Origin of the sequence: Eubacterium sp. OM08-24 (assembly GCF_003438075.1) — a bacterium.
Classification (GTDB): domain Bacteria; phylum Bacillota; class Clostridia; order Oscillospirales; family Acutalibacteraceae; genus Ruminococcoides.
Window position 1 is genome coordinate 57,672 of the sequence record NZ_QSTA01000001.1, and the last position, 115,343, is coordinate 173,014.

The 115,343-nt window shown below is 41.6% G+C and carries 114 protein-coding genes, 1 tRNA gene and 2 riboswitches (2 of these 117 cut by a window edge); of the genes, 96 read left to right on the forward strand and 19 right to left on the reverse strand.

Features of this window, described 5'->3' with window-relative positions; all coding sequences use genetic code 11:
• The 26 genes from whiA to DXC23_RS00420 all read left to right on the forward strand — a co-directional run.
• Nucleotides 1-884 carry the 3' portion of a DNA-binding protein WhiA gene (gene whiA, locus DXC23_RS00295; protein WP_158552381.1) on the forward strand. Its footprint begins 37 nt before the window's first position, so 884 of the gene's 921 nt are visible here — the last part of the coding sequence; its start codon lies beyond the left edge, outside the window; it ends in the stop codon at nucleotides 882-884.
• Nucleotides 884-1,111: an exodeoxyribonuclease VII small subunit gene (gene xseB / locus DXC23_RS00300; protein WP_117704226.1), complete on the forward strand. Its 228-nt coding sequence runs from the start codon at nucleotides 884-886 to the stop codon at nucleotides 1,109-1,111. The genes whiA and xseB overlap by 1 nt, the downstream gene beginning before the upstream one ends.
• Nucleotides 1,104-1,976, forward strand: a complete 873-nt coding sequence (locus DXC23_RS00305) for a polyprenyl synthetase family protein (RefSeq protein ID WP_242997359.1) — start codon at nucleotides 1,104-1,106, stop codon at nucleotides 1,974-1,976. Before xseB ends, DXC23_RS00305 begins: the two co-directional genes overlap by 8 nt.
• A 43-nt stretch (nucleotides 1,977-2,019) precedes the next feature.
• Nucleotides 2,020-3,900 (forward strand): 1-deoxy-D-xylulose-5-phosphate synthase, encoded by a 1,881-nt coding sequence (gene dxs, locus DXC23_RS00310; RefSeq protein ID WP_117704228.1) that lies wholly within the window; start codon nucleotides 2,020-2,022, stop codon nucleotides 3,898-3,900.
• Nucleotides 3,897-4,700 (forward strand): TlyA family RNA methyltransferase, encoded by an 804-nt coding sequence (locus tag DXC23_RS00315; protein ID WP_117704229.1) that lies wholly within the window; start codon nucleotides 3,897-3,899, stop codon nucleotides 4,698-4,700. The genes dxs and DXC23_RS00315 overlap by 4 nt, the downstream gene beginning before the upstream one ends.
• A 48-nt stretch (nucleotides 4,701-4,748) precedes the next feature.
• Nucleotides 4,749-5,606 carry an NAD(+)/NADH kinase gene (locus DXC23_RS00320; RefSeq protein ID WP_117704230.1) on the forward strand — a complete coding sequence of 286 codons (858 nt, stop codon included), beginning with the start codon at nucleotides 4,749-4,751 and terminating at the stop codon, nucleotides 5,604-5,606.
• A complete protein-coding gene (argR, locus tag DXC23_RS00325) occupies nucleotides 5,606-6,052 on the forward strand; it encodes an arginine repressor (RefSeq protein WP_117704231.1) in 447 nt (148 codons plus the stop codon). The genes DXC23_RS00320 and argR overlap by 1 nt, the downstream gene beginning before the upstream one ends.
• 16 nt (nucleotides 6,053-6,068) lie before the next feature.
• Entirely contained in the window at nucleotides 6,069-7,742 is a 1,674-nt protein-coding gene (gene recN, locus DXC23_RS00330; protein WP_117704232.1) for a DNA repair protein RecN, read from the forward strand.
• A gap of 42 nt (nucleotides 7,743-7,784) precedes the next feature.
• Entirely contained in the window at nucleotides 7,785-9,830 is a 2,046-nt protein-coding gene (recJ, locus tag DXC23_RS00335; RefSeq protein WP_117704233.1) for a single-stranded-DNA-specific exonuclease RecJ, read from the forward strand.
• Complete coding sequence (locus tag DXC23_RS00340) at nucleotides 9,827-12,025, forward strand: bifunctional (p)ppGpp synthetase/guanosine-3',5'-bis(diphosphate) 3'-pyrophosphohydrolase (protein WP_117704234.1); 2,199 nt, start codon at nucleotides 9,827-9,829, stop codon at nucleotides 12,023-12,025. The genes recJ and DXC23_RS00340 overlap by 4 nt, the downstream gene beginning before the upstream one ends.
• Before the next feature lies 1 nt (nucleotide 12,026).
• Nucleotides 12,027-12,482 carry a D-aminoacyl-tRNA deacylase gene (gene dtd, locus DXC23_RS00345; RefSeq protein ID WP_117704235.1) on the forward strand — a complete coding sequence of 152 codons (456 nt, stop codon included), beginning with the start codon at nucleotides 12,027-12,029 and terminating at the stop codon, nucleotides 12,480-12,482.
• Between the two features lie 9 nt (nucleotides 12,483-12,491).
• Complete coding sequence (locus DXC23_RS00350) at nucleotides 12,492-13,118, forward strand: MBL fold metallo-hydrolase (RefSeq protein ID WP_117704236.1); 627 nt, start codon at nucleotides 12,492-12,494, stop codon at nucleotides 13,116-13,118.
• A gap of 1 nt (nucleotide 13,119) precedes the next feature.
• A complete protein-coding gene (gene hemZ / locus DXC23_RS00355; RefSeq protein WP_117704237.1) occupies nucleotides 13,120-14,559 on the forward strand; it encodes a coproporphyrinogen dehydrogenase HemZ in 1,440 nt (479 codons plus the stop codon).
• Nucleotides 14,560-14,629: 70 nt separating this feature from the next.
• On the forward strand, nucleotides 14,630-15,001 hold the full coding sequence (locus DXC23_RS00360) for a zinc ribbon domain-containing protein (protein WP_158552382.1): 372 nt from the start codon (nucleotides 14,630-14,632) through the stop codon (nucleotides 14,999-15,001).
• 48 nt (nucleotides 15,002-15,049) lie between these two features.
• Nucleotides 15,050-16,846, forward strand: coding sequence for a polysaccharide biosynthesis protein (locus DXC23_RS00365; protein WP_117704239.1), 1,797 nt, complete (start codon nucleotides 15,050-15,052; stop codon nucleotides 16,844-16,846).
• 77 nt (nucleotides 16,847-16,923) lie between these two features.
• On the forward strand, nucleotides 16,924-17,718 hold the full coding sequence (gene mazG, locus DXC23_RS00370; protein WP_117704240.1) for a nucleoside triphosphate pyrophosphohydrolase: 795 nt from the start codon (nucleotides 16,924-16,926) through the stop codon (nucleotides 17,716-17,718).
• Between the two features lie 17 nt (nucleotides 17,719-17,735).
• Nucleotides 17,736-18,011 (forward strand): HU family DNA-binding protein, encoded by a 276-nt coding sequence (locus DXC23_RS00375; protein ID WP_022235449.1) that lies wholly within the window; start codon nucleotides 17,736-17,738, stop codon nucleotides 18,009-18,011.
• A 54-nt stretch (nucleotides 18,012-18,065) separates the two neighbouring features.
• Nucleotides 18,066-18,308: an RNA-binding S4 domain-containing protein gene (locus DXC23_RS00380; RefSeq protein ID WP_117704241.1), complete on the forward strand. Its 243-nt coding sequence runs from the start codon at nucleotides 18,066-18,068 to the stop codon at nucleotides 18,306-18,308.
• A gap of 67 nt (nucleotides 18,309-18,375) precedes the next feature.
• Entirely contained in the window at nucleotides 18,376-18,648 is a 273-nt protein-coding gene (yabP, locus tag DXC23_RS00385; RefSeq protein WP_117704242.1) for a sporulation protein YabP, read from the forward strand.
• A 7-nt stretch (nucleotides 18,649-18,655) separates the two neighbouring features.
• On the forward strand, nucleotides 18,656-19,156 hold the full coding sequence (gene yabQ / locus DXC23_RS00390; RefSeq protein WP_117704243.1) for a spore cortex biosynthesis protein YabQ: 501 nt from the start codon (nucleotides 18,656-18,658) through the stop codon (nucleotides 19,154-19,156).
• Nucleotides 19,125-19,493 carry a septum formation initiator family protein gene (locus tag DXC23_RS00395; RefSeq protein ID WP_117704244.1) on the forward strand — a complete coding sequence of 123 codons (369 nt, stop codon included), beginning with the start codon at nucleotides 19,125-19,127 and terminating at the stop codon, nucleotides 19,491-19,493. Before yabQ ends, DXC23_RS00395 begins: the two co-directional genes overlap by 32 nt.
• 49 nt (nucleotides 19,494-19,542) lie before the next feature.
• Nucleotides 19,543-20,055: a S1 RNA-binding domain-containing protein gene (locus DXC23_RS00400; protein ID WP_117704245.1), complete on the forward strand. Its 513-nt coding sequence runs from the start codon at nucleotides 19,543-19,545 to the stop codon at nucleotides 20,053-20,055.
• Between the two features lie 25 nt (nucleotides 20,056-20,080).
• Nucleotides 20,081-20,614, forward strand: a complete 534-nt coding sequence (gene raiA, locus DXC23_RS00405; protein WP_117705035.1) for a ribosome-associated translation inhibitor RaiA — start codon at nucleotides 20,081-20,083, stop codon at nucleotides 20,612-20,614.
• Nucleotides 20,615-20,725: 111 nt separating this feature from the next.
• Nucleotides 20,726-21,838 (forward strand): class I SAM-dependent RNA methyltransferase, encoded by a 1,113-nt coding sequence (locus DXC23_RS00410; protein ID WP_117704246.1) that lies wholly within the window; start codon nucleotides 20,726-20,728, stop codon nucleotides 21,836-21,838.
• A 77-nt stretch (nucleotides 21,839-21,915) separates the two neighbouring features.
• Nucleotides 21,916-22,794, forward strand: coding sequence for a DUF5640 domain-containing protein (locus tag DXC23_RS00415; RefSeq protein WP_117704247.1), 879 nt, complete (start codon nucleotides 21,916-21,918; stop codon nucleotides 22,792-22,794).
• 88 nt (nucleotides 22,795-22,882) lie between these two features.
• A complete protein-coding gene (locus tag DXC23_RS00420; protein WP_117704248.1) occupies nucleotides 22,883-24,241 on the forward strand; it encodes a dockerin type I repeat-containing protein in 1,359 nt (452 codons plus the stop codon).
• Nucleotide 24,242: 1 nt separating this feature from the next.
• Here the strand turns inward: DXC23_RS00420 and DXC23_RS00425 are convergent, their stop codons facing one another.
• Complete coding sequence (locus DXC23_RS00425; protein WP_117704249.1) at nucleotides 24,243-24,980, reverse strand: YebC/PmpR family DNA-binding transcriptional regulator; 738 nt, start codon at nucleotides 24,978-24,980, stop codon at nucleotides 24,243-24,245.
• A gap of 204 nt (nucleotides 24,981-25,184) precedes the next feature.
• Here DXC23_RS00425 and DXC23_RS00430 point away from each other — a divergent pair, with 204 nt between their 5' ends.
• The 16 genes from DXC23_RS00430 (at nucleotide 25,185) to DXC23_RS00505 (ending at nucleotide 40,397) form a co-directional block, all read left to right on the forward strand.
• Complete coding sequence (locus DXC23_RS00430; RefSeq protein WP_117704250.1) at nucleotides 25,185-26,069, forward strand: YicC/YloC family endoribonuclease; 885 nt, start codon at nucleotides 25,185-25,187, stop codon at nucleotides 26,067-26,069.
• Nucleotides 26,070-26,078: 9 nt separating this feature from the next.
• Complete coding sequence (locus DXC23_RS00435; RefSeq protein WP_117704251.1) at nucleotides 26,079-26,336, forward strand: DUF370 domain-containing protein; 258 nt, start codon at nucleotides 26,079-26,081, stop codon at nucleotides 26,334-26,336.
• Nucleotides 26,326-26,895: a guanylate kinase gene (gmk, locus tag DXC23_RS00440; protein ID WP_117704252.1), complete on the forward strand. Its 570-nt coding sequence runs from the start codon at nucleotides 26,326-26,328 to the stop codon at nucleotides 26,893-26,895. The genes DXC23_RS00435 and gmk overlap by 11 nt, the downstream gene beginning before the upstream one ends.
• A gap of 44 nt (nucleotides 26,896-26,939) precedes the next feature.
• Nucleotides 26,940-27,155, forward strand: a complete 216-nt coding sequence (gene rpoZ / locus DXC23_RS00445) for a DNA-directed RNA polymerase subunit omega (RefSeq protein ID WP_117704253.1) — start codon at nucleotides 26,940-26,942, stop codon at nucleotides 27,153-27,155.
• The gene (gene priA, locus DXC23_RS00450; RefSeq protein WP_242997361.1) at nucleotides 27,136-29,574 is read left to right on the forward strand and encodes a primosomal protein N'; all 2,439 of its coding nucleotides are present in this window, start codon (nucleotides 27,136-27,138) and stop codon (nucleotides 29,572-29,574) included. Before rpoZ ends, priA begins: the two co-directional genes overlap by 20 nt.
• Before the next feature lie 12 nt (nucleotides 29,575-29,586).
• Nucleotides 29,587-30,072, forward strand: a complete 486-nt coding sequence (gene def, locus DXC23_RS00455; protein WP_117704255.1) for a peptide deformylase — start codon at nucleotides 29,587-29,589, stop codon at nucleotides 30,070-30,072.
• 13 nt (nucleotides 30,073-30,085) lie between these two features.
• On the forward strand, nucleotides 30,086-31,003 hold the full coding sequence (fmt, locus tag DXC23_RS00460) for a methionyl-tRNA formyltransferase (RefSeq protein WP_117704256.1): 918 nt from the start codon (nucleotides 30,086-30,088) through the stop codon (nucleotides 31,001-31,003).
• Between the two features lie 25 nt (nucleotides 31,004-31,028).
• Complete coding sequence (locus DXC23_RS00465; RefSeq protein ID WP_117704257.1) at nucleotides 31,029-31,727, forward strand: zinc metallopeptidase; 699 nt, start codon at nucleotides 31,029-31,031, stop codon at nucleotides 31,725-31,727.
• 16 nt (nucleotides 31,728-31,743) lie between these two features.
• Nucleotides 31,744-33,075: a 16S rRNA (cytosine(967)-C(5))-methyltransferase RsmB gene (rsmB, locus tag DXC23_RS00470; protein WP_117704258.1), complete on the forward strand. Its 1,332-nt coding sequence runs from the start codon at nucleotides 31,744-31,746 to the stop codon at nucleotides 33,073-33,075.
• Nucleotides 33,035-34,120, forward strand: coding sequence for a 23S rRNA (adenine(2503)-C(2))-methyltransferase RlmN (rlmN, locus tag DXC23_RS00475; protein WP_117705036.1), 1,086 nt, complete (start codon nucleotides 33,035-33,037; stop codon nucleotides 34,118-34,120). The genes rsmB and rlmN overlap by 41 nt, the downstream gene beginning before the upstream one ends.
• A 1-nt stretch (nucleotide 34,121) precedes the next feature.
• Nucleotides 34,122-34,847, forward strand: coding sequence for a Stp1/IreP family PP2C-type Ser/Thr phosphatase (locus tag DXC23_RS00480; protein WP_158552383.1), 726 nt, complete (start codon nucleotides 34,122-34,124; stop codon nucleotides 34,845-34,847).
• A gap of 20 nt (nucleotides 34,848-34,867) precedes the next feature.
• The gene (pknB, locus tag DXC23_RS00485; RefSeq protein ID WP_117704260.1) at nucleotides 34,868-36,952 is read left to right on the forward strand and encodes a Stk1 family PASTA domain-containing Ser/Thr kinase; all 2,085 of its coding nucleotides are present in this window, start codon (nucleotides 34,868-34,870) and stop codon (nucleotides 36,950-36,952) included.
• 5 nt (nucleotides 36,953-36,957) lie between these two features.
• Nucleotides 36,958-37,845 carry a ribosome small subunit-dependent GTPase A gene (gene rsgA / locus DXC23_RS00490; protein ID WP_117704261.1) on the forward strand — a complete coding sequence of 296 codons (888 nt, stop codon included), beginning with the start codon at nucleotides 36,958-36,960 and terminating at the stop codon, nucleotides 37,843-37,845.
• 15 nt (nucleotides 37,846-37,860) lie between these two features.
• Complete coding sequence (locus DXC23_RS00495) at nucleotides 37,861-38,490, forward strand: thiamine diphosphokinase (protein ID WP_117704262.1); 630 nt, start codon at nucleotides 37,861-37,863, stop codon at nucleotides 38,488-38,490.
• A 53-nt stretch (nucleotides 38,491-38,543) separates the two neighbouring features.
• A tRNA-Ala gene (locus tag DXC23_RS00500) sits at nucleotides 38,544-38,619 on the forward strand.
• A gap of 149 nt (nucleotides 38,620-38,768) precedes the next feature.
• Nucleotides 38,769-40,397: a PASTA domain-containing protein gene (locus DXC23_RS00505; RefSeq protein WP_117704263.1), complete on the forward strand. Its 1,629-nt coding sequence runs from the start codon at nucleotides 38,769-38,771 to the stop codon at nucleotides 40,395-40,397.
• Between the two features lie 584 nt (nucleotides 40,398-40,981).
• On the opposite strand, the gene DXC23_RS00510 is transcribed toward DXC23_RS00505, so the two are convergent.
• Nucleotides 40,982-41,650, reverse strand: a complete 669-nt coding sequence (locus DXC23_RS00510; protein WP_117704264.1) for a helix-turn-helix transcriptional regulator — start codon at nucleotides 41,648-41,650, stop codon at nucleotides 40,982-40,984.
• 72 nt (nucleotides 41,651-41,722) lie between these two features.
• On the opposite strand from DXC23_RS00510, the gene DXC23_RS00515 reads away from it, so the two are divergent.
• The 5 genes from DXC23_RS00515 (at nucleotide 41,723) to DXC23_RS00535 (ending at nucleotide 46,050) form a co-directional block, all read left to right on the forward strand.
• A complete protein-coding gene (locus DXC23_RS00515; protein ID WP_117704265.1) occupies nucleotides 41,723-42,352 on the forward strand; it encodes a histidine phosphatase family protein in 630 nt (209 codons plus the stop codon).
• A 134-nt stretch (nucleotides 42,353-42,486) separates the two neighbouring features.
• A complete protein-coding gene (gene leuB, locus DXC23_RS00520; protein WP_117704266.1) occupies nucleotides 42,487-43,557 on the forward strand; it encodes a 3-isopropylmalate dehydrogenase in 1,071 nt (356 codons plus the stop codon).
• Nucleotides 43,558-43,581: 24 nt separating this feature from the next.
• A complete protein-coding gene (locus DXC23_RS00525) occupies nucleotides 43,582-44,301 on the forward strand; it encodes a CpsB/CapC family capsule biosynthesis tyrosine phosphatase (RefSeq protein WP_117704267.1) in 720 nt (239 codons plus the stop codon).
• Between the two features lie 268 nt (nucleotides 44,302-44,569).
• Nucleotides 44,570-45,508 carry an alpha/beta hydrolase gene (locus DXC23_RS00530; RefSeq protein ID WP_117704268.1) on the forward strand — a complete coding sequence of 313 codons (939 nt, stop codon included), beginning with the start codon at nucleotides 44,570-44,572 and terminating at the stop codon, nucleotides 45,506-45,508.
• A gap of 47 nt (nucleotides 45,509-45,555) precedes the next feature.
• Nucleotides 45,556-46,050, forward strand: a complete 495-nt coding sequence (locus DXC23_RS00535; protein ID WP_117704269.1) for a methylated-DNA--[protein]-cysteine S-methyltransferase — start codon at nucleotides 45,556-45,558, stop codon at nucleotides 46,048-46,050.
• 204 nt (nucleotides 46,051-46,254) lie between these two features.
• Here the strand turns inward: DXC23_RS00535 and groL are convergent, their stop codons facing one another.
• The 6 genes from groL to DXC23_RS00565 all read right to left on the reverse strand — a co-directional run bounded on the left by groL (nucleotide 46,255) and on the right by DXC23_RS00565 (nucleotide 53,237).
• On the reverse strand, nucleotides 46,255-47,883 hold the full coding sequence (gene groL, locus DXC23_RS00540; RefSeq protein ID WP_117704270.1) for a chaperonin GroEL: 1,629 nt from the start codon (nucleotides 47,881-47,883) through the stop codon (nucleotides 46,255-46,257).
• A gap of 36 nt (nucleotides 47,884-47,919) precedes the next feature.
• Nucleotides 47,920-48,204: a co-chaperone GroES gene (locus DXC23_RS00545; protein ID WP_022235482.1), complete on the reverse strand. Its 285-nt coding sequence runs from the start codon at nucleotides 48,202-48,204 to the stop codon at nucleotides 47,920-47,922.
• 190 nt (nucleotides 48,205-48,394) lie between these two features.
• Nucleotides 48,395-49,522 carry an Mbeg1-like protein gene (locus DXC23_RS00550; protein WP_117704271.1) on the reverse strand — a complete coding sequence of 376 codons (1,128 nt, stop codon included), beginning with the start codon at nucleotides 49,520-49,522 and terminating at the stop codon, nucleotides 48,395-48,397.
• A gap of 184 nt (nucleotides 49,523-49,706) precedes the next feature.
• The gene (gene metK / locus DXC23_RS00555; protein WP_117704272.1) at nucleotides 49,707-50,891 is read right to left on the reverse strand and encodes a methionine adenosyltransferase; all 1,185 of its coding nucleotides are present in this window, start codon (nucleotides 50,889-50,891) and stop codon (nucleotides 49,707-49,709) included.
• 54 nt (nucleotides 50,892-50,945) lie between these two features.
• A riboswitch (SAM riboswitch) is annotated at nucleotides 50,946-51,043 on the reverse strand.
• 98 nt (nucleotides 51,044-51,141) lie between these two features.
• Complete coding sequence (gene nrdD, locus DXC23_RS00560) at nucleotides 51,142-51,444, reverse strand: anaerobic ribonucleoside-triphosphate reductase (protein WP_117704273.1); 303 nt, start codon at nucleotides 51,442-51,444, stop codon at nucleotides 51,142-51,144.
• Nucleotides 51,445-52,181: 737 nt separating this feature from the next.
• Nucleotides 52,182-53,237, reverse strand: coding sequence for a glycoside hydrolase family 25 protein (locus DXC23_RS00565; RefSeq protein WP_117704274.1), 1,056 nt, complete (start codon nucleotides 53,235-53,237; stop codon nucleotides 52,182-52,184).
• Nucleotides 53,238-53,419: 182 nt separating this feature from the next.
• Between DXC23_RS00565 and DXC23_RS00570 the strand changes: the two genes are divergently transcribed.
• Nucleotides 53,420-53,953, forward strand: a complete 534-nt coding sequence (locus DXC23_RS00570) for a nitroreductase family protein (RefSeq protein WP_117704275.1) — start codon at nucleotides 53,420-53,422, stop codon at nucleotides 53,951-53,953.
• 84 nt (nucleotides 53,954-54,037) lie between these two features.
• Here the strand turns inward: DXC23_RS00570 and DXC23_RS00575 are convergent, their stop codons facing one another.
• The 3 genes from DXC23_RS00575 to ybaK all read right to left on the reverse strand — a co-directional run bounded on the left by DXC23_RS00575 (nucleotide 54,038) and on the right by ybaK (nucleotide 59,337).
• Nucleotides 54,038-58,084 (reverse strand): efflux RND transporter permease subunit, encoded by a 4,047-nt coding sequence (locus tag DXC23_RS00575; RefSeq protein WP_117704276.1) that lies wholly within the window; start codon nucleotides 58,082-58,084, stop codon nucleotides 54,038-54,040.
• A 51-nt stretch (nucleotides 58,085-58,135) separates the two neighbouring features.
• Entirely contained in the window at nucleotides 58,136-58,747 is a 612-nt protein-coding gene (locus DXC23_RS00580; protein ID WP_117704277.1) for a TetR family transcriptional regulator, read from the reverse strand.
• Between the two features lie 113 nt (nucleotides 58,748-58,860).
• Nucleotides 58,861-59,337 (reverse strand): Cys-tRNA(Pro) deacylase, encoded by a 477-nt coding sequence (ybaK, locus tag DXC23_RS00585; protein WP_117704278.1) that lies wholly within the window; start codon nucleotides 59,335-59,337, stop codon nucleotides 58,861-58,863.
• Nucleotides 59,338-59,652: 315 nt separating this feature from the next.
• Here ybaK and DXC23_RS00590 point away from each other — a divergent pair, with 315 nt between their 5' ends.
• Together DXC23_RS00590 and DXC23_RS00595 are read left to right on the forward strand one after the other, a co-directional pair.
• Entirely contained in the window at nucleotides 59,653-60,060 is a 408-nt protein-coding gene (locus DXC23_RS00590) for a BlaI/MecI/CopY family transcriptional regulator (protein ID WP_117704279.1), read from the forward strand.
• A gap of 124 nt (nucleotides 60,061-60,184) precedes the next feature.
• Nucleotides 60,185-60,376 carry a helix-turn-helix domain-containing protein gene (locus DXC23_RS00595; RefSeq protein ID WP_278286541.1) on the forward strand — a complete coding sequence of 64 codons (192 nt, stop codon included), beginning with the start codon at nucleotides 60,185-60,187 and terminating at the stop codon, nucleotides 60,374-60,376.
• Between the two features lie 180 nt (nucleotides 60,377-60,556).
• Here DXC23_RS00595 and hisF read toward each other — a convergent pair whose 3' ends face one another.
• Nucleotides 60,557-61,312, reverse strand: coding sequence for an imidazole glycerol phosphate synthase subunit HisF (hisF, locus tag DXC23_RS00600; protein ID WP_022235493.1), 756 nt, complete (start codon nucleotides 61,310-61,312; stop codon nucleotides 60,557-60,559).
• A 12-nt stretch (nucleotides 61,313-61,324) separates the two neighbouring features.
• Nucleotides 61,325-61,942: an imidazole glycerol phosphate synthase subunit HisH gene (gene hisH / locus DXC23_RS00605; RefSeq protein ID WP_117704281.1), complete on the reverse strand. Its 618-nt coding sequence runs from the start codon at nucleotides 61,940-61,942 to the stop codon at nucleotides 61,325-61,327.
• A 235-nt stretch (nucleotides 61,943-62,177) separates the two neighbouring features.
• Here hisH and DXC23_RS00610 point away from each other — a divergent pair, with 235 nt between their 5' ends.
• The 8 genes from DXC23_RS00610 (at nucleotide 62,178) to DXC23_RS00645 (ending at nucleotide 70,652) form a co-directional block, all read left to right on the forward strand.
• On the forward strand, nucleotides 62,178-63,083 hold the full coding sequence (locus DXC23_RS00610) for a MurR/RpiR family transcriptional regulator (RefSeq protein WP_117704282.1): 906 nt from the start codon (nucleotides 62,178-62,180) through the stop codon (nucleotides 63,081-63,083).
• Nucleotides 63,073-64,308, forward strand: coding sequence for an NAD(P)/FAD-dependent oxidoreductase (locus tag DXC23_RS00615; protein WP_117704283.1), 1,236 nt, complete (start codon nucleotides 63,073-63,075; stop codon nucleotides 64,306-64,308). Before DXC23_RS00610 ends, DXC23_RS00615 begins: the two co-directional genes overlap by 11 nt.
• A 15-nt stretch (nucleotides 64,309-64,323) precedes the next feature.
• Nucleotides 64,324-64,992 carry a (d)CMP kinase gene (gene cmk / locus DXC23_RS00620; protein WP_117704284.1) on the forward strand — a complete coding sequence of 223 codons (669 nt, stop codon included), beginning with the start codon at nucleotides 64,324-64,326 and terminating at the stop codon, nucleotides 64,990-64,992.
• On the forward strand, nucleotides 64,992-65,609 hold the full coding sequence (locus tag DXC23_RS00625; RefSeq protein WP_117704285.1) for a lysophospholipid acyltransferase family protein: 618 nt from the start codon (nucleotides 64,992-64,994) through the stop codon (nucleotides 65,607-65,609). Before cmk ends, DXC23_RS00625 begins: the two co-directional genes overlap by 1 nt.
• Complete coding sequence (locus tag DXC23_RS00630) at nucleotides 65,606-67,579, forward strand: bifunctional 4-hydroxy-3-methylbut-2-enyl diphosphate reductase/30S ribosomal protein S1 (protein WP_117704286.1); 1,974 nt, start codon at nucleotides 65,606-65,608, stop codon at nucleotides 67,577-67,579. Before DXC23_RS00625 ends, DXC23_RS00630 begins: the two co-directional genes overlap by 4 nt.
• A gap of 76 nt (nucleotides 67,580-67,655) precedes the next feature.
• Nucleotides 67,656-68,231 carry a hydrolase gene (locus DXC23_RS00635; protein WP_117704287.1) on the forward strand — a complete coding sequence of 192 codons (576 nt, stop codon included), beginning with the start codon at nucleotides 67,656-67,658 and terminating at the stop codon, nucleotides 68,229-68,231.
• A gap of 89 nt (nucleotides 68,232-68,320) precedes the next feature.
• The gene (ligA, locus tag DXC23_RS00640) at nucleotides 68,321-70,303 is read left to right on the forward strand and encodes an NAD-dependent DNA ligase LigA (protein ID WP_117704288.1); all 1,983 of its coding nucleotides are present in this window, start codon (nucleotides 68,321-68,323) and stop codon (nucleotides 70,301-70,303) included.
• Between the two features lie 58 nt (nucleotides 70,304-70,361).
• Nucleotides 70,362-70,652: a hypothetical protein gene (locus tag DXC23_RS00645; protein WP_117704289.1), complete on the forward strand. Its 291-nt coding sequence runs from the start codon at nucleotides 70,362-70,364 to the stop codon at nucleotides 70,650-70,652.
• Between the two features lie 236 nt (nucleotides 70,653-70,888).
• Here the strand turns inward: DXC23_RS00645 and DXC23_RS00650 are convergent, their stop codons facing one another.
• The 4 genes from DXC23_RS00650 to DXC23_RS00665 all read right to left on the reverse strand — a co-directional run bounded on the left by DXC23_RS00650 (nucleotide 70,889) and on the right by DXC23_RS00665 (nucleotide 75,641).
• A complete protein-coding gene (locus DXC23_RS00650) occupies nucleotides 70,889-71,824 on the reverse strand; it encodes a hypothetical protein (protein WP_117704290.1) in 936 nt (311 codons plus the stop codon).
• 72 nt (nucleotides 71,825-71,896) lie between these two features.
• Nucleotides 71,897-72,862, reverse strand: coding sequence for an ABC transporter substrate-binding protein (locus DXC23_RS00655; protein WP_117704291.1), 966 nt, complete (start codon nucleotides 72,860-72,862; stop codon nucleotides 71,897-71,899).
• Nucleotides 72,859-73,758, reverse strand: a complete 900-nt coding sequence (locus tag DXC23_RS00660) for a hypothetical protein (protein ID WP_117704292.1) — start codon at nucleotides 73,756-73,758, stop codon at nucleotides 72,859-72,861. The genes DXC23_RS00655 and DXC23_RS00660 overlap by 4 nt, the downstream gene beginning before the upstream one ends.
• Before the next feature lie 446 nt (nucleotides 73,759-74,204).
• Nucleotides 74,205-75,641 carry a dockerin type I domain-containing protein gene (locus DXC23_RS00665; RefSeq protein WP_117704293.1) on the reverse strand — a complete coding sequence of 479 codons (1,437 nt, stop codon included), beginning with the start codon at nucleotides 75,639-75,641 and terminating at the stop codon, nucleotides 74,205-74,207.
• A gap of 208 nt (nucleotides 75,642-75,849) precedes the next feature.
• Here DXC23_RS00665 and DXC23_RS00670 point away from each other — a divergent pair, with 208 nt between their 5' ends.
• The 20 genes from DXC23_RS00670 to DXC23_RS00765 all read left to right on the forward strand — a co-directional run bounded on the left by DXC23_RS00670 (nucleotide 75,850) and on the right by DXC23_RS00765 (nucleotide 99,264).
• Complete coding sequence (locus tag DXC23_RS00670; RefSeq protein ID WP_117704294.1) at nucleotides 75,850-76,800, forward strand: ATPase, T2SS/T4P/T4SS family; 951 nt, start codon at nucleotides 75,850-75,852, stop codon at nucleotides 76,798-76,800.
• Complete coding sequence (locus tag DXC23_RS00675) at nucleotides 76,790-77,287, forward strand: stage III sporulation protein AB (RefSeq protein WP_158552384.1); 498 nt, start codon at nucleotides 76,790-76,792, stop codon at nucleotides 77,285-77,287. The genes DXC23_RS00670 and DXC23_RS00675 overlap by 11 nt, the downstream gene beginning before the upstream one ends.
• Nucleotides 77,288-77,297: 10 nt before the next feature.
• On the forward strand, nucleotides 77,298-77,492 hold the full coding sequence (spoIIIAC, locus tag DXC23_RS00680; RefSeq protein ID WP_117704296.1) for a stage III sporulation protein AC: 195 nt from the start codon (nucleotides 77,298-77,300) through the stop codon (nucleotides 77,490-77,492).
• A gap of 5 nt (nucleotides 77,493-77,497) precedes the next feature.
• Nucleotides 77,498-77,890, forward strand: coding sequence for a SpoIIIAC/SpoIIIAD family protein (locus DXC23_RS00685; protein ID WP_117704297.1), 393 nt, complete (start codon nucleotides 77,498-77,500; stop codon nucleotides 77,888-77,890).
• Between the two features lie 10 nt (nucleotides 77,891-77,900).
• Nucleotides 77,901-79,055 (forward strand): hypothetical protein, encoded by a 1,155-nt coding sequence (locus DXC23_RS00690; protein WP_117704298.1) that lies wholly within the window; start codon nucleotides 77,901-77,903, stop codon nucleotides 79,053-79,055.
• Complete coding sequence (locus tag DXC23_RS00695) at nucleotides 79,052-79,525, forward strand: stage III sporulation protein AF (RefSeq protein ID WP_117704299.1); 474 nt, start codon at nucleotides 79,052-79,054, stop codon at nucleotides 79,523-79,525. Before DXC23_RS00690 ends, DXC23_RS00695 begins: the two co-directional genes overlap by 4 nt.
• Before the next feature lie 11 nt (nucleotides 79,526-79,536).
• Nucleotides 79,537-79,986 carry a hypothetical protein gene (locus tag DXC23_RS00700; protein WP_117704300.1) on the forward strand — a complete coding sequence of 150 codons (450 nt, stop codon included), beginning with the start codon at nucleotides 79,537-79,539 and terminating at the stop codon, nucleotides 79,984-79,986.
• A 7-nt stretch (nucleotides 79,987-79,993) separates the two neighbouring features.
• The gene (locus DXC23_RS00705) at nucleotides 79,994-80,542 is read left to right on the forward strand and encodes a SpoIIIAH-like family protein (protein ID WP_117704301.1); all 549 of its coding nucleotides are present in this window, start codon (nucleotides 79,994-79,996) and stop codon (nucleotides 80,540-80,542) included.
• 172 nt (nucleotides 80,543-80,714) lie between these two features.
• Nucleotides 80,715-81,200, forward strand: coding sequence for a transcription antitermination factor NusB (nusB, locus tag DXC23_RS00710; RefSeq protein ID WP_117704302.1), 486 nt, complete (start codon nucleotides 80,715-80,717; stop codon nucleotides 81,198-81,200).
• Nucleotides 81,200-82,141, forward strand: a complete 942-nt coding sequence (locus DXC23_RS00715; RefSeq protein WP_117704303.1) for a peptidase M22 — start codon at nucleotides 81,200-81,202, stop codon at nucleotides 82,139-82,141. Before nusB ends, DXC23_RS00715 begins: the two co-directional genes overlap by 1 nt.
• Nucleotides 82,142-82,246: 105 nt before the next feature.
• On the forward strand, nucleotides 82,247-83,461 hold the full coding sequence (gene xseA / locus DXC23_RS00720; protein ID WP_199523028.1) for an exodeoxyribonuclease VII large subunit: 1,215 nt from the start codon (nucleotides 82,247-82,249) through the stop codon (nucleotides 83,459-83,461).
• Nucleotides 83,462-83,463: 2 nt separating this feature from the next.
• Entirely contained in the window at nucleotides 83,464-86,985 is a 3,522-nt protein-coding gene (locus DXC23_RS00725) for a DNA polymerase III subunit alpha (protein WP_117704304.1), read from the forward strand.
• Nucleotides 86,986-87,157: 172 nt separating this feature from the next.
• Nucleotides 87,158-88,171 (forward strand): ABC transporter substrate-binding protein, encoded by a 1,014-nt coding sequence (locus tag DXC23_RS00730; protein WP_117704305.1) that lies wholly within the window; start codon nucleotides 87,158-87,160, stop codon nucleotides 88,169-88,171.
• Nucleotides 88,172-88,262: 91 nt separating this feature from the next.
• On the forward strand, nucleotides 88,263-89,243 hold the full coding sequence (locus DXC23_RS00735; RefSeq protein WP_117704306.1) for an ABC transporter permease: 981 nt from the start codon (nucleotides 88,263-88,265) through the stop codon (nucleotides 89,241-89,243).
• On the forward strand, nucleotides 89,236-90,042 hold the full coding sequence (locus DXC23_RS00740) for an ABC transporter ATP-binding protein (protein WP_117704307.1): 807 nt from the start codon (nucleotides 89,236-89,238) through the stop codon (nucleotides 90,040-90,042). The genes DXC23_RS00735 and DXC23_RS00740 overlap by 8 nt, the downstream gene beginning before the upstream one ends.
• Before the next feature lie 546 nt (nucleotides 90,043-90,588).
• Nucleotides 90,589-91,158 (forward strand): response regulator, encoded by a 570-nt coding sequence (locus DXC23_RS00745; protein ID WP_117704308.1) that lies wholly within the window; start codon nucleotides 90,589-90,591, stop codon nucleotides 91,156-91,158.
• A 32-nt stretch (nucleotides 91,159-91,190) separates the two neighbouring features.
• Nucleotides 91,191-92,270 (forward strand): carbamoyl phosphate synthase small subunit, encoded by a 1,080-nt coding sequence (locus tag DXC23_RS00750; protein ID WP_117704309.1) that lies wholly within the window; start codon nucleotides 91,191-91,193, stop codon nucleotides 92,268-92,270.
• Between the two features lie 58 nt (nucleotides 92,271-92,328).
• Nucleotides 92,329-96,381 carry a carbamoyl-phosphate synthase large subunit gene (gene carB, locus DXC23_RS00755; protein ID WP_117704310.1) on the forward strand — a complete coding sequence of 1,351 codons (4,053 nt, stop codon included), beginning with the start codon at nucleotides 92,329-92,331 and terminating at the stop codon, nucleotides 96,379-96,381.
• Nucleotides 96,382-96,384: 3 nt separating this feature from the next.
• On the forward strand, nucleotides 96,385-98,007 hold the full coding sequence (locus tag DXC23_RS00760; RefSeq protein ID WP_117704311.1) for a CTP synthase: 1,623 nt from the start codon (nucleotides 96,385-96,387) through the stop codon (nucleotides 98,005-98,007).
• A gap of 75 nt (nucleotides 98,008-98,082) precedes the next feature.
• Nucleotides 98,083-99,264, forward strand: a complete 1,182-nt coding sequence (locus tag DXC23_RS00765) for an LL-diaminopimelate aminotransferase (RefSeq protein ID WP_199523029.1) — start codon at nucleotides 98,083-98,085, stop codon at nucleotides 99,262-99,264.
• A 733-nt stretch (nucleotides 99,265-99,997) separates the two neighbouring features.
• Here DXC23_RS00765 and DXC23_RS00770 read toward each other — a convergent pair.
• On the reverse strand, nucleotides 99,998-100,600 hold the full coding sequence (locus tag DXC23_RS00770) for a DUF308 domain-containing protein (RefSeq protein ID WP_117704312.1): 603 nt from the start codon (nucleotides 100,598-100,600) through the stop codon (nucleotides 99,998-100,000).
• A 12-nt stretch (nucleotides 100,601-100,612) separates the two neighbouring features.
• Nucleotides 100,613-101,680, reverse strand: a complete 1,068-nt coding sequence (gene pyrB, locus DXC23_RS00775) for an aspartate carbamoyltransferase (protein ID WP_117704313.1) — start codon at nucleotides 101,678-101,680, stop codon at nucleotides 100,613-100,615.
• Between the two features lie 241 nt (nucleotides 101,681-101,921).
• On the opposite strand from pyrB, the gene DXC23_RS00780 reads away from it, so the two are divergent.
• The 18 genes from DXC23_RS00780 to DXC23_RS00865 all read left to right on the forward strand — a co-directional run.
• Nucleotides 101,922-102,566 carry a PH domain-containing protein gene (locus DXC23_RS00780; RefSeq protein ID WP_117704314.1) on the forward strand — a complete coding sequence of 215 codons (645 nt, stop codon included), beginning with the start codon at nucleotides 101,922-101,924 and terminating at the stop codon, nucleotides 102,564-102,566.
• Nucleotides 102,559-103,500 carry a PH domain-containing protein gene (locus DXC23_RS00785; protein WP_199523030.1) on the forward strand — a complete coding sequence of 314 codons (942 nt, stop codon included), beginning with the start codon at nucleotides 102,559-102,561 and terminating at the stop codon, nucleotides 103,498-103,500. Before DXC23_RS00780 ends, DXC23_RS00785 begins: the two co-directional genes overlap by 8 nt.
• A gap of 65 nt (nucleotides 103,501-103,565) precedes the next feature.
• Nucleotides 103,566-103,670, forward strand: a riboswitch (TPP riboswitch).
• A gap of 129 nt (nucleotides 103,671-103,799) precedes the next feature.
• The gene (gene thiS / locus DXC23_RS00790) at nucleotides 103,800-103,997 is read left to right on the forward strand and encodes a sulfur carrier protein ThiS (protein WP_117704315.1); all 198 of its coding nucleotides are present in this window, start codon (nucleotides 103,800-103,802) and stop codon (nucleotides 103,995-103,997) included.
• A gap of 36 nt (nucleotides 103,998-104,033) precedes the next feature.
• A complete protein-coding gene (locus DXC23_RS00795; RefSeq protein ID WP_117704316.1) occupies nucleotides 104,034-104,804 on the forward strand; it encodes a thiazole synthase in 771 nt (256 codons plus the stop codon).
• A gap of 10 nt (nucleotides 104,805-104,814) precedes the next feature.
• Entirely contained in the window at nucleotides 104,815-105,972 is a 1,158-nt protein-coding gene (gene thiH, locus DXC23_RS00800) for a 2-iminoacetate synthase ThiH (RefSeq protein ID WP_117704317.1), read from the forward strand.
• Nucleotides 105,965-106,564, forward strand: a complete 600-nt coding sequence (locus DXC23_RS00805) for a thiamine phosphate synthase (RefSeq protein ID WP_117704318.1) — start codon at nucleotides 105,965-105,967, stop codon at nucleotides 106,562-106,564. Before thiH ends, DXC23_RS00805 begins: the two co-directional genes overlap by 8 nt.
• Before the next feature lie 5 nt (nucleotides 106,565-106,569).
• Nucleotides 106,570-107,214, forward strand: a complete 645-nt coding sequence (thiE, locus tag DXC23_RS00810) for a thiamine phosphate synthase (RefSeq protein WP_117704319.1) — start codon at nucleotides 106,570-106,572, stop codon at nucleotides 107,212-107,214.
• A 1-nt stretch (nucleotide 107,215) separates the two neighbouring features.
• A complete protein-coding gene (thiD, locus tag DXC23_RS00815) occupies nucleotides 107,216-108,022 on the forward strand; it encodes a bifunctional hydroxymethylpyrimidine kinase/phosphomethylpyrimidine kinase (RefSeq protein WP_117704320.1) in 807 nt (268 codons plus the stop codon).
• The gene (gene thiC, locus DXC23_RS00820) at nucleotides 108,019-109,323 is read left to right on the forward strand and encodes a phosphomethylpyrimidine synthase ThiC (protein ID WP_117704321.1); all 1,305 of its coding nucleotides are present in this window, start codon (nucleotides 108,019-108,021) and stop codon (nucleotides 109,321-109,323) included. The genes thiD and thiC overlap by 4 nt, the downstream gene beginning before the upstream one ends.
• A 149-nt stretch (nucleotides 109,324-109,472) precedes the next feature.
• On the forward strand, nucleotides 109,473-109,772 hold the full coding sequence (locus DXC23_RS00825; RefSeq protein WP_117704322.1) for a hypothetical protein: 300 nt from the start codon (nucleotides 109,473-109,475) through the stop codon (nucleotides 109,770-109,772).
• Nucleotides 109,762-109,965 carry a holin gene (locus DXC23_RS00830; RefSeq protein WP_117704323.1) on the forward strand — a complete coding sequence of 68 codons (204 nt, stop codon included), beginning with the start codon at nucleotides 109,762-109,764 and terminating at the stop codon, nucleotides 109,963-109,965. Before DXC23_RS00825 ends, DXC23_RS00830 begins: the two co-directional genes overlap by 11 nt.
• 39 nt (nucleotides 109,966-110,004) lie before the next feature.
• Complete coding sequence (locus DXC23_RS00835; protein WP_117704324.1) at nucleotides 110,005-110,259, forward strand: hypothetical protein; 255 nt, start codon at nucleotides 110,005-110,007, stop codon at nucleotides 110,257-110,259.
• Between the two features lie 108 nt (nucleotides 110,260-110,367).
• Nucleotides 110,368-111,294 carry an AEC family transporter gene (locus tag DXC23_RS00840; protein ID WP_117704325.1) on the forward strand — a complete coding sequence of 309 codons (927 nt, stop codon included), beginning with the start codon at nucleotides 110,368-110,370 and terminating at the stop codon, nucleotides 111,292-111,294.
• Nucleotides 111,295-111,304: 10 nt separating this feature from the next.
• Nucleotides 111,305-111,733: a nucleoside 2-deoxyribosyltransferase gene (locus tag DXC23_RS00845; protein WP_117704326.1), complete on the forward strand. Its 429-nt coding sequence runs from the start codon at nucleotides 111,305-111,307 to the stop codon at nucleotides 111,731-111,733.
• A 7-nt stretch (nucleotides 111,734-111,740) separates the two neighbouring features.
• Nucleotides 111,741-112,046, forward strand: a complete 306-nt coding sequence (locus DXC23_RS00850; RefSeq protein ID WP_117704327.1) for a hypothetical protein — start codon at nucleotides 111,741-111,743, stop codon at nucleotides 112,044-112,046.
• A 397-nt stretch (nucleotides 112,047-112,443) separates the two neighbouring features.
• Nucleotides 112,444-112,653, forward strand: a complete 210-nt coding sequence (locus DXC23_RS00855; protein ID WP_117704328.1) for a FeoA domain-containing protein — start codon at nucleotides 112,444-112,446, stop codon at nucleotides 112,651-112,653.
• Nucleotides 112,654-112,665: 12 nt separating this feature from the next.
• On the forward strand, nucleotides 112,666-112,887 hold the full coding sequence (locus DXC23_RS00860) for a ferrous iron transport protein A (protein WP_117704329.1): 222 nt from the start codon (nucleotides 112,666-112,668) through the stop codon (nucleotides 112,885-112,887).
• Nucleotides 112,888-112,970: 83 nt separating this feature from the next.
• A protein-coding gene (locus DXC23_RS00865; protein ID WP_117704330.1) for a ferrous iron transporter B crosses the window boundary here: on the forward strand, nucleotides 112,971-115,343 show its 5' portion. It continues 123 nt past the right edge of the window; 2,373 of the gene's 2,496 nt are visible here — the first part of the coding sequence; the start codon lies at nucleotides 112,971-112,973; its stop codon lies off the right edge, out of view.

The window sequence follows — 115,343 nt, forward strand, 5'->3', positions numbered from 1 at the left end:
CTGTTAATGTGGCAGATACCGAGCAAAAAAAGGCTGAGCTGTACGGCTTGCTTATTTTTTCAAAGGTGTTTAAAAAAGATAAAATGGTTCTTTCTACCGAGCACAGCGATGTTTCCAAACGGGCAACGGCTCTGCTCGAAGAACTTTATATGCCTATTATAGAAAAAGAAACGGCTTTGCGTGTGCGAACTACCGAGCATCATCTTTCTAAAATTTCGCTTATAAATTCCGATGACTGCGCAAGAATTTTTGACGATTACGGTCATCACGATAACGATATTTCGCTAAGAGTAAACAGGGCAAATATAAGCAGTGACGAGCTCGTTGCGGCTTTTTTGCGAGGTGCGTTTGAGGGCTGCGGTTCTGTATCAGACCCAATGAAAAGCTATCATGCGGAATTTTGTGTTCCGCACAAAAATCTTTCCGTTGATTTGTGTAAAATTCTTTCTGAAATTCCCGAATGTGATTTTACTCCAAAAACCGTTGTGCGCAACGGCAGCTATGTTGTTTATTTTAAGGGCAGTGAGCAGATTTGTGATTTGCTTACATACATAGGGGCGACCAACTGCGCAATGGAAATTATGGGCACTAAGGCTGTAAAGCAGGTGCGCAATAATATTAACAGGCGAATTAACAGTGAGGTTGCAAATATAACCAAAATTGCGTCAGCGTCAGCAAAACAGCTTTCGGCAATTAAGAAAATCAAAGATAAAAGGGGACTTGAGTCTTTGCCCGATGACCTAAATGAAATTGCGGTATTAAGGCTTGAAAATCCCGAGATGTCACTTCGTGATTTGGGGCAGAATCTTTCAACTCCTATAAGCAGAAGCGGCGCAAACCACAGAATGAACAGACTACTTGAATATGCAGAGGATCTTGACTGATGGATAAAAATTTAACTTTTGAACAGGCAGACAGCAGGCTTGATGAGGCTGTTGCAAGGCTTGAGAATACTCAGCTTTCACTTAAAGAAAGCGTTGATTGCTACGCAGAGGCGTGTGAATTGCTCGGCTTTTGTATGCAGGAGCTTATGGAGAGCAAGGGCAAAATTGAGGATATTAATGCCAAATTAAACGGCATTTGTAATATAGATGGTGATGAAAATGACTGATTATATAAAAATGACCGAACAGGCTTTGTATGATTATCTGCCTGATTTGAATTGCAGAGAAAAACAGCTTATTGAGTCGATGAATTACAGCCTTGAGGCAGGCGGCAAAAGGGTAAGACCTAACCTTGTGTTTAGCTTTAACGAGCTTTGCGGCGGCAATGCCGAGGCGGCAGTACCTTTTGCGTGTGCGGTTGAAATGATACACACTTACTCGCTTATTCACGATGACCTGCCTTGTATGGACGATGACGATATGCGCAGAGGCAAACCGTCAAACCATAAGGTTTACGGCGAAGATATTGCTCTGCTCGCAGGCGATGCTTTGCAGTCGCTCGCCTTTGAAATTATGACGAGTGAAAAGGCAATAGCAGGCAGTTCGGCTGTTGCTTGCTGTAAGGCGGTAAATACTCTTTCAGTTTATTGCGGAGCAACAGGAATGGTTGGCGGACAGGTTATTGACCTTATTAACGAAAATAAATCCGCACCTATTGAAGTGCTCAGAGAAATGGATTATAAAAAAACAGCTTGCCTTATAAAGGCGGCGTGTGAGCTTGGATGTATTTCGGCCGATGCTGACGAAAATCTTATAAAGGCGGCATCAAAATACGGCGAGTGCATAGGAATTGCATTTCAGATTCAGGACGACATTCTTGATGTTGTTTCAACAGATGAGGAGCTTGGCAAGCCTGTTGGCAGTGACAGCGAAAACGCAAAGTCTACATATGTTTCTTTGCTTGGCATAGAAGAATGCAGAAAACTTGTAGCCGAGCTGACAGACAAGGCAAAAAATGCACTTATGGCTTTTAACGGTGATACAAAAGCATTGTGCGATTTTGCAGACTACCTTGCAAGCCGTACAAAATAATTGACTGATAATGATATGAATATAAAGGATAAGGAGGGAGAAAATGGGTGACTATGAGTTATTGCCAAAGATAAAATCACCTGCCGATGTAAAAAGGCTTGACGAAAAAGATTTGGCAAAATTGTGCAGTGAAATACGAGAAAAGCTGATTGAAACCGTATCACTCAACGGCGGTCACCTTTCTCCGAATTTGGGCGTTGTGGAGCTGACGGTGGCAATCCACAGAACATTTAACTTCCCGAAAGACAGCATTGTGTGGGATGTGGGACACCAAAGCTACACACATAAATTGCTTACGGGCAGATATGAGGACTTTTACACCCTGCGCCAAAAGGGCGGCATTTCGGGATTTCCGAAACACACTGAAAGCAAGTACGATGATTTTAATACGGGTCACAGCAGTACCTCTATTTCCGCCGCATACGGAATTGCAAGGGCAAAGGTGCTGAGCGGAGATCAGAGCCACACCATTGCGGTAATAGGTGACGGCTCGTTTACAGGCGGTCTTGCCTTTGAGGCGATGAATAATGCAGGCAGGTTCAAAAAGAATTTTATTGTTATTTTAAATGATAATAAAATGTCTATTTCAAAGAATGTCGGAGCATTTCCGAGGTATCTCACAACGGTGAGAATACAGCCTTGGTATATCAGAGTAAAGAAAAACACAGAAAAAATACTCTTCAAAACACCGATTATCGGCAGACCGATAAGTGCGTTTTTAAGAAAAAGTAAGTCAAAAATTAAAAACCTTGTGTATAAAAACACCCTGTTTGACTGCTTTGGATTTACATATATCGGGCCGATTGACGGTCACGATATAGCTGAGCTTGAAAATGCCCTTTCGGCGGCTAAAAAATTTAATTCGCCTGTTCTTTTGCATGTGGTTACCAAAAAGGGCAAGGGATATTTGCCGGCAGAGGAGAACCCCGGTGCTTTCCATGGAATAGGTAAGTTTGACATAGATTCCGGCGAGCCTATATCCTCGCACAAAGGCTTTTCTGCCGAATTTGGCAACGCTCTTTGCGATTTGGCGGAAAAGGATAAGAAAATCTGTGCTATTACAGCCGCAATGGCTAAGGGTACGGGACTTGAGAAATTCTCAATTTATCATAAAGAAAGATTTTTTGATGTGGGAATTGCCGAGGAGCACGCCGTAACCTTTGCTTGCGGACTTGCCACAAAGGGTATGCGCCCTGTATTTGCGGTGTATTCTACATTTTTGCAGAGAGCTTACGATCAGATAATTCACGATGCGGCAATGAGCGGACTTCACATTGTGCTTGCTATTGACAGAGCCGGAATTGTAGGCGATGACGGTGAAACTCATCAGGGTGTGTTTGATGTTTCTATGCTCAACTCAATTCCGAATGTTACAATTTTCTCTCCGACATATTTTGACGGACTGAAAAATTCGCTTAATTCCGCCATTTATGTGTGCAACAATGTTGCCGCCGTAAGATACCCTCGTGGCGGTGAACTTTATAAGCCAGATGATTTTGGCGAAGAAAGCATTACCTATGATATTTACGGCAATAAAGATTGCAGCAAGCTGATTATTACTTACGGAAGATTGTTTTCGTATGCCTGCAAGGCAAAGGAAATCCTTGCCGAAAAGGGCATAGAGGTTTGCATTTTAAAACTTTGTAAAATCAAACCGATAGACACAGCGGCTTTTGATTTTGCAACTAAATTTAATACGGTGTGGTTTTTTGAAGAGGGAATAAAAACAGGCAGTGTTGCAAGAAACTTTGGCGATGCGTTGCTTGCAAGACAGTTTTCGGGCTGTTACCATATAAAAACCATAGGCGATAAATTTGTAAAGCAAATGTCGGTATCCGAGGCTTTGCATATGCTCAGGCTTGACGCTGAGGGTATGGCAGATGTGGTCTTGGAGGATCTCGACAGGATTGGAAACAGAGAATGAAAAAAAGACTTGATATACTTGTATATGAAAACGGATTTACTGACAGCCGAGAAAAAGCAAAGGCTATTATAATGGCAGGTCAGGTTTATGTTGATAACCAAAAGGCTGACAAGTGCGGTCAGAGTTACGATGAAAACTGCAAAATCGAGGTGCGTGGCGCAACTCAAAAATATGTAAGTCGTGGCGGACTCAAACTTGAAAAAGCTATAAATAATTTTGACTTTGATTTAAACGGCAAAATCACAATGGATATTGGAGCATCTACGGGTGGATTTACTGACTGTATGCTCCAAAACGGCGCAAAAAAGGTATATTCCATTGATGTAGGCTACGGTCAGCTTGCTTGGAAACTCAGAACAGATGAAAGAGTGGTAAACCTTGAGCGCACCAATATGCGAAAGGTCACAAGGGAGCAAGTGCCCGATGAAATCGACTTTTTCTCGGTTGATGTATCTTTCATTTCGCTTAAATTGATTTTGCCCGTGGCAAGACAGCTTATGGCTGAGAACGCTCAGGCTGTTTGCCTTATAAAGCCGCAGTTTGAGGCAGGCAGAGAAAAGGTAGGAAAAAAAGGCGTGGTAAGAGATCCTGCCGTACACATTGAGGTTGTGCAGAATATTTTTAATTTCTGCCTTGAAAACGGCTTTGATGTGCTTAATCTTGACTATTCGCCTATAAAAGGCCCTGAGGGAAATATTGAGTATCTTATTCATCTGAAAAAAAGCGATGACCCTAAGTCATATACAGATATTACCCCCGAGGAACTTGTTAAAAATTCTCATAGTCAGCTTGATAAATAATCACTTAATTGCAGACTGAGTTTTGCGCTCAAGAAAGGAAGGACAGTTATGAAAATAGCTGTGGTAGTTAATCTCAGCAAGGAAAAAGCAATTTCCTGTGCAAAAGAGATAGCAATACTTTTTCTTGGAGAAAACGCTGAGGTAGTTATGCTCAGCGAATGTAAGCCTTTTTACAAAGGAATAAATATAAGCTATGTCGACACCATTGACGAGCTTTTCGGCTGTTGTGACGCAGCGGTAACGGCAGGCGGTGACGGAACTATAATTCATGCGGCAAAATATGCGGCGGTCAACAATGTTCCGCTTATCGGTGTAAATGTAGGCAGACTCGGTTTTGCCGCCGACCTTGAGCCTGACGATATTGGCAGGTTAAAGCAGGTTGTCAGCGGAGATTACACAACAGAAAAGCGAATTTTGCTTGATGTTGAGGTAAATAAAAACGGAGAAACCAACCATTACCTTGCCGTAAACGATGCGGTAATTGCAAGAGGACAGTTTTCTAAAATCATTGATATAAACCTTTATCTTGACGATGAATGGATTGCAAAATACAGGGCGGACGGTTTGCTTTTTGCTACTCCGACAGGCTCAACCGCTTATTCGCTTTCGGCAGGCGGCCCGATAGTTGCACCGCAGACAGACTGCATTATTGCCACTCCCGTATGTCCGCACTCTCTGCATTCCCGTTCTGTTTTGTTTGACGGCAGTGCAAGCCTTGCGGTTACCGTTCAGATTCCTGCCGACTGCTGTTGTTTGCTTACTGTTGACGGCGAAAAAAATGTTGACATTCTGTCTGAAGATACAGTAAAAATCAAAAAATCAGAGCTTTGTCTTGAGCTTATTTCGCTAAGAAAGCGCAACTTTTTCAAACTGCTTAACGAAAAGCTGAAAGAGAGGGAAATGTAATGAAATCAGGACGACACGCAAGAATACTTGAGTTGATTTCCGAACAGTCAATAGAAACTCAGGACGACCTCCTTAACTGCTTAAGACAAGACGGCTACAAGGCAACGCAGGCTACTATTTCAAGAGATATTAAGGATTTGCGCCTTGTAAAAACACTCGGGGCAGACGGAAAATATCGCTATATGTCGCCTGCAAAAAATCAGAATGAAAGAAAATCAAGCTTTAAAACAATGTTTTCTTCCGCAGTAAATTCCATAGATATTGCGCAGAATATCGTTGTTATAAGAACCATGGTGGGAATGGCGCAGGCTGTATGCACCTCGCTTGATTCCCTCGACCATTCGGAAATAGTGGGAACTATTGCAGGTGACGATACTATTTTTGTTGCCTGCCGTACGGTAAATGACGCAGAAAATCTTACCGAGGAGCTTAAAAAGCTGCTCTGAACAGGGATGATGTTATATGCTTACAACTTTATATATAGAAAATATAGCAGTTATCGAAAAAACCTCGATTGATTTTTCACAGGGACTAAATGTTCTTACAGGTGAAACAGGCGCAGGTAAAAGTATTATTATAGATTCAATAAACGCAATTATGGGACAGCGCACTTCAAAGGAGCTTGTGCGAACAGGCGCAAAAACCGCACTTGTAACCGCCCAGTTTGATGATGTAAACGATACAGTAAAGGCAAAGCTCAAAGAGCTTGGCTATGACAACGAAGACGACGATACGCTTATTTTGCAGCGCTCAATTTCCGCAGCAGGCAAAAGCACCTGCAAAATTAACGCAAGACCTGCAAGTGTGACTGTTTTAAAAGAGGTTGCCAAAAATTTGATAAATATTCATGGTCAGCACGAAAGCTATGAGCTTTTTTCGCCCGATACTCACATAGACTATATCGACAGCTTTGGTGAGCTTAACTCTGAGCTTGATGATTACAGAGAAAAGTATAAAAGGTACAAGGCTTTAAAAAAGCAGCTCAACGAGGCAAATTCCGATGAATCGGCAAGACTGCACGAAATAGATTTGCTAACTTATCAGACCACAGAGCTTTTTAATGCCGATGTTCAGCCCGATGAAATCGAACAGCTTGAGAACGAGCGCATTGTTTTGATGAATTCGGAAAAGATTTTCACCTTGCTTAATGACGCAAGAGAACTTCTTGACGGGGACGAAAGAACGGCAGGAGGTGTTGAGTCTGTTGAAAGCGCAATGAATTATATACAGCGTGCGGCGTCACTCAACGGCGAGTACGAGAGTATTTCTGAAAGCATTACAGATGTTTACTATAATTTAAGAGATTGCATTGAGGCTATTTCAGATGCGGCAGATTCTGTTGAAAGCGATCCGCAAAGACTTGAGGAGATTGATGAAAGGCTCGACCTTTTGAATCGTCTTACAAGAAAATACGGTTGCGAATGTAACGAATTGCCGTCACTTGCCGAAAAAATGCAGACAAGGCTTGAGGAGCTTTTAAGCTACGATAAAAACAGAGATCAGCTTGAGGCGGACTATCAAGAGGCTGAGAACAACGCACTTGTTGCGGCACAAAAGCTTAGTGAAATCCGTAAAAAGACGGCAAAGGTATTTTCTGAGCGAGTGCGTGAGGAAATGAGCTTTTTAAATATGCCGAATGTGCAGATTGTAACTCAGTTTGAAAATACAGATTTTTACGAAAAGGGAACGGATAAGATAGAATTTCTTATTTCGGCAAACCCCGGTGAGCCGCCAAGACCTGTTGCAAAGATTGCATCAGGCGGTGAACTTTCGAGAATGATGCTTGCAATCAAAACTGTTCTTGCAAGTACAGATGACATAGATACCTTGATTTTTGATGAGGTTGATACGGGTATTTCCGGTTCAGCCGCTCAAAAGGTAGGTATGAAACTCAAGGAAGTTTCAAAGAGCAGTCAGGTGCTTTGCGTTACTCATCAGGCGCAGCTTGCGGCACTTGCAGACGCTCATTATCTCATAAGCAAGCAGGTTGAAGACGGCAGAACCTTTACGCAGGTAAAGCTGCTTGACTTTGACGGCAGAAAGCACGAGCTTGCGAGAATTATCGGCGGTGTAAGCATTACAGACGCAGCGCTTGCACACGCAGAGTCTATGCTCAAAGAAAGCGAAGAGCTTTGAGCAATGGCTCATTTATAGGCAATTTTAAGGGGAAATGGCATTTTGAAGAATTGGATAGTATCCCAAATTGATAAGAACGAGGCTAAAAGAATACAAAACGAGTACGGCTTGCCTCCCATACTTGCTATGCTGCTTCAGATAAGAGGTATTACCAAGCGAGAGGAAGTAGAGGACTTTTTGCAGAATGACAGCGTGATTGCCTCACCTTTTGAAATAAAGGATATGAAAAAAGGCGCAGACAGAATTTTGTCGGCTATTGACAGCGGCGAGCTTATTTGCGTTTACGGTGATTACGATGCGGACGGTGTTACATCTACCGCACTTTTGTATTCGTATCTTGAAACAGCTTGTGCAAATGTAATCTATTACATTCCGTCACGAGAGACTGAGGGTTACGGAATGAACAAGGGCGCAATAGATAAGCTTGCCCAAAAGGGTGTAAAGCTGATTGTAACCGTAGACAACGGAATTTCCGCTGTCGATGAAATCGACTATGCCAATTCTCTCGGAATAGACACAGTTATTACCGACCACCATCAGCCGACAGGAAAACTTCCGAATGCCGTTGCTGTAATTGATATGCACCGCTCGGACTGCCAGAGCAAATACAAAATGCTTTCGGGTGTTGGCGTTGCCTTTAAAATGGTGATGGCACTTGAGGGCGAAAATTGTGATGTATCGTCCTTGCTTGACAATTACTCTGACCTGCTCTGTATCGGAACAGTAGGAGATATTGTGGAACTGAAAAGTGAAAACAGAGTATTTGTCAAGCGTGGACTTGTGAATATTCAGGAAAGCGACAGGGTGGGCATAAACGCCCTTGTGCAGACCGCAGGAATTGCAGGTAAAAAGATTACCTCAGGCAATGTTTCTTTTACGCTTGTGCCACGAATAAACGCAGTGGGCAGACTTGGCTTTTCGGGAAAATCGGTATCGCTTTTGCTTACGGAAGACGAAACCGAGGCTATGGAAATTGCAAAGCAACTCAATGATGATAATACAGAAAGAAAAGAAATAGAGCAGAAAATTTTGCTTATGATTGACGATATGGTCAAGAGCAGACCTGAGATTATGTATGACAGGGTGCTTGTTATTGACGGCGAGGGTTGGCATCAGGGTGTAATCGGAATTGTTGCCGCAAGGATGAAGGAATATCTTGGCAAGCCTACCATTATTATTACTCGTGACGGAGCAGAGGCAAAGGGCTCGGGCAGAAGTGTAGAGGGATTTTCCCTATGCGACGCAATTTTTGCCTGTTCGGATTTGCTCACGCACTTTGGCGGTCACCCAATGGCGGCGGGTCTTTCGCTTAAAAGTGAGAATATAGAATTATTCCGCAAAAGAATAAACGAATACGCCTTACAGCTTGAAAATATACCTTTCAATGCTTGTAATATCGACTGCAAATTAAATCCGTCGCTTATAAATGTTCAGCTTGTTGAGCCGCTTGCGTATCTTGCACCGTACGGCGCAGGAAATCCTACACCGCTTATCGGTTTGTATAAAATGACGCTCTCGCAAATTACACCGCTTTCGCAGAATAAGCATTTAAGATTGCAGTTTAAGCGCAATGACTCAACCGTAACCGTTATGAAATTCTTTACAACTCAGCAGGAGTTTCCGTATCAGGTAGGCGATATGCTCGACCTTGCGGTTACGCTTGATATAATCGAATACAACGGACAGCGCAGTGTTTCAATAATCGCAAAGGATATTAAACCGTCGGTACTTGACACAGAAAAGTTTTTGCAAAGTCAGAGAAATTACGAGGATTTTAAACTCGGCTTAAAGCTCAGGCAAAGCCAAATTGATGACCTTTTGCCAAGCAGAGATGATTTTGCCTTGCTCTATGTATTTTTAAGAAAAGCAGGAGGCTATGCCTACCCGATAGAAACACTTGTACATAAACTCGGATATAAACTTTCTGTCGGCAAAATCAGAATAATTCTTGACGCAATGAGCGAGCTTTCGCTTGTTACGGTAAGCGAAGGAGTAAACAGCGCACAAATCAGAGTTTCGCAGGTGTCGCAAAAGGTAGACCTTAATTCAGCCGACACCGTTATAAAATTGAGGGGGATGCAGCAATGAGTAAATTTTCAGGAATAGCACATTATCAGGACTTTAACGAGCTTGAAAAATTGCTTGACCAGTCAAACAGCACCTATGATATTGATAAAATTACCAAGGCTTACAAGTTTGCCGAAAAGGCTCATGGCGACCAAAGACGAGTATCGGGTATTCCGTATATTCTCCACCCAACTTCGGTTGCGTGTATTCTTGCCGAGCTTGGTATGGATACAGACGCAATCTGCGCCGCACTTTTGCACGATGTGGTTGAGGATACTCCAACAACGCTTGAAGAGGTTGAAAAGCTCTTTGGTGCAGATGTTGCAAAGCTGATTGACGGCGTAACAAAAATTTCTAAAATTGCCTTTTCGTCAAGAGAGCAAAGGCAAGCCGAAAATATAAGAAAAATGCTTATTGCCATGGCAAATGACATCAGAGTTATTATCATAAAACTTGCCGACCGTTTGCACAATATGCGCACAATAAGCTGTATGCCTGAGCAGAGCAGGAGAGATAAGGCGCACGAAAATATGCAGGTTTATGCTCCTATTGCTCACAGACTCGGTATCAAAACCATTAAAGACGAGCTTGAGGACCTGTCGTTGCAGTACCTCGACCCAATCGGATATAAAGAGATTGAGGACGCAATAAGTCTTTCTGAGGAAGATCGTGACAAGTTTATTGAGTCAATCAAAACTCAGATTCTTGAAAAAACAAATAACTTAATTAAAAATGTTTACATAAGCGGCAGAGTAAAGAGCGTTTACAGCATTTACCGCAAAACATTTATGCAGGGCAAAACTATTGACCAAATTTTTGATGTTTTTGCCGTTCGTGTAATCGTTGATACAGTGTCGGACTGCTACAATGTACTCGGCGTGGTTCACGATATTTTTAAACCTATTCCAAACAGATTTAAAGACTACATTTCTATGCCAAAGCCTAATATGTACCAGTCGCTGCACACAACAGTGCTTGACAAAAGGGCAATTCCCTTTGAGGTGCAGATACGCACATGGGAAATGCACTACACTGCCGAATACGGTATCGCAGCACACTGGAAATATAAACTCGGTATGGGCGCAGGCGGAAAGGGCGAAAGCACCCGACTTGCAGAGAATATCGAAAAAGTAAAGAATATGATTCTCGACCAGCTTGAGGCGGAAGATGTTACCGATATTGCAAAGAATATCAGAAATGACTTTGAAGAAAACGATGTTTATGTGTTTACTCCAAAGGGAGATGTAATGGTAATACCAAACGGCTCAACTCCTATTGACCTAGCGTATATTATCCATACGCAGGTAGGTCACAGAATGGTTGGCGCAAAGGTAAACGGAAAAATCGTTCCGTTTGATTACAAGCTGAAAACGGGTGAAATCTGCGAGATTATTACACAAAAAGAGGAACACCCTAACAAATCGTGGATAGATATTTGTAAGACTGCATCGGCAAAGTCAAAAATTCGCCAGTGGTATAAGCACGAAAAGCGTGACGAAAACATTGCCGAGGGCAAACAGATGCTTGAAAAGGAATTTAAGCGAAACGGTATCAATCTTTCGGACGAGGAATTGATTGAGTTTATCGAAAAGATGCTTATGAAAAAGCAGTATGTTACACTTGACGATGTTTATGCCGCAATCGGATACGGCGGTATTCAGCTTTGGAAAGTAATGCCGAGAATTAAAGAGGAATACCAAAAAGCCTATGCTAAGGATATAGAGAAAATTGAAGTTCCGCAAGCACCACGCAAAAAGCCAAAGGCTTCATCGGGCGTTGTAATTGAGGGTACGGACGATGTGCTTGTTAAATTTTCAAATTGCTGTAATCCGTTGCCGGGAGATGAAATTATCGGATACATTACAAGGGGATACGGTGTTTCAATTCATAAGCGTGAATGTACAAATGTTCCTAAAGACCTTAATGACTGCGAAGAACCGGAGCGCTGGGTAAGCTGTTATTGGGAAGACAAGGCAGGAGAGGCATTCCGCAGTACATTGCAGATTATTGCCACAGACAGAACAGGACTTCTTGCAGATGTAACAATCAAACTTTCAAATATGCACATCTTTATTCATTCTCTTAATTCAAGAGAAGTCGGCGACGGCAAAGCTATGGTAACCGCTACTATTGATGTTACAGGTAAAAATCACCTTAAAGGTGTAATTTCAAAACTTTCTGACATCAGCGGAATTGTTGAGATTACGAGGTTATAATATGAAAGCAATTTTACAGAGAGTTACTTTTGCGGAAGTAAAGGTTGACGGCAATACAGTTGGTAAGATTGGCAACGGATTTTTAATTTTGCTCGGTGTTGCCGAGGGCGATACCGAAAAAGAGGCAGACGCACTTTCGGCAAAGGTTGCCACTCTGAGGGTATTTACAGATGAAAATGACAAAATGAACCTTTCGCTTGCCGATATTGACGGCGAGGTGCTTGTTATTTCAAATTTCACCTTGTATGCCGATTGCTCGCATGGCAGAAGACCCAACTTTATGAAAGCCGCAAAGCCCGATATTGCAGAGCCACTATACGAATATTTTTGCGAGAAAATGGCAGATAACGGAGTTCGCAAGGTGGAAAAGGGAATTTTCGGCGCTGATATGAAAGTATCTTTGCTCAATGACGGCCCTGTCACCATTGATATTGATACCCGAGATTTAAAATATTGAGGAATAAAAATGATAGAATATAAAATTTATAATGTAACGGAGCTTGCAACAAATTGCATATACCTTGTTGATAAAGCGACAGGCTGTAATGCGGTTGTAGATCCGGGTGCTAAAAGCGATAAACTTATTGAGCAGATAAATGCAGACGGCGGTAAGCTCGACTATGTTTTGCTCACCCATGGTCACTATGACCACATTACTTTTGCAAAACAGCTCGCCGATATGTTTTCGGCAAAAATTATTACAGGCAAAGCAAATAAGGATTTTCTCTCAAATTCCACACTCAATCTCAGTGTTTTTCATAGCTTGAATATTGAGCCGTTTAATGCGGATGTTTATCTTGAGGACGGCGATACATTTTCTATCGGCGAAAGCAAGGTGAAATATATTTCCACACCGGGTCACACAATGGGCTGTGGCTGTTTTATAACGGATAACCTCCTTATCTGCGGCGACACACTATTTTGCGAGTCTTACGGCAGAACAGATTTGCCGACAGGTGATAACGGCAGTATGGTAAATTCGTTTAAAAAGCTCAAACAGCTTGAGGGCGACTATACCGTTATTCCGGGACATGGCCCGACTTCTACTCTCGAACACGAGAAAAAATATAATCCTTTAATGAGCAGGGTTTGATATGAATTTATATGTAATTAATCATGGCTTTCACTACGAGCTTGAAAATGTGGCAAGATTATTTTTTCCTAACGAAAAAATAACCGTTGTGCGTGAATGTGAGCATAGGGAAGAGCCGTATATATATACCGAGCTTTCAGATGTTCTGAGAGTTGAGGTAAAGGTAGGCGACTTTGAAAAGGCGCTTACCGCACAAAACGCAGGCAATGACAACGAAAAGGAGCTTGCGCTTGCACAAATGCTTTACAAGCTGTTGTGCGAATTTACAGGAATAGAACAGCCGTGGGGACTGCTTACGGGTGTTCGACCAATAAAGCTGCTGCGCAATGTTTCAAATGAGCGTGGCTTTGAAAACGCAAAGAAAACCTTTGCAGAGGACTACTATGTAAGCCCCGAAAAGCTCGACCTTGCTGTAATGACCGAGGAAAACGAAAGAAAAATCATTGAGCTTTCAAAGCCTGATTCATTCAGCCTGTATGTGGGAGTTCCGTTTTGCCCGTCAAGATGCAGCTACTGTTCGTTTGTAATGTCATCAATCGAAAGAGCAAAAAAACTTGTAGACCCATACGCTGAATTGCTTTGCGAAGAAATAAGGCTTACGGCGGAGATTGCAGGCAAGCTCGGACTGAGGCTTGAAACCGTTTATTTCGGCGGCGGCACACCGATTACTCTCTCGGCAGAGCAGCTTTCTAAGGTAATCGGTACGGTGAACAGCAATTTCGATATGTCGGCTTGCAGGGAATTTACTGTTGAGGCAGGCAGACCCGATACCATTACAGCCGACAAACTTATGGCACTTAAAGAAAACGGCGTAGACAGAATAAGCATAAATCCGCAAACACTAAATGACGATGTCTTGCGTGAAATCGGCAGAAAACACACTGTTCAGCAGTTTTTTGACGCCTTTGCACTTGCAAGGAAATGCGGTTTTACCAATATTAACACTGACCTAATCGCAGGACTTCCGACAGATACTTACGAAAGTTTTAAAAAGTCGGTTGACGGAATTTTATCGCTTGACGCCGAGTGCATTACGGTGCACACCCTGAGTATGAAACGCAGCTCCACACTTACCGAAAAGGGAGTTACCATTGACCGAGAGGGCGCAGAAACCACAAGAAAAATGCTTGAGTACAATCAGAATATTCTTCTTCAAAAGAATTATATTCCATATTATCTATATAGACAAAGCCGAATGGCAGGCAACTTTGAAAATGTAGGCTGGTCTAAAAAAGGCTATGAAAGCCTTTACAATGTATATGTAATGGACGAAACCCACACAATTCTCGGCTGCGGTTCGGGCGCTGTAACAAAACTCAAGAGAAATAATCCCGATTACCTTGAGCGTATATTCAACTTTAAGTATCCGTATGAATATATCGACAGATTTGAGGAAATGATAAGCAGAAAAAACGCAATTTCAGCGTTTTATACACAATAATTTTGTTGATAATCTCGTGCATTAATGCTATAATAGCACAGATATATTTTTATAGAAAGGTATGACTGATATGGGAAAATTTGACGGAATATTAGACGATGTCATTGTTAATGCTAAGGCAGCGGCATCTGTTGTATCAAAAAAAGCATCTGATGTTTACGACAGCTCAAAGCAAAAAATTGCGGCTGCCGAAATCAGAGCGGAAATTAACGCAAAGCTCAGAGAGCTTGGTGCGCTCGCTTATAAAAGTGAAGTTCACGAGCTTGATTTATCAGACAAAATCAAAGAAAAGACAGCTGAAATTACAGAGCTGAAGGAAAACCTCGACCTTATAAACGAGAGCATTTCTGCAAATAAAAATGTTACTTATTGCCCCGAGTGTGGCAGTGATGTACCTGAAAACTCTAAGTTCTGCAACAGCTGCGGTGCAAAGCTTGACTGATTGCCGAGCTTTGCTTTGATTTAAAATTTGATAATTGGGTGATTTAATTTGTCTAAAAAATACAATGCGATAAGTAATGCCGAGGAAAATATTTCTCAATCCTTTTTAAAGGGTGCGGCAATACTTACGCTGAGTATGGTTGTTGTAAAAGTTATCGGACTTCTTGATCAGGTACTTCTCACAAACATTTATTCAATGTTCGGCGAAGAATATGCCACAATGGGTTCGGGACTTTTCAGCAACGCATACGAAATCTTTGTTGTTATATTTACGGTTGCAACGGGCGGACTTCCTATTGCAATTTCAAGACTTGTATCCGAGAGCATTGCTCAGAAAAGATACAGAGATGTAAAGCTGATACATAAGGTATCAATCCCGTTTTTCTCGATTGTCGGCATTGTTTCATTTATGATTATGATTGCTGGCAGTTTCATTTATGTGAGAATAATTGATTCTCCGTATTCGATTTACGCAATGCTTTGCCTTGCGCCGACTATTCTTTTCGGCTGCCTTGTTTCAATATACAGGGGTTATTTTGAGGGACAGAGAAATATGTTCCCGACTGCAATTTCAGAGATTATAGAATCTGCCGTTAAGCTGATTTTAGGTCTTACCTTTGCTTACCTTGTAATGAAATTCGGTATGGACCAGTACAACGAGAGCGGAATGTTCCTTTGGTTTACATTTACCTCTCAGTATGACGCAATGAACACAATCCTTGCGTTCTCGGTAGCAGGCGCAATCTGCGGTATTTCTTCGGGTAGCTTTATGGCGTTTGTTTTCCTCTTACTCCGCTTTAAAATCGGCGGTGACGGAATCCCTGAGGAATACTATGAAAACTCACTTGATGCCCGTACTAAGAGAGAAACCTTTGTTCTTATGGTAAAAACCGCTGTTCCTACCGCAATGGGCGCTTTTATTATGAGTATGGGTTCGCTTATAGATCAGGTTATTATTCAGCGTGTGCTCAAGGAGCTTGCCGAAACCAATCCGCAGGCGCTTATTGACCAATACGGCAAGTATGGATTTACAGAGTCAATTACAAGCGACCCTATAACAATTCACACAAAACTTTGGGGCTGTTATGCCGCTGCGCTCAAGCTGATGCAGCTTGTTACTGCGGTTACTCAGGTGTTCGGCTCAAGTGCTATGCCTAATGTTACAAGCGCATGGACTAAGGGCGACAAAAAGGTTCTCAAGACCTCAATGGAAACCGTATTCGGAATGACTATGATATTTACCCTGCCTATGGGTATCGGACTTTGTGTGCTTGCACACCCGATTATGTCATTTATCTACACAAGTGAGTCTATCGCTGCTATCGGCGGCAATGTGCTTATGCTTATGGGACTTACAACTATTTTTGCCGCTATTGAAACACCTATTTGCAGTATGCTGCAAGGTATAGGCAGAACAGATCTTCCAATGAAACTGTATGCCTTTGGCATAGTTGTAAAAATCGGCATAACATGGATGTTTGTAAGTATTCCTGAAATCAACATTCAGGGTGCAACGGCAGGTTCGCTTATCGGTTATTTCCTGTCTTGCGTAATCGGCATATATCTCCTTATGAAACATTCAAAGGTTAGAATCAACTTCTACACCACTACTGTAAAGCCTCTTATCGGCGCAGTAGCAAGCGGACTTACCGCTTATTTGGTAAATGCAGGCGTGCTCATGATTGCTCCGCATAGGGTAGCAACAGTATGCGCAATTCTTGCAGCTATAATTGTTTATATCGCTGTTTTGTTGATATTGCGTACTTTTACAGCTACTGTAATCGAATTTTTGCCAAAAGGGGAAAAAATTGCAAAACTACTTGCAAAATTTCATTTGATTGGGTAAAATATAAGTTATGATAGCAAATTTTTACTACTTGCGACAAACTGCGTGGCAGAGTTTTGCCTGAGAGGAAGATTGAAATGGATTTTAAAGAAAAGTCACAATACAAGTTTGATGATCTTGTTGAAATAGTAAAAATTCTTCGTGCCCCCGGCGGTTGCCCATGGGACAGAGAGCAGACACACAAGTCTATCCGTTCAAACTTCATTGAAGAAACCTACGAGGCTGTGGAGGCCATTGACACCGAGGACCTTGACCTTTTAAAGGAGGAACTTGGCGATGTGCTTTTACAGGTAGCTCTTCATTCTGAGATCGAAAGCGAAAAGGGTACATTTAATATTGACGATGTGTGTGACGGCGTTTGCAAAAAGCTGATAATCCGCCACCCTCATGTATTCGGAAATGTTAATGCCGATACCACCGAGCAGGTGCTTAAAAATTGGGACACAATTAAAATGCAGACCAAAGAGCAGAAAACACAAACTCAGGCTATGGAAAGCGTTTCAAGAGCTTTGCCGTCACTTATGAGAAGTTCAAAGGTGCAGCAAAAGGCAGCAAAGGTCGGTTTTGACTGGGGCAATGCCGAGGATGCACTCACAAAGCTGTATGAAGAGTGCGACGAGCTTAAAGAGGCTATTTCAAAGGGTGATACCGATAATCAGTATGAGGAACTCGGCGATGTGCTTTTCTCTGCGGTTAATGTTGCAAGATTGTTAAAAATTGACAGTGAACACGCCCTCTATGATGCGTGCGATAAATTTATTGGTCGTTTTTCAAAGGTTGAGGCGCTTGCAAAGGAGCGTGGCATAGATATGAAAAGCGCAACATTGTCTGAGCTTGATTCCCTTTGGGATGAAGTTAAAATAAAAGAATAATTTGGAGGTCCATTGATATGAACAAAACAGAACTTATTTCAGCTGTTGCTGAGCAGAGCGGTCTTACTAAAAAGGATGCAGAAAAGGCAGTTACAGCAGTTATTGATACAATTATCGACTCTGTTGCAAAAGACGAGAAGGTACAGATTGCAGGCTTTGGTACATTTGAGCAGCGCCAGAGAAAGGCAAGAACAGGCAGCGACCCAAGAACAGGTAACCCAATTGAAATTGCTGCATCTAAGGTTCCGGCTTTTAAGGCAGGCAAGGTATTTAAGGATACTGTAAATCAGTAATTTATTTTTTCGGAGTCGGCTTTTGTCGGCTCCTTTTTTGTCGGAGGTGAAAGAATGCGACTTGACAAATACTTAAAGGTATCACGACTTATTAAAAGAAGAACTATTGCAAACGAGGCTTGTGACGCAGGCAAGGTGAGCGTAAACGGCAAAGAGGCGAGAGCGTCATACGATGTAAAAGTTGGCGATGTAATTGAAATTACCCTCGGCTCAAGAAGTGTAAAGGTAAAGGTTACTCAGGTAAAAGAGGTTGTCCGCAAGGAAGAGGCAGACACAATGTATGAGGCTGTAATCTGATTTTAAAGGGAATATTTTTATAATTTACTCCGTATAAATTAATTAGTATTTATACGGAGGTTTTTTTATGAGCGAAATTCCAAAGGGCAAAAATCATACACTTATGCTTGACGCAAGGGGAAAGCTTGTGCTTACGGGTGCTGAAGATGTGAGCGGCTTTAACGAGGAAACAGTATCTGTTCTCACCTCGTGCGGAAGATTGATTATAAAGGGAGAAAGACTGCATATTGACAAGCTAAACCTTGAGTCGGGCGATGTGTCTATTGACGGCAGAATAAATGCAATGCAGTACATAGGCAACGATAATTCAAAATCAAGACTTTCAAAGCTGTTTAAATAGGTGTTGTATGGAAATTGATTTTTATGTTCAGTCGCAGGCATTTTTGTATTCGCTTTTGCTCGGAGTAGCGCTCGGCATACTTTACGGAGCGTTTAAGTTTATAAGAACAGCGTTTTTAAGCACTAAACCGGCGGTTATAATCAGCGACATTGCGTTTATGATTGTTGCAAGTCTTGCTCTGTTCTTTTATTCTCTTGCTATGCTGTACGGCTATGTAAGAATTTATGTGGTGTTCGGTGCATTGTGTGGATTTGCGGCGTATAGGTTTTCACTTGGAAAACTTATTTCAAGGATATATTGCCCAATAATAAATGCGCTTAATGTCGCAAACAAAAAAATAAGAACAAAATTTAAAAAAATTACAGAAAAACTATTGAAAATCGGCAACAACATATTGTATAATATAGATAAGAAAATAGATACATTTAGAAATAAACAAAAAGGTTTATCGGTAAGAAAAAAGGTTAAGGCGAGTAATGAAAACGAAAAAGAGAAAACCGCAGATTAATCCTGAAAGCAATGCCGAAACAGCAACTATTAAGGAAATTGAGCCTAAAAAGAAGAAACGAGGCAGATATATTCTTTTATATCTCGCTATTATCGGATTTGCTTTTTATGCGGTCATCACAATAGTTAATCAGAATATTCAAATAGCCGATAAAAAGGCAGAGCTTGACGAGATTAACAAGCAGATCAATGTGGTAGAAATCCAAATAAAATATTTGGATAAGGTAAAAAGCTACTCAGGTGAACAGCTTAAGGAATATATTGAGAAGATTGCAAAAAATGAAATGGGTTATGTCAGCGAAGGTGAAAGAATTTTCTATAATGTTTCCGGCGAATAGCTTTGTGAAAGCAAAGGGTAGAATATATATTAAGGGGTAAAAAGATTTTATGGCAATTGAAGTCGGTATGATATTAGAAGGCAAGGTTTCGGGTATAACAAAGTTTGGTGCTTTTGTTGATTTACCTGATTCGCAAACAGGTATGGTACATATTTCTGAGGTAGCACATACCTATATTAACGAGATTGGCGATTATGTAAAGGTAGGACAGACTGTTAAGGTAAAGGTGCTTGCACTTAATAACGGCAAAATCAGTCTTTCAATGAAACAGGCTGTTCCGCAGGAGCGTAAGCCAAGGAATAATGACAGAGGTGACAGATCTGACAGGGGCGACAGAAACAACCGCCGTCAGGGTTCACCAAGACAGCCGTATAAGCCGGCTCCACCCGTTAAGTCACCCGGAAATTACGAGTGGCAGGGTTCAAAAAAGAACGCACCCACAAGCTTTGAGGATATGATGTCTAAGTTTAAGCAGACAAGCGAAGACAAAATTTCTGACCTCAAGCGTGGTGGTGAAAGCCGTAGTTACAGCCGCAGAGGCAATGGCAACGGCAGAAAATAAATTACCTGCAAAGGGAGGCACTATTATGAAATACACTTACACAGCAAGAAAGGTAACACTCAGAGATAACTTTAAAGAGAGAGCAGAAAAAAAGCTCGACAAATTCGGAAAGCTCTTTTCTGAGAATGCCACAGTAAACATAGTTGTCACCCTCGAAAAGAACCGTCAGACTGTTGAAGTTACAATCAGAGATAACGGTCTTGTTCTTCGTGCCGAGAGCACTATGCCTGAGATGAATGACGCACTTGACAAAGTAGTCGATATTCTCGGTCGCCAAATTCGCAAAAACAAGACTAAGCTCGAAAAGAAAATTAAGAGCAGCAGCATTGATGATTTCGTAAGTCTAAGTCCGGAAATTAGCGAGGCTGAAGACGATGACTACAAAATCGTGCGTAAAAAGCAGATTATTATTAAGCCTATTACCGTTGACGAGGCAATACTCGAAATGAATATGGTAAACCACAATTTCTTTATGTTTAAAAATGCAGACACAAACGAGATTAGCGTGGTTTATAAGCGTGAAAACGGTGATTACGGTCTTTTAGAGCCAACAGTCTAAAGCCTGTATGGAGCTTGCCTATTTATAATTCACAAGCTAATATAAATTAAAATACTGATAAGGGTATCGGTTAGTCCGATACCCTTTTTTAAGGAATAAGGAGTGAAATCGGTGCTAAAATTTTCCGCACCCTGTATTTTTGGTCTTGAGGGACTATGCGCAAACGAGTTTAAGTTTTTAGGTTTAAAAAATGTTGAGGCGCACAACGGTAAGGTAACATTTGAGGGCGATTTTTCCGATATGGCTAAGGCTAATATCAATTCAAGATACGCTGAAAGAATACAAATACTTCTTGCTGAGTTTGAGGCAACCAGCTTTGATGAGCTTTTTGAGGGAGTAAAGGCTGTTGAGTGGGAGAGCTTTATCGGCGTAAACGATGCTTTCCCTGTAAAAGGCAGATGCCTTAGCTCAAAGCTGATGAGCGTGCCCGACTGCCAAAAAATCATTAAAAAGGCAGTGGTAACAAGGCTTTCAGAAAAATATATGCTCCCATGGCTTGAGGAAAGCGGCGCACTCCATCAAATTCAGTTCTTGATTATGAACGATAAGGTTAGTGTAATGCTCGACACCTCCGGCGCAGGTCTTCATAAGCGAGGCTATCGTGCCGAGTCAAATGACGCACCTATTAAAGAAACTCTTGCCGCCGCTATGGTAGACTTGTCGAGAGTGAGGGGAAATCATTTTGTGGTTGACCCAATGTGCGGAAGCGGTACAATTCTTATTGAGGCTGCACTCAAAGCTATGAAAATCGCACCCGGTATTAATCGTTATTTTGCCGCCGAAAAATGGAGCTGCGTGCCGTCAGAGGTTTGGAGTGAGCAGAGAGAAATCGCTAAATCCAACGAAGTGCGTGACTGCGCTTTTCATGCCGAGGGATATGATATTGACGAGCTTGCGCTTGAGGTTGCCAAAAAGAATGCAAAACTTGCAGGTGTTGCCGATAAAATTACCTTTGCCAAGCGTGATATTAAGGATTTTGAGCTTAACGATGGCTTTGTGACTGTTATTACCAACCCTCCGTACGGCGAAAGATTGCTTGATGTAAAATCAGCCGAGGAGCTTTATAAGGTGATGGGTGAGAAATTTAAAAGAGCGCAGGGAAAGAGCTATACGATAATTACACCTGACGATGATTTTGAAAAAATCTTTGGCAGAAAAGCCGATAAGCGAAGAAAATTGTATAATGGTACTTTAAAATGCCAGCTTTATATGTATTTTAAGTGAAACCTTAGTGAAATTGTTGATTTATTTTAAAAAATATAGTATGATAATTTAGATATATTATTTTAGGAGGCATTCTTTTGGAAGAGAATAAAGATTTTTTTGCCGAAACAGAGAACACTCAGACTTCGGCAGAAACAAATAATGATGCTGCAGAAACCTCTGCCAACGCTCAGGGAAATGTAACGGTATATGCCGATGAGGACGGCCCGACAGCGGTATTTACAGAAGATACAACCCCAACTAAAAAGAAGTCGATTCAGACACCGATTATTATTGCGGCTGCAATAGTGGTTGCTTTTATTGCGGCTTTCTTTGTATTTACAGCATTCTTTAATTCAAGCATTGTAGGTACATGGGTGCTTGTAGAAGACAGTAACGGCGCCACTCATGATGAGGCAGGCGACGGTGTTACATACTACACACTTGATAAGGACGGAACTATTACCGTATCGGTCGGCACAATTACTCAGAAGTCAACATACACTGTTACCGATAAAAACGGTACAAAATATGTAAATTCAAGTAATGTATTCTCAGGTTCTTATAAGATATCGGGCAATGTATTTACAGGAAGAACATTTGAGCTTACAGTAGAGGGCGTTGAAAAACCTTATATTTTCAAGAGCGCAACTGTTAAAAAGCCGGTGCTTAAAGTTCCGGATACATTTAAGAAAAACGATAAGCTCACAGGCAAGTGGAATATTCCTTCGTATGACATAACATATGAGTTTAGCGCTGATGGCACATTCCTTGCAGATATGTACGGCACTATCACATATGAGGGCGTTTATACTTACGATAATGAGAAAATCACTGTAACCTACTACGCTGACTCAGAAACAACTATTGATATTCCATATGCTTTTGACGGCAACAACACACTTGTTATGAACGGTATGGGATATTACAAAATGAACAGTGACGGCTCGCTTGTAGCTACACCTGATCAGGCTTAATTTAATATTTGAAAAATAGGCAACACTGCATTTGCGGTGTTGCCTATCCGCCTTTTATGGGGAAGTTCTATAAATTCACAAGGAGGGAATGAGTATTAAAAGGGTAATTAATTTATCTGTTGCGGTAATGATTATATTTTTTGCGGCTAACTTTTCGGCATTTGCAGTTGAAAAAATCAGCGTTAATACTTTTAATTCTTGTGATGAAATATTCTGTGATTCAAGCGATTCGGGTGTCTTTGCCTATGGATACAGCGGAAAAACTATTTATACGCAGTCTTTCATTCCTTCTGCAAAATCGTATTCCTTTACCGCAGACGGCGGTTTTGTTGGTGAGCCAAAGCTCGACAAAGAAACCGTTTGTGCCGTTTATATGACAGATGATTTTAATTACCATATTTTGTGCATTAACTGTATTAACGGCAGTGTGACTTATGTAGAATTTGACGGCTTGAATGATTTTAATTATAACACAGTTTTAGTTTGCAACGGCAGGCTTTATGTTATGAAAACCGATGAGCCGTATTGCTATGTTGTATCATACGATTTTAACGGCAACCGTATTTTTGACTATAAATTCAGCGAAAAGAATGTTAATGAAATTAGGATAAATAACGGATTTGTCTATGCTTTTCTCTATGACGGCTCGGTGTTTAGACTTGATAATTCTTCAGTAGAATATTGTAATACGGTGCGTGAAACCAACGATATTTATAATTGCGGCGCAGGATTTATTAGTGACAACAAAGGATATATTTATTCTTTAAACGAAAATACAACATACACAAATATGTATATGCAGTCAAAACCGTTTGCTGTCGGTATGGAAAATATTTATTATATAAATGCAAATTCCATATATTGCTCATCGCTCGGCGAAAATTATATTGAACAATATAATGCCGCTTTTAGATACGATAATATTTTTTATTCGTGCGAAAAAGCAGTTGCAGTGACCGAAGATTATAATTCGGCAATAATACTTAGCAATACGGATTTTCAGAGTGAAAAACCAAATTCAAATATTGTCGAAACTCAGCCCAAAACAAATCCGACCGTTAAGCCTGCCGGAAGCAAAAGTGCGGGCAGCAGTAATTATGCGTTTACTGATGACGGCTACCTTAGCAATGTAGATATAGGCAAAACAGCGGCTCAGCTTAAAAAATCGTGCCCTCAAATTATTTCCGTAACAGATAAAAACGGCAATAAATTAAGCGGCAAATTAAAAACAGGTTCGGTCGTTACTACAAAAGACAGGAGATATACTGTTGTTATATTGGGTGATGTAACAGGTACGGGCGAGATTAATTCCAATGACAGCAAGGCGATAATGAAAAGTTTGATTAACGAAAACGAACTTTTCGGAGCATACAAAAAAGCCGCCGATTATAACCTCGACGGCTCTGTTGATAATAAAGATTTGGTACTGATTGCTCAGAAAAACTAAATCAGTCTTCCATTTCCCAGTTGTGCCATACATTCTGGATGTCATCGTTGTCCTCAAACATATCGAGCATTTTCTGCATCTTTGTTATAGACTCCTCATCCTCAAGCTTTGTGTATGTGCTCGGTACCATTTCGAGTTCTGCAGAAACGAATGTGTAACCTGCTTTTTCAAGGTCATCTCTTACTGCGCTGAAATCTTCAGGCTCGGTGTAAATTGTAAATACATCTTCGTCAGCCTCAAAATCAGATGCGCCATACTCAAGTGCGTCGCTCATAACAGTGTCTTCGTCCTTATCAAGGTCTTCACGCTCAATTACAAGTACGCCTTTCTTTGTAAACATAAAGCTTACGCAACCCTGAGTACCCATATTACCGCCGAACTTATCAAAGTAATGTCTTACTTCACCTGCTGTTCTGTTACGGTTGTCTGTAAGAGCCTCTACAATTACAGCTACACCGTTAGGGCCGTATCCCTCGTATGTAACAGCCTCGTAGTTAGCTGTATCGCCGCCGCTTGCAGCCTTTTTGATAATACGCTCAATGTTATCGTTAGGTACATTGTTAGCCTTTGCCTTAGCAATGCAATCTTTGAGCTTTGAGTTTACACTTGGATCAGCACTGCCGCCCTCACGAATTGCAACGATAAGCTCTCTGCCGATTTTGGTAAATACCTTTGCTCTTGCTGCATCGTTTTTACCTTTTTTCTGCTTAATGGTACTCCATTTGTTATGTCCTGACATAAAATCATTCCTTTATAATAAAATACTACATCCTTATTAGTATAGCATATACTTATATCTTATGTAAACTAAAAAAGTTATTACAGTTTTGTAATAACTCCATTGCTATATCACTATATTGTGGTATAATGTATGTAAAATAAAACGAACACAGACTTTTGGTGAAGTTTTGATAAAATATTTGATGTGAAAGGAAGTTTACCAATGATAAAATCAATGACAGGCTTTGGCAGATGCCGAACTGTTTTGCATGGAAGAGAAATCAGTGTTGAAATCAAAAGCGTAAACCACCGCTTTTTTGAATTTTCCTGCAGAACTCCAAAGGGTTACGGCTTTCTTGACGATAAGCTCAAGGCTTTAGTAAATTCCAGAGTATCTCGTGGTAAGATTGATATGTTTGTAACGGTAGGTACAGCAGAGGACACACCTGCCGAGGTTAAAATCAATCATTCGCTTGTTTCGGGCTATATTAATGCTATGAAAGAAATTGCCGAAACCTATGGAATTGAAAACGATGTTACAGTTACGGCGATTTCAAGATTTCCCGATGTTTACACAGTGTCAAAGGCGCAGGAGGACGAAGAAGAGATTACGGCAGATGTTCTTGAGGCGGCTAATACTGCGATAGACGGATTTATTGCAATGCGTGAGGCAGAGGGCGAGAAGATGAAAGCCGATATTCTCGGCAGAGCAGAGGTTATTCTTGCTACCGTTGAAGAGATTGAGGAGCGTTCGCCGCAGACTGTAAAAGAGTACGAGGAACGCTTGCTCGACAGAATCAATAAGACTTTGCTTGATTACAATATTAATATTGACGAGCAGAGAGTGCTCACAGAGGTTGCGGTATTTGCCGATAAGGTAGCGGTTGCAGAGGAAACCGTAAGACTGAGAAGTCACTTTGCGCAGCTTTCAAAGATTATGGAGTCGCAAACTCCAATCGGCAGAGAAATCGACTTTATTATTCAGGAGATGAACAGAGAGGCGAACACAATCGGCTCAAAGGTTCAGGATGCCGAGATTGCGCATAAGGTCGTAAAAATCAAGAGCGAAATTGAAAAAATGCGTGAGCAGATTCAGAATATTGAGTAAGGAGAAGTTATGAAACTTATCAATATAGGGTTTGGTAATCTTGTAAATTCTGATAAACTTATTGCGGTTGTCGCTCCCGATGCGGCACCTGTTAAACGAATTGTGCAGGACGCAAAATCCAAGGGAATGCTTGTAGACGCCACCTGCGGAAGAAAATGCAAGGCAGTGCTTGTTATGGAGGACGATCATCTTGTGCTGTCGGCAATATCTGCGGAGGCTATTCATAACAGAACCGCTGAAAGTGAGGAACAAAAGGATGAACAGTAAATCTAAGGGCAAGTTAGTGCTTTACACAGGTTCTTCGGGTGTGGGCAAGGGCACTATTATGGCTGAGCTTTTAAAGCGAAACCCTAATATCCGCCTTTCGGTATCAAATACCACAAGAGCGCCACGAGAGGGCGAAATTGACGGAGTGCACTACAACTTTATTACCAAGGAGCAATTTGAGGAGCTAATCAAAAATGACGGCTTTCTTGAATATGCCAAGTATTGTGATAATTACTACGGCACTCCCAAAAAACAGGTAGAGGATTTGCTCGGCGAGGGTTACGATGTATTTCTTGAGATTGAGGTTCAGGGCGGACTTCAAATTCTTGAAAAATATCCCGATGTGCTAAGTATTTTTATTCTGCCGCCATCTATGGAGTCGCTTTCACGCAGACTTCACCGCAGAGGCACAGAGGACGAAGAAACCATAAATAAGCGACTCGGTGAGGCTGAAAGAGAAATTTCATTTAAAAACAGATATAAGTACAATGTTGTAAACGATGACCTCGACACAGCAGTAAACGAAATTCTTGATATTCTTAAAAAAGAAAGTAAATAACCGATAAATTCGGAGAATATATTAAAAACGATAGGAGATTAATTATGCATAAGGTTAATGTTGATGAATTATTCGCAGGTAAGCAGAGCAAGTATGCCCTCGTTGTAGGTGTTGCAAAGAGAGCAAGAGAGATTACAGCAGAGCAGGAGGAGAGCGGCGAGGTTACAGACGATAAGCCTGTTCTCATTGCTATTGATGAAATCAAAAATCACGAGATTGGCATTTTAGAGCCTGACGATGATGAGCTCCCAAATAGCTGAGATTGCTGTTGAAAAAGCAGCATATTCCTTTGACAAGGCTTTTGACTACGCAATTCCCGATTCAATGCTTGACAAAGCGGTTGCGGGAGTGCGTGTTCTTGTGCCTTTTGGCAGAGGAAACCATAAAAGGCAGGGGATAATCACCGCTGTTCATCAGGGAGAAATCAAAGGCTTAAAGTCGATTATTTCTGTTCTTGATGATGAGCCTGTTTTAAACGATGAAATGCTTAAAACAGCCGCTTTTATGAAGTCACATTATTTTTGCACCTACTATGAGGCAGTAAAAACAATGCTGCCGGCAGGTATTAACTACAAGGTTACTACTATGTACGGTGCAAAAGATGAAAGCGAATTTTCCTTTGAGGAATTAACCGATGAGGAACAGAGAATTTATAATTACCTCTTTTCTAAGCGAAAGGCTGTAAAAAGCGAAGTGTTGCTTGACGCTTTCGGTTACAGCTCAGCTGAGCCTTTTGAACTTCTTGTGCAAAAAGGTGTGCTTTATAAGTCGGACGAAATTTTTCGCAGGGTAAATGATGCCGTGATGAAAATGGCAGCGGTTACTCCCAATGCAGATATATCGGGAGTAAAACTTACCGAAAAGCAGAAAAATGTGTTTGAACTTATTGAAATGTCGGGCGCAATTTCCGTAAAAGAGGTTTGCTATTTTACAGGTGTTACAAATGCTGTTGTAGACGCACTTTGCAAAAAAGGTTTGATTTACTTTTTTGACGAAGAGGTATTCAGAATTGACAGCAGACAGAAAGATAATTCTTTAAAAGAAATTGTACTTTCAGAGGAACAGCAGTCAGCCTGCGATTCGCTCTACAATGAATATGATTCGCCGTTTGCAAGCGTAAGCCTGTTGTACGGCGTAACAGGTTCGGGCAAAACAAGCGTGTTTATAAAGCTGATTGAGAGGGTAATTGATGACGGCAAGGGCATTATAGTAATGGTGCCCGAAATCTCACTTACTCCGCAGTTTGTGTCACAGTTCGCAAAGCGATTTGGCGACAAAATCGCTGTTTTTCACAGTGCACTTTCACTTGGAGAAAGACTTGACGAGTACAAACGAGTTAAGCAGGGCGCAGCACAGATTGTAATAGGTACAAGAAGTGCGGTGTTTGCCCCGTTTGACAAAGTAGGACTCATTATAATGGACGAGGAGCAGGAATACAGCTACAAATCCGAAAGCTCTCCACGCTACCACGCAAGAGAGATTGCAAAATTCCGCTGTTCGTACAATAATGCATTGCTTGTGCTTAGCTCGGCTACACCGAGTGTGGAAACCTACTACTATGCACAGACAGGCAGATATTCGCTCAATACCCTTACCGCACGATACGGAAAAGCCGTATTGCCGGAGGTTATTGTTGCGGATATGGGGGAAGAACTCAAAAACGGCAATACAAGCGGTTTTTCAGATGTTCTTTTACAAAACATTGCATATAATATTGAGCATAAAAAGCAGTCGATACTTTTACTCAACCGCCGAGGCTACAATACCTTTGTAACCTGTCGGGCGTGTGGCGAGGCAGTTACCTGCCCAAACTGCTCAATTTCACTTACTTACCACAGTGCAAATAACAGGCTTATGTGCCACTACTGCGGATATTCTGTACCATATTCGGACGAATGTCCCGTATGCCACAGCCACAGGCTGACCTTTGGCGGAACAGGCACGCAGAGAGCAGAAAAGGATATTTCTGATATTTTCCCGGAGGCAAGAATTTTAAGAATGGATACAGACGCAACCTCGTCTAAATCCTCTTACGAAAAAATGATAAGTGCTTTTGCCAACGGTAAATACGATATTCTTGTTGGCACGCAGATGGTTGCCAAGGGACTTGATTTTCCAAATGTAACCTTGGTTGGTGTGCTCAATGCCGACCATATGCTTTATGCCGACGATTACCGCAGCTATGAGCGCTCATTTTCACTGCTCACACAGGTGGTTGGCAGAAGTGGCAGAGGCAACGACAAGGGAATGGCTGTTATACAGACATTTACTCCCGACAACCTTATAATTTCAATGGCGGCAAGGCAGGACTACAATGCTTTCTTTTCAAATGAAATAAAGGTTCGCAAAGCAATGCTTTATCCGCCTTTTGCCGATATATGCCTTGTTGGTTTTGTGTCGCAGAACAGAGAGGTTACTTTGAACGGCGCAAGAAAATTTTTGCACCTTTTCACAGATGAGGCAAAGAAAAATTATCCGAATATGCCACTGCGTATATTAGGTCCCACTCCTGCACTGGTGGTAAAAATAAGTAATAAATACAGATATAAAATTATTATTAAATGTAAAAACAATTCCGAATTTCGTGCCCTGCTTTCAAAGATAATTTGCGAGTTTGGCAAGGATAAGGAGTTTTCGGGCGTGTCGGTTTATGCCGATATGAACGCCCTTGTATGTTAAGGAAGTGTGAATATGGCTATTAGGCAAATTGTTAAAGAGGGCGACAGCGTTCTCACAAAAAACTGCCGTCAGGTTGTTAAATTTGATGACAGACTTGCACAGCTTATAGATGATATGATAGAAACTTTACACGATTCGGGCGGTGTCGGTCTTGCCGCTCCGCAGGTTGGTGTTATCCGCCGAGTTGTTGTTATTGATGTAAGTAAAGAACAAAATCAGGTTATCGAGCTTGTAAACCCTGTTATTGTTGAAACAAGCGGAGAGCAGGAGGGTCTTGAGGGTTGTTTATCCTGCCCAGGCGAATGGGGAATTACAAAGCGCCCTAACCATGTTAAGGTAAAGGCTTTTGACAGACATGGCAACGAATTTACCGTAGAAGGCGACGAATTGCTCGCAAGAGCTTTTTGCCATGAGCTTGACCACCTTGACGGTATTCTTTTCAAGCAGAAAGCAAGCAAAATGCTTACTCCCGAAGAATACGAAGAAATGTTTGGTTGATTGAGGATTAATTATGAATATAATTTATATGGGCACTCCCGATTTTGCAGTGCCCGCACTCAAAAAATTGTATGAAAGCAAGCACACAGTACAGGCTGTTTTTACTCAGCCCGACAAGCCAAGGGGCAGAAAAATGGTGCTTACTCCTCCGGATGTAAAGGTTTGTGCGCAGGAGCTTAATATTCCTGTTTATCAGCCGACAACCTTTAAATCCGATGAGCCGCTTGAAATTATTAAAAAATATAATCCCGATGTAATCGTAGTTGCCGCTTACGGAAAAATTTTGCCGAAAGCAGTGCTTGAAAGCGCAAAATACGGCTGTATTAATATTCATGGCTCGCTTTTGCCTAAGTACAGAGGTGCAGCGCCGATTCAGCAGTCGGTTTTGAACGGCGACAAGGTTACAGGCGTGACCGCTATGCAGATGTCAGAGGGGCTTGACACAGGCGACATTCTCACTACTGTTGAAACCGAAATCGGAGAGAACGAAACTTCGGGAGAGCTTTTTGACAGACTTAGTATTCTCGGCGGAGAATTAATTATAAAAACTCTTGAAATGCTTGAAAACGGCGGGATTACACCTGTAAAGCAGGACGAGAGCAAGGCAACGCATACTTCAAAGATTGACAAGTCGCTTTGCCCGATTGATTTTACAAAATCGGCAAGTGAAGTGCATAACAAGGTGCGTGGTTTAAACCCATGGCCTATTGCAACGGCAGAGTGCGGTGGCAAAAGACTTAAAATTTATTCCACAAAGGTATGCGAAAAAAGCGGAAAAGCGGGCACAATAATCAGCACAAAGCCGCTTATTGTGGCTTGCGGCAGCGGTTCGGTAGAGATTATTGAGCTGCAGCCCGAGGGCAAAAAGCGTATGCCGTCGGCAGCTTTTCTTGCAGGTCATAAATTAAATATCGGTGACAGCTTTAACTGATATAGGGATATAAAGGAGAATTTTTATGTTTTATGGTTTTGACTGGACATATGTTGTGTTTATTCTTCCTTGCGTAATCATTTCGCTTATATGTCAGATTAATGTTTCTTCCACATTTTCCAAATATTCTCAGATGAGAAATTCAAGAAATATGACGGGCGCACAGGCAGCCGAGTTTGTGCTGAGGCAAAACGGTGTTTACGGTGTGCGCATTGAAAGGGTTGCAGGAAACCTTACTGACCACTTTGATCCGAGAACAAATGTTATAAGACTTTCGGACAGCGTTTATAATGCAACAACCGTTGCGGCGGTAGGTGTAGCTTGTCACGAGGCAGGTCACGCCGTACAGCACGCACAAAACTATTTGCCAAACAAAATTCGCTCGGCAATTCTTCCTATGGCAAATATCGGCTCAAAATTAAGCTGGTTTTTAATTATTATCGGACTTTGCTTTTCGGCAAAAATCGGATTTATTATGCTTTATATAGGTATTGCTTTGTTTGGATTTTCTGTACTTTTTACCATTGCAACTTTGCCTGTTGAGTTCAACGCATCTAAAAGAGCGCTTGAAACAATCAGAAACGGCAACCTGCTTTACGGCGAGGAGTACACAGGCGCAAAGCGCACTTTGCAGGCAGCGGCAATGACTTATGTTGCATCTGCGCTTACCGCTATTTTACAGCTTTTAAGATTGCTTATAATAGCGAATAACAGAAGAAGATAAGAAAAGAGATTTTTTAATGGCTAATTCACGCAAAACTGCATTTAAAGTATTACTGAAAATCGAACAGGACGGAGCATACTCTAATATTGCGCTTAACAATGCGGTAAAGGAGGGCGAGCTTACACCGCTCGATGCTGCCTTTACTTCGGCGCTCGTTTATGGTGTTCTTGAGCGAAAAATCACGCTTGATTACATTATTAAGCAGTATTCTAAAATTCCTTTAAGGAAAATAGAATTGAAAACCAAGATTATTCTCCGCCTTGGACTTTTGCAAATGGCATTTATGGACAAAGTTCCCGAAAGTGCCGCCGTAAACGAAAGCGTAAAGCTTGCAAAACAGCAAAAGCTCCAGAAATCTTCAGGATTTATCAATGCAATTTTGCGCAGCTTTGCAAGGGATAACTGCAAAGTAAAATATCCCGATATAAAAAATAAGGCGGAGTATTATTCGGTAAAATATTCCTGCCCGCAGCCGCTTGTAAAGCTATGGCTTGAGTCCTATGGCGAAGAAAATGCTAAGGAAATTTTGGAAAAGCTGAGCGGCAGACCGAATATTTACGCAAGGGTAAATACATTAAGAACAACCGCAGAAAAGCTCATAGATGCGCTTGCCGATGATAAGGTGAAAGCCGAAAAGGTTGATTTTCCCGAAAATTCGGTAAGGCTTGCTGATACAGGTTCAATAGAAAGGCTTAAAGCCTACAAGGGCGGTTTGTTTCATATACAGGACTTATCCTCACAGCTTTGTGCTTATTTTCTTTCTGCCGAAAAAGGACAGACGGTGCTTGACATTTGCTCTGCCCCCGGAGGAAAAACCTTTACCACAGCCGAATATATGCACAACAGCGGCAAAATTATTGCTTGCGATATGTACAAGCATAAGCTGAAACTTATAGAAAAAGGCGCAAAAAGACTTGGTATCAATATTATTGAAACCTCCCTGCGTGATGGTGCGTCTGCCGATAAGGAATTGCCGTTGGCAGACAGAATACTTTGCGATGTGCCGTGCAGCGGACTCGGAGTGCTTTCAAGAAAGCCGGAAATTCGCTATAAGGATGACCTTATAGATACAGACCTTGCTGATATTCAGTATAAAATACTTTGCGAAAGCGCAAAATATCTAAAAAAAGGCGGAAAACTTGTATATTCGACCTGTACACTGAATCCGCAGGAAAACAATAAAAATACAGCAAAATTTCTTGCCGAGCACAGCGATTTTGAGGGTGTTGCGCTTGAGCTTCCCCCTCAGCTTGGCAGAGCGTATGAAGAACAGCCATACGAAATAACGCTTATGCCGCACAGCTATGATGGCGACGGCTTTTACATATCAGTATTTACAAGGAGGTAATCTTTTGAGCTTAATTGATATAAAATCACTTGACTTAGACGAGCTTACCACCCTTGTAACCGAAAACGGCTTTGAAAAATTCAGAGCAAAGCAAATATATCAATGGCTTAACAAAAATGTCACTTCTTTTGATGAAATGTCTAATGTTTCTGCGAAAATCAAGGATTTTTTAAAAAGAAGTTGTTACATTTCTGTTGCAAATATTGAAAAAAAACTAATTTCAAGGTATGATAAGACAGTAAAATATCTTTTTTCGTTCAATGACGGTGAATGTGTTGAATCTGTTGTAATGAATTACAAACACGGTTATTCAATTTGTATTTCCACTCAGGTCGGCTGCAAAATGGGCTGTACCTTTTGCGCAACGGGCAAGAGCGGCTTTTCAAGGAGCTTAACTCCGTCTGAAATGCTGAATCAAATTGAGTCGGCACAAAAGGATTTGAATATCAGAATATCAAATATTGTTCTTATGGGAATGGGCGAGCCGCTCGACAACTTTGACAATGTGGTAAAATTTTTAAGGCTTGTTTCAGACGATAACGGACTTAATATAGGTATGCGCCACATTACAATTTCCACCTGCGGCATAGTTCCCAAAATTTACGAGCTTGCAAAGCTGCACTTTGGCATTACGCTTTCTGTGTCGCTTCACGCTCCAAATGACACAGTAAGGAAAAAAACTATGCCTATTGCAAAGCGGTATTCAATGGATGAGCTTTTAAAGGCTTGCAAGGATTACTTTGACATTACAGGCAGAAGGGTTACCTTTGAATATTCTATGATAAGCGGTGTTAATGACTTTGACAGAGATGCTTACGAGCTTGCGGACAGGCTTGCCGATATGAACTGTCATGTAAATCTTATCCCCGTAAATACGGTTGACGGAACAGGATATAAAAAAAGCAGTATTGAAAGGCAGCAGGCCTTTGTAAATATACTCGGCCGAAAACATATTGCGGCAACAGTCAGGCGAACCCTTGGAAGTGATATTAACGCTTCCTGCGGTCAGCTCAGACGAAATCATACTAACGAAGGAGGAAAATAACTTGGAAGTCTTTAGCAAAAGTGACATTGGCTTAGTGCGTTCTCAAAATCAGGACGACTGCCGCTTCGGAGTTATTTCTCCCAGCTGTGCTTGGGCAGTAGTCTGTGACGGAATGGGAGGTGCCAATGGTGGCAATATTGCGAGTGCAACAGCTGTTGAATACATAAGCTCCAAAATTACCGATTTATATAAAGATGATATGACCAAAGAACAAATCGGCGAGCTTATAGCAGAAATTGTTGTAAACGCAAATATGAAGATATATGAGCTTTCAATTAAAGACCCTGAGCTTACGGGAATGGGTACAACATGCGAATTTGTATTTGTAAAGGATACAACAGTTCATATTGTCCATGTTGGTGACAGCCGTACCTATGCAATAAGAGGCGGCAAAATCAAACAGCTTACAGAGGATCACTCTGTTGTGCAGGAAATGGTGCGCAGAGGCGAGCTTACCTATGAGCAGGCACAGAATCACCCAAATAAGAATTTTATAACAAGAGCACTCGGAATAAAACCGTCTGTAAGGCTTGACTATATAGAGGCAAACTTTATTTACGGCGATGTTCTTTTGATATGCACTGACGGACTTTCCAACTGCATAACAACGGGCGATATGGTAAAAATTTGCCATGAAAACAGAGGCGAGAGCCTTATTAACAAGCTCGTTGAAAAGGCAAAGGAAGGCGGCGGAACAGATAATATTACCGCTACGGTTATTTACTGAGAAACGGAGAGTGAAATAAATTGGATAAATATATCGGCAAACGACTTGACGGCCGTTATGAAATTCATGAGCTAATCGGCGTTGGCGGTATGGCTAATGTATATCGCTGTAACGATACTCTTGATGACCGTGAGGTAGCCATAAAAATCCTTAAAGACGAATATCTCAATAATGAGGAGTTTATTCGCCGTTTTAAAAACGAATCTAAAGCTATTGCCACACTTTCTCACCCTAACATTGTTAAGGTGTACGATGTCAGCTTTGGTGATATGATTCAGTATATTGTAATGGAGTACATTGACGGCATTACACTTAAAGAGTACTTTGACCAGCAGGGTATTATTGAGTGGAAAGAGGCTTTATATCTTACAAGTCAGGTACTCAAGGCTTTACAGCACGCTCATGAGCATGGCATCGTTCATCGTGACATAAAGCCGCAGAACATTATGCTTTTGCAGGACGGCACAATCAAGGTAACAGACTTTGGCATTGCCCGCTTTTCTGACAAGGCAACACGCACAATGACAGAACACGCTATCGGTTCGGTTCACTATATCTCACCGGAGCAGGCAAGAGGAGAGGCAACAGACGGCAAGTCTGATATTTACTCTGTCGGCGTTATGCTCTATGAAATGCTTACGGGCAAGCTCCCGTTTGATGCAGACAGCGCAGTTTCCGTAGCTCTTATGCAGTTACAGTCAACGCCAAAGCGCCCACGAGAGCTTAACCCCGCTATTCCAATCGGTCTTGAGCAGATTACAATGAAAGCAATGGAAAAGAACCCTGCCGACAGATATAACTCGGCAGCTGAAATGCTCAACGATATGGAGCGTTTCAGACTTAATCCGTCCATTGTTTTTGATTATTCCAAGTTTGTTGACAATCAGCCTACAAAGTTTGTCACTTCACTAAAGGATACAAAGACAAACAGCGGCAAGTTTGACAAGGCTGTTACAAAGCCGGAAGAAACTCCCGAGCCTGAAATTGATACGGCAGAGGAAGAAGAAAAGGTAGTACACAAGCCGTCTTACTATGCAATTAAGGGCATTATAATTTCTGCCGTTGTTGTGGTAGCGGTGTTTGTCGGTCTTGCGCTTTTCAAAGGCTGCACAACCTCACAGGCAAAAGATGTGGAAGTTCCTAACTTTGTCGGCAAAACAATCGCCGAGGCAAATGCCGATAACAAAGAGAACTTTAATTTTGTTATCGAAAGCAAGTACGATCCATCTAAAGAGCTTGGCGTAATTCTTGAGCAAGAGCCTGCCGCCGATTCTAAACTTGTTAAGTCGGGTTCGCAGATTACACTCAAGGTAAACGGAACAGACACAAATGTTTCTGTTCCTTATATTCTTAACTATTCAGAGAAAGATGCGTCCTCAATAATCGAGGGCAAGAGCCTTGTGCCAAAGATTATTTATATTGAAAACACAAAAACTCCTAAGGGATATGTTGCAGAGGTATTCCCTAAGGCAGGCGTTCAGACAAATATAGGTTCTACCGTTTATATCTATGTTGCAAACGGACAGAGGGACGAAAAGGTAACTATCCCATCAGTTTCGGGTCTTTTGCTTTCAGAGGCAAAGACAAAGCTCGTAGATGCAGGACTTACAGTAGAAACAGTTTATGATGACGAGAGCAAAGAGGCAAAGGATACGGTTCTTTCGCAGTCACCGTTGCAGTACGGCAAGGTAGACAAGGGCACTGTTGTAACACTTACAGTAAGCTCGGGTAAGGGCGACATTGCAACCGTAAATGTTTATGTTGACTTACCTACAAATGCTCCCGAATCTGTTGAAATGACAGTTATTGTAGACGGTGTCGTAGACCCTAAGTATTCAAAAACACTTGTACCGCAGTACAACAAGACCTGCACCCTTGAGTTTACGGGTTCGGGCATTTCAAACATTGTTGTTCAGCTTGACGGTCAGGTATATCGTGAGTACACCATAGACTACTCAACACTTGTGGTAACACCGACAGGTACTCATCAGTATGTAGTAGCTACCACAGCTCCTGCCGAAACCGAACCGCCATACACAGAGCCTCCGACAGAACCGTATGTTCCTGCAACCGAGGCTACCGAGCCGACAGCAGCGGCTTATTAATCGGTATGAGCAGTAACGAAGGATTATTGATGAAGGTGCTCGGCGGATTTTACTATGTTGAGTGCGATAATCAAATATACGAATGTAAGGCAAGAGGAAGTTTCCGCAAAAGCGGAAATTCTCCTCTTGTTGGCGACAGAGTGAAAATAACAATTCAAAAAGAGGGTTTTGTTTCTCTTGATGAGATTTTACCGAGGAAAAACAAGCTCAAGCGTCCACCGCTTGCAAATATTGATGTGCTTGTAATAGTTTGCTCGACTGTATCGCCGTACCCTAATTATGCGGTTATAGATAAAATGACCGCCGCCGCAATTAACAGCGATATGCAGCCGATAATTGTAATATCTAAGGACGATATCGAAAGCGGCGAAAAGGTTGCCTCTATATACAAAAATGCAGGCTTTGAGGTTTTTTGTACTTCTCCTCAAAGGGAAGATGAGGTTGCAAGACTAAAAGCTTTGCTCATGGGCAAAACTTCGGCTTTTACAGGCAACAGCGGTGTGGGCAAGTCAACCTTGCTCAATATGCTGTTTCCAAATTTACGCCTTGCAACAGGCGAGATAAGCGACAAGCTCGGCAGAGGCCGCCATACTACAAGAGCAGTTGAGCTGTTTAATCTTGACGGCTGCTACATTGCAGACACGCCCGGATTTTCAACAGTGGATTTGCAAAGGTATGAAATTATAGACAAAGACGAGCTGCAGTATTGTTTTCCAGAGTTTAAACAGTATCTCGGTGAATGTATGTTTACCTCGTGCTCACATACCTGCGAAAAGGGTTGCCGAGTGTTGCAGGCACTTTCTGACGGTGAAATAGAAAAAACTCGCCACGCAAGCTATGTTGCAATGTATAATGAGGTAAAAGATATTAAAAAATGGCAGTTGAAAAAGTAATTTAAGGGGATTTTTATGCGTTGTGTGATAATTGCAGGTTCGCCTGATGCTGAAATTAATTTTATAGCAGAACAGGTTAAAGACTGCAATTATCTTATATGCGCCGACAAAGGCTATGAATACGCAAAAAAAGCAGGCATAAAGCCTGACCTTATTGTGGGTGACTTTGATTCTTACAGCGGAGAGCTGCCCGATGACTGCGAAATCATTAAGCTGAATTCGCATAAAGACGATACAGACCTTTTGCATTGTATTGGAGTAGCGCTTAGCCGAGGATACGATGATTTTTTAATACTTGCCGCAACAGGGGGCAGGTTTGACCACACTTTTGCAAATATCTCCACACTTATGTATCTTGACAAAAAGGGAGCAAAGGGGGAGATAGTTTCAAGCAGAGAAATTATACGATTTCTCAAAAAGGGCGAGTATAAGATTAACGATTGCAAGGGCAAGACCTTTTCGGTTTTCCCGTTTGCGTGTGAAAGCGTGAATGTAACATACATAGGTGCAGAGTATTCCGCCGATAATCTTGTGCTTACGGCTGAGGATGCAATGGGCGTTTCAAATATATTTACGACAGACAAAGCCGCCGTAAAAATTAATTACGGAAATGCAATATTTATTTTAAACAGCGTTGTTAATTAATAAAAATTCGTATTTTCATTATATTGTGTATAATTATTAATTAATATCAATATGGGGGTATAGCTCAGCTGGGAGAGTGTCTGACTGGCAGTCAGAAGGTCATGGGTTCGAGCCCCATTATCTCCACCACATTAGTTTTTGTGCCTGTTTATTATAATCAGTATAACAAAACTGTAATTATAATGACACGCATTAGTCTTGAAAAGAATTATAACCTTATGATATAATATAATTGTATCATTTCGTTTTGTTTTATTCTATTTGGAGTTGAATTTTATATGTCATTATGTATGGGTTGTATGCAGGAGTTAAACGGCAGTACCGTCTGCCCTCACTGCCATTTTGATAATTCAGAGGTTCAACCGTCCCCTTTTCTGCCACTCGGCACTGAGCTTGCCGGCAGATATTTAACAGGTGTCGGTCTTGATACTAACGGTGAGTCAACACGCTATATCGCTTATGAAAAGCAGACAGGCAATGTTGTGATTGTTACCGAGTTTTTGCCAATCGGTCTTTTTTCAAGAGATGAGGGACAAACCGAATTAAAAGTTAATTACGATGACAGACTTACCTTTAATAAACTTAGAGATGAGTTTGTTTCATACTTCAGAATTGTTTCCGATTTAAAGGATCTTTCGGCGTTGACAAATATTGTTGACATTTTTCAAGAAAATAATACAGTTTATGTTGTAGAAGAAAAAGAGGACCTTATTCCTTTTGAGGAGTATATAGAGCGCAGCAACGGCAGACTTGATTGGGACATTGCAAGACCATTGTTTATGCCTGTTATCTCAGCACTTGAGGCATTGCATAAGCGTGGCATAGGTCACTATGCGGTAGCACCAAAGAATTTGTTTATTACAACTTCGGGCAAGATCAGAATGTCTGGTTATGCTACCGAAAATGAGCGCAAGCGTGGCACTGCACTTAAATCTCAGCTTTTCTCAGGCGCAGCAGCACCAGAGCAGTATGAAGAAAATTTCCCTCTTGATGATATTACAGATATTTACGGCCTTTGTTCAACTCTTTTCTATGCACTCACAGGTCATCTTCCAAAGAGCGCGTTAGAGAGATTGAAAGACAGCAGACTTCTTATGAGCACATCAACTGTAAAGAGTTTGCCGCCTCATGTTGTATCTGCCCTTGCAAACGGCTTGCAGGTACAAAGGGAGAACAGAATTACAGATTTTGACGAACTTCGTTCACAGCTTTCTGTTGCACATACAGCAAAGGCTATTCAGGACGAAATTTCAAGAACAGCAAGTATGAACATTACAAAGGAGCAGGCTCGACAGAAAAACGGTATGTCGCACGCATCTATTGTAATTATTTCTGTTGCCGTTACAGTGCTTGTACTTGGTATTGCAGGAGTATTCTGGCTTATGCAAAATCCGCTTGCAGGTGTATTTTCAGGCAATAATGACGCAACAGCAGCATCAACCTCAAGCACAGAGTGGACAGGCCCTGTCGTTCCGAATTATGTCGGAATGAAATACGAAGATGTAGTAAAGGCAGCAGCAGCCGATGACACTGTTGTGGTTTACAGAGATTATAATGACGCATACAGCGATAAATATGCCGAGGGTGTTGTAATGCAGCAGTACCCACCGGCAGGTTCAAAGGTAGATCAGGAGGACGGAATTACCGTTTCTGTAACAGTCAGCCTTGGCGCTCAGATGCGTGAATTACCGGCAATTCAGGGTAATAAAATTGACGAGGCAGCGCAGTCACTCGCAGATGCAGGACTTCTTGCTACCGCCGAGTACCAGTACAGCGATACAGTAGCCGAAAACAGAGTTATAGGCTACAAGAACCATGTTGCAGGCGACACACTTGAGAGTGGCTCAAACATCATTATCATTGTCAGCAAAGGCAGACAGCAGACCACAACTCAGGCGACTTCCTGATATTAAAGCTAAAAATAATGGCTGAATCAATTATCTATTGACTCAGCCATTTTAATTTATTGGTTGTGGATTAGGTGTTGCTTATTTTCGGTTGGGATTAAGAGTTGCATCACGAAGAAACTATCCGATTAAAAATTAAAAAGTTTGGTCAACCTTTTTAAAGGTTGTGGGCAACGCCCACAAATGCTTTAAGTTACCGCAAATTTTAATAGCCAAACGACGAAAGCCATTAAAATGCGACAGCAATAAAAGAAAAGCCTCGTTACTAAAACTACTGATTTGCCGCTTTTCAAGGGCAAATCAGCAACACCTACAAACTTTTGCGTCCTATAAAATGTTTCTCCCTACTGCGACTAAAGTGTGACTTACTAACTTTCTGCCACTATTTAGTCTTGACTTTTATTTTACTTTTAAGTTTTTAATTAATCTAAAATTTAGTTATTCTACGCTGTAATTACAGCTGTTTATTTTATTTAAAATTTGTACTGTTTTATTATTTTATGGGCTCTGCCCAAACCCACAAGCCTTTAAAAAGGGTTGACCTAAATTTTAAATTTTTTACACTATTGTTTTGCGGTAAACTGTTATTTAAACTTACTTTTAACGCCTTTTTCCGCATTTCTTACCAAAGTAAACAGCGATGCAGTGCCTTTTTCAAAGTATCTTGAAAGCAGGTCGGGCGAGAGCGCCATTGATGTGTTTTCTGTTCTGCTTGCTATAATCGCATCTATCATTGCAAGGTCAAGCGTCATTGCGGCACTGCACAGACTTCTGTACTTTGTTACATTCAGCGTAAACATATCCTGTGGATTGCTTTCCTCACACGAATACACTGAGCGAAAAGCCTGATACTGTGCATTCATCAGAAAGTTGCTTACGGCATTTGTCAGCTTTTTGTTGCCGAGTTTGTCGAGTATATCAAAAATTACGGCTGTGGTGTTCATTACCACCTTTTTGTTTACCTGAGCAACCATATTGCTGCCCTGCTCTACGGTCGGAATTTCCGCATCGGGTAAGTTTGCAGGCTGCATTTGCGCCCCGTTTCTGTTTGGAGTTCTGCCAAGCAGGTAATCGCACGATACATCATAGTATTCGGCGGTTTTTACAAGGAAATCAAGACCACATTCTCTTATTCCTTTTTCGTAATGAGAGAGCAAAGCCTGAGAAATGCCGAGGTCGGCAGCTACCTGTTTTTGGCTTAGTCTGCGTTCCTTTCTCAGCATTGAAATTATCATAGGAAAATCACTGTTCATTAAAAGCACCTCTTTTATACGAACAGTATAATATATTAATTACAATTTGTAAATACCATAGGAGTTACAATTATGAAATCTTATATTATTCACTTTATTCGCCATGGAAGTATTGACGAAACTTTGTCGGGCAAATACATAGGCACAACAGATGTTCCACTTTCTGACAAGGGCAAAATGGAGCTGAGAAAGCTCGATTACGAATACCGCTATCCCGGTTGTCAGGCGGTTTTTACAAGTCCTTTAAAGAGATGTACGCAGACCTGCAAAATTCTTTATCCCGAGCAAAATCCGCTTGTAATTGCTAATCTTTCAGAGTGCAATTTCGGCGAATGGGAGGGTAAAACCGCAAATGATCTCAACGGTGACGAGAATTTTCAAAAGTGGCTTGCAGGCGATCCGTCCGTAAAACCGCCGAGGGGAGAGAGCAACGCCGATTTTACTCGCCGAATTTGTAAAATGTTTGAAAGCATTGTTGAAGGACTTATAAAAACGGGTACAACCGAAAGCGTAATTATCACTCATGGCGGTGTAATTATGACCTTGCTTGCAGTGTATGGAATGCCGCAGGCTAAGCCTTTTGAGTGGGTAATGGACAACGGCTTTGGCTACTCGGTAAGAATTACTCCACAGCTTTGGCAGAGAGATAAAATTATGGAAGTTTTCTCTGTTATTCCCGAGAAAAAAGATGTTGAAGATTAATTTTTAAAATAGCTTAAATTGTAGCACAGTTTACAATCTTTTGTAAAAAATTGTGCAATAATGTAATATACAGGCAATATAATATGTCTGAACCTACGCAATTATTATATATTAACTCAAAGGAGATTTTTAATATGGCAGATTACAAAATCGTTTTGTTAAAAGGTGACGGTATCGGCCCTGAAATTGTAAATCAGGCAGTTAAGGTACTCGACAAGGTAAGCGAAAAGTTTAATTTTACAGTAGAATATGACGAGGCACTCCTTGGCGGCTGTGCTATTGACGCAACAGGCGTTCCGCTCCCTGATGAAACAGTTGCTAAGTGTAAGGCGGCAGACAGCGTGCTTTTGGGTGCGGTAGGCGGCCCTAAGTGGGACAATCAGCCGGGCAACAACCGTCCTGAGGCAGGTCTTCTCGGCATCAGAGGCGCACTCGGCCTTTTTGCAAATCTTCGTCCGGCTGTTATTTTTGAGCCGCTCAAAAAGGCATCTCCGATTAAAGATGAAATCATCGGCGGTTCACTCGATATTATGATCGTTCGTGAGCTTACAGGCGGTATTTACTTTGGCAAGAGAGGCAGAACAGAGGTTGACGGTCAGCCTGCCGCTTGGGATACAGAGCAGTATTCCGTACCTGAGGTAGAGAGAATTGCAAGAGTAGCTTTTGACCTCGCTATGAAGAGAAACAAAAAGCTCACAAGTGTAGACAAGGCTAATGTTCTTGAGTCATCAAGACTTTGGAGAGAAACTGTAACAAGAATTTCTAAGGAATATCCTGAGGTTGAGCTTAACTATATGTATGTTGACAACTGCGCTATGCAGCTTGTAAGAAATCCGGGTCAGTTCGATGTAATTGTTACTTCAAATATCTTTGGCGATATTCTTTCAGACGAGGCATCTATGATCAGCGGTTCAATCGGTATGCTCGCATCTGCAAGCCTTTCAGAGAGTAAGAGCGGTCTTTACGAGCCAATCCATGGTTCAGCTCCTGACATTGCAGGTCTTGGTATCGCAAACCCGCTTGCAACAATTCTTTCTGTTGCAATGATGCTCCGTTATTCACTTGATCAGCCAAAGGCAGCAGACGCTATTGAGGCAGCTGTAACAAAGGTGCTTGAGAGCAACCGTACACCTGATATTTACGAAGAGGGTACTAACAAGGTTACTTGTGAGCAGATGGGCGACCTCGTATGTGAGGCACTTTAATATCTAACAGAATGGAGGAGTAAAATGCAGTTGTACGATATGCACTCGCATATACTTCCTGGAATTGATGACGGAGCGCCAAGCGTAGAAAAAAGCCTTGTTATATTAAATGAACTAAAAAAACAAGGCATAACTAATGTTTGTCTTACTCCTCATTTTTATACAAATGAAATCAGCGCAGAGGATTTTGCCGCAAAAAGACAGTATGCGATTGATAAACTTATGCCGCAGATTCCTGACGGTATGAAAGTTGTTGTTGGTGCGGAAGTTTATGTCACTCGATATATGTTTAACGGAGATGACTTTTCCTGCGCTTGTTACGGCAACTCAAATTACATACTTACCGAGTTTGCTTACACATCGCAGTTTTCAAGTCACACTATGGAGTATTTTGTAAAACTTACAGAGAATTACAATATGATTCCTGTTCTTACTCATGTTGAAAGATACCCTGCTTTAATCAACGATCCGTCTATTATCGGTGAGCTTAAGGATATGGGTGTAATTATTCAGACCAACACCAATTCTTATACCAAAAAAGCGTCATTTTTCTCAAAACTTAAGCTTATAAAGCTTATAAAAGGCGGATATATTGATGTTATCGGCAGTGATGCACATTCATTGACCCATAATGACCCACGCACATTTACAGAGGCTTTGGACTTTATTTCTGCAAAATGCGGACAAAGCACAGTAAGAAAAATGATGGGCAACGCAGAGGAAATCTTCAACAGCGCACTTTGATAAATAACAAAAAGGATGTACTTTTGCAGTGCATCCTTTTAATTTTGGTTTTATAAAGGGAAAATTATGGTTTAACAGATTGTCGGTCGGGCAACAAAGTACGGTAAAAGAAAATGTTTCCGTCCCGAAGTTAAAAGGTTGACCTAAATTTTAAATTTATAAAACTAAACTTTCTGCTCTAAACGATTATTCTGAATTTATACTAAAATCCCGACCGTACGGATATACTATTAACAGTCATAATGTTCGGCGGAAATGGGGAATTGCCATGCGTGAAATTTTAGTCGGCATACTGCTTTTTGCGGTATTGCTTATTGTTTGCAGTGTGTTTGTATCTGAATATCTGTTTAAAATAATTATTTACAGGCAGAAAAAGAGCAGTTCTCAAAAGGATATAGACGCCGTTGCAAGCTGGTACAGACATTATCCGATAGCAAAAGAGGGCAGGCGCTGGCTTGAAGGTATGCCGTATATTAATGTTTATATAAAGTCCTTTGACGGACTCAGGTTATACGGTGCATTGCTCGAAAATTATTCCGATAAAATCGTGATTTGTGTTCATGGCTTTACAGGGAGCGGTAAAAAGGATTTTGCGAGCCTTGCACAAGCCTATTATAAAAACGGATACAATGTTCTGCTTGTAGATAACAGGGCGCATGGACAGAGTGAGGGCAAGTATGTTGGATTTGGTGTGCTTGACCGCTTTGATTTGCGTAATTGGGTAAAATATGTTATAAATCGCTTTGGCAGCAATGTACAGGTTTTTTTGCATGGCATTTCAATGGGTGCGGCAACTGTGCTTATGGCAAGCAGTATTATGCCTAAAAATGTGCGTGGAATTATTGCGGATTGCGGCTTTACAAGTGTATATGAAATCTTTGAATATGTGCTCAAAAGAGATTATCACCTGCCCAAATTCCCGATTATTTATCTTACAAATATAATGTCAAAAATTCGTGCAGGCTATGGATATAAAGATGTGAATACAACGGCTGAAATTGCGAGGTCTGATATTCCGATTTTGTTTATTCATGGAGAGAATGATGAGTTTGTTCCGCTATGGATGACAATGAAAAATTATTCCCACTGTAAGGCGTATAAGGAGCTTTTTATAGTAAGAGAGTCGGAACACGCCGAGTCGCATTATATTGATAAAAAAGGCTACGAAAGGCGAATACTTACATTTATAGAAAAAATAAGCAAATAGCCGACAAATAGGGAATAAAATCCTACTTGTCGGCTTAGGGAGAAATTATGCAGTACATAAATTATTACAGTTCACCGCTCGGCAAAATCACTTTGGCGAGTAACGGTAACGAGCTGATAGGCTTGTGGTTTGAAGGACAAAAATATTTTGGTTCTACACTTAACGGAGAATATAAACAAAAAAGCCTGCCTGTTTTTGAGCAGACGGCTAAATGGCTTGATGTTTATTTCAGCGGACAAAACCCGAACTTTACACCGCCGTTATATTTATCGTCAACTCAGTTTCGCAATGAAGTGTGGAAAATTCTGCTTGCAATTCCGTATGGCAGTGTAATAACATACGGAGGAATTGCAGATATTATGGCGAAAAAAAGGGGAGCGGAGAATATGTCGGCGCAAGCCATAGGCGGAGCGGTAGGGCATAATCCGATTTCAATTATAGTTCCCTGCCATAGGGTAATGGGTAAGAACGGAAGTCTTACAGGCTATGCAGGCGGAGTGGATATTAAAGAAAAACTTTTAAAAATTGAAAATGCTTTGTAAATGTCAGAAATGCGGTTTAGTGAATTATCGGTCGGGCAACAAAGCAACAGTCAAACTTTTCGTTCTGAAATTAAAAGTTTGACCTTTATTAAGCTAAACTTTGTGTGCTAATCCATAATTTAACAAATAATCGACTAAAAAAATCTGCCACACCTTTTTGGTGTGGCAGATATATTTTTATGGGATTTTATAAGGAGTATTAAATTAGTACATACCGCCCATATCAGGTGCAGCAGGTGCAGCAGGAGCTGCCGGCTCTTTAATGTCGGCAACGAGTGACTCTGTTGTGAGTACCATTGCAGCAACAGAAGATGCGTTCTGAAGTGCTGAACGAGTTACCTTTGTTGGGTCAACAATACCTGCCTCGATCATATCTGTATATTCCTCTGTAAGAGCGTTAAAGCCATAGCCAACCTTGTTAGCCTTCTTAATGTTCTCGCAGATTACGCTGCCCTCAAGACCTGCGTTTGCAGCAATCTGACGGAGTGGTTCTTCAAGAGCCTTGAGAACAATCTTAGCGCCTGTCTTAGCGTCACCCTCAAGTGTATCAACAAAAGCAGATACAGCCGGGATAGCGTTCATACAAGCAATACCGCCGCCTGCAACAATGCCTTCTTCAACAGCAGCCTTTGTAGCAGCAAGTGCGTCCTCAATTCTGAGTTTCTTTTCTTTCATTTCAACTTCGGTAGCGGCACCGACTTTGATTACTGCAACGCCGCCTGCGAGCTTTGCAAGACGCTCCTGGAGCTTTTCACGGTCAAAGTCAGATGTTGTAGTTTCAATCTGCTGACGAATCTGAGCAACTCTGCCCTTGATAGCGTCCTTGTCGCCTGCGCCGTCAACGATAATTGTGTTCTCTTTCTCAACCTTTACCTGACGAGCAGTACCAAGCTGATCCATTGTTGTATCTTTAAGCTCAAGACCTAAGTCAGATGTAATAACTGTACCGCCTGTAAGAGTAGCAATATCCTGTAACATTTCCTTTCTTCTGTCGCCAAAGCCCGGAGCCTTAACTGCAACACAAGTAAATGTACCTCTCAACTTGTTGAGTACGAGAGTTGTAAGAGCCTCGCCCTCTACATCTTCGGCAATGATAAGGAGCTTTCTGCCTGACTGAACAATCTGCTCAAGAATAGGGAGAATTTCCTGTGTATTTGAAATCTTCTTATCTGTAATAAGAATGAATGGATTGTCAAGTTCAGCTACCATTTTGTCGGTATCTGTTACCATATACGGAGCAATGTAGCCTCTGTCAAACATCATACCTTCAACAACTTCGCTGTATGTTTCAGCTGTCTTTGACTCCTCAACTGTGATAACGCCGTCTGTTGTAACCTTTTCCATAGCCTCGGCAATGAGCTTACCGATGAACTCGTCCTGTGAAGATACTGTTGCAACTCTTGCAATATCGTCTGAACCCGATACCTGCTTGCTGTTGTCAGATACAGCCTTTACAGCAACATTAATAGCGTCTGCAATACCCTTTTTAAGCACCATTGGGTTTGCGCCTGCTGTTACATTCTTCATACCCTCTCTGATAAGAGCCTGAGCAAGGAGAGTAGCAGTTGTTGTACCGTCACCTGCTACATCATTTGTCTTGATAGAAACTTCCTTAACAAGCTGAGCACCCATATTCTCAAATGGGTCGTCAAGCTCAATTTCCTTAGCGATTGTTACGCCATCGTTTGTGATGAGCGGAGCACCGTACTTTTTGTCAAGTACAACATTTCTGCCCTTAGGGCCAAGTGTGATTTTAACTGTATCAGCAAGCTGGTCAATACCTCTCATAAGAGATTTTCTTGCCTCTTCACCATAAGCAATTTGTTTAGCCATAATAAATTACCTCCAAAATATATCAAATCAAAATAATTATTCAACTGTTGCAAGAATATCTGACTGACGAACGATTGTGTATTCCTCACCGTCAATCTTAACTTCTGTGCCTGCGTACTTGCTTGCGATTACCTTATCGCCAACATTTACATACATCTTAACTTCGTTGCCGTCAACAACTCCGCCGGGGCCAACTGCAACTACTCTTGCAAACTGTGGCTTTTCCTGTGCGGCAGATGAAAGAATGATACCGCTCTTTGTTTTTTCTTCGGCCTCTTCAACCTGCAATACTACTCTGTCAAGTAATGGTTTAATACTCATAATATAAATCCTCCTAAAAAGTTAATGTGTTATTTCAATTAGCACTCTGTATCCCTGAGTGCTAATTATATTTTATACCTTTTTCAGGAAATGTCAAGAGAAATTTGACTAAATTTGACCTTTAATTTATAAACAATTAAAAAATTATGTTTACCACTGCATTATAATTCATTTATAGAATAAAAAGCACTTAAACTATGCCTGTTTCTTTAGATTTAGACTTAGATTCATGTTTGTTAATTTCGTATCCGTTTTTAATAGACAGCTTTGCAAGCAGAGTAATGCCATCTGTAAGCGCCTTTTTTGAATTGTCGTCTATTTTATTAAAGGCTTTTATCATATCGGGAATATTTTTAATTCCTGCCTTGCGTATGTCCTCAAAGGTTATTTTTCCGCCCTCTGCCATAATTTCAAAAGCCGAGTCTATAATCTGCTTCTTTTGCTCGTTGGTAAGTCCGTTAATCAGCTCTTTCATATTTTTTTCGGCAAAGCGAATACTTTTTGTATCCTCGTCAAGGTGAATAAAGTGGTTGCCCACCACCCTCCAGCTAAAGGCATCGTGCTGCCAAAATGAGTGATTTGCGCTTTTTACAATTATGTAGTCCTCGTCATGCTCAAGCAGCATACCTACAAATGACGATTGCGGAACGAAAGTATTTATTCGGTCTGAAATTTCTTTGTACTGCGCACTTTCTATAAATTCCTTTGAAAACCCAGGGCCGTCATTATTATATACGGCTTTAATTCTGTCTTTTATTTCGGCAAAAGCATTTACAGCCGCATAAATTGCAAGGTTTCCGCCCTTGGAGTGACCGCCGATATATATTTCGCAATCACTATATTTATTAGCCACCATATTCAGATATGCGGCGGCATTAAGCTGAGAGGGTATGTTGTCGCTTACCGCAATCATACAATCCTCTTTCCAACCGGTTAGCGTATTGTCAGTGCCACGAAAAGCCACAAAAATTTTGTCGGAATCAAACTTAAATGTGCAAGCGCCGAACTGCATCGGGTTATCGTCGCAGTCATATGCGGCATAATCCGATACGGCTATGTTTTTAAATCTGTCGCTGCTGCCCGACTGAGCCAAAAGTTTTACAATATCTTTTGCCGCCATATTATAAAAGTTTTGCTCTCGTTTATCTTTTATATAAAGGTTATTTATTTTATAAAGAGGGAGCGATGTTTTTTCTGTATAGCCCGAAAAATCAAGATAAACAAGCTCAGAAAAAATAATTGCGTCAACCTCGTTTAACGGTGATATATCAAACCCTAAATCTCCACGCCATTTTATATAATTAGCAAGATTATTCATAACCCACCTCCGTATGTAATACCAAATTTTAACATATAGCTTAATAATAATGCAATATTTTTCACCAAAAATTCATATAAAAAACTTTATCAGAATAACAAAAAAGCGTAACGGCTTTAACCGCTACGCTCTCAAGTCTAACTTTGTGGTCATCACAATGTAGAATTTGCTTAATTTATAAAAATTATTCGTTAATTGCCTTTACAAGCTCCTGAGCCTTGTCTGTCTTTTCCCAAGCAACGCCGAGTTCCTCTCTGCCCATATGACCATATGCGGCGAGCGGACGATACTTTGTTTCCTTGAGCTTTAACTGCTCGATGATTGAGTTAGGACGGCAGTCAAACACCTTTTCTACTGCGTCTGAAAGCTGTTCGTTGGTGTAGCTTGATGAACCGAAAGCGTCAACCATAATAGAAACAGGCTTTGCAACGCCGATTGCATATGCAAGCTGAACCTCGCACTTATCGGCAAGACCTGCCGCAACAATATTCTTTGCAATGTATCTTGCATAGTAAGCAGCACTTCTGTCAACCTTTGTCGGGTCTTTACCGCTGAATGCACCGCCGCCGTGACGAGAAAATCCGCCGTAGGTGTCAACAATAATCTTTCTGCCTGTAAGACCTGAATCGCCGACAGGGCCGCCGATTACAAATCTGCCTGTCGGGTTAATGAAATACTTTGTATTTTCATCTAAAAGCTCGGCAGGGATAATTGGCTTTACCACATACTCTACCATATCTTTTCTAATCTGCTCAAGTGTAACCTTTTCATCGTGCTGAGTGGAAACTACAACAGTGTCAACTCTTACAGGTGTGTCGCCCTCATACTCAACGGTAACCTGAGTTTTGCCGTCAGGACGAAGGTAGGAGAGAGTACCGTCTTTTCTTACCGCTGTAAGCTGTTTTGCAAGCTTGTGAGCAAGTGAGATAGCAAGCGGCATAAGCTCTTTGGTTTCGTTGCAAGCGTAGCCGAACATCATACCCTGGTCGCCGGCACCAATCTGATTGTTAGCGTCATTTTCGCCGTCTTTAAGCTCGTAGCTTTCGTTTACGCCCATTGCAATATCAGGGCTCTGCTGGTCAATAGAAGTGAGTACAGCACAAGTTTTGCCGTTAAAACCGCAGTCCTGATTATCGTAGCCAATGTCGTTTATTACATCTCTTGCGATACTTGCAATGTCAACATAGCAGTCTGTAGAAATTTCGCCCATAACATGAACTACACCTGTTGTAGCGGTTACCTCGCAGGCAACATGAGCGTTTTTATCCTGTTCGAGAATAGCGTCAAGAACAGCGTCAGAAATCTGATCGCATACTTTATCCGGATGTCCTTCTGTTACTGATTCAGAAGTGAAAAAATGTTTTGCCATTAAAATTCTCCTTTGCAAAAAAATAAGCACCCTTCAGCCGAAAGGTGCTTTTAAAACTCATCTTTCGGTAAATACCGCAGGACTTGGCACCTTGCAAAAAGCAGGTTGCCGGACTTCATAGGGCCTGTTCCCTCAGTCGCTCTTGATAAGATAAATATTAACTTATTGGTTTAATTATATACTGCCTCATCGACAAAAGTCAACAAGAAATAACAGGAATATTGTAAAATCGGATAATCAAACAAAAAAATTATGCGATTTCATCAACAGAGCAACATTCTGTACAAGGTACGCTGTGCTTTACTCTGTCTTCAACCTCGGCACGCTTTGCGTTGTTAAAGCGGTCAACAGTACCTACAAGGTAGCCTGTAATTCTGCGGATTCTTTCAAACGGAACAGAATCATAGTCATACTTAACATCTACATAGTCGCCGTCAACTGTGAGTTCAACATTCTTGATATATTTATCAGGATTAGCCTCTCGAAGCTGTGTTGTGTAAGCGTCAATTTCCTTTTTGCTGAGCTTTCCGCCCTTTACATTTACTGTCATAATAAATCCTTCCCTTTCGTAATTTCATAATCCTCTTTAATGTATAATGTAACTTTTAATTCTTTAAAAGCATATATCTTGTAGAGTAAATCTATTATAGCACAACATCTTGTTGTATGCAATATCAAAATAGGAATTATTCGCACAAATAATATACTCTATTTTTGGTGAAAATTACAGTTGACAAATATATAAAAGCAAAAAGGACAAAAGTTTTGCCCTCAAATAACAATTTTTATTATTTTAATTTCAAAGAAATTTATTTTAATCAAAAATTCTTGAATCTATATTAAAAACAAGTTTCGGCTTTTCGTTATTTTTTACCCAAGTGGATGTAATATGAAATTTACCTGCAAGGTCTTTGCTTTCTTCATTGTTGACTTCTGTTTTAATTATATAATGTACCTGAATAAAATTATTGTTCTCCGCAACAATTTCAAAATCCGTGATTTCATAATTTTTGCAGTCAAATATTTTTAAAATATCGGCATATTACTTACCCGTACAACGGTATCCGCCGCATACCATAACTGCATTTTAGTCAACAACCTCCAAAAATCCTTTGCTGTCATTAGCTTTTGCCGATTCCCACATTTTTATTTCAAAATCTTTTATCATATGCATACCCCCGATAAAATTTATAAGCATTTTATTTCACCTGATTTTGTAATTATATATCATATTTTAGCACAAAAAATTTTATTTCAAGCAAATAAGGCGATGTTTCCACCGCCTTTTAATTATTCGAGTACTAATAAAACTCGGTCTATGCTGTTTCCAAAAAGTCCTGCGTAGCCGTCCTGATTATTCGTTGTCTGATCATCGTGCTGCCAATCAAAGTATTCATTGCCCGTTGCCGATACTCTGTATTTTGCCACAAGGTATTTTCCAAGTGAATTTGCGAGGCTTTGCGGTGTTGTATAGTACACCCTTATTGCATCAATTTTACTTCCGTTGCCTGCATAACCGTTTTCGTAATCGTCAATATCATATCCGCTCACCTTTGGCAGCCATCCGCTTTTTGTGTGCGCCTGATACCACACCTTGCCAACGCTTACCCTAATGGCAATATCAGTAATCGCTCTGCCCTTAATTCCTGCATAGTCCTCAAGATTTTTCACCTCCGGCAGCCAAACTCCGTTACAGCGCACCTTGTAAAAAATATCGGGTATGTTTGCTTTTTCCTTTTCAGGCTCATCTTTTGACTTATCAAATACACTTTCGTTAAAAATTATATTCGTATCTATATTTCTGCCGTAGCCGTTGATTTTGCCTGTCGAGCTGTTCTGCCAAATGTCACAACTTAATTCATTTACAGAATTATATTGAGCAAGCCAAATACTATATTTTGATTTTAACTTATCGTAATCAAGATAGTTGTTAAACCAATTTAAGTTTGCATACACGCCTGCCTTGTAATTGCTTCTCTTAATTGTTTCGCAGAATTTTTCCGCAATTTCCGTTAGCTTTGTTTTGCCGAGTTTGATTTGTGAGGAGTCCTCTAAATCATAATAAATCGGCATATCAATGCTTTTGTTTTTAATGCACTCAAGGCAAGCCTTTGCCTCTTTTTCAGCATCACTAACGCTGTCGGCATAGCTGTACCAATACACTCCGATTTTTAAATTTGCGTTTTTTGCATTTCTAAAATGGCTTTCAAACATATTGTCTTTCTGACTTGCCTCTCTGCCATATCCTGCCCTTATTATGACCGCTTTTATACCGTCATTTTTCATTTTGTTGAAGTCGATATTCTGCTGAAATTCCGAAATATCAACACAAGTTACTTTTGCCATAAAATCTTCCTTTCAAATATAATAAGCCTCGCCTTAGTATAATATTAAGAAAATATATAAAGGTTAAGGCTTTCATATACAGTTCTTATATTTGAAAAGTTGCAGAAATTAGCGCAATTTTCTTGTAAAAATTTTTTAATTATGATAATATTAGCCTAATAAAACCAATCGGAGGTATTGCAATGGAATTATCAAAGGTAATGCATACTCGCAGAAGTGTGAGAGAATACATAAATAAGCCTGTGGAGCAGGAAAAGTTAAGAGAAGTAATTTCAGCGGCTCAGCTTGCACCGTCATGGAAAAATTCTCAGGTGTCACGCTACTATGTTGTAACAGGTGAGGAAAAGCTCGCCGAGGTAAAGAACGCATTGTCGCCATATAATCAGAAGAATATGGCAGACGCACCTGCGCTTATCGTTACCGCAATCGTTCTTAACCGCTCGGGCTATGAAAAGGACGGCACTCCTACTAACGAGCTTGGAAACGGCTGGGGGTTTTATGACTGCGGCTTGCAGAGTATGAACCTTTTGCTCAAGGCTACCGAGCTTGGACTTTCAACCCTTGTAATGGGAATAAGAGATAACGAAAAGATAAAGAAAATTTTAGGTATTCCCGAAACCGAGGCAGTAGTGAGCGTAATCGGTGTGGGTTACAGCAACGCCGAGCCTGCTATGCCAAAGAGAAAAGAAATTGACGATATCGCAAAGTTCTTTTAATTCTGAAAGTGAAAATTAAATAGTTTTATAATTATAAAAAATTCCTGTATAGCTTTTGCCATACAGGAATTTTTGTGTTTGAAATTAAATATCTATCTCCTCAAGGTCGCTTTCGTTTACTTTGCGAAGTTCTTTTTTGCTTAAAATATCGTAAATAACAGGAACGATATAGAGCGTCATTACGGTAGCGTAAAGCAAACCGCCGATACATACTATTGCGATAGGCTGCATAATTTCTGAACCTGTACCAATGCCGAGTGCCATTGTGGAAAGTCCTAAAATTGTGGTGATAGCTGTAATGAGGATAGGACGCATTCTTGTTTTGCCTGCTTCAACAATAGCTTCTCGTCTTTCCTTGCCCTCAAGTCGCAGGTTGTTAATGTAGTCAACAAGCACAATACCGTTGTTTACAATAATACCGCAGAGCATTACAAAGCCGAGCAGCGCTACAACGCTTACATCAAAGCCTGTGATAAGCAATCCGAGGAAACCGCCCGTAAACGCAAGCGGAATTGTAAACATAATGATAAACGGTGACTTAAGGCTCTGGAATTGAGCAACCATAATAAGGTAAATAAGAATTACGCCTAAAAGCATCATGAGGAGCATCTGTTTTACAGCCTCCATTGTGCTTTCGTTTGAGCCTGAGTATTCAATACTGCATCCGTCAGGCAGCTTGTAATCATCAAATAGAGCCTTTGCCTTGTTAGATACATCGGTGTTTGTGTACCCTTCTTTAAGAGTGCCGCTGATTGTAAGGTATCTTTTTTGGTCACTTCTTGTGATTGAATTCATTGACTCGGAATCTGAAATATCAGCCACCTCCGAGAGCTTTGTGGTCTTTTCGTTACCCTCTTTGTCAGTGTAGGTGAGCTTAATATCCTTTATATTCGCCTTTGTAACATCATTGTTTTCATCTTTTATAACAACCACATCAAGTTTTTTTCCGTCGTTTGTAAGAGTTGAAGATGCAGTCGATTCTGAAGTGATTGCGGCGGCAATCTGCTGATAAACCTGTGCGACCGTAAGCGATTTTTTAGCCGCCTTTGTTTTGTCAACCGTTACCTTTATTTCACCCGAAGTAGCGCCTATACCGCTGTCGGTTTCGTCAATGCCGTCAACTGTTGCGAGTTTTTCAGCCATATCTTTAGCGGTTGTTTGCAGTGTTTTGAGGTCATCGCCGTAGAGCTTGATAGACACTCCGTCACTGCCGAGCAATGTTGACATTGAGCTTGAAGACGAACTTCCGCTTACCATAACATCTCCACCGATATGTTCAAGTGCGGTTTCAATTTCTTTGCTGATTTTTTCGCTGTTTTTAACCTTGTCGTCTTTAAATACGGCATAAGCCATAACCGAGCCTTTGTCAGAATCCGATGAAGATACTGAGCCTGTAAGTCCCATAAGGCTTGTGGTTGAGCCTGTCATAACGCCGACCGTTTCAAAGTCATCGTATTTTAAAAGCGTGTCAAGCAGGTTTTGTGCGGCATCAATGGTATCGTCCATAGTAGCCGAATCATCAAGCTTAACCGTTACCGAAAGCTCTGTGCTTGCCATAGCAGGCATAAAGCTGAATCCTCTTGCCAATGCGCCGAACATACTGCCAAACAAAAGTACAACAGCCGCAATAAGCGCAATAGCTCTGTGCTTTAATACAAAGCGGATGGATTTTTCGTAACCGCCGAGCATTTTATCAAACAAGCCATGCTTTACAGGCTTAACCTTTTTGAGCATACGCTGTCCGAGTGCAGGCACAAGGGTAAGCGCAACTATAAGGCTTGCGAGCAGGGAATAGGTGATAGTAAGCGCCATATCCATAAATATCTGACGGGTAAGTCCCTCAATAAATACGATAGGGAAGAACACGCATATTGTGGTGAGTGTAGAAGATGCGATTGCACCGGCTACCTGCTTAGCGCCGTTGAGCGCCGCTTTAATTGGCGGTACGCCGAGGTTGCGCAGTCGGTAAATATTTTCGATAACTACAACCGAGTTATCAACAAGCATACCAACGCCTATTGCAAGTCCCGACAGTGAAATCATATTGAGCGTAACACCGCTGAAATACATTAGCACAAGCGCAAAAACAACACTTATAGGAATTGAGAACGCTACAATAATTGTCGGCTTAATATCTCTTAAGAAAAGATAGAGAATTATAATTGCAAGCACCGCACCCATAAGAAGATTTTGTAGTACGCTGTTAATTATAATATGTATGTAGTCGCCCTGATCCATAAGAGTGGTGAAGTGCAAGCCTTTGTTTTCCTGCATAAGTGAATCGAGCTTTTTGGCTATGTTGTCGGAAACAGTAGCCGTAGCCACATCACTTTGCTTTGAAAAGCTGAATACCACGCCTGAGTTGCCGTTGATTTTTGTAAAGACTTCGTCCGAATCATCGGCAACAAATACATCGGCAACATCACTCAGCTTTACAACTCCAATGCCGTCTATGCCTGTGTCAAAAAGTGAAAGCGACTGCATTTCCTTGTCGCCGTCAATTTTATCACCCACACGCACAAGGTATTTAATGTTTTCATCATCGGTTACATAGCCTGCCGGCATAGAGAAGTTCTGCGCCGTAAGTATGTTTGAAACATTGCTGATTGTAACAGTGTTTGTCATATCGGCGGCTTTCTTAGCCTTATCCTTTTGGTCTGAAAGCTCGTCACTCGCTGTCTTTAATTCTTCCTGTGCGGAATTGAGCTGAGTTAAAGCGGAGTTTACCTCGCTCTGCTTTGTATTAAGTGTTGAAAGTCCTCCCGATAACTGATAAGCCGCAAGCGACTGCTGTTTTTCAACCTCGGAGAGCGCCTGATTTACCGTAACCGTATTATCGTCAAGTCCCTTTACAGCGGCTGCAATCTGAGCAATGCCGCCGTCTATCTGAGAGATTTTGTCGGCTATATCCTTAATTGTATCGTCAAGTTTTTCCTCTGTGGTGTCGAGTCCCTTTAGTGTTTCAATGGTCTGTGTAATAGCCTTGTCAACATTTTCAAGGGCGGCTTTTGCATTGTTAAGTCTTTGCTCAAGCTCCTCCTTAGGAAAACCGTACTTTTCAAGCTCCTCATCTATCTTAGCAAGGATTGCCCTCACCTGCGCAAGCTGTTCATCTGTAAGCTCGGGCTTTGCCAGCTTTTCAAGTGCGTCCTTGTACTCGTTGTAGATTTTTTCAAAGGACTCCACCTGCTGAGAGAGCTGTTCCTTTTCATCGTGCAAACCGTTTAGCTTTTCTTTAATCTGTGTTAAGGTCTGATACGCAATCGTGAGCGTTTGCTTTGTGGTCGTGAGCGACTGCTGTTGGTCGAGCAGCTGCATTTTTGCATTGAGAATTTCAGTGTATCCGCTCTGCGCCTGACCCTGTGCTGTGGCAAGCTGTTTTGCAACCTCCGCCTGCTGAGCGTTCAGGTCATTTATAGACTGCTCAATAGTATCACTGCCTTGCTCGGCTTTAGAAATATTATCCTGCAATTCTTTTTTTGCATCGGAAATTTTCTTTTCCGCATCGCCGAATTTGTCGTTTAACGCATCGTTGATTTTCTTGTTGAGTGCGTCAATTTTTTCTTGAGAAATAATTACATTTTCCTTTTGTGTAACTATACCTTTTGTAGAAACCGAGGCTACGCCGTCAATTCCCTCAAGCTGATTTTTGAGTTCGTTGTTTACATAGTCGGAAATCTGAATTGTGTCATAGCCGTCATAATCAACCGCAACCATTGCAACAGGCATCATATTAGGGTTAATTTTCATAAGGTACGGACTGCCCACACCGTCAGGCCAAGCGTCCTTTATGGTGTCGAGATTACCTCTTAAATCCACCGTTGCCGTATCCATATCTGTGCCGTCATTAAACTCAATGGTAAGCATTGAGTAGTTGTCGGACGAGGTTGAGGTTATGGTTTTAACGCCGTCAATGGTAGACAAAGACTGCTCAAGCGGTTTTGTTACAACCGATTCAACGGTTTCGGGCGTCTGTCCGGGGTAGGTTGTGATGATAATTGCGTACGGAAAATCCATATTAGGCAGCAGGTCGGGCGTCATTTTCAGGACTGAAACTATGCCCAACACTATTACTACGATTACTGCTACAAAAATTGTCATCGGCTTTTTAACACTTAGTTTTGGTAGCATATTAGACCTCTTTCTTGATTATTCCCATAAAATTACAGATAAAAATACCTTTTACTTTACAGCTCCTTGCTTTATTATATCAATCTTCTTTATAAGTCGAAAGCGCACCTCTTCACGATCACTGCCTGCAACAAAAACATCAAAAATTGCGTTTTTCAGCACCTGAGTGAGAATTTCTATAAGACACTTTACGCTGTCGTTGTCCTGAAATTTCAGGTTTTGTCTGTCAACCATAGTGTAAATCTCGTTGTTGGTGAGTGCCATATTAAAGCGGTTTTTCAGATATTCGCTCACAAGGTCATCGTTTGCCTTAAAGCTGTCTACAATGTTTCGCATAATTTTCATTGTTTGCTTTTGAGAGCTGTAATTGCCAAAATAGTCAAACATTTTTATATACATAGCAAACAAATCTCCGCAAGACAGCTTTAGAATTTCCTTTGCCTTGCTGCTTGATTGGTCAAACATTGTTTTGGTTATAATTTCAATCAGATCTACCTTGTCATCAAAATACTGATAAAAACTGCCCCTTGAAATTTCAGCGGTTTTAATAATCCTGTTTATAGAAACCTTTTCGTTCGGGCGCTCCATAAATTCCTTTATAATTGCATCGGTGATGCGCTTTCTTTTTTCGTAGGGAAGATTGTAAAATGTTTTTTTAATCATAACTTTATTACCTCCATATGTGACAGGTTATCATACACCCATATTTTAGCATTACAACTAACCTTAGTCAATAGAGGTAACATAAATGTTATGTGAAAGTTTTGTGTATTTTTTTATTTTATAATATCGGCGCATTTTCCGCCCGTAAATTCAATCAGAGTTTTGGGTTCAAGGTCAATTTGGTAGCCGATTTTGCCTGCGCTGACTATGATATTCGGGTTTTCAAGACAGCTTTCGTGAAAAACGGTGGTGTACTGTTTTTTCATTCCGATTGGCGAACAGCCGCCACGAATATATCCCGTAATCTTTAAAATATCCTTAACATGTATCATTTCAACCGACTTTTCGCCAACCGACTTTGCCGCCTTTTTCAAATCCAATTCCTCGGCAACAGGCACTACAAATACAAAGTATCCGCCGTTCACTCCTTTGGTAACAAGTGTTTTAAATACACATTCGGGATTTTGACCGAGCAGTTTTGCCACGCTCACGCCGTCAACTGCCTCTTTGCCGTGTGGATATTCGTGCGCTGTATAATTTATTTTTGCTTTTTCAAGAATACGCATTACATTGGTTTTAAACTCTGCCATAACAGCCTCCTATAAAATACCTTAATTATGTTTATATTCATACACTTATAATTTTATTTTGCATTTGTGAGTATGTCAAGCATAAGCGGTAATATGATATAAAAACTGTATATTTGCTCAAAAAATATCAAATGTTATAATAAATATATTGACTTAATAATTACTTTAAAGTACAATATATGTAAAATTTAATTGTATATTTTTCGTTTTTTCGCATTAAATGGGTATTATTAATTAAAAAATCGCCAAAGCACAAGGCTCTGGCTTAACTAAATTTGCGGTATATATAAAGAAATTACGGAAGGATGATTAACAATGCTGACAAAAAGCGAAGAAGAGATTATGAGTTTATTGTGGGAAGTGGGCGAGCCGCTTGCAAGCTCCGAGATTGTGAGCAAATCGGTAGACAGAACATGGCGCAAAAGCTACATAAACCTGCTGATAAATTCTCTGTTGAGCAAGAATATGATTAAGGTTGTCGGGGTAAAGCAGATGACCAAAAATTATGCCCGTACCTTTGAGCCTACAATGACAAAGTACGCTTATTCTGTAAAGCGTATTTTTTCTCAGAGCGGCTTTAATGAGGAGAACATTCCCGACCTTTTTGCCGAGATAATCGCAAATACAGAGAACCCCGAAATCCTCGACAAAATGCAAAGTCAGCTTGACGAGCGCAAGCAGGAGCTTTTATCCGGAAATAACAGTCAGAGTTACAGCGCATAAGAGCATAAGTAAAATTGCTAAATAATGCTAAATAAAAATTAAAGTAACGCAAAAAATAAAAGTCACCTTTGGGTGGCTTTTATTTTATACCCGATAAGGTATAAAATACTATATTAATTATAAAATTGCCGTATTTGTAAAAGAGAACAGAAAAAAGTTAGGACTGACTCAAGAGGAATTTGCCGTTCGCTCGGGATTGGGATTAAGATTTATACGAGAGCTTGAGCAGGGCAAAGAAACCGTAAGAATGGATAAGGTGAATGTCGCCTTGTCTATGTTTGATATGGAGGCTGTCCCGGGGAGAAGGGGTGAGTGATTATGGATATATTCAGAACAGGATATGTTTATGTGCCAAAACTCACTGCTTACAGATAGCCTAAAAGAACGGTTTATCTCACTCATAGATGAGCAATGCGAAATTTTACCAGTATAGTAAAATATAGTATAAAAATACAGCCGTCAAACTGTTTCAGTCTGACGGCTGTATGCTTCGAGTTTAAAGTCTGACAGGAATATTTTTTTCGTTAAGATATTTTTTTAGGGTCGGAATCGGAATTTCTCCAAAGTGGAAGAGAGAGGCGGCAAGCACTGCGTCTGCTTTGCCCTCGGTGAATGCGTCGTAGAAATGCTCAAGCGCACCTGCACCGCCGCTTGCAATTACAGGGATAGACACCTTTTCAGAAATCGCCCTTGTAAGCGCAATATCGTAACCTTTTTTCTGACCGTCCTCGTCCATACTTGTAAGCAGGATTTCACCTGCGCCGAGCTGTTCGCATTTTACTGCCCACTCAACTGCGTCAAGACCGACAGGTGTTCTGCCGCCGTTTACATAAACTTCCCAGCCGTTTTCCTTACGCTTAGCGTCAATAGCGGCAACCACACACTGACTGCCGAATTTATACGCCGCCTCGCTGATTAGCTCAGGGCGATGAACAGCGGCGGAATTAACCGAAACCTTGTCTGCGCCTGCTCGCAAAAGCAGGTTGAAGTCATCCACACTTCTAATGCCGCCACCGACAGTAAACGGAATGAAAATTGAATTTGCTACTTTTTCTACCATATCAATGGTAATATTTCTTGAGTCGCTTGAAGCTGTAATGTCGAGAAATACAAGCTCGTCTGCGCCCTCTTTATCGTACTGCTTTGCACATTCCACAGGGTCGCCTGCGTCTACAAGATTAACAAAGCTCATACCCTTTACAACTCTGCCGTTCTTTACATCAAGGCAGGGAATAATTCTTTTAGCATACATATTCTTCTCTCCTTACTTTCCGTTTACCATATCGGCAAAGTTTTTAAGAATTTTAAGACCGACCTCGCCGCTCTTTTCGGGGTGGAACTGAGTAGCCGAAACATTTTCCCATTCAATGGCGGCGTCAATAGAAACACCGTAGTTTGTCCTTGCGGCTACAATTTCAGGATTTTTTGCAGTTAAAAAGTATGAGTGAACAAAATATACATAGGCATTGTCATCAATTCCCTTGAAAATGCCGTCTTTCTTTACAATGTCAAGGCTGTTCCAACCAATATGCGGAATTTTTAAGCCTGTATCGGCGGGGATTTTTGTAATACTGCCGTCAAAAACCGACAGTCCTTTTTTATTCGGGCTTTCCTCGCTTTCGGGGAAAAGCAGCTGTAAGCCGAGGCAAATGCCCAAAAATTGCTTTTTAGTCTTTATAAAATCAAGTACGGTGTCCTTAATGCCGTAGCTTTCCATTGTATCCATTGTGTCGCCAAACGAACCTACACCCGGCAAAACCGCACCGTCTGCCTTTAAAATCATATCTTTATCTCTTGTAACAACGCAGTCGCAGCCAATGTATTTCAAAGCCTTGTTTACACTCTGAATATTGCCTGCACCGTAGTCAATTATAGCAATCATATTCTGTCCTCCCAATTACATTTTAACATAGTAGTATATTAGCATATTTACACGATTTTTGCAAGAAAAACAGAGCTGTAATTCATAATTTTAAAAAATGTTAAAATAGTGCAAGAAAATTGGATACTTTTTCGGTTGAATTAAAATAATTTGTGTGATAAAATTAAATATGTATGTATATCGGTTAAATCCTGCATTTGCAGGTCGCTCACAATTTTTAAAAGAAGGTTATTTGATGATCACCCATTTATTGACAAGAATAGATTTGAGTATGCACTCGCTTTCAAAAGGACAAAAGCGAATTGCACTTTATATAGAAGAGCATTACGATAAGGCGGCATTTATGACTGCCTCCAAGCTCGGCGAAACCGTTGGCGTATCCGAAAGTACAGTGGTAAGGTTTGCCACCGAGCTTGGCTATGACGGCTACCCAAAGCTCCAAAAGGCAATGCAGGAGATGATAAGGGACAAGCTCACCTCTGTTCAGAGAATTGAGGTTACTTCAAGCAGAATCGGCAATGACGATGTTTTAAACAGCGTGCTGAATCAGGATATTGATAAAATCCGCAGAACCATTGAGGAAACCTCGCACGAGGATTTTGAAAGAGCGGTAGACAAAATCTGCAATGCCGACAGAATTTATATTTTCGGTGTTCGCTCCACCGCTGCAATCGCAAGCTTTTTAGGCTATTATTTTGAGCTTATTTTTGATAATGTCAGAGTTATTGACTCAACAAGCCACACAACCACATACGAAAGAATTTTCAGAATGACCGACAAGGATGTTATGATCGGAATTTCTTTTCCACGATACAGCACAATGGCGGTTGACGCTATGAACTATGCCCGTTCGCAGGGTGCGCACGCTATTGCAATTACCGACAGTATGGTGTCGCCTCTTGTAAAATCAGCCGACTCTGTGCTTATTGCACGAAGTGATATGGCGTCAATAGTCGATTCCCTTGTAGCGCCTTTAAGCCTTATAAACGCACTTATTGTTGCGACTGTTCTTAAAAAGAAGGACGAGGTATCCGAAAACTTCCGCAGACTTGAAACCGTATGGAACAGAGAGGGAGTTTACGCAAGCGGCGAGAAGAACGAGGAAGAAAAGACGGAAGCGGGAAAGAAGAATGGAAAGTAAAAAGGTAGTTGTTGTCGGCGCAGGTGCGGCGGGTCTTATGGCTGCATCGGCAGCGGCAATGTACGGCGCAAGCGTAACATTAATAGAAAAAAACAAGCGTGTCGGCAGAAAAATTATGATTACAGGCAAGGGCAGGTGCAATGTCTGTAATAACTGCGATGTCGAAACTTTTATAAGAAATGTTCCTACAAACGGAAAATTTCTTTATTCGGCAATCAACAAATTAACTCCCGAAGACACTGTTGCGTTCTTTGAGGGACTCGGACTTCCTCTTAAAACCGAGCGTGGCAACAGAGTTTTCCCACAATCCGACAAAGCGGTGGATGTGGTCGATACATTGTATAACTATGTAAAAAACTGCGGCTGTAAAATTGCCGAGGATACCGCCGAGGAGCTTTTGCTTGAAAACGGCGAGGCAGTGGGCGTAAAATGCAAAAACAAAACCTACTATGCCGACAGCGTTATTATCTGTTGTGGCGGCAAAAGCTATCCGCTTACAGGCTCAACAGGTGACGGATACATCCTCGCAAAGCAGGCAGGTCACACCATTGTACCGTTAAAGCCGTCGCTTGTACCGCTCGAGAGCAAAAACCTTGACTGCAAATCAATGCAGGGTCTTTCGCTTAAAAATGCAGGACTTAAAATTGTTGACACACAAAGCGGAAAGACTGTTTACGATGATTTCGGAGAAATGCTTTTTACACATTTCGGAATGAGCGGCCCTATGATACTTTCGGCAAGCTCACATATTCGTGATATTTCAGACGGCAGATACAATGCCGTAATCGACATAAAGCCGGCGCTTACCCACGAACAGCTTGAAAAGCGACTTCAGCGTGATTTTGACGAAAACCACAACAAAGATGTTTCAAATTCATTTACAAAGCTGTTGCCAAAAAAGCTCGTTGTGCCTGTTCTCAAAAGGTGGGGAGTACCCTTTGATAAAAAGTGCAACTCAATTACCAAAGAGGAGCGCAGACGACTTTGCGAGCTTTTAAAGGCATTTACGGTAGAAATAAGCGGATTTCGCCCGATTGAAGAGGCAATTATTACCTCGGGCGGAGTGAAAACCTCTGAAATCAATCCCAAAACTATGGAAAGCCGACTTGTAAAGGGACTTTTCTTTGCAGGCGAGGTAATAGATTGCGATGCCTATACAGGCGGTTTCAATTTACAGATAGCGTGGAGTACAGGTAACCTTGCAGGTGAAAGCTCTGCTTATTAAGAAAGGAAGAATAAAATGTCTGTTGCAATAGCACTTGACGGCCCTGCCGGCGCAGGAAAATCCACAATAGCAAAAAGAGTTGCAAAGGCTCTTGACTATATATATGTTGATACAGGCGCACTTTACCGCACAATCGGGCTTAGCGCAATGAGAAGAAATATTGAGCCTGTTGAGTCAAAAGAAGTGAGCGATATGCTTAAAGAAATTAAGGTTGAGCTTGCTTTTAACGATAATTCAGAGCAAATTGTATTGCTTGACGGCGAAGATGTTTCTTCACTTATCAGAACACCCGAGGCGTCAATGACAGCCTCAAAAATTTCAGCAATTCCCGAAGTAAGAGCATACCTGCTTGATTTGCAGAGAGATATGGCAAAGAAAAACAATGTGATTATGGACGGCAGAGATATAGGCACTGTTGTACTGCCCGATGCCAAGGTGAAAATTTTTCTTACCGCTTCTCCCGAGGCGAGAGCGCAAAGAAGATACAAGGAGCTTTTGGAAAAAGGAATGAATGTCAGCTATGACGATGTTCTCAAAGATGTAAACGAGCGGGATTACAACGATTCTCACCGCAAAACAGCACCGCTCAAGCCTGCCGAGGGTTGTGTGTTTGTAGATACAACCGAGCTTGACTTTGAGCAGTCGGTAGAAAAAATTATTTCCGTTATAAAGGAGAATGTTTGATGGGACAGTCAAAGGTGCTTTACAGAGTGGGTCAGGCAGTTTGCCGTCCGATTATGAAAGCGTTTTACAGATATAAATTTATAAATAACAACTCTATTCCGCAAGAGGGAGCATATATAATTGCAAGCAACCATATGTCGTTTTCCGATCCCGTACTTCTGGGACTCGGTCAAAGACGCAGACTTTTCTTTATGGCAAAACAGGAACTTTTTAAAAACAAGTTTTTTGGAGGATTGATCCGTGCGCTCGGTGCGTTTCCCGTTGAGCGTGGCGCAGGTGACGGCAAAGCTATAAAAACAGGTGAAGACCTCATAAAAGAGGGCAATGTAATGACTATCTTTATTGAGGGAGGCAGAACAAAGACAGGCGAATTTATGCGTCCGAGAAGCGGCTGCGCACTTGTTGCTCAACAAATGCAGGTGCCTGTTATTCCTGCGTGCATCACAATTACGGGTAACCCGAAGCACCGCTTTGCAAAGAGAGTAATTCATTTTGGTGAGCCGCTCACACCCGAACAGCTCGGACTTACTCCCGACGGCGACAGACGACAGCTTAAAAATGCTACAAATATGATTATGGACGAAATCAAGAAGATGAGGGAGCAAGACAGAAAATGAGTATAACCGTTGCAAAATCTGCCGGCTTTTGCTTTGGAGTGAACAGAGCAATAAATATAGTCAACAATCTGCTTGACAAAAATGTCAAGGTTTCCACTCTCGGGCCTATCATTCATAATATGGAGGTAGTAAATGAGCTTGAAAGCCGAGGCTGTAAGGCGGTGAGCAGTATTGACGAGGTAGAAAACGGCGCTACGCTTGTTATTCGCTCACACGGAGTTCCAAAATATGTTATTGACAAATTAGTTGAAAATGGTGTAAAATATGAAGATGCAACATGTCCTTTTGTCAAGAAGATTCACAACATAGTTGCAAATCCCGACAACAAGGACGGCATAGTTTTAATTGCAGGCAACAGCGTTCACCCTGAGGTGGAGGGCATTATCGGTCATTGCAGTACCGAGTGCCACACCTTTAAGAACAGCGAAGAAATTGACGAAATTTATAGTAATATTCTAAAAACGAATAATAAACAGGTTTTTGTTGTCGCACAAACCACTTTTGATACAAAAGAATGGAAAAAGTGTGTAAAAAAGATTAAAAAACTATGTACAAATGCAAAAATATTTGATACAATATGTAATGCAACGTCAGTTAGACAGACCGAAGCAGACTTGCTTGCGGCTCAGTCCGACTTTATGGTAGTAATAGGCGACAGGCACAGCTCAAATACGGGCAAGCTCTTTGATATTTGTAAAAGACAGTGCGATAATACAGTTCTTATTGAAACAGCGGACGAGCTAAATGCAAATCAAGTCAGCGTTGCTGAAAAAATTGGCGTTACTGCCGGTGCATCTACTCCGGCAAGGATAATAAAGGAGGTACTGGATACAATGAGTGAAATTAAATCCGGTGTAACAAATGGTGAAGAATCTTTTGAGGCATTGCTTGAGGAATCCCTCAAAAACTTAAATACAAATGAGAGGGTAATGGGTACAGTGCTCAGCATTGCGCCTAACGAGGTTCAGGTTGATGTCGGCAGAAAGCAGACAGGTTTTATTCCTGCAAACGAGCTTTCTAACGATCCTAACGCTAAGCCGGAGGATATCGTAAAGGTTGGCGATGAGATCGAACTTCTTATTATGAAGACAAACGATCAGGAAGGCACAATTATGCTTTCTAAGCGCAGAGTAGACGCAGCTAAGGGCTGGGAAATTCTTGAGTCTAAGGTTGACTCACAGGAAATTCTTACAGGTAAGGTTACAGAGGCTGTTAAGGGCGGCGTAATCGTTATTTACAACGACGTAAGAGTATTTATCCCTGCATCACAGGCAACAGCTACTCGTGAAGAGAGCCTTGAGGATCTCGTAGGTAAGGAAGTTCAGTTCAGACTTATTGAGGTTTCACAGCGTGGCAGAAGAAAGAGAGCTATCGGCTCAATCAGAAGCGTACTTAAGGAGCAGAGAGCTGCTCAGCGTGAGGAGTTCTGGAAGAACTGCGAAATCGGCAAGCGCTACACAGGCGTTGTTAAGTCACTTACAAGCTACGGCGCATTTGTTGACCTTGGCGGCGTATTTGGTATGATCCACATTTCTGAGCTTTCTTGGACACACATCAAGCACCCAAGCGAGGTTGTTAATGTAGGTGATACTGTTGAGGTTTATGTAAAGGACATCAACGAGGAAACAAAGAAGATTTCTCTCGGCTTTAAGAACGCTGACGAAAATCCATGGGAAATCCTCAAGAATCAGTATCCTGAGGGCACAGTTGTTAAGGCTACAATCGTTGGTCTTACATCATTCGGTGCTTTTGCAAACATCATTCCCGGTATTGATGGTCTTATCCACATTTCTCAGATTGCTAACAAGAGAATAGAAAAGCCCGCTGATGTACTTTCAGTTGGCGAAACAGTAGAAGCTAAGATTACTGCTATTGACTTCGACAAGAAGCGTGTAAGCCTTTCAATGCGTGCACTCCTTCCTGAGGACGAGCAGGCTCCTGCTGAGGCTGCTGAAGAGGTTGCTGAATAATTTGTTACTAAACAGGGCATTCCATTAAAGGGATGCCCTTTTGTTCTATAAAATAACCGCAAAGGAGCGATGAAAAATGACTCCAAAAGAAGAATTTATTGAAATTTATACAAAGTACATAACACGAAACGGTGCGGATGAACTGCTTGAATGGCTCAAGCGCACAGACTTTTTTACTGCGCCTGCAAGTACAAAATATCATTGTGCCTGCGAGGGCGGACTTGTAATGCACTCGGTAAGCGTGTTCAATACCATGATGGAAAAACACTATGACGAGGAAACCGACAATATCGAGAGCTTTGCCATTTGCGGACTTTTGCACGATTTGTGCAAGGCTCAGTTTTACAAGGTATCCTCAAGAAATGTTAAGAACGAGCAGACAGGTGCGTGGGAAAAAGTACCTTATTATGCAATAGACGATCAATTTCCGTACGGTCATGGCGAAAAGTCAGTATTTTTGATTGAACGCAAAATGCATCTAAAAATTGATGAGGCAATGGCAATCCGTTGGCATATGGGAGAATTTGGCGACAAAAACAGCAATTCAATCTCACTTGCCTACGAGCGTTATCCGCTTGCCGTAAAGCTCCACCTTGCCGACCTTGAATCAACATATTTGAAAGAAAAGGGAACATCGGCAGTAAATAAGTAATTTTTATTTTACTTTATAAGCAAAATACTATATTTAATTATGCTTACAAATCAATTTAATTGATAAAAGATAAATTAAGGACAGATTATATGGATATTATCCTTGCAGAACAAAGAATAAAAGAGCTTACCAAAACACTTGAATACCACAACAATCGCTACTATAATCTCGATAACCCCGAAATTTCAGACTATGAGTACGATATGCTTTTGCGTGAGCTTGAAAACCTTGAAAACGAGTTTCCTACCCTCAAGTCGCCTCTTTCGCCCACAAATAGGGTAGGCGGTGAGCGAGGAACAAAGTTTTCTCCCGTAACTCATACCGTACCTATGGAAAGCCTGCACGACAGCTTTTCACATGGCGAACTGCTTGATTTTGACAAACGAGTGCGTGAGGTTGTGCCAAATGTAAAATATGTTGTTGAGCCGAAATTTGACGGACTTTCTGTATCCTGCGAGTACCGCAACGGCGTGTTTGTGCGTGGCTCTACACGAGGTGACGGAAATGTTGGCGAAGATGTTACCGACAATCTTATGACCATTCGCTCACTCCCGAAAAAGATTGAAAATGCACCTGAATTTTTAGAGGTTCGTGGCGAGGTTTATATGTCATTTGACAGCTTTAACGAGCTTGTTAAGGAGCAGGAAGATAACGAGGAAAAGCCTTTTAAAAATCCACGAAATGCCGCAGCAGGCTCATTAAGACAAAAAAATTCAAAGATTACCGCAAAGCGCAAGCTCGATATTTTTGTGTTTAATATTCAGCAGATTGAGGGCGCAGAGATTACAAGCCACCACCAAGGTCTTGATTACCTCACAGAGCTTGGTTTTCCTACCGCTTTTTACAATATTTTTGACGATATGCAAGAGGCGATAGAGGAGATAGAGCGAATCGGCAATATGCGTGGCACATTGGACTATGCGATTGACGGCGCAGTTGTTAAGGTGGATAACTTTGCTGCAAGAGAATTATTGGGCAGTACCGCAAAGTATCCTAAGTGGGCAGAGGCTTACAAGTATCCGCCCGAGGAAAAGGCGACAAAGCTGCTTGAGGTTGAAATAAATGTCGGCAGAACAGGTGTGCTCACTCCTGTCGGAATTTTTGAGCCTGTATTTCTTGCAGGTACTACCGTAAGCCGAGCAACCCTGCACAATAAAGATTTTATCGAAGAAAAGGGCATTTGCGTTGGCGATACGGTAATTATCCGTAAAGCAGGCGAGATTATACCCGAGGTGCTTTCTGTAAAGGAGCATGGCGAAAACGCAGTGCCGTTTGAGTTCCCGAAACTTTGCCCGTCCTGCCACACACCCGTTGTGCGTGACGAAAACGAGGCGGCAATTCGCTGTACCAATACCGATTGTCCTGCTCAGCTTATGCGCCACCTTATCCATTTTGTGGGCAGAGATGCTATGGATATAGACGGACTCGGCCCTGCCGTACTCGAACAGCTTGTGAATGAGGGACTTATAAAATCTCCTGCCGACCTTTACAGATTAACCGTTGAGAGCATTACCGCACTCGACCGCAAAGCTGAAAAGTCAGCACAAAATCTTATTAATTCAATCGAAAAGTCAAAGCATAACGAGCTTTACCGCCTTGTTTTTGCCCTTGGCATAAGGAATATCGGACTGAAAGCCGCCAAAATTTTGTGCGAAAACTTTGCAGGCATAGATGACCTTATGAGCGCAAAGAAAGAGGATATTTCCGCTATCGAGGGCTTTGGTGCAATTATGGCTGACAGCGTGGTAAACTATTTTTCAGCCGAAAGCACAAAAAATCTTATAGCCGAGCTTAAAGAACTTGGTCTTGAAATGAAACCGTCCGAGCAGAAAAAGAAAGGCGGAATTTTCGAGGGCAAAACCTTTGTATTAACAGGCACATTGCCGACTATGAAACGCAGTGAGGCAGGCAAGCTGATTGAACAGAACGGCGGAAAAACGAGCTCATCTGTTTCTAAAAAGACCGATTATGTGCTTGCAGGCGAAGACGCAGGCAGTAAGCTGACAAAAGCGCAACAGCTCGGCATCACCGTTATCTCTGAAGAAGAATTATTAAATATGCTTTCGGAATAAAGTGTGTGAAATGGGGTTGCATTATTCTTGTGATTTCTTTTTGGAGGCGAAATACCATATGAGTGATTATTTGTCCGTTTCAGCGGCTATTAACAAAGCAATGAAAGCTCCTTGTTCTGCTCAAATAAGAAAAATCATTAATAAAGAGTGTGATTCTGGTAATCTTATTAAATCATTTGATAAGATCTCTTTGAACAACGATGAAAGCTACTATATGCTTTTGTTTTGTAAAAAGTCAATTTATTCATATCCTAACATAAGAGTTTTGCACAAAAAAAGCGGTGATATTTACCAAGCGCTTGCATTAGTTGATGAAAATGGATGTGTTGAAATTCGTTTTAACTACTGAATAAAAATAATTATAATCGCAATATGTTGGAGAATAAAAATTCAAATTTGTCGCACCGACAAATACAGAAAACAGCATAATATTCATAAATTTTCAGTCTGCTAAATTATTTGCAGAACAGCAAATCAACCCTTCAAAACTTTCCCGCTTTACAAAACCAAACCAAAGCAAAAAATCCATCGGGTGAAATTTCCCGATGGATTTTTATTTTTCTGTTTGCCGATTTAGCTGTTTAATTATTTAGCAAAGTAGTTGATTGTAAAGTCTACTGTACCTGTGTATTCACCGGCAGATGCAGGCTCGCCTGTTACTGTTACCTTACCGTTGAGGTTGTCGCCTGTTTTTGTAAGGTTGCCTGCTGCGAGTTCATTTGTAAAAGCAAGGCTGTCCTTTCCGTTTGAAAGTGAGCCGTTCTCGTTGGCTGTTAATGTAACATATGCGTTCTCAGGCAATACAAACTTTTTAGCCTGTACTGAGTAGTTAGCGGTCTTTGTATCTGTGTCAACTGTAATCTCGGCAGGAATGCTAACCTCGTAGCCCTCCTCAACATTGTACTTTACAGTTGCACTCTGTGAAGATGTTTTGTCGGCTGTTTTAATTTTTGCGGCACTGCTCCAATCAACAGTGAGAGTTGCGGCATATTTTGCGCTGTCACTGCCGCCAAACTGTACGCCCATAACATTACTGTTTACATACATACCAAGGTTGTATGTATCGGCAATAGAAGATACTGTAAATGAGATTGACTCTACATAATTAACACTCTCATTCTTTGAATTGAGCGCTGTGTCTGTGCTTAATTTGTAGCTGTCAACTGCTTTCCACTCTGAACCGTCTTTGTAATTAAGAACTGCTCCGTCAGCCGATGCGTCTACAAAAGTATCGCAAGTAACGCTGTAAATTGTAACACTGCTCTTTGTAAAGCTAAGGTCAAACTTTGCTGTGCCGTCCTCGTTTACTGTTACCTCTGTCTTTGTGAGGAGAGGCTTACCAAATTCAACACCGTCCATTGCTGTTACATAGCAAGAAAGGTCTGAATTAACAGTGTATTTTCCTGCCTCAAGTGTCTGAGTTTCTGCGGCAAATGCACTTATTCCAAGTGAAGATGCCATCATAACAGCGGCTGTGCATACAGCGGCAATTTTTCCCGTTCTGAATTTTGTATTATGCATTATTAATGCACTCCTTTCTGCACTTTCAGTGCCATAAAATATTTATGTAATATCACTGTACTGACAGTAATGTTACTGCAAATTTATTATTCCGCAATAAGCTTTATAGGTACATTTGCTCCGTTTAGGGGAGTGTAGTTTCCGTCTGTTGTGTATGTGCTGTAATGGACAGTTTAGGTAATCAAGTAACTCTTTCCGATCAAGCGTTGCGCTCATACCGAAATACTTTGAGGGGAGATAAACGATATTGTCATTCTTTATGGCATCGTAATACTGCCATGCAGAATTTGACTTAAATTCCTCTTTCATATATTTAAAAGCACTTTCCTCGTTATAATGAGCAAACACCATTATAATATCGGGCTTTCTCTGCACTATATCTTCGGGGTTTATTGAAACAAAGCCGTTCTCATCTCCGCTTGTGTCCTTTCTGTAAACATTCTTTCCGCCTGCAAGCTCCACAAGGTTGCCCACATAGGAATTTTCTGTTGCCACAAGATAAAAGCCGTCTGGGAAAGCCATCAAAATCAAAACGCTTTTTTCTGCACTGTCTGTCTTGTACTCAGCCATATAGCTGTTGTAGTCATCTATAAGTTTTTCAGCCTGCGGTTTTCTGTCGAGCAATTCGCCCAGTGAATTTATTGCGTCGTACATTCCCTGCACACTGCTTAGGTCAAGAAAAGCCGAGCTGAGTCCTGCCGAGGTATAATTCTGAGAAAGCGAGCTTTCGAGCGACTTTGGCGAAAGCACCATATCGGGCGATACCGATTTGATTTTTTCGTAATCGGGTGTCATAGGCGAGCCAATCGTGGGCAGATCTTTATATCTTTCGGGCATATTCTCCGTAGCTGTTTCGGGAACCGCCACTACATTATCGTACTCAAGTTTGTCAAGAATTTGGCATATTGCAACAGAAGTAGGGGTAATTTTCTGATTGCTTGCAGAGCCGCTGTTTTCTGCCACACCGCTTGAGGCACAACCGCAAAAACCTGCTGTAATTATTGCCGATAATACAACCGATATAATCTTTTTTATCATTTATTATCACGCTTTCTTTTGAATTTACTGCTGATTATAAGTATAATTCCTGCAATTATAATAACTGCGGCTATGGCAGTCATTAGCCAAAGCAACGGCATATTAAGGTAAGCTGTGTAGCTTTCGCTTGTTTTGTCTGCGCTCTCGTTCTCACCGTTTGCATAGTGAATGTTCAAGCCGTTTTTTTCCACAACCGTATCACTCTTTTTGTACTCGACAACCACCTCTGTGGTTGCCTGCACCGCTTTTGTTTCCTTTGGCAGTGTTTCGTATTGCTCAGTCTGCTCAGTGCCTGCGCTTTCCGCTTTCAGACTGTTTCTGTCAACTGTTAGTGTGGCAGGGTATCCGTCACTTCCGCCTGTACCAAACTGAACACCCATAACATTGCTGTTTACATAAACGGTAAGCTCGTATGTATCTCTTACACTCTCAATCGGAAAAGAAATCGAAGTAACATAGTGTACCTCTTCACTTTTTGAATTGAGAGCCGTATCGTCACTCAGTGTGTATTCCATCGAATCGGTTTGCAGGTTTCCGTCATCGTCATAAATACCTATCGTTCCGTTTTTAATTCCGCCTTTGCTGTCCTCTGTTGTCGGTGACGGGTCAATAAAAGTATCGCAGGTTATATTGTAGATTGTTACACTGCTTTTCGTGAAATTCAAAGTCATTGTTTTTTTGCCGTTTGTGTCAACCTTAATTGTTGAGCCTGTTAATAACGGTGCTCCAAATTCAATACCGCCCATTGCGTTTACATAACAGCTTAGTGTTGCGTCAACACTGTATGTACCCTCGGATAAATTTTCCGTTTCAAGTGCAAATGTATTGAAAGAAAGGATAATTGTCAAAATAACGCACAGCACAGCGGAGCCTATAATTTTGCTCATCTTCCTCATATGTTTTCCTCCGATATAACAGTTAGCTATAACTAACCTTATTTTAAAAATATATATCGGGTACAATTACTCAGTAAACCCGATATGAAGTCACAAATAGTTAGTTTAAACTAACTTGACTGCTTTAAAAAATTCCGTCCTGCGGAATTACGATTAGGATTGTAACACATAATTTTTAAAATTGCAATAGCAAACCGGAAGTTTTTTCAAAATATTTTTAAATTAAATTGCGCAATATCAAAGTAGTAAAGCAAGATTTTAAAAGTGGTGTTATATTAAATGTTGGGGTAATCAAATAAGATTACAAATTTTATCAAGCCAAAAAGCCTTCCATTCAAGTAGAAGCCTTGATAACTATGTTCTTAACCCCAACTATTGACAAAGAACCGAAAAACAAAATAAGCACCCTGCTATTTGCAAAGATGCTTATTTGTCGTTACTTAATTTTATACATTTCCGTCTGCCATATAGGTTTGAATTGCTGTTATGTCATTCACAGTAATGTAGCCGTCCTTGTCAAAGTCGGCGCATTTAATCTGATTTTCGGTGTAAACTTCCATTTCAACAAGGTACTTCTGAATAGAGGTTGCGTCTGTAATGTCAATCTGACCGTCGCCCGTTACATCGCCGAGCATAAAATCGTCAAAGTCCTTACATTCGCCAAAGTATGTGAGCGTGGTTTTTTCGTTAGGTGTAGACGAAAGCGCAACATAAATTTTGCCGTCAATCACTCTCATTCCGTAGCTTTCCTTGTCGGAACTGATTTTGCCGAGTGAGTCGGTTTCGCCTGTCTTAGTATTGAGATAATAAACACTGCTTGGAGTGTTGTAGTATAGAACACCGTCTTTCATATCAAGTCCTGCAAAGCCGTCAAGCCAATAGCCGGTTTCGCTCGCTTTCCAATAATCACCGATTGTTTTAACAACCTCTGCACTGTCAGCCTCTAAATTGTATTTTACAAGGCTTTTCTTGTATTTGCTGTTGTATGAATTTGAAATCGCATAGTAACTGCCGTCATCATCTATGCACATTTTAGTGTTAAATTCGTGGAAAAGGCTTTTGTCATATTTTGAGTTGTCGGCACTGTATGAGCTTACATAGTCATAGTGCGGCTGTCTGTTGTTTGTAGCTATTGCAATTTCGTCATCGCTCAGCAGAAAATATGTGTGGCTTACAAGACCGTTGTTGTCGGGTACTGGATCATCCCATGTAATGTCAACATTATAGTAAGAGCCGTCAATACATACCTTATTCCACGCATGAACCATTGCCGAAGAATTTACAATGTCGCTGTCTATGCCCACAAGTGAGAGCAAATATGAATAAGCGGCGGTGTATCCCTCGCAGGTTGACTCCTTATTTACAAGTGCATCGTATGCGTCACATGACCTTGTCGAAAATTCATCTCCGAGTCCGTACTCACATTCAAGCGCAATCTCATCGTGAAGTGTAAGCGCTTTTTGATAATCCGTCATATTGTTGCTTAGCTTTGCAAGATATTTTTTGCATTCGGCGTTAAATTTATCTGTCATCTGTTCGGTTGTACTTTCGTCATAGCGGTAAATCGGAATAACGGAATTTATATAGGTAATGCCGTCGGAGGATTTTTTGGTGGTCATATAGTAGTTGTTGTTGTCCACATAAAAGAAAAGCGGATTTTTCTTTAGAGCCACAGCGTAAGCGTTGCCGATATTATCGGTTTGAATTTTGTAGTTAAATATATTTATACTGCTTGCGTGATTTGCCAAGCCGTTGGCAATGGCATCACAAGCCTCGGCATTTTTATCGTAAAAAGCCTTGTTATATGTAATAGTTCCTGTCTGATTTAAAGGTGTATCAGCAGGGGTAGATACCGCAGACGCAGAAACAGCGCTTGCGCCCAAAAATGATTGTTCCCGTTAAAGCAAGTGCAAATGTCTTTTTAATAATATTAGCCTTTTTCATTATTTTCACTCCCTAATTTGTTGTTTATAGCATTATAACATAGAAATAGCAACAATTCAATAATTATTTTGTAAAATATTAAAATTAAGTTCTTTTGCCTTGCTTGTCTGCATAGATATTAACAAAGCCAAGGAAAGGACGATTAAAATGACAAGTCTAAACAATGAGGGCAGGTTTGTACTTGCTATTCGCTCACTCAGTCAGAATATTTATCAGAGAATTTTACCGCTTATGCCAAAATTTTGCGACACAGCTCAGGAGATACGATTGCGAGTAAACCGACCTGTCGCTATTGTTTGTCCCGACACTACATATTTTCTTACCGAAAAGGGCGGACTTACAAATGCCATACTTGACGGCTCAATGCTCACAGTCAGCCGTGGCGACCTTACGGATACTTTTCACAACATTTGCAATTACTCGGTGTATTCAAAGCAGAGCGAAATAGTAAACGGCTTTGTAACAATGCATGGCGGTCACAGGGCAGGCATTTGCGGAACGGCAATTTGCGAGGGCGACAGGATAATAAACATTCGTGACATTTCATCTATCAATATAAGAATAGCAAGAGAGCATAAGGAGTGCTCACGAAAAATTATAGACGCACTTAATCCCGATTTTGGCGGAGTGCTTATTTGCGGAGCGCCATGCTCAGGCAAAACAACGCTTTTGCGAGATATGGCGAGGATACTTTCGACCGAGTACGGCAAAAGAATATCGCTTATAGATGAAAGGGGAGAGCTTGCAGGTACTTCGTCGGGTATTCTCCAAAATGACATAGGCTTGTGCGATGTTTTCGACCTTTACGATAAGCCGAGCGGAATTATGCAGGCTATACGCAGTATGTCGCCCGATATTATAGTTTGTGACGAAATCGGCACGCAAAGGGATATTGATGCTATGGAGTATTCGGTAAATTCGGGTGTTTCCTTTATATCAACCTTGCATTGCTCAAGCATTGAGGAGCTTAGAAAGAAAGCAAATATCAAAAAGCTCCTTGCAGGCGGCGGCTTTAAAACACTTGTTTTTCTCGACAACAGAACAGCGGCGGGCAGGGTAATCAAGATTATAAAGGTCGGTGATGTGTTTGTTGATTAAAATAATCGGTTGTGCCTTGCTTGTAACGGCAACCACATTAATCGGCATAAAAAAGTCGCAGAGATTATACAGGCGCAGAGATTTTATAAATGACTTCCTTGTGTTTCTCGACTCACTCGCCACTAATATTCGATACAGCGGTGACGAGCTTTCTGTAATTATTTCAAAGAGTGAAGATCCGTTCGGGAAAGCCGTATATGACTCTTACCGGAAAAGCGAGGGTTCGTTTTTTGAGAGGTGGAAAAAGGCAGTAATAAAAATTTCTGACGGATATTCACTAAAGCACGATGACAAACAGCTTTTGTGTTCGTTTGGTGAAAAGCTCGGTATAACCGATGTTGAGGGACAGCTAAAGCACATTGAACTTTACAAAGGACTTGCAAAGGCGCACCTTGATGACAGCAAAAAAGACATAACCGAAAAGTCACGATTATATAAAACAATGGGATTTTTTGTCGGTGCGGCTGTCGCACTTATTGTAATCTGAAAGGATAGCTATGGATGTTGAACTTATTTTCAAAATAGCTGCAATCGGCATAATAGTTGCCGTATTGTGTCAGGTGCTGATACGCAGCGGCAGAGAGGAGCAGGCAATGCTCACTACACTTGCGGGACTTATAGTGGTGCTGACGCTGATTGTTACTCAGATAAGCACGCTATTTAACACAATAAAGCAGCTGTTTGGTTTTTAAAGAATATGAATATTATTACAATAGCCGCAGTGGCAGTCGTGGCGGCAATTTCGGCGGTGGCAATAAAAAAGCACAACGGAGAAACCGCACTTATGCTTTCGGTAGCTTGCGGAGTAATTTTGCTGATGGCGGTTATCTCCTTTGCAGGCACAATATTGCAGACCGTAAACCAAATTGCGGCGGCATCGGATATGAATATTGAGTATATAAAAATATTGCTCAAGGTAATAGGAATCTGTATTGTAACAGAGCTTGCCGTTAGCGTGTGCAAAGAATCGGGACAGCAGGCAATAGCGGCAAATGTTACTCTTGCAGGTAAAATACTGATTATGGCGGCGTCACTCCCTCTTTATACCGAAATTTTCAATACTGTGGCGTCACTTGTAAATAACTCCTAAAGGAGTGTTGATGTTGAAAAAAGCAGCGGTAATTTTTCTGGTGCTTGCAGTGGTTTTGTGTTTGTCACAGGTTACGGCTTTTGCGGCAGATTCACAAAGCGCCACGCAAAGTACAGCAAATGATATTAACAGCATTTACGATACCTCCGCTTTATATAACAGTCTGTCGGACGATGTAAAGCAGAGCCTTGAAAATATAGGGATAAACGGCATAGACGGTCAGCAGATTTCGCAAATTTCATTTACAGAGGTTGTAAACGAAATCGTCAAGCTCGCAGGTGAAAACAGCGCAGGCCCGCTCAAGGCTGTAATATCGCTTACGGCACTCATACTTATATGCTCGCTTTTATCCTCCTACAAAAATTCGCTTTCAAGTGAACTTTCCTCCTCACTTGGCATAGCAGCCGTACTTTGTGCTACCTGTACGGCTGCACTTCCTGCAATTCGGGTTATTGCCGATATGTCGGCGGTTGTAAAAACAGCATCAGCCTTTATGCTTGCCTTTGTGCCCGTAATGGTTATGATAATGTCGAGTACGGGACACGCCGTAAGCGGTGCGTCATATTACGCCATGATGATAGGCGCAGGCGAGGGAGTGGGACAACTCAGCTCCAAGGTGATAGTGCCGTTTTTAAATATGTTTTTGGGTGTATCGGTTACGGCAAGCGTATGCCCCGAAACAAGGCTTTCGGGCATTTCTTCTGTAATTTCAAAGGCGGTAAAATGGATACTCGGCTTTGTTATGACGGTATTCACCGCCGTACTTTCATTTAAGCAGCTGATAACCGCCTCGGTTGACGATGTATCTACACGAGCAGTGCGTTTTACTCTCAATTCATTTATCCCGATAGTCGGCTCGGCGCTTTCCGATGCCTACAAAACAGTGCAGGGAAGTGTAAATTTGCTCAAATCGGGACTTGGAATTTTTGTGATTATATCTATTGCATTTGTATTTTTGCCCATTATTCTTAATAGCTTGTTGTGGATATTCACATTATCGGCAGGAAAGCTGTTTGCAGATACCCTCGGCATAAATCAGGTGAAAAATTTGCTTGAGGGTGTGAGTACGGTGCTTTCCACCTTGCTTGCAATCGTGCTTTGCATTATGTCGGTTTATATAATTTCAACGGCGCTTGTGCTTTTGTTGGGAGGCGGTGGAGTATGAGCGGTATGATTTCCGCAACCGTTACGGTATGCGCAGGTGCGCTTATATGCAGCCTGCTCTCAGCCTTTGTGCCTGAGGGCACTACAAAAAAAACAGTTGCCCTTGTGATTGGCGCTTTTATGGTTTGCTGTCTTATTTCTCCCGTAACAAAGGCAATATCTTCAATTAAAATTGACACAAATATCATAGCCGAAGAGGAAAATAAAATTTCAACCTCAGATGAGGCATACGCAAACCTTGTGATAAAGCAGGCAGAGCAAAATCTTGAGCAGAGCCTAACCGATTTGCTGGAACAGAACGGCATAAAAATATCGGAGTGCAAAATAGTTCTCGCAAAAGCGCAGACCGACAGCATAATTATAGGTGACATCAGCATATATATAAGCAAAGACTATAAAAATCAGAATGATAAAATCGGCTCGCTCGTTTTTAAAAGTTTCGGAGCGTATCCGAGAATTACTTTCATTTAAGGGTGCAGGCTATGGACGAAAAATCAAGCGGAATAAAAAAGCTGTTTGAAAGTGACAAAATAAGAAAAATTATAATAACCGTCGGCGCAATCGGAATAGCGCTGATTTTCGTTTCCTCGTTTACAGGCATCAATACGGGCGGTAAGGAGGAAACAGGCGGTTTTTCCGTTACCACTTACAGCACAGAGATTGAAAGCGATTTGCAAAAAATACTTTCGAGCATCAGCGGCTGCGGAGAAACCAAGGTGCTGCTCACCATAGAAAACTCGGTTGAGTATGTGTATCTTGAGGACAGCACCACCAAGACAAAAGAAATTCAGCCTGTTATACGAGGTGTGCTTGTTGTGTGCGAGGGCGGAGATGACCCCGTAGTTGCACAAACGGTCACTCAGGCGGTAACAAGGGCGCTGGATATTTCATCGGCAAAGGTATGTGTTACAAAACTAACAGAACGAAGGTAGAGGTATTATGAAAATTCAGAAAAAGCATATTGTAATGACAGCACTTGTACTTGCACTTGCCACAGCGGTTTACATAAACTATCAGATTTCGCAGGCAAAAAGTACATCGCCCGTAAAGGAGCTGGGCGCAGCCTCATATGTAAATGCCACCGTAGGACAAACGGCAACCTCAGACGAGGCAGTGGCTACAATGGCACTTTCAAAGGAACAGCAGGACTTTTTTGCCGCCGAGCGCACCAAACGGCAGAACACCCAAGACAAGGTGATTGATGATGCCGAAGAAATACTTGAGTCGGATTCAAGCGCAGATTCAGAGCTTACGGAGGCGCAGAAAAATGTGGAGAGAATAATCGGCTTTTTCACTACACAGGATACAATAGAAACCATAGTAAAGGCAAAGGGCTTTTCCGACTGCCTTTGCTGTATAACAGATATGGGCGTAACGGTAATTGTGCCGAAAAACGAGCTCAATGAAAATACAGTGCTTTCTGTATACGATGCGGTAACAACGCATTACGATATAACAAGCGACGCAATATCCGTTGTAGGTGCGTGAAGTTAAATTTAAAGCTGTCAACCGATTTCTGTTTTGTGTGATATAAAAACTCGGCGACTGAAATTTTATGCTTTATTAAGTTAGCGGCATTGGTGTTAATATAGTTTACAATCAAAATTTTATGTGATATAATTATCCTAAATATCTAAATATATAGTAAAGTTGGGATAATATGTCTGAAGAGATAAATGTAACTGCTCAAAATGCAGAGGAAGAAACAGCACAGGAAACCGAAAACAAGGTTGCACAAATCAATCTCACACGCTCAGAACAGCGTGAGCAGGCGTTTATGCTTTTGTTTTCAAATTCATTTACAAACACATCCGTTGACAATATGGTGCAGGACAGCTCCGAGCTGTTTATGGGCGGAGTAAGCCCTGTTGCTCAGGCAGAGGTTGAGGGCATTATTTCTGTAAAGAGCGAGCTTGACGAGATTATTTCAGGCTACCTTAAAAAGGGTTGGACGCTTTCAAGAATTTCTAAGCCGTCACTTGCAATCCTTGAGCTTGCCGTTTATGAAATTAAGTATCTTGAAAATGTTCCAGCAAGCGTTGCCATTAACGAGGCTGTTGAGCTTGCAAAAAAATACACCATCGGCGAAAGCGGCTTTGTAAACGGTATTTTGGGTTCGTATGTAAGAGATAACGGAGAAAAATAATGAGCCTTTTTCTCGGTATAGACACATCTAATTACACCACCTCAGTTGCGGTGTATAACAGCGAAAGCAGACAAATGCTGCAAAGAAAGCAACTGTTGCCCGTAAAGCAGGGGCAGCTCGGCTTGCGCCAAAGCGACGCAGTATTTCACCACACTCAGCAGCTGCACACACTTGTTGAAAATATCGCAAATGAAACCGATTTATCGGCAGTGTCGGCAGTCGGAGTATCAACCCGACCTCGACCTGTTGACGGCTCGTATATGCCATGCTTTACGGTTGGCGAAAATACGGCGAGAATTATATCGTCAGTAATAAAAAAGCCTCTCCTGACCTTTTCACATCAGGAGGGGCATATTGCCGCAGCGCTGTTTTCAGCCGAAAGAGATGACCTGTTTGACAAGGAATTTTTAGCCTTTCATGTAAGCGGCGGCACAACAGAGGCAGTGCTTGCCAAGGGCAGTACAAGCTCGTTTGCCGTACAAGAGGTTGCTAAAACCCTTGATTTAAACGCAGGACAGGCGGTTGACCGAGTAGGACTTATGCTCGGTCTGAAATTTCCATGCGGCCCTCAGCTTGAACAGCTCGCAATTGAGAATACCGAAAAATTCAAAGTGCGCCCCACCTTAAAGGGTGCGGATTGCTGTCTGAGCGGTCTTGAAAATCAGTGCAAAAAAATGCTTGATTGCGGCGAAAGCAAAGAGAAAATCGCAGCCTTTTGCCTTGCCTATATTCAGTCCACACTCGAAAAAATGACTGAAAAATTGCTTGAGCAGTATGGCAGTTTGCCTGTTGTGTTTGCAGGCGGAGTAATGTCAAACTCTATTATAAAAAATGCGCTTACCCGTAAATTCGGCGCAACCTTTGCAAAGCCGGAATATTCCTCCGACAACGCAGGCGGAATAGCGTATCTTGCATATAAAAAATTTACCGAAACACAATAATTGCTTGCCAACGTAAAAGAAATGCCAAGTGGCAGGCAATATGAAATAAACTGTAAGCAGTTTGAGAGTATCAATTTTATATATCACCTAACAGGAGGTCAGGAAATGTATTCACCGCAAATTCAAAAGCCGAGAGTGCTTTCGGTTTCACAAATCAATTTCTATATAAAATCGCTCATCGAAAATGACGGAAAATTGCAGTTTGTGCTTGTAACAGGTGAAATTTCCAACCTTACCGTCCATCAGCGCAGCGGTCATATTTACCTCTCGCTGAAGGACAGCAATTCGGTTATCAGCGCTGTTATGTTTGCAGGCAATGCAAGGCGGCTAAAATTCCGTCCCGAAAACGGAATGAAAATAATTTGCCGAGGCAGAATTTCACTTTACGAGCCAAGCGGCAGGTATCAGCTCTACATTGAGGATATGCAGCCTGACGGTGTTGGTGCGCTTGCACTTGCGTTTGAACAGCTTAAATCCGGCCTTGAAAAAAAAGGTCTTTTTGACCCTGCGCACAAAAAGCCGTTGCCAAAATTTCCGAAAACAATCGGAGTTATCACCTCGCCCACAGGTGCGGCGGTGCAGGATATTACCAATATTTTAAGACGAAGATTTCCGAGCGTTGACATTATACTTGCTCCCGTTTTGGTGCAGGGCGATAGTGCGCCAAAGCAGCTTGTAAACGCAGTAAATAAATTCAGCGAAAGCAAAATTGCCGATGTTATAATAATCGGCAGAGGCGGCGGCTCGGCTGAGGACTTGTGGGCATTTAACGATGAAGAGCTTGCGTATGCTGTTTATCACTGTAAGACTCCTGTTATTTCTGGAGTAGGTCACGAAACTGATTTTACAATTTGCGATTTTGTGGCAGATAAGCGAGCATCAACCCCATCGGCGGCGGCAGAGCTTGCCGTACCCGACAGGCAGGAGCTTATATCTTACTACAAAAAGCAAAGGCAGTACCTTGCCGCAACTCTTGAGCAAAAATTCAAAACGGCTCAGCTTAAACTTGAAAAACAGCAGAGAAGAATGTCTTTGTCATCGCCAAAGGTGAGGGCAGAGCAAACAGAGAGGCAGCTTTTAGCTAAAGCCGAAAAAATTTCTCGGCTTATGAATGATAATATTTCTCAAAAGGAAAATAAACTTGTTTCCGCAAAAGCCAAACTTGACGGTCTAAATCCGCTTAATGTACTCGGCAGAGGATACGCAATAGCCGAAAAGGACGAAAAAATAATTACCTCGGCAAAACAGCTGAGCGGCGGAGATGAGTTTACAGTAATTTTGAGTGACGGAAAAATAAACGCAAAGGTATGCGGTGATTAACTATGGCTTTTACACATCTTCATAATCATACCGAATACAGCTTGCTTGACGGTGCAAGCAGGATAGAGCAGCTTGTTAAATCAGCTAAGCAAAAGGGACAAACCGCCCTTGCCATAACCGACCATGGCGTAATGTATGGTGTAATAGATTTTTATCGTGCCTGCAAAAAGCAGGGGATAAAGCCCGTTATCGGCTGTGAGGTTTATGTTGCTCCGCACTCACGATTTGACAAAACCTCAGCCTATGAAAAATACTATCATATGGTTCTGCTTTGCGAGAATAACGAGGGTTATCAAAATCTTATCAAGCTCGTGTCAAAAGGTTTTACCGAGGGATTTTATTCCAAACCGAGAATAGATGACGAGCTTTTAAAGCAATATAACAAGGGCCTTATCTGCCTTTCTGCCTGTCTTGCGGGTGAAATTCCGCAGGCTCTCCTTGACGGAAATTATGACGGCGCAAAGCAGAAGGCTCTTTTTTATCAGTCAATTTTCGGCAGAGAAAACTTTTTTATAGAACTGCAAGACCATGGCATTGAGGAACAAAAGAAAATCAATCCGCAGCTTATCTGCCTTGCAAGCGAAATCGGCGCTGAGCTTGTGGTTACAAACGACAGCCATTATATAGATAAAAAGGATAGCTTTACTCACAGCATTCTGCTTTGCATACAGACAAACCGCACTGTAAACGATGTGGACAGAATGGAGTTTCAGACAAGCGAATTTTACCTTAAAACAGAGGAAGAAATGCGTGCGCTGTTCCCAAATCTTCCGCAGGCGTACGATAACACGCAAAAAATTGCCGACCGCTGTAATGTAGAGTTTGAGTTTGGCGTTCGCAAGCTGCCACGCTTTGATGTGCCAAACAACGAAGACCACTATGAGTATTTTCGCAGGAAATGCTATGAGGGACTTTACAGGCATTACGGACAAAATCCCGATAAGTCTTTGACGGACAGGCTGGAATACGAGCTTGCCACAATTTCAAAAATGGGTTTTGTCGATTATTACCTTATCGTAAACGATTTTGTGCAGTACGCAAAGAGCGAGAAAATCCCCGTAGGCCCCGGCAGAGGTTCGGGCGCAGGCTCACTTTGCGCCTACTGCATAGGAATTACAGCGGTAGATCCCATTAAGTACAATCTGCTTTTTGAAAGATTTTTAAATCCGGAAAGAGTAAGTATGCCCGACTTTGATGTTGACTTTTGCACAGAGCGCAGAGGAGAGGTAATCGACTATGTAGTGCGCAAATACGGCACAGACAGGGTAGCGCAGATAATTTCGTTCGGTACAATGGCGGCGAGGGGCGCAATTAGAGATGTGGGCAGAGTGCTTGCAATTCCGTATGCAACGGTGGATTCCGTAGCAAAACTTGTGCCGATGGAATTAAAAGTTACAATCGACTCGGCACTTAAAACAAGTACGGAGCTGAGAAACCGTTACGAGGAGGACGAGCAGACAAAACAGCTGCTCGACATAGCAAGGAGCATTGAGGGTATGCCAAGACACGCCACAATGCATGCTGCAGGTGTGGTAATTACCGACAGACCCGTATCGGACTATGTTCCACTTTCAAAAAATGACGATAATGTGGTAACGCAGTTCACAATGACCACCCTTGAGGAGCTTGGACTTCTTAAAATGGACTTTCTCGGCTTGCGCAACCTCACTGTTATAGATTACGCAGACAAGCAGATTAAAAAAAATCACCCCGAATATGACCCCGATAATATAAACGATAAAGACGAAAAGGTTTTTGCAATGATTTCTCAGGGCAATACAGAGGGTGTCTTTCAGTTTGAAAGTCAGGGTATGAAAAATGTTCTCATGCGCCTTAAACCCGATTCAATCGAGGATTTGATAGCAGTGGTATCCCTTTACCGCCCAGGCCCAATGGACAGTATTCCTCGCTATATAGACTGCCGACACAACCCCTCGCACATAACCTATAAGCACCCGCTTTTAAAGCCGATTCTTGAGGTAACCTACGGCTGTATTGTGTATCAAGAGCAGGTTATGCAAATTCTCAGGGTGCTTGCAGGCTTTAGCCTTGGCAGAGCCGACATTGTGCGCCGAGCCATGAGCAAAAAGAAAGCCGAGGAAATGGCAAAGCAGAGGGAAATATTTTTGCATGGACTTACAGATGAAAGCGGCAAAATTATTGTAGACGGCTGTATTCGACGAGGAATTGATGAAAAAATCGCAAATTCCATTTATGATGAAATAGAGAGCTTTGCGTCCTACGCTTTCAATAAATCTCACGCAGCGGCATATTCTATGATTTCGTACAAGACGGCATATTTAAAATGCCACTATCCTCACGAATATATGGCCGCCCTGCTTACAAGTGTGCTTGATAATCAGAACAAGCTCGCCTCATATATCGGCGAGTGTCAGCGCCTCGGCATCAGAGTTTTGCCTCCGAGCGTAAACGAAAGCGACCATGGCTTTACGGTAACGGGCAGCAATATCCGTTACGGCCTGCTCGCAATTAAAAACCTCGGAAGAGCTTTTATAGACGAGATTATAAAGGAACGCAGATTTAAGCCGTTTACAAGTCTGTATGATTTTTGTAAAAGACTTTGCGGCAAAAATATGAACAGTCGAGCCATTGAGAGCCTTATTAAATGCGGTGCGCTTGACGGGCTCGGAGCAAACCGCCGTCAGTTGCTTGCCATAAGCAAAACCGTACTTGACGATGTAGAGTATGAGTCACGCAAAAATCAAGGCGGACAGCTGTCGTTCTTTGACCTCGGCGATGATGATGTAAAGGCAACTTCAGAGCCGCAGCTGCCCGACTTAAAGGAATTTTCAACAAACGAGCTTTTGCGTATGGAAAAAGAAATCGCAGGCATTTACCTAAGCGGTCACCCTGCCGATAATTACAGCCTGTATGCAGAGCGAATGAATGCCGACAGAATAGGCGAGATTATCACCAACGAAACCGCTCGCTATCCTGACGGAAAAAGAGTGCTTATAGTCGGCATTGTTTCAAGAGTTAAAACTCAGGTTACAAAAAGCGGCAAGCTGATGGCTTTTATAAATGTTGAGGATAAATATGGCATTATAGAGGTTGTTGTTTTCCCGAATGTGTACGAAAAAAGCACAATACTTTTAAATGAAAACACGCCTGTAATTATAAAGGGCTCGCTGAATTTTAAAGAGGACGAAGAGCCTAAGATAATCAGCGACAGCATAGCAAAGGCTTTTAATAATGACGAATGTAAAGATATGCCGCCCACAAATGCAGAAAAACGCAGGGCAGAGGGTGCAAATACTGTCGCTTACAATAAAAATACCGCACCGCAGGCTTTGTATTTAAGAATTGATGACCTCAATACGGATATGTACTATCGTGCAAAGAGGGTGACTGATATTTTTGACGGCAGAACTCCTGTTATTTTTTACCTTACAAATTCAAAACGCAAGGTAAAAGCGCCCTTAAATATGTGGGTCAGCCTTAACGATGTTATGATAAAAGAGCTAAAACACCAGCTTGGTGATGAAAATGTGGCGGTAAAATAGCAAAAAATCAAATGGTTTTGCTATTAAAAGCATATAAAATTACCTTTTAGCTATTGCAAAATTCGTACAATGGGTATATAATACTATACGAGATATTTGCTTTAGCGCATAAAAACTTTAAAGCATATGTTCGTTTAAGTGCTAAAGCAAAAAATGAGAGGACGAATTTTTTATGAAAATGACAAAAAAAGTTTTAGCTGCTGCAACAGCAGCGCTCACAGTAACAGCTGCACTCGCAGGCTGCACAGGCGGCACTTCATCGAACAATTCAACTGCCGCATCGGCTACACAGGCAGACGCAGGCAAGGTTTACAATGTTGGCATCTGTCAGCTTATTCAGCACGAGGCACTTGACGCTGCCACAAAGGGCTTTAAGGATACTCTTACAGAAAAGCTCGGCGCAGACAAGGTTAAGTTTGACGAGCAGAACGCACAGGGTGATTCGGCTAACTGCGCAACAATCTGCAATCAGTTTGTTTCTTCAAACTATGATTTAATCCTCGGCAACGGTACAGCCGCACTTCAGGCTGCATACACAGCTACACCTACTATCCCTGTTCTCGGCACATCAATCACAGACTACGGCACAGCTCTTGATATGGCAGAGTGGACAGGTGTTTCGGGAATGAATGTATCGGGCACAACAGACCTTGCTCCTCTTGACAAGCAGGCTGATATGCTCAAAGAGCTTTTCCCTGACGCAAAAACAGTAGGTATTCTCTATTGCTCGGCTGAGGCTAACTCAAAGTATCAGAGCGATACAATCACTCCTTTCTTTGAGAGCGCAGGCTACACAGTAAAGACATATTCTTTCGCAGACTCTAACGATGTTGCAGCTGTAACAAAGACAGCTTGTGACGAGAGCGATGTTCTCTATGTTCCGACAGACAACACAGCAGCATCTAACACAGGTATTATAGACAACACAGCATCAGCGTCCAAAACACCTATCATCGCAGGTGAAGAGGGTATTTGTAAGGGCTGCGGTGTTGCAACACTTTCAATCAGCTACTATGAGCTTGGTCAGAAAACAGGCGAAATGGCTTACGACATTCTTGTAAACGGCGCAGACATTACTTCATTAAAGGTTGAGTCAGCTCCAAGTGTAACAAAGAAGTATGTAAAGAGCCGTTGCGATGCTTACGGAATCACAGTTCCGTCAGATTACGAGGCTATTGAGGAATAATTATCCTTATATAATTACCTTAATTTTAAATTAAAAAACGGTGGGGTGCCGATAAAACGACACCCCAATCTTTTATGTATTGGTGGTTCTTATGGAATTTTTAGCAGAATACTTTGGTTCTCTTAATCCTGCCAATTTTGTTGCGGCTTTGCCGGGCAACATTGCACAGGGCATCATTTGGGGACTTATGGGACTTGGTGTATTTATCACCTACAAACTTTTAAACTTTGCCGACCTTAGCGTAGACGGTTCGTTTGCCACAGGCGGCGCTGTTACGGCAATATTGCTTATCAACGGCTGTTCTGTATGGGTGGCGCTCATTGTAGCCATTCTCGCAGGCATTGCGGCAGGACTTATCACAGGACTATTGCATACCTTGCTCGGTATTCCCGACATACTCGCAGGTATTCTCACACAGATAGCACTGTATTCAATCAATTTGAATATAATGGGTAAATCAAACTTACCTGTAAGTTATAGAAACTATGCGCTTGTTATTTCCGCAAGCGACATCAACCTTTCAATTATTATCGGACTTGCCATTGCGGCTATTGTTATTGCGGCTATGTATTGGTACTTCGGTACTGAGCAGGGCTCTACAATCCGCTCAACAGGTTCAAACCCTGCAATGAGTAAGGCTCAGGGCATTAATATTAATGTTGCAAAGGTAATTGCACTTGCAGTTTCAAACGGACTTGTTGCATTTGCAGGTTCACTTTTCGCACAGTATCAGGGCTTTGCCGACATCAATATGGGCAGAGGCGCAATCGTTATCGGTCTTGCCGCTGTTATCATCGGCGAGGTTCTCGGCGAGGCTTTATTCCGCAAGAGGATGAACTTTGTTATTAAAATGGTATTTGTAATTGTAGGCGGTATTCTTTACTACATTGCAATGGGCATAGTTCTTTGGCTCAAGATGCCTACCGACGATACAAAGCTCTTTACAGCAATTATTGTTGCAATTTTCCTTGCTGTACCTTATTTGCAGAAAAAGAGTAAAACCTCCTTTAAAAAGGTAGCTAAAATGAATTTAAAGGCTAACAAGTCAAACGGAGGCAGTGACAATGCTTGATATTATTAACATTCACAAAACCTTTAACAAAGGCACAATAAATGAAAAGGTAGCGCTTAACGGTGTAACACTTCACTTAAACGAAGGCGATTTCTGTACAATAATCGGCGGCAACGGTGCGGGTAAGTCAACTACCCTTAATGCTGTTGCCGGTGTATGGCCTGTTGACAGCGGTCAGATTCTTATTGACGGCATAGATGTAACGGGACTTCCCGAGCATAAAAGGGCAAAGTATCTCGGCAGAGTTTTCCAAGACCCTATGACAGGTACTGTTGCCGATATGGAAATTCTCGAAAACCTTGCGCTTGCGGCAAGACGAGGACAGAAAAGAGGACTTCGCTGGGGTGTTAAAAAGTCTGAAAAGGAAGAATACAGAAACCTCTTAAAGCAATTTGAACTTGGACTTGAGGACAGAATGACCTCAAAGGTAGGACTTCTTTCGGGCGGTCAGCGACAGGCAATCACACTTTTAATGGCTACAATCAACAAGCCAAAGCTGTTGCTCCTCGATGAGCATACAGCGGCGCTTGACCCAAAAACAGCCGCAAAGGTGCTTGAGCTTAGCGACAAGATTATTGCCGAAAATAATCTTACAGCACTTATGGTTACTCACAATATGCACGATGCCATAGTACATGGCAACCGCCTTATTATGATGAGCAACGGCAAGGTTATACTTGATATTTCGGGCGAAGAAAAGAAAAAGCTCACAGTAGACGACCTCTTGCAGAAATTTGAAAAAGTGAGCGGCTCTAAGCTCGAAAACGACAGAATGCTTTTGAGCAAGGGCGAGAATTAAGCTATTTAGCTTAATGATAAAATTATACGGCAACGGGGCTGTTTCATCTAAAAAATGAAACAGCCTTTTTGTAAATATGTGTTGCAAATAATAAATAAGTGTTGCAAAAATTTAGATTGCCGTTACCGCAAAGTTTAGATTAAAAAATTCAAAATTCAGGTCAATCGTTTTAAAGGGTTGCGGGTTTGGGCAGAGCCATAATTTGCCCTTAAAAAACGGCAAATCAGCAGTTTTAGCAACGCAGTTTTTCCTCTTGTTGCTGTCGCATTTGGCTATCAATAATTTGTGACGGCATAAAGTACAGTGAGCGTTGCTCGTATCAACGAAAAATAATTAACAACAGCAACACTGAATATCATTTGAAAAAATCAAAAATATCTTTAAATTTCATCATTTTTTAACATTTGTGTAACTGATTTTGCATTATTGGAATTGTAATTGTCGAAATCCATAAAAAAATATATTATAATTCCTTTATGTAAATTAGAACACTCCGAAATCTTGTAAAATATGATGTTGAAGATAAGTGAATGAGGTGATAAGGTTATGAAAAAAGCTTTGATTATTTCACACTCTGTCCAAAGCGCTCAGTCACTTGCGCAGTTGCTCAAGATTGAGTCCTTTTCGCAGACTTCAATAGCTGATAATTCCAAAACAGCAAAAAAACTTGTGGAGAATGACGAGTTTGACCTTATCTGTATTAATGCGCCTCTTGCAGAGGAAAGCGGTATAGAGCTTTCTATGCACTTTGCAAAAGTCACCCGTTCAAGCGTGGTTATTATTGTTCCGCAAAAAAATGCAGACGATGTAAACGATGCCCTTACCGAGCATGGTGTGCTTGTAATAGCTAAGCCTATTAATAAGCATCTGTTTCATCACTTTGTGCAGTTTACCGAGTGTTTCAGAATGAGAATGCTCACAGTAAACGAGGAAAATGAAAAACTCCGCCATATTGTAGAGGATATGAAGATAATAAACAGAGCCAAGCTCCTGCTTATTACCTGCCTCAATATGACCGAACAGGAGGCACATCGCTATCTTGAAAAGCAGGCGATGGATATGAGAATGAGCAAAATGCAGATTGCAATGCAGGTTATTAAAACTTACGAAAACTAATTATGCAAAATTTCTGAAAGGAATGTGTGTTTATGAGCCGTAAAGCATATTTGATACTTGAAAACGGAACTGTTTTTGAGGGTAAATCATTTGGTGCAGAAAAAGAAACAATGGGAGAATTGGTTTTTACAACAGCTATGACCGGTTATCTTGAAACACTCACCGACCCTTCTTATTTTGGTCAGGTGGTTATTCAGACTTTCCCTTTAATCGGTAACTATGGTGTAATTCCCGCTGATTTTGAGAGCAAAGTGCCCTCACTCAGAGGTTATATTGTAAGAGAATGGTGCCAAGCTCCCTCTAACTTCCGTTGCGAGGGCGATCTTGACACCTTTTTAAAAGAGTCAAATATTCCGGGCATTTACGGAATCGACACCAGAGCGCTCACAAGAATTGTGCGTGAGTACGGTGTGCTTAACTGCAAAATCGCTTATTCGGGCGAGGTTACCGAGGAAGAGCTTGCAGAGATTAAGGCTTATAAAATCGAGCAGGCTGTTGAGAGTACAACAATCAGCGAAAAAGAGGAGTTCAAAGCCGAAAACGGCGACCTCAATGTTGTACTTATGGACTTTGGCGCAAAGCACAACATTGGCAGAGAGCTTGTAAAGCGTGGCTGTAATGTTACGGTTGTGCCTGCTCATACCACAGCAGAGCAGATTAAGGCTATGAACCCTGACGGCGTTATGCTTTCAAACGGCCCCGGAGATCCCTCAGACAACACAGCAATTATTGCAGAGCTTAAAAAGCTTTGCGAATATAAAATTCCTACTTTCGGTATCTGCCTTGGTCACCAGCTTTTGGCACTCAGTCAGGGCGCTAAAACCGAAAAGCTCAAATACGGTCACAGAGGAGCAAATCAGCCTGCCAAAGAGGTAGAAACAGGCAGAGTTTACATTACTTCTCAAAACCATGGCTATGCGGTTGTAAGCGACAGTATGCCGTCAAACGGTGAGGTTAGCTTTGTAAACGGCAACGACAACACCTGCGAGGGCGTTAAGTACAACAATATGCCTGCTTTCTCGGTTCAGTTCCACCCCGAGGCTTGCGGCGGCCCGCACGATACAGCATTTTTGTTTGACCGTTTCATTGATTTAATGAAAAACAATAAATAATACTATCCATAATTTATATACGAATATGATTTTTTAAATAAGGATAAGGAATGATTTTATGCCACTTAAAAGCAACATTAAAAGAGTTATGGTAATCGGCTCAGGCCCGATTGTAATCGGTCAGGCTGCTGAATTTGACTACGCAGGCACACAGGCTTGTCGTGCGCTCAAGGAAGAGGGACTTGAGGTTATTCTTGTAAACTCAAACCCTGCTACCATTATGACAGATAACGCAATGGCCGATAAAATTTATATCGAGCCGCTCACACTTGAAACAGTAAAGAGAATTATTAAAAAGGAACGCCCGGACAGCCTGCTTTCTACGCTCGGCGGTCAGACAGGTCTTACACTTTCCATGCAGCTTGCAAAGGAAGGCTTCCTTGATAAATACGGAGTTCAGCTCCTCGGTGCAAACCCCGAAACAATTGACAAGGCAGAGGACAGACAGATGTTCAAGGACACAATGCTTGAAATCGGACAGCCTGTTATTCCGTCACTCGTTGTAAACGATGTTGAGTCTGCCGTAAAATTTGCAGATGAAATCGGCTACCCTGTAATTATCCGTCCTGCATTTACACTCGGCGGTACAGGCGGCGGTATCGTAAATGACGAAGAAGAATTAAGAGAAATCACTTCAAACGGTCTTGAGCTTTCGCCGATTACACAGGTTCTTGTAGAGAAATGTATTTCGGGTTGGAAAGAAGTAGAGTTTGAGGTAATGCGTGACAGCGAAGGCAATGTTATTACCGTTTGTTCAATGGAGAACTTCGACCCTGTCGGTGTTCATACAGGCGACAGTATCGTTATTGCTCCTACCGTTACACTTGCCGATAAGGAATATCAGATGCTCAGAAGTGCGGCACTCGACATTATCTCTGCCTTAAAGGTAGAGGGTGGCTGTAACTGCCAGTTTGCACTCAATCCGGAAACATTTGATTATGCTGTAATCGAGGTAAACCCAAGAGTATCCCGTTCATCTGCACTTGCATCTAAGGCAACAGGTTATCCGATTGCCAAGGTTGCGGCTAAGATTGCTATCGGCTACACACTCAACGAAATCAAGAACGCTGTAACAGGCACAACCTATGCTTGCTTTGAGCCTGCTCTCGACTATGTTGTAGTTAAGTTCCCTAAGTGGCCGTTTGATAAATTCGTTTATGCAAACCGTACACTCGGCACGCAGATGAAGGCAACAGGCGAGGTTATGGCTATTGCTCCTACATTTGAGCAGGCTATTATGAAGGCTGTAAGAGGTGCAGAGATTTCTCACGATACACTTGATGATAAGGAATTTGCTCAGCTTTCAAATGCGTCTGTTTATGACAGACTCAGCGTTTGCGACGATAAGAGAATTTTCTGTGTATATGAGGCACTCAAGAGAGGCATTACAGTAGACCAAATTCACGAGGTTACACTTATTGACGAGTGGTTCTTGGAGAAACTCAAGAATATCATTGCTGTTGAGAATGAGCTTAAAAACAGCGAGCTTACAGATGACCTCTATTACAGAGCAAAGACAATGGGTTTCCTCAACAGAACTATTGAGGCTATCACAGGCAAAAAGTGCGAAAAGAACCTTTTACCTGTTTATAAAATGGTTGATACCTGCGCCGCTGAATTTGAGGCTCAGACACCATACTTCTACTCAACCTTTGATAAGGAAAACGAGGCAGAAGAGTTTATTAAGAATAATAAATCAGACAAAAAGACAGTTATCGTATTTGGTTCAGGCCCTATCAGAATCGGTCAGGGTATCGAGTTTGACTATGCGTCTGTTCACTGCGTATGGGCACTTAAAAAGGCAGGCTACGATGTTGTTATCGTAAACAATAACCCTGAAACCGTATCAACTGACTTCGATACAGCCGACAGACTTTACTTTGAGCCGCTCACAACAGAAGATGTAATGGGCATTATCAATACAGAAAAGCCATACGGCGTTGTAGTTGCTTTCGGCGGACAGACCGCCATTAAGCTCACAAAACATATGAGCGACTGCGGTGTAAATATCCTCGGTACTTCATATGACGCTATTGATATGGCAGAGGACAGAGAGCGTTTTGACGAGCTCCTTGAGAAATACCACATTAAGCGTCCGAGAGGCGTTACAGTTATGACAACCGATGAGGCGCTTGAGGTTGCACAGACAATCGGCTATCCTGTACTTCTCCGTCCGTCTTATGTACTCGGCGGTCAGAATATGATTATCGCATTTAACGAGGCAGATGTTAAGGAGTATATGGCTATTATTCTTGCACAGAATATAGAGAACCCAATCCTTATTGATAAATACTTGCAGGGCACAGAGCTTGAGGTAGACGCAATCTGCGACGGCGAGGATATTCTTATTCCGGGTATTATGGAGCATATTGAGAGAGCCGGTATTCACTCCGGTGACTCAATCGCCGTATATCCTGCTTGGAATATTTCAGACAAGATGACTCAGACAATCATTGAAAGCTCAAAGAACCTTGCTATTGAATTGCAGACAAAGGGACTTGTAAATATTCAGTACCTTATCTATAAAGACGAGCTTTATGTAATCGAGGTTAATCCTCGTTCATCAAGAACAATTCCTTATATCAGTAAGGTTACAGGCGTACCGATGGTTGACCTTGCTACAAGAGCAATGCTCGGCGAAAAGCTCAAGGATATGGGCTACGGCACAGGACTTTACAGAAAGAGCCCTTATATTGCGGTAAAAGTACCTGTATTCAGCTTTGAAAAGCTCATAAATGTTGATAACCACCTCGGCCCTGAGATGAAGTCAACAGGTGAGGTTCTCGGTGTTGCAGGCACACTTGAGGAGGCTCTCTACAAGGGACTTATCGGTGCAGGCTACAAGATGAAGAAGAACGGCGGCGTGTTCATTACAGTTCGTAATTCCGATAAGGCAGAAATCGGCGAAATTGCCAAGAAGTACTATGACCTCGGCTTTAAGATTTATGCTACCGAGGGCACAGCGGCTGTACTTAAGAAATACGGTATTGACGCTGTTGCTGTAAAGAAAATACACGAGTGCAAGACAGACAACACACTCACACTCATTGAGTCGGGCAAGATTCAGTATGTTATTTCGACATCTGCCAAGGGCAGAATACCGTCAAGAGATTCTGTTAAAATCCGCAGAAAGACAGTTGAGAGAAACATTCCTTGTCTTACAGCTCTTGACACAGCAAACGCACTTGCAGATTGCTTAAAGAGCCACTACACACAGCACAGCACAGAGCTTATAGATATTAATCATATGAGGGATGAGAAAGAAATGCTAAAGTTCACAAAGATGCAGGGCATCGGCAATGACTACATTTATTTCAGCACTTTTGATCAGGAAATCAACAATCCGGAGGCTCTCTCTGTAAGACTTTCAGACAGACACTTCGGTATCGGCGGTGACGGTATTATTCTTGTTTGTCCGTCAAAGGTTGCTGACGCAAAGATGAAAATGTATAACCTTGATGGTTCAGAGGGTAAAATGTGCGGTAACGGTATCCGTTGCGTAGGTAAGTTCCTCTATGACCATGGTATGGTTGACTATAAAGAGAAGGACGAAATCACAATCGAAACCCTCTCAGGCATTAAGAGCCTTAAGGCTTATACAACAAACGGCGAGGTAACAAGCCTTAGAGTTGATATGGGCAAGGCAATTCTTGATCCAAAGGAAATCCCTGTTGCTATGAATAAGGACAAGATTGTAAACGAGCCTGTTACAATCGGCGACAAGGAGTACAACATTACCTGCGTATCAATGGGTAACCCACACTGCGTAGTATTTATGGACGACATCGACAACCTCGACATTGAAAAGGTTGGCCCTGTATTTGAAAACGATAAGCTCTTCCCTGAAAGAGTAAATACAGAGTTTGTTACAGTTCTTGACGACCATACAATTAAGATGAGAGTATGGGAGAGAGGCTCAGGCGAAACTTGGGCTTGCGGTACAGGCGCTTGCGCAGTAGCGGTTGCAGCTTGCGAAAACGGATTCTGCAAAAAGGGCGAAGATATTAAAATCAAGCTCAAGGGCGGCGACCTTGTTATCAATTATACAGACGAAACTGTATATATGACAGGTAACGCTGAAAAAGTATTTGAAGGAGAGATTGAGGTATAATTTATGGCTAATCATACTGAAAAGAAAGCTAAAAAATATATATTTGTAACAGGCGGTGTAGTATCCGGTCTTGGCAAGGGTATTACAGCAGCTTCTCTCGGCAGACTCCTTAAGGCAAGAGGCCTTAAGGTAGTCGCTCAAAAACTCGATCCATACATCAATGTTGATCCGGGTACAATGAGCCCATACCAGCATGGCGAGGTTTATGTAACAGAGGACGGTGCAGAAACAGACCTCGACCTCGGTCACTATGAGCGTTTTATTGACGAAGACCTCAACAAGTATTCAAACCTCACAACAGGTAAGGTATACTCAAATGTTCTTGAAAAAGAGCGTCATGGCGATTACCTCGGCAAAACAGTTCAGGTAATTCCACACATCACAAACGAAATCAAGTCTTTTATCTACAATGTAGGTGAAAAAACAGACGCTGATGTTGTTATTACAGAAATCGGCGGTACAGTAGGCGACATTGAAAGCCAGCCGTTCCTTGAGTCAATCCGTCAGGTATCACTTGAGGTTGGCAGAGAAAACAGCATTTTCATTCATGTTACACTCGTGCCTTACATTAAGGGCAGTGAGGAGCATAAGTCTAAGCCAACTCAGCATTCTGTTAAGGAGCTCCGTTCACTCGGCATCAACCCTGACATTATCGTTCTCCGTTGTGACGAACCGCTTGAGGAAAGCATTTTCAAGAAGATTGCTCTGTTCTGCAATGTTAAGCCTGACTGCGTAATCGAAAATATCACACTTCCAACTCTTTATCAGGCACCGCTTATGCTTGAGGAGAGCAATTTCTCAAATGTAGTTTGTCGTGAGCTTAACATTGCTACCGACAAAACACCTGACCTTACAGAGTGGAAAGAAATGCTCGAGAGAATTAACAACCGTACAAAGAAGTGCAGAATTGCTCTTTGCGGTAAATATGTTGCACTCCATGACGCATACCTTTCAGTTGCAGAGGCACTCCGCCATGCAGGCTTTGAAAATTCGGCTGATGTAGACATTAAGTGGGTTGACTGCGAGCTTATCACAAAGTATTCGGCTGATGAGCTTTTGGGCGATGTAGACGGTATCCTCGTTCCGGGCGGCTTTGGCAACAGAGGTGTTGAGGGCAAGGTAATGGCTGCTAAATACGCTCGTGAGCACGACATTCCATACCTCGGTATTTGCCTTGGTATGCAGACAGCAGTTATTGAATTTGCTAAGCATGTACTCGGCTATGAGGACGCAAACAGCGGTGAGTTTGCTCCTGAGGGCAAGCACAATGTAATTGACCTTATGCCCGAACAGCTCGGCATTGAAGATATGGGCGGCACAATGCGCCTTGGTGCATATCCTTGCGTTATCAAAAAAGGCTCAATTATGGAGAGAGCTTACGGCAAAGCAGAAGTACAGGAGCGCCACCGTCATCGTTATGAGTTCAATAATGATTACAGAGAAGAGATTGAAAAGGCAGGTATGATTATTACAGGTACTTCGCCAAACGGTATGCTTGTTGAGGCAGTAGAAATCCCTGCAAACAAGTTCTATATCGGTGTTCAGTATCACCCTGAGTTCAAGTCCCGTCCTAACAGAGCTCATCCGCTTTTCAGGGAGTTTATTAAGGCGTCACTTGATAAGTAATTTTGGAATTTTCTTGGTTTTGGCAATTATTTGTCACTAACCTTTTGCTCATATATCAGAAAAGGATTGATAATAATGCAGATTAACAGAAATTTTGACAACCTCGTGCCAAACTATCTTTTTGCAGAGGTTGCATCAAGAACAAATAAGTATATGCAGGAACACCCTGACAAGAAGGTAATTAAGCTCGGTATCGGCGATGTAACACTTCCGCTTGCTCCTGTTGTAATTGAGGCTATGAAGAAAGGTGCGGAAGACCTTGCACATAAGGATACTTTCAAGGGTTATCCTGATTATGAGGGCTATGCATTCCTCAGAGAGGCAATCTCTAACTACTATGCAGGCTTTGGCGTAACAGTTGGCGCAAACGAAATCTTTGTATCAGACGGTGCAAAGTCAGACTGCGGCAACATCGGTGACATTTTCGGCAAGGATAATGTTGTACTCGTTACAGACCCTGTTTACCCTGTATATGTTGACTCAAACATTATGGCAGGCAGAAAGATTGTTTACGCTAACTCAAATCGTGAGAACAACTTTGCCGCTCTCCCTGACGAGAATGTAAAGGCTGATATCATCTACCTTTGCTCACCAAATAACCCAACAGGTTCAGCTTATACAGCTGACGAGTTAAAGCAGTGGGTTGACTATGCAATCAAGAATGACGCTATCATTCTCTATGATGCAGCATATGAGGCATTTATTACAGAGGATCTCCCTCGTTCAATTTTCGCAATTGAGGGTGCAAGAAAGTGCGCAATTGAGATGTGCTCACTTTCAAAGACAGCAGGCTTTACAGGTACAAGATGTGGCTACACAATCATTCCGAGAGAGCTTGAGCGTGACGGTCACAACATCTACAATACTTGGTATCGCCGTCAGGCAACTAAGTTTAACGGTGTTTCATGGCCTGTACAGTGTGCAGCTGCCGCTGTATTCAGTGAAGAGGGTCAGAAGCAGATTAAGGAGAATATTTCTTACTACCAGGAAAACGCTAAGATTATTTCTTCAGCAATGGACGAGCTTGGCATTTATTATACAGGCGGTAAGAACTCACCGTATATCTGGCTCAAGTGTCCTAACAATATGGGCAGCTGGGAATTCTTTGACCTCCTCCTTACAGAGGCAAATGTAGTAGGTACACCGGGCGAGGGCTTTGGTAAGAACGGCGCAGGTTACTTTAGACTTACTTCATTTGGCGACAGAGAAAACACAATTGAGGCAGTAGAGAGAATTAAGAAGTTACTTTCAAAGTAATTTATTTCTACTGTTGTAGATAAGTTTAATTTAAAAAAATTATCGGTGCAGTCTTATGATTGCACCGATTTTTGCATTTTAGGGAGAAATAGCAGAAACTTAAAATTATTGGTTCATTATCAATAGTTGGAGTAAATTATGGTTTAGCCGACTTTCGGTCGGGCAACAAAGTACGGCAAAAGAAAATGTTTCCGTCCCGAAGTTAAAAGTTTGGTCAACCTTTTCAAAGGTTGTGGGTGTGGGCAAAGCCCACAAATGTTTTAAGTTAATGCAAATTTTAGTAGCCATACGGCTTGCTGTTTGGCGGCTTGAACATAATGGCGAGAGCCTTTAAAAGCGACAGCACAAAAGGAAAAATAACTACTAATTTGCCGCTTTTCAAGGGCAAATCAGTCACACCTCAAAACTTTTATGTCCTTTAAAATATCTTTTCTCTACTTATTAAAGTGTAACTTTTTTACTTTCTGCCACTTATTAGTCTTTACTTTAGCTTTATTTTAAAGTTTTTATTAATCTAAAGTTTGGTTATTCTATTGTGTAATTACAACTCTTTGTTTTTTATTAAAATTAGTACATATTTATTATTTTATGGGCTCTGCAAAACCCGCAACCCTTTAAAAAGGGTTGACCTAAATTTTAGATTTTCTGTTTGCGATATTAAACTTATTCTTTTAACCAACACCAAACAAAACCTCCTGCCAATCGACAGGAGGTAATTTTGTAAAATAATAAATCAATCGTCATCGTACTCATTATCCGGTACAATGTCAATCATTTTTGCGTCACTTTTAATTTTCTTTGCAAAGTGTCCGATTGATGCCATAAGTGCAAGTCCCGAAATTCCCTCGTAAACAAGTGTAATGCCGAGCACAACCATTATGAAATCGGCAAAAACGGTCGGGAAAATAATTGTTGAAATCGCAAAAATTATAATCAATGCAGAAACAATAAAGCTGATCCACCAATATTTCACACCGAGCACCTTTAGCTGAAATGACCTTTTTATGTCAATGGCACTGTCTACAATAATCAAAATTCCGATAATGGCAAATATCATTCCGTAAATCGACTGCGGCGAAATCAAGAAAAACACGCCGAATGCGGTTGCGGCAATGCCGACAATCATTTCAAAGCCGAACGATGCCTGCTTTGCGGTGAAGTAGGTTATAAGATTAAAAAGTCCGTAAACCGTAAGTGCTCCGCCGAGTGCGTAGCATAGCGCAATGCTCACCTTGTCGGGATAAAATATCATTACAAAGCCGAGTACGATATACGCAAGGGCAGAGATAATGGCGGTTGATATTGCCTTGCCCTGTTTAGTTTTATTATTTTTCATATTGTCTCCTCATCAGTCAATGCGCTTGTCGCAGTAGTCGCACATCTGCATACCGAGCTTGAGATATGAGCGGTTTGGCAAATATTCCTCTTTTGCGGTTATGCACTTAGAATTTGAACAGCGCTTGTCAATAATTGATATATCTCTGCTTTTCAGCATAAAGTCATCGTCCTGCAACAGCAAGAGTATGAGCGCCATTCTGCCGTACATTCCGTATTGCGCCTGCTTAAAGTACAGCGCACGAGGGTCATCGTCTATGTCAACAGTAATTTCATTTACTCGTGGGAGCGGATGGAGAATTATCATATCCTCCTTTGCCTTTGCCAGCTTTTCCTTGTCAAGTACAAATACATACTTCTGCTTTTCGTATTCTTCCTTGCTCGCAAAGCGCTCCTGCTGTATTCTTGTCATATAGAGTACATCAAGGTCAGAAATCGCACTTGCAAGGTCGTTTGAAAATTCATATTTACAGCCGTTCTTTTCAAGAATATCAATGATGTAGAGCGGCACTTGTAATTCTTTTGTAGAAATAAGCACAAATGAATTGTTATCGTACTGCGAAAGCGCCTTGATAAGCGAGTGCACAGTTCTGCCGTTGAGCAGGTCGCCGCAAATACCGATTTTTAAATTATCAAGTCTGCCTTTTTCACAGCTGAGTGTTACAATATCGGCGAGCGTTTGAGTAGGGTGCAGATGACCGCCGTCACCGCAGTTTATAAACGGTACGCCTGCATACATAGACGCCGCCATAGCCGAACCCTCAACAGGGTGGCGCATAGCGATAATATCGGCATATCCGCCAACAATAGTAATGGTATCTTTAAGGCTTTCGCCCTTTGAAACAGAGGAATTAAGCGGATTGTCAAAGCCTATTGTTCGTCCGCCGAGCTTTAGCATAGCGGTCTGAAACGACATCTGAGTTCTTGTGCTCGGCTCGTAGAACAGAGTAGCAAGAATTTTGCCGTCACAGGCGTGTCTGTAATCGGCAGGATTTTCCATAATTTTTTTAGCCTTTTTAATCAGCATATCAAGCTGATTTTTAGACATTGCGTCAAGGTCTATAAGATTTTTATTAGCCATAAAAACACTACCTTTATAATTTTCTTTTATTTTATCAAAAATACACAGGTTTTTAATATCTATAAAGAAAAATAACATATAAATTTACAATTTATGTCAAGACAAAACTATCTATATATTATTTTACAATTTTTACTGAAATTTTGTTAAAAATATATTTTGACTTAATTGTCAATTTATATTATAATAGGAAAAATATGGTGTTAATGTAATAAAATTTAACTTTAATGAGGAATGACCTTTGTTTAGCAACTACCAATTAAGCGATGAGATGAAACGGGCGGTTGGCACACAGCTTGTATTGTGGAAAGGAAAGCCCGAAAAAAAGTGCGCTGTTTTCCAACAAATTTTCAATCCTATGCTTATTTTGTCACTGATAATTACGGCATATATCATTATGTTTTACATAAACGGCAATGCGTCCACTTCGCCGAGAGCGCCCGCATACCTCGGCGAGTTTAACGAATTTCAGCAGAGCTTGTTGAAAGCAAGCGATACACTGTATGTGGTCAAATTTTATATTTTCCTGTTTTCGCCGATAATTCCTATCGGACTGTATATATTAGGCTTTGTCTTTATGCTCAAGCAATACAAAAATGCCGAGTATGTAATTACCGACAGAGGCTTGTTTGCAGCAAAAGGAATTTTTGGCAAGAAAATATCTTATAAACCCTTTACCGAGATTTATAACATAGAAATAAAAAAGGAAATTACAGACAGTATCTGTAATACGGGTACGATTATTGTAATGTATGAATATCCGCAGCAGTCCGGCAGTTTTAGAGGTTTTATCAATATGACGCCTTTAAAAATAAAAAATATTCCCGATTATTTACAGGTTTGCGGTATGTTAAAAGAAAAAATGAGGTGTGAACATTATGTATAATGATTATAAGGTGAGCGCAGAGTTGCAGAGTATGATTACCAACGAGCGCATAGTGTGGGCAGGCAGACCTAAAAAGTCGTGCTTTGTGCTGGAGTGCGTATTAAACCCAATGCTTATTTTTGCTTTCATTTGGTTTATGTTTGACTTTATGTTTATAAGTCAAATTTTCTCAAGCGATTTTTCTGAGTTAGACTCAAGCGTATGGATGTTTGTCGGCTTTTTCGCTCTTCATTTAATGCCTGTATGGATTTATCTCGGCGGCGTTATATTTTCATTCAGAAGGCTGAAAAACACAGAGTACGCAATAACAGATCGTGGAATTTATGTTACAAGCGGCTGTTTTGCTAAGCAGTATAATTTTAAACCGTTTACAGACCTTTCACATGTGTATATCCACAGAGGAGTTTTAGACCAAATGCTCGGTGTGGGCGATGTTATTTCGGAGTGCCACCACTATGCATATTCTCGCACAAACAGCACTTCAGCTTCGTCACATTCGTCGGGATTTAATATTACCGATATTCCCGACTATGTTGAGGTTTGCAATCTTATTAAAAAGTATCAGACCGATATTTACGCCGATACACAGTATCCTAACGATTTCAGACCGCAGGGCAACCACGGATACAACACAAAGTATTATCCGAACGGCGGAGTAAATCCAAATAATTTTTACGGACAGAACAGCAATCCGAACGCTTACTACAATAACCAGCGCAACGCATATTATAATCAAAACAATGCGCAAAATTACAACAGAAATTATAATGCAAATCCGCAGAATATCAATCCCGATTACAACAGCAACCCCGATTTTACGGGCGAAAATTGTGACACTCACAACGGCTATGAGGTAAACGGCGGAAGTAATAATTACGATAGCTGGGACAGTCCAAACGCAGGCAAAAACAAAGACAGCTGGGACAATCAGTAAGAATTTGCAGAAATATTTATAAATTTGTTTTGACATTTTACAGCTTTGGTACTATAATAAAATAAACAATACAAAACGGGAGCCAATCGGCTGAGAGGAAATGAATTGACATTTCGACCGTAAACCTGATTTGGATAATGCCAACGGAGGGACTTTGTAGCCGAAGTTTATTATAGATTTGCGGCAAATATTTTTCAGCAAACAAAGTGCACCGATTTGGTGCACTTTATTTTTTTGCTCAATTTAAGAGTTGAGGTTCTGAACTACACTCAAAATTCCAATCATTCGGAGGTGAACTTATGATAAAAATTAACGGAGTAAACATTGACAAAGCAGAGCTTTCGCTTATGCAGTATCTTGAAGAAAATTCAATTTCACCACAGAGAATTGCAGTTGAGCTTAACGAGGAAATTCTGCCAAAGGCAAATTACGCAGACGCCGTACTCAAAGACGGCGATGTGGTAGAAATAGTAAATTTTGTCGGCGGCGGTTGCTGAGCTTTTTTGCATTGATTTATAAAGGAGATAATGATAATGGAAAATGATAAGCTGATTTTAGGCGGTCACGAGTTTAATTCCCGATTTATTCTCGGTTCGGGCAAGTATTCACTCGACCTCATAAAGGCGGCTGTTGAAAACGCAGGCGCAGAGATTATTACACTCGCTCTCAGACGAGCTGTTACAGGCAAGGTTGCAAACATTCTTGACTATATTCCAAAGAATGTTACCCTTTTGCCAAATACCTCCGGCGCAAGAAACGCAGACGAGGCTGTAAGAATTGCAAGACTTGCTCGTGAGGCAGGCTGCGGAGATTTTATTAAGATTGAAGTAATCAGAGATTCCAAGTACCTTTTGCCGGATAATTACGAAACGGTAAAGGCTACCGAAATTCTTGCAAAAGAGGGTTTTGTGGTACTTCCGTATATGTATCCCGACCTCAATGTGGCAAGAAGTCTTAGAGATGCAGGCGCAGCCGCTATTATGCCGCTCGGTTCGCCAATCGGTTCAAACAAGGGTATTGCCACCAAGGAATTTATTAAAATCATCATTAACGAAATCGACTTGCCTGTCATTGTAGATGCAGGCATCGGCAGACCGTCACAGGCTTGCGAGGCTATGGAAATGGGCGCAGCCGCTGTAATGAGCAACACTGCCATTGCCACAGCAGGCGACATTCCTATGATGGCTAACGCATTTAAAAAGGCTATTGAGGCAGGCAGACAGGCTTACCTATCGGGTCTTGGCAGAGTTATTGAAAACGGTGCGTCCGCATCTTCACCTCTCACAGGTTTTCTTGAAAGCTGAGGTGTGACAAATGGAAGAAAGAATTGACCATATGAAATATCTGCCCGATATGGAGCAGATTGACTCGGATATAATGGACAGGGTAATCTCGGCTATGAACGATTACGACCCGTCTTTATACACAGAAAGCGATGTTCGCAGAGCACTTGAGCACGATGAAAAGACTGTTGATGATTTCAAAGCCTTGCTCTCACCGTCAGCCTTGCCTTTGCTTGAAGAAATTGCCGAGGCGGCAAGGGTTGAAACCAAAAAGCACTTCGGCAACTCGGTAAATATGTTCACACCGCTTTATATCTCAAATTATTGTGAAAACTATTGCATTTATTGCGGCTTTAACTGCCACAACAAAATTCACCGTGCCAAGCTCAATGCCGAGGAAATCGAGCACGAAATGCAGGCAATCGCCAAAACAGGTTTGCAGGAAATTTTGCTTTTGACAGGCGAAAGCAAAAAGATGTCCGATGTAAAATACATTGGCGAGGCTTGCAAAATTGCGAGAAAATATTTTAAGGTGGTAGGTCTTGAGGTTTACCCCATGAACAGTGACGAGTACCGCTATGTTCACGAATGTGGCGCAGACTATGTAACCGTTTTTCAGGAAACCTATAATTCCGACAAGTACGAAACTCTGCACCTTGCAGGTCACAAAAGAATTTTTCCGTATCGTGTCAACACTCAGGAAAGAGCGCTCATGGGCGGTATGCGTGGCGTAGGCTTTGCCGCACTTTTGGGACTCAGCGACTTTAGAAAGGACGCCTTTGCAACGGGTATGCACGCTTATCTTATACAGAGAAAGTATCCGCACGCAGAAATCGCCTTTTCTTGCCCAAGGCTCAGACCGATTATTAATAACGATAAAATCAATCCAAAGGATGTGCACGAGCCGCAGCTTTTGCAGGTGATTTGCGCATACAGATTGTTTATGCCGTTTGCAAGCATTACCATTTCCACAAGAGAATGTCAGCGTTTTCGTGACAATGTGGTTGACATTGCCGCTACCAAAATTTCGGCAGGCGTAGATGTCGGCATTGGCGGTCATGACGGTGAAAGTGAGAAAAAGGGCGATGAGCAGTTTGAAATTTCGGACGGCAGAAATGTTGACGAGGTTTACAAGGCTCTCACAGACAAGGGCTTACAGCCTGTTATGAGCGACTATATCTATGTGTAATGTAGTCAGCGTTACCGCAAAGCCGCTCTGCAAAGATGATTTTTTGCAGAGAATAAGAAAAATATCGGATTCCGAAGTGCAATATATAATTCTTAGGGAGAAATATCTTTCGGAGCAGGAATATTATTCACTTGCAAAAGAGGTTCTCTCTGTTTGCGACAAGGAAAAACTTATTATACATAATTTTATCGGCACAGCCGAAAGCCTTGGCATTAAAAAAATCCACTTGCCGTTTAGTGCGTTTAAAGAATTAAACAGCAGGCGAAATTTTGATATAGTCGGTACTTCTGTTCACAGTGTTGATGACGCAGCTTTTGCGCAGGAAAACGGTGCGGACTATATCACAGCAGGGAATATTTATGAAACAGACTGCAAAAAAGGATTAAAGGGCAAAGGGGTTAATTTTTTGCGAAATGTGTGCGAGAGTGTAGATATTCCCGTATATGCAATCGGCGGTATAAATGCCGATACGGCAGGCGGCTTTAAGGCGGTAACAGAGAAAAATTTTGCAGGAGTATGTGTAATGTCATTGCTTATGCAATGCGAAAATATAGACAACGAGGTTTTGAAACTACAATCGAAATTGAGGTGATATGCGTGATATTTGACAAAAAAATGCTTGCCCTGTATGCAATAACAGACCGTAAATGTATCGGTGAAAAAGGTCTTGAATACAGTGTTGAACAGGCCTTGTACGGCGGAGCAACAATAGTTCAGCTCAGAGATAAGGGAGCAAATATTGACACACTCTGTAAAGAGGCAGACAGTCTGCTGAAAATTTGCCAAAGGTACGGCGCACCGCTCATCATTAACGATAATGCAGAGGTTGTCCTCAAAACAGGCGCTGACGGTGTTCACCTCGGTCAGAGCGATATGGAGCTTGCCCACGCAAGGGAAATTCTCGGCAACGATAAAATAATCGGCGGTTCGGCTCGTACGGTTGAGCTTGCCAAAAAAGCCGAGGAGAGCGGCGCAGATTACATTGGCTGCGGTGCGGTGTTCGGCACTCTTACAAAGTCAGACGCAAAATATATCGGCACTCAAAGGCTCAAAGAAATTTGCACCTCGCTCAGTATTCCCGTTGTAGCAATCGGCGGTGTAAACGCAGGGAATATTTCTCAGCTTGAGGGCTGCAAAATCAGCGGTGTGGCAGTTGTAAGCGCACTTTTCGGCGCAGAGAATGTTTATACTTCCGCACAGGAATTAAGTAAACTCGCCGACAGCGTAATTTACGGAGGTTAATGTGAAAACTGTATTGACAATAGCAGGCAGCGACTGTTCGGGCGGCGCAGGAATACAGGCTGATATTAAAACTATTACAATGCATCATTGCTATGCCATGAGCGTTATTACCGCACTCACAGCGCAGAACACCACAGGTGTTTACGGCATTGAGCAGACGAGCGATGACCTTATAGCAAATCAGCTTGACTGCGTATTTACCGATATTTTCCCGGACGCAGTAAAAATAGGTATGGTTTACGGCAATAATTCCGCAAAAGTAATTGCCGACAAGCTCAATTTTTACAAAGCAAAAAATATTGTGACCGACCCTGTAATGGTATCTACCAGCGGCAGCAGGCTCATAAGTGAGCAGGGACTTGAAAATCTGAAAAAATATCTTTTGCCGATTTCCTCACTTGTCACTCCGAATGTACCCGAGGCTGAAATTTTGAGCGGAATTAATATCAAAAATTTACAGGATATGCAAAATGCCGCTAAAATAATTTCAGATAAATACGGCTGTGCCGTACTCTGTAAGGGCGGTCATTTAGAGGATTGCAGTGATGATTTGCTTTACTCCGACGGCGAGTTTTATACTTACCACTCGTTAAGAATTGACAATCCCAATACTCACGGCACCGGATGTACGCTTTCAAGCGCAATAGCAAGCAATCTTGCGAAAGGCTTTGCAATTACTCCAGCTGTTGTGAACGCAAAGGCGTATGTAACAAAAGCAATCAGCGTAAAACTTGACCTCGGCAACGGCAGAGGGCCGCTGATGCATAACTATATTTTAAACGAAATCAGAAAGGCAGATGAAATATGAGAGAATACTCAACACAGATGGAGGCTGCAAGAAAGGGAATTGTAACCAAGGAACTCGAAATTGTAGCCAAAAAAGAGAGAATGACAGTAGAGGAGCTTATGCCGCTCGTAGCGCAGGGCAAAGTTGCCATTTGCGCAAATAAAAATCATAAGTGCATTGACCCGGAGGGTGTCGGCTCAATGCTCAAGACCAAGATAAATGTAAACCTCGGCATTTCAAGAGATTGCAAGGACTATGACATTGAAATGGAAAAGGTTATGCAGGCTGTAAATATGGGTGCTCACGCAATTATGGATTTGTCATCACACGGAAATACAATTCCTTTCCGCAGAAAGCTCACAAGCGAGTGCCCTGCAATGATTGGTACTGTACCTGTTTACGATTCCGTTATCCACTATCAGCGTGACCTTGATACTCTCACAGCGCAGGACTTCATTGATGTTGTAAGACTTCACGCACAGGATGGCGTAGACTTTGTAACACTTCATTGCGGCATTACACGCAAGACCATTGAGCAGATTAAAAAGCATAAGAGAAAGATGAACATAGTTTCTCGTGGCGGTTCACTTGTATTTGCGTGGATGTGTATGACAGGCAACGAAAACCCGTTCTATGAGTATTACGATGAAATTCTCGACATTTGTCGTGAGTACGATGTAACAATTTCTCTCGGTGACGCTTGCCGCCCCGGCTGTCTTGCAGATGCCTCCGATGTGTGCCAAATTGAGGAGCTTGTGCGCCTTGGCGAGCTTACAAAGAGAGCATGGGCAAAGAATGTTCAGGTTATGGTTGAGGGTCCGGGTCATATGCCTATGGACCAAATTGAGGCAAATATGAAAATTCAGCAGACCATCTGCTGCGGTGCGCCGTTCTATGTGCTCGGCCCGCTTGTAACTGATATTGCCCCCGGCTATGACCACATTACTTCGGCTATCGGCGGAGCTATTGCCGCAGCATCCGGCGCAGCATTCTTGTGCTATGTAACCCCTGCCGAGCACTTGGCTTTGCCAAATGTTGACGATGTAAAGCAGGGCATTATTGCCTCTAAAATTGCGGCACACGCAGCCGACATTGCAAAGGGTGTGCGTGGTGCAAGAGAGATTGACGATAAAATGGCAGACGCAAGAAGAAAGCTCGATTGGGAGGCTCAGTGGGAATGTGCCATTGATCCCGAAACCGCAAGAAAAATTCGTGATGACCGCAAGCCTGAGCACGAAGATACTTGCTCAATGTGCGGTAAATTTTGCGCCGTAAGAAGTATGAATAAAGCACTTAACGGCGAACATATCGACATTCTTTGATAATTAATTTAAAAATAACATACCTGTATTCCAAAGCACCTTGCATTAATTGCAGGGTGCTTTTTTGTCTTTCTTTAAAAATATTTTAAAAAATTAGCCTAATTAGTGCAATATTCAAGGTTTTTTAAGTATTGTAAAGGGGGTGTTATATGAACACAGAAATCATCACTGCGCTTATAGTTGCGGTGGGGAGTATAATTTGCCAATTACTTATAAATGCCTCTAACCGCAGACGGCAGGAGAGCGAAAACGAAAAAACAAAATCATTAATTGTATACCGCATAGATCAGCTTGAGCGCAAGCAGGATAAGTACAATCATTTGCAGGAAAGAGTTTTCACGCTTGAGCGATTATCGGCGGTTACAGATGAAGAAATCAGAGTGGCAAATCATAGAATAGCCGATTTGGAGCATATAAATTCAAAAAAGGGGAGAATATATGAAAGGTAATTTTAAAAATTGGGCAAAGGCTGCGGGAGTTCGTGCGGTAAAAACAGTGGCGCAAACCGCTGTATCAATTATCGGTGTGTCGGCGCTAATCAGCGAGGTTAATTGGCTTGCGGTGCTTTCGGCAAGTATGCTTGCAGGCATTTTGTCATTGCTCACAAGCATTGCAGGCTTGCCCGAAATTTCAGAAAAATAAGTACATTAGCGGCATATCCGAATATTATGTAATATGAAGATGTGCTTTACAAAAAACTGCCTTAAACGAGCATTGCACACATTTTTGCAGACTGCCTTCGGCTATATCATCGCAAACCTTGCGCTGTTTTTAACAGGAACAAACTTTGCAAATGAAGAAATGTGGAAAAGCGCACTCTGCGGACTGTTGGTTTCTTCGGTTTCGGCAGGACTTTCAGCGGTTATGAACCTTGAAAAAAAGGAAGAAAAACCACAGTGTGACGAAAAATGCTCAGAAATTCAGAAAAATGAATGAATACTAATTTGCAAAAAATAAATAATAATATTGTCAGCCGCAGGTCAGCTCGACCTGCGGTTATTGTTTTATGCATAAATATGTATTATAATATAAAGGAAACACAGTATGGAAATACTTTCGTCAACGCTAAATCATATAGCAGTGCTTTTTTCTTTTATCCTCATCGGATTTATTCTTAAAAAGAAAAATATTTTACCCGATACCAGCGGCAGAACCCTGTCACGGCTTGAAAACGGAATTTTTATGCCTGCGGTGGTAATCAATACCTTTTGGAACAACTGCACCGCAGAAAATATAAGCCGAAAATGGATTTTTCTTGTATACAGCACAGCGCTTTTGCTTACGGCAATTTTCCTTGCTTTTATAATTTCAAAATTTCTCACCAAGGACGAGTATTTGCGCAAGGTTTACAGGTTTTCGCTCTCGGTGTCGAACTTCGGCTTTGTCGGCACTGCGCTCGTGCAGGGAATTTACGGAGCTGAAAGCATAGAGCTTTTTGACTACCTAATATTCACCCTGCCGCTCAATATGTTTACTTATTCAATCGGTATTGCTTGGCTTGTGCCATCCGACAAAGGCGGATTTTCTTTAAAATCGCTATTAAATCCGATATTCGTTTCGCTGTTTATAGGCGCATTCCTCGGACTTTTTCAGATACCGAGAATACGCCTTGTCGACACAATAATTTCAGAATCCGCCGCTTGTATGGCGCCGGTTGCTATGATTCTCACAGGCTTTGTCATAGCGGGATACGAAATAAAAAGCCTGCTTAAAGTAAAGCAGACCTATATTGTTGCGGTGTTGAGATTAATAGTGTTTCCAACGATTTTCGTGCTTGCACTGAGATTTTTAAATACAGACAGCGAAATAATCTTTGCCACCCTTTGCGCAAACGCAATGCCGCTCGGAATGAACACAGTAATAATCCCCTCGGCGTACGGCGAAAGTCCGCAAACGGGAGCAAGCCTTGCCCTTGTATCTCAGGCAATGGCGGCGGTCACAGTACCCACAATGTTTTTAATATTTTTTTAGGAGATTTAATATGAAAATTTATCTTGCGTCACCGTTTTTTAACGATAATGAAATTGCAAATATCCGCCAAGCGGTTGAAATTTTAAATGCAAAGGGACACGAGGTTTTTGTGCCGATGGAGCACGATGTTGAGAATAGAGAAAGTCTTACCAATGCCGAGTGGGCAGAGGAGATTTTTAAGATTGATAAAAGCGGAATAGACAGCTGCGATGTGGTTGTGCTGCTTTACGGCGGAATGTACTCCGACAGCGGCACTGCATGGGAATGTGGTTATGCCTATGCGACAGGCAAAAAGGTAGTAGTGTGTTGCTGCAATGCCGAACAGCCAAACTTGATGATAGTAAACGGCAGCCACGCATTTTTAAACAGCATAAATGCCCTCAAAGATTACGACTTTTCCAAAATGCCAATTATCCGCACCGCAGGCGAGCAGAAGTGAGTTTGTTATGAAAGGTTTAAGAACAAAAGAAAACTTTAAATTCTTAAGATTTTGGAAAATAGTTCAGGATTCGGCAAATGCAATGGGGAAAATATTTTTTCTCGATTGCGGAGATGGAAATTGTTTTGAAGATGATAATATTGAATGTGAAAACCTTACAGGCTGGTTAATTGACATAGATAAATCAAATGAGTTTGAAGTTATATTCAAGTCATTTTCTAATATTGACGATGTATGGGACGATTATTTAGCATTTGTAGCTTGGCATAAAAATGATGATAATAATATTAGCGTAACTTTTGAATGGCTCTGATACATACTCAAGCACTTGGCAAAAGCTGAGTGCTTTTTTGCAGAATATAAAAGTTGTCACTCGGCTTATAGAGTTTTTGAGTACAGATATTTATGTAAAATATAATATGAACTTACAATTTTGCACTTTTAATAAAACCACTCATATCCTGCGTTGTGATTACATAATAATAAATTATGCCGACAAATCATATAAGTTTTATGAGTATAAAATTGTAAAAATTTGTCAGATGTAAGAAATTTGTGTTTAATTATTTTGAATTTACCAAAAGTGTTGACATTTTATGATGAAAGTAGTAAACTAATAATCAGTTAGCGAGTGCTAACTTTTTTAGAGCATTAAAGTTAGTTTCTGCTAATTAGTTGGCACTAATCAAAGCGGTGAGGATGGTGAGTTTATGCCTTTAACATTTGCCGATCCGGGCGTTGAAAACATTATCAAAAAAATCGGAGGAAACTCTGAGGTTCGTGCACATCTTGAAAACTTGGGTTTTGTTGTTGGCGGTACAGTAACAGTTGTTACCTCAATGGCAGGCAACCTTATAGTTAATGTTAAGGGAGCACGAGTTGCAATCAGCCGTGAAATGGCAAGCAAAATTATGATTTAATGGAGGTACAGTATGAGAACTCTGAGAGATGCAAAAATCGGAGAAACCGTAAAGGTTGCAAAACTTAACGGTGCAGGCGCAATTAAGCGCAGAATAATGGATATGGGTATTACAAAGGGCGTTGAAATTTATATCCGCAAGGTAGCACCGCTCGGTGACCCTATTGAGGTTACAGTAAGAGGCTACGAGCTTTCTTTGCGTAAAGCAGATGCTGAAATGATTGAGCTTGTTTAAGTAAAATACGGGGATTTCCCCGATATTTTTTAAGTTTTAAGTTAGCCTAAAATAACTATTTAATTTATGAGAGGAAGACATTAATGGGTATTAAAATTGCACTTGCAGGTAATCCTAACTGCGGTAAAACCACCCTTTTTAACGCTCTTACAGGTTCAAACCAATTTGTTGGTAACTGGCCGGGCGTTACTGTTGAGAAGAAAGAGGGTAAGCTCAAAAAGCACAACGATGTTGTAATTATGGACTTGCCGGGTATTTACTCACTTTCTCCTTACACACTTGAAGAAGTAGTTGCTCGTAACTATCTTATTGAGCAAAGACCTGACGCAATTCTTAACATTGTAGACGGTACTAACCTTGAGCGTAACCTTTACCTTACAACACAGCTTACCGAGCTTGGCATTCCTGTTGTTGTTGCCATCAATATGATGGATGTTGTAAAGAAGAGCGGAGATAAGATCGACACCAAGGAGCTTGCTAAAGAGCTTGGCTGCAAGGTTGTTGAAATTTCTGCTTTAAAGGGAACAGGTATTATGGAGGCTGCCGAGGCTGCGATTGACGCTGCCGAAAACACCAAAACTGTTCCTATGCACACATTCAACGGTGTGGTTGAACACGCTATTGCTCATATTGAAGAGGCAGTAGTTCACGAAATGCCTGAAGAGCAGCAGAGATGGTATGCTATCAAGGTATTTGAGCGTGATGATAAGGTTATGGCAAAGCTCAACCTTAGCGATGAAATCAAAAAGCATGTTGAAACTGACATCGAAAATGCCGAAAAAGAGCTTGACGATGACAGCGAAAGCATTATTACAAACGAAAGATATGTTTACATAGCTACCATTATTAAGACTTGCTACAAGAAAAAAAGCAAGGGCAGCCTTTCAACATCAGACAAGATTGATAAGGTTGTTACAAACCGTTGGCTTGGTCTTCCGATTTTTGCGGTAATTATGTTCCTTGTTTACTATATTTCAATGCAGACAATAGGTACAATGGCAACAGACTGGGCGAATGACGGCTTGTTCGGTGACGGCTGGCATTTGTTTGGTATTGGTTCTTCTCAGACAGAAGAGGCTGAAGAAACTTACGGCGATTCAGACGCAATTATCGAGGCTTTCAATGAGCAGTACGGTAATGATGACATTGCAGCTGCCGTTGACCTTGAAGATGAAAATTATTCTGAAGACGCAGCAAAAGCAGCGCTCTCTCAGCTTGTAACATTAACTCCTGCCGATGCAAATGTTACTTATTCTGTTGAAGATGAAGAAACACTTGAGGTAACTGAAACTCCTAATACAACAAAGGCTCAGCTGCAGGAGGCAGTAGACAATTATCTCAATACAGATTACAAAGAGGCTTACGGCGCTCCTGACGCAAGCACATACGGTGTTTGGGTTCCCGGTATTCCTGTTCTTATCGGCAACGGACTTGACGCTATTAATTGTGCCGATTGGCTCAACGGTCTTATCCTTGACGGTATCGTAGCCGGTGTAGGTGCGGTTCTCGGTTTCGTACCGCAGATGCTCGTACTCTTCTTACTCCTTGCATTCCTTGAGAGTTGCGGTTATATGGCTCGTATCGCATTCGTACTCGACAGAGTATTCCGTAAGTTCGGACTTTCGGGTAAGTCGTTTATTCCAATGCTTGTTGGTACAGGCTGCGGCGTTCCGGGTATTATGGCATCTCGTACTATTGAAAACGAGCGTGACCGCCGTATGACAATTATGACAACAACATTTATTCCTTGCGGTGCAAAAATGCCGTTCATTGCTATGATCGCAGGTGCTATTTTTAATGGATCACCATGGATAGCTACATCAGCTTACTTTATCGGTATGGCTGCAATCGTAGTTTCAGGTATTATGCTTAAGAAGACAAAGATTTTCTCAGGCGATCCTGCTCCATTCGTTATGGAACTTCCGGCTTACCATCTCCCAACAGTAGGCAATCTTCTCCGTTCAATGTGGGAGCGTGGCTGGTCATTCATTAAAAAGGCCGGTACAATCATTCTTCTTTCAACAATCCTTGTTTGGTTTACAACATACTTCGGATTTGTTGACGGTCAGTTCCAGATGCTTTCAGAGGATCAGATCAGCAATTCAATTCTTGCCGCTATCGGTAACTGCATTGCTTGGATCTTTACTCCGCTTGGTTGGGGCAATTGGCAGGCTGCCGTTGCATCTGTTACAGGACTTGTTGCTAAAGAGAATATCGTTGGTACAATGGGTATTCTTTATCCGGGCGGATGGTCAGAAATCGGCGCTGCATTTACAGCAATCAGCGGTTTCTCATTCCTCGTATTCAACCTCCTCTGCGCTCCTTGCTTTGCGGCTATCGGTGCTATGAAGAGAGAGATGAACAACGCTAAGTGGACTTGTTTCGCAGTAGGCTATCAGTGCGTATTTGCTTATGCAATCGCTCTTATGATTAACCAGTTTGGCGGACTCTTTACA

What these genes read in the sequence shown, in the direction of transcription:
- hisF (WP_022235493.1), bottom strand. Translation starts at nt 61,312, where the DNA reads ATGTATGCTAAAAGAATTATTCCCTGCCTTGATGTAAAGAACGGCAGA.
- DXC23_RS00835 (WP_117704324.1), top strand. Translation starts at nt 110,005, where the DNA reads ATGTGCTTTACAAAAAACTGCCTTAAACGAGCATTGCACACATTTTTG.
- DXC23_RS00545 (WP_022235482.1), bottom strand. Translation starts at nt 48,204, where the DNA reads ATGAGTATTAAACCATTACTTGACAGAGTAGTATTGCAGGTTGAAGAG.
- ybaK (WP_117704278.1), bottom strand. Translation starts at nt 59,337, where the DNA reads ATGGCAGAGTTTAAAACCAATGTAATGCGTATTCTTGAAAAAGCAAAA.
- DXC23_RS00700 (WP_117704300.1), top strand. Translation starts at nt 79,537, where the DNA reads ATGGACGAAAAATCAAGCGGAATAAAAAAGCTGTTTGAAAGTGACAAA.
- DXC23_RS00645 (WP_117704289.1), top strand. Translation starts at nt 70,362, where the DNA reads ATGAGTGATTATTTGTCCGTTTCAGCGGCTATTAACAAAGCAATGAAA.
- DXC23_RS00845 (WP_117704326.1), top strand. Translation starts at nt 111,305, where the DNA reads ATGAAAATTTATCTTGCGTCACCGTTTTTTAACGATAATGAAATTGCA.
- DXC23_RS00400 (WP_117704245.1), top strand. Translation starts at nt 19,543, where the DNA reads ATGGCAATTGAAGTCGGTATGATATTAGAAGGCAAGGTTTCGGGTATA.
- spoIIIAC (WP_117704296.1), top strand. Translation starts at nt 77,298, where the DNA reads ATGGATGTTGAACTTATTTTCAAAATAGCTGCAATCGGCATAATAGTT.
- rsmB (WP_117704258.1), top strand. Translation starts at nt 31,744, where the DNA reads ATGGCTAATTCACGCAAAACTGCATTTAAAGTATTACTGAAAATCGAA.
- DXC23_RS00735 (WP_117704306.1), top strand. Translation starts at nt 88,263, where the DNA reads ATGGAATTTTTAGCAGAATACTTTGGTTCTCTTAATCCTGCCAATTTT.
- dtd (WP_117704235.1), top strand. Translation starts at nt 12,027, where the DNA reads ATGAAAGCAATTTTACAGAGAGTTACTTTTGCGGAAGTAAAGGTTGAC.
- thiH (WP_117704317.1), top strand. Translation starts at nt 104,815, where the DNA reads ATGGAAGAAAGAATTGACCATATGAAATATCTGCCCGATATGGAGCAG.
- DXC23_RS00745 (WP_117704308.1), top strand. Translation starts at nt 90,589, where the DNA reads ATGAAAAAAGCTTTGATTATTTCACACTCTGTCCAAAGCGCTCAGTCA.
- raiA (WP_117705035.1), top strand. Translation starts at nt 20,081, where the DNA reads ATGAAATACACTTACACAGCAAGAAAGGTAACACTCAGAGATAACTTT.
- DXC23_RS00850 (WP_117704327.1), top strand. Translation starts at nt 111,741, where the DNA reads ATGAAAGGTTTAAGAACAAAAGAAAACTTTAAATTCTTAAGATTTTGG.
- DXC23_RS00655 (WP_117704291.1), bottom strand. Translation starts at nt 72,862, where the DNA reads ATGATAAAAAAGATTATATCGGTTGTATTATCGGCAATAATTACAGCA.
- DXC23_RS00395 (WP_117704244.1), top strand. Translation starts at nt 19,125, where the DNA reads ATGAAAACGAAAAAGAGAAAACCGCAGATTAATCCTGAAAGCAATGCC.
- rsgA (WP_117704261.1), top strand. Translation starts at nt 36,958, where the DNA reads ATGAGCAGTAACGAAGGATTATTGATGAAGGTGCTCGGCGGATTTTAC.
- DXC23_RS00630 (WP_117704286.1), top strand. Translation starts at nt 65,606, where the DNA reads ATGAGTATAACCGTTGCAAAATCTGCCGGCTTTTGCTTTGGAGTGAAC.
- DXC23_RS00625 (WP_117704285.1), top strand. Translation starts at nt 64,992, where the DNA reads ATGGGACAGTCAAAGGTGCTTTACAGAGTGGGTCAGGCAGTTTGCCGT.
- DXC23_RS00695 (WP_117704299.1), top strand. Translation starts at nt 79,052, where the DNA reads ATGAGCGGTATGATTTCCGCAACCGTTACGGTATGCGCAGGTGCGCTT.
- DXC23_RS00770 (WP_117704312.1), bottom strand. Translation starts at nt 100,600, where the DNA reads ATGAAAAATAATAAAACTAAACAGGGCAAGGCAATATCAACCGCCATT.
- dxs (WP_117704228.1), top strand. Translation starts at nt 2,020, where the DNA reads ATGGGTGACTATGAGTTATTGCCAAAGATAAAATCACCTGCCGATGTA.
- DXC23_RS00515 (WP_117704265.1), top strand. Translation starts at nt 41,723, where the DNA reads ATGAAATCTTATATTATTCACTTTATTCGCCATGGAAGTATTGACGAA.
- rlmN (WP_117705036.1), top strand. Translation starts at nt 33,035, where the DNA reads ATGGCGACGGCTTTTACATATCAGTATTTACAAGGAGGTAATCTTTTG.
- DXC23_RS00660 (WP_117704292.1), bottom strand. Translation starts at nt 73,758, where the DNA reads ATGAGGAAGATGAGCAAAATTATAGGCTCCGCTGTGCTGTGCGTTATT.
- DXC23_RS00690 (WP_117704298.1), top strand. Translation starts at nt 77,901, where the DNA reads ATGTTGAAAAAAGCAGCGGTAATTTTTCTGGTGCTTGCAGTGGTTTTG.
- DXC23_RS00420 (WP_117704248.1), top strand. Translation starts at nt 22,883, where the DNA reads ATGAGTATTAAAAGGGTAATTAATTTATCTGTTGCGGTAATGATTATA.
- gmk (WP_117704252.1), top strand. Translation starts at nt 26,326, where the DNA reads ATGAACAGTAAATCTAAGGGCAAGTTAGTGCTTTACACAGGTTCTTCG.
- DXC23_RS00305 (WP_242997359.1), top strand. Translation starts at nt 1,104, where the DNA reads ATGACTGATTATATAAAAATGACCGAACAGGCTTTGTATGATTATCTG.
- DXC23_RS00760 (WP_117704311.1), top strand. Translation starts at nt 96,385, where the DNA reads ATGGCTAATCATACTGAAAAGAAAGCTAAAAAATATATATTTGTAACA.
- fmt (WP_117704256.1), top strand. Translation starts at nt 30,086, where the DNA reads ATGAATATAATTTATATGGGCACTCCCGATTTTGCAGTGCCCGCACTC.
- hemZ (WP_117704237.1), top strand. Translation starts at nt 13,120, where the DNA reads ATGAATTTATATGTAATTAATCATGGCTTTCACTACGAGCTTGAAAAT.
- DXC23_RS00570 (WP_117704275.1), top strand. Translation starts at nt 53,420, where the DNA reads ATGGAATTATCAAAGGTAATGCATACTCGCAGAAGTGTGAGAGAATAC.
- DXC23_RS00615 (WP_117704283.1), top strand. Translation starts at nt 63,073, where the DNA reads ATGGAAAGTAAAAAGGTAGTTGTTGTCGGCGCAGGTGCGGCGGGTCTT.
- DXC23_RS00715 (WP_117704303.1), top strand. Translation starts at nt 81,200, where the DNA reads ATGAGCCTTTTTCTCGGTATAGACACATCTAATTACACCACCTCAGTT.
- DXC23_RS00315 (WP_117704229.1), top strand. Translation starts at nt 3,897, where the DNA reads ATGAAAAAAAGACTTGATATACTTGTATATGAAAACGGATTTACTGAC.
- leuB (WP_117704266.1), top strand. Translation starts at nt 42,487, where the DNA reads ATGGCAGATTACAAAATCGTTTTGTTAAAAGGTGACGGTATCGGCCCT.
- DXC23_RS00435 (WP_117704251.1), top strand. Translation starts at nt 26,079, where the DNA reads ATGAAACTTATCAATATAGGGTTTGGTAATCTTGTAAATTCTGATAAA.
- def (WP_117704255.1), top strand. Translation starts at nt 29,587, where the DNA reads ATGGCTATTAGGCAAATTGTTAAAGAGGGCGACAGCGTTCTCACAAAA.
- DXC23_RS00825 (WP_117704322.1), top strand. Translation starts at nt 109,473, where the DNA reads ATGAACACAGAAATCATCACTGCGCTTATAGTTGCGGTGGGGAGTATA.
- DXC23_RS00730 (WP_117704305.1), top strand. Translation starts at nt 87,158, where the DNA reads ATGAAAATGACAAAAAAAGTTTTAGCTGCTGCAACAGCAGCGCTCACA.
- DXC23_RS00670 (WP_117704294.1), top strand. Translation starts at nt 75,850, where the DNA reads ATGACAAGTCTAAACAATGAGGGCAGGTTTGTACTTGCTATTCGCTCA.
- DXC23_RS00380 (WP_117704241.1), top strand. Translation starts at nt 18,066, where the DNA reads ATGCGACTTGACAAATACTTAAAGGTATCACGACTTATTAAAAGAAGA.
- DXC23_RS00430 (WP_117704250.1), top strand. Translation starts at nt 25,185, where the DNA reads ATGATAAAATCAATGACAGGCTTTGGCAGATGCCGAACTGTTTTGCAT.
- rpoZ (WP_117704253.1), top strand. Translation starts at nt 26,940, where the DNA reads ATGCATAAGGTTAATGTTGATGAATTATTCGCAGGTAAGCAGAGCAAG.
- DXC23_RS00610 (WP_117704282.1), top strand. Translation starts at nt 62,178, where the DNA reads ATGATCACCCATTTATTGACAAGAATAGATTTGAGTATGCACTCGCTT.
- yabQ (WP_117704243.1), top strand. Translation starts at nt 18,656, where the DNA reads ATGGAAATTGATTTTTATGTTCAGTCGCAGGCATTTTTGTATTCGCTT.
- DXC23_RS00685 (WP_117704297.1), top strand. Translation starts at nt 77,498, where the DNA reads ATGAATATTATTACAATAGCCGCAGTGGCAGTCGTGGCGGCAATTTCG.
- DXC23_RS00840 (WP_117704325.1), top strand. Translation starts at nt 110,368, where the DNA reads ATGGAAATACTTTCGTCAACGCTAAATCATATAGCAGTGCTTTTTTCT.
- DXC23_RS00860 (WP_117704329.1), top strand. Translation starts at nt 112,666, where the DNA reads ATGAGAACTCTGAGAGATGCAAAAATCGGAGAAACCGTAAAGGTTGCA.
- DXC23_RS00425 (WP_117704249.1), bottom strand. Translation starts at nt 24,980, where the DNA reads ATGTCAGGACATAACAAATGGAGTACCATTAAGCAGAAAAAAGGTAAA.
- yabP (WP_117704242.1), top strand. Translation starts at nt 18,376, where the DNA reads ATGAGCGAAATTCCAAAGGGCAAAAATCATACACTTATGCTTGACGCA.
- ligA (WP_117704288.1), top strand. Translation starts at nt 68,321, where the DNA reads ATGGATATTATCCTTGCAGAACAAAGAATAAAAGAGCTTACCAAAACA.
- DXC23_RS00530 (WP_117704268.1), top strand. Translation starts at nt 44,570, where the DNA reads ATGCGTGAAATTTTAGTCGGCATACTGCTTTTTGCGGTATTGCTTATT.
- DXC23_RS00785 (WP_199523030.1), top strand. Translation starts at nt 102,559, where the DNA reads ATGTATAATGATTATAAGGTGAGCGCAGAGTTGCAGAGTATGATTACC.
- DXC23_RS00795 (WP_117704316.1), top strand. Translation starts at nt 104,034, where the DNA reads ATGGAAAATGATAAGCTGATTTTAGGCGGTCACGAGTTTAATTCCCGA.
- DXC23_RS00590 (WP_117704279.1), top strand. Translation starts at nt 59,653, where the DNA reads ATGCTGACAAAAAGCGAAGAAGAGATTATGAGTTTATTGTGGGAAGTG.
- nusB (WP_117704302.1), top strand. Translation starts at nt 80,715, where the DNA reads ATGTCTGAAGAGATAAATGTAACTGCTCAAAATGCAGAGGAAGAAACA.
- carB (WP_117704310.1), top strand. Translation starts at nt 92,329, where the DNA reads ATGCCACTTAAAAGCAACATTAAAAGAGTTATGGTAATCGGCTCAGGC.
- DXC23_RS00575 (WP_117704276.1), bottom strand. Translation starts at nt 58,084, where the DNA reads ATGCTACCAAAACTAAGTGTTAAAAAGCCGATGACAATTTTTGTAGCA.
- DXC23_RS00580 (WP_117704277.1), bottom strand. Translation starts at nt 58,747, where the DNA reads ATGATTAAAAAAACATTTTACAATCTTCCCTACGAAAAAAGAAAGCGC.
- mazG (WP_117704240.1), top strand. Translation starts at nt 16,924, where the DNA reads ATGGATTTTAAAGAAAAGTCACAATACAAGTTTGATGATCTTGTTGAA.
- DXC23_RS00705 (WP_117704301.1), top strand. Translation starts at nt 79,994, where the DNA reads ATGAAAATTCAGAAAAAGCATATTGTAATGACAGCACTTGTACTTGCA.
- hisH (WP_117704281.1), bottom strand. Translation starts at nt 61,942, where the DNA reads ATGATTGCTATAATTGACTACGGTGCAGGCAATATTCAGAGTGTAAAC.
- priA (WP_242997361.1), top strand. Translation starts at nt 27,136, where the DNA reads ATGAGCTCCCAAATAGCTGAGATTGCTGTTGAAAAAGCAGCATATTCC.
- DXC23_RS00510 (WP_117704264.1), bottom strand. Translation starts at nt 41,650, where the DNA reads ATGAACAGTGATTTTCCTATGATAATTTCAATGCTGAGAAAGGAACGC.
- xseB (WP_117704226.1), top strand. Translation starts at nt 884, where the DNA reads ATGGATAAAAATTTAACTTTTGAACAGGCAGACAGCAGGCTTGATGAG.
- thiS (WP_117704315.1), top strand. Translation starts at nt 103,800, where the DNA reads ATGATAAAAATTAACGGAGTAAACATTGACAAAGCAGAGCTTTCGCTT.
- DXC23_RS00495 (WP_117704262.1), top strand. Translation starts at nt 37,861, where the DNA reads ATGCGTTGTGTGATAATTGCAGGTTCGCCTGATGCTGAAATTAATTTT.
- xseA (WP_199523028.1), top strand. Translation starts at nt 82,247, where the DNA reads ATGTATTCACCGCAAATTCAAAAGCCGAGAGTGCTTTCGGTTTCACAA.
- DXC23_RS00635 (WP_117704287.1), top strand. Translation starts at nt 67,656, where the DNA reads ATGACTCCAAAAGAAGAATTTATTGAAATTTATACAAAGTACATAACA.
- groL (WP_117704270.1), bottom strand. Translation starts at nt 47,883, where the DNA reads ATGGCTAAACAAATTGCTTATGGTGAAGAGGCAAGAAAATCTCTTATG.
- DXC23_RS00465 (WP_117704257.1), top strand. Translation starts at nt 31,029, where the DNA reads ATGTTTTATGGTTTTGACTGGACATATGTTGTGTTTATTCTTCCTTGC.
- DXC23_RS00725 (WP_117704304.1), top strand. Translation starts at nt 83,464, where the DNA reads ATGGCTTTTACACATCTTCATAATCATACCGAATACAGCTTGCTTGAC.
- metK (WP_117704272.1), bottom strand. Translation starts at nt 50,891, where the DNA reads ATGGCAAAACATTTTTTCACTTCTGAATCAGTAACAGAAGGACATCCG.
- DXC23_RS00565 (WP_117704274.1), bottom strand. Translation starts at nt 53,237, where the DNA reads ATGGCAAAAGTAACTTGTGTTGATATTTCGGAATTTCAGCAGAATATC.
- DXC23_RS00650 (WP_117704290.1), bottom strand. Translation starts at nt 71,824, where the DNA reads ATGCATAATACAAAATTCAGAACGGGAAAAATTGCCGCTGTATGCACA.
- DXC23_RS00805 (WP_117704318.1), top strand. Translation starts at nt 105,965, where the DNA reads ATGTGTAATGTAGTCAGCGTTACCGCAAAGCCGCTCTGCAAAGATGAT.
- DXC23_RS00740 (WP_117704307.1), top strand. Translation starts at nt 89,236, where the DNA reads ATGCTTGATATTATTAACATTCACAAAACCTTTAACAAAGGCACAATA.
- recN (WP_117704232.1), top strand. Translation starts at nt 6,069, where the DNA reads ATGCTTACAACTTTATATATAGAAAATATAGCAGTTATCGAAAAAACC.
- DXC23_RS00360 (WP_158552382.1), top strand. Translation starts at nt 14,630, where the DNA reads ATGGGAAAATTTGACGGAATATTAGACGATGTCATTGTTAATGCTAAG.
- DXC23_RS00320 (WP_117704230.1), top strand. Translation starts at nt 4,749, where the DNA reads ATGAAAATAGCTGTGGTAGTTAATCTCAGCAAGGAAAAAGCAATTTCC.
- thiC (WP_117704321.1), top strand. Translation starts at nt 108,019, where the DNA reads ATGAGAGAATACTCAACACAGATGGAGGCTGCAAGAAAGGGAATTGTA.
- DXC23_RS00535 (WP_117704269.1), top strand. Translation starts at nt 45,556, where the DNA reads ATGCAGTACATAAATTATTACAGTTCACCGCTCGGCAAAATCACTTTG.
- DXC23_RS00340 (WP_117704234.1), top strand. Translation starts at nt 9,827, where the DNA reads ATGAGTAAATTTTCAGGAATAGCACATTATCAGGACTTTAACGAGCTT.
- DXC23_RS00505 (WP_117704263.1), top strand. Translation starts at nt 38,769, where the DNA reads ATGTCATTATGTATGGGTTGTATGCAGGAGTTAAACGGCAGTACCGTC.
- DXC23_RS00750 (WP_117704309.1), top strand. Translation starts at nt 91,191, where the DNA reads ATGAGCCGTAAAGCATATTTGATACTTGAAAACGGAACTGTTTTTGAG.
- DXC23_RS00525 (WP_117704267.1), top strand. Translation starts at nt 43,582, where the DNA reads ATGCAGTTGTACGATATGCACTCGCATATACTTCCTGGAATTGATGAC.
- pyrB (WP_117704313.1), bottom strand. Translation starts at nt 101,680, where the DNA reads ATGGCTAATAAAAATCTTATAGACCTTGACGCAATGTCTAAAAATCAG.
- cmk (WP_117704284.1), top strand. Translation starts at nt 64,324, where the DNA reads ATGTCTGTTGCAATAGCACTTGACGGCCCTGCCGGCGCAGGAAAATCC.
- DXC23_RS00830 (WP_117704323.1), top strand. Translation starts at nt 109,762, where the DNA reads ATGAAAGGTAATTTTAAAAATTGGGCAAAGGCTGCGGGAGTTCGTGCG.
- DXC23_RS00550 (WP_117704271.1), bottom strand. Translation starts at nt 49,522, where the DNA reads ATGAATAATCTTGCTAATTATATAAAATGGCGTGGAGATTTAGGGTTT.
- DXC23_RS00855 (WP_117704328.1), top strand. Translation starts at nt 112,444, where the DNA reads ATGCCTTTAACATTTGCCGATCCGGGCGTTGAAAACATTATCAAAAAA.
- DXC23_RS00375 (WP_022235449.1), top strand. Translation starts at nt 17,736, where the DNA reads ATGAACAAAACAGAACTTATTTCAGCTGTTGCTGAGCAGAGCGGTCTT.
- DXC23_RS00765 (WP_199523029.1), top strand. Translation starts at nt 98,083, where the DNA reads ATGCAGATTAACAGAAATTTTGACAACCTCGTGCCAAACTATCTTTTT.
- argR (WP_117704231.1), top strand. Translation starts at nt 5,606, where the DNA reads ATGAAATCAGGACGACACGCAAGAATACTTGAGTTGATTTCCGAACAG.
- DXC23_RS00350 (WP_117704236.1), top strand. Translation starts at nt 12,492, where the DNA reads ATGATAGAATATAAAATTTATAATGTAACGGAGCTTGCAACAAATTGC.